Origin of the sequence: Sinimarinibacterium flocculans (assembly GCF_003201205.1) — a bacterium.
Lineage (GTDB): Bacteria > Pseudomonadota > Gammaproteobacteria > Nevskiales > Nevskiaceae > Solimonas > Solimonas flocculans.
In genome coordinates this window covers 1-112,034 of the sequence record NZ_QICN01000005.1, presented here as the reverse complement: position 1 = coordinate 112,034, position 112,034 = coordinate 1, and the positions used below count along the sequence as shown (strand labels likewise).

Annotated in this window: 107 protein-coding genes and 2 tRNA genes (1 of these 109 running past the window's edge); 39 read left to right on the top strand and 70 right to left on the bottom strand. The window is 65.5% G+C overall.

Annotated features, from left to right (window positions below; all coding sequences use genetic code 11):
- The 4 genes in view from C8D93_RS10890 to C8D93_RS10875 are tightly spaced (at most 12 nt apart) and all read left to right on the top strand, a layout consistent with a single transcriptional unit that may run on beyond the window.
- A protein-coding gene (locus tag C8D93_RS10890; RefSeq protein WP_110265227.1) for a Fe2+-dependent dioxygenase crosses the window boundary here: on the top strand, positions 1-80 show its 3' end. Its footprint begins 607 nt before the window's first position; only the last 80 of its 687 coding nucleotides appear in the window; its start codon lies beyond the left edge, outside the window; its stop codon occupies positions 78-80.
- 7 nt (positions 81-87) lie between these two features.
- Positions 88-705, top strand: a complete 618-nt coding sequence (locus tag C8D93_RS10885) for a PepSY-associated TM helix domain-containing protein (protein ID WP_110265226.1) — start codon at positions 88-90, stop codon at positions 703-705.
- 12 nt (positions 706-717) lie between these two features.
- Complete coding sequence (locus tag C8D93_RS10880) at positions 718-1,263, top strand: DUF2271 domain-containing protein (protein ID WP_110265225.1); 546 nt, start codon at positions 718-720, stop codon at positions 1,261-1,263.
- Positions 1,264-1,273: 10 nt separating this feature from the next.
- Positions 1,274-2,101 (top strand): DUF4198 domain-containing protein, encoded by an 828-nt coding sequence (locus C8D93_RS10875; RefSeq protein ID WP_110265224.1) that lies wholly within the window; start codon positions 1,274-1,276, stop codon positions 2,099-2,101.
- Between the two features lie 28 nt (positions 2,102-2,129).
- Here the strand turns inward: C8D93_RS10875 and C8D93_RS10870 are convergent, their stop codons facing one another.
- The 9 genes from C8D93_RS10870 to C8D93_RS10825 all read right to left on the bottom strand — a co-directional run bounded on the left by C8D93_RS10870 (position 2,130) and on the right by C8D93_RS10825 (position 15,731).
- Positions 2,130-3,365 carry a P-II family nitrogen regulator gene (locus C8D93_RS10870; protein ID WP_110265223.1) on the bottom strand — a complete coding sequence of 412 codons (1,236 nt, stop codon included), beginning with the start codon at positions 3,363-3,365 and terminating at the stop codon, positions 2,130-2,132.
- A complete protein-coding gene (locus C8D93_RS20945) occupies positions 3,362-5,242 on the bottom strand; it encodes a DUF1538 domain-containing protein (protein WP_211307302.1) in 1,881 nt (626 codons plus the stop codon). Before C8D93_RS20945 ends, C8D93_RS10870 begins: the two co-directional genes overlap by 4 nt.
- Before the next feature lie 85 nt (positions 5,243-5,327).
- Complete coding sequence (locus tag C8D93_RS10855; RefSeq protein ID WP_146216570.1) at positions 5,328-5,798, bottom strand: c-type cytochrome; 471 nt, start codon at positions 5,796-5,798, stop codon at positions 5,328-5,330.
- A 72-nt stretch (positions 5,799-5,870) separates the two neighbouring features.
- Positions 5,871-8,123: a TonB-dependent receptor gene (locus tag C8D93_RS10850; RefSeq protein ID WP_110265221.1), complete on the bottom strand. Its 2,253-nt coding sequence runs from the start codon at positions 8,121-8,123 to the stop codon at positions 5,871-5,873.
- Between the two features lie 6 nt (positions 8,124-8,129).
- On the bottom strand, positions 8,130-9,140 hold the full coding sequence (locus tag C8D93_RS10845) for a pyridoxamine 5'-phosphate oxidase family protein (RefSeq protein WP_110265220.1): 1,011 nt from the start codon (positions 9,138-9,140) through the stop codon (positions 8,130-8,132).
- A gap of 13 nt (positions 9,141-9,153) precedes the next feature.
- Positions 9,154-11,397: a TonB-dependent receptor gene (locus C8D93_RS10840; protein ID WP_245903884.1), complete on the bottom strand. Its 2,244-nt coding sequence runs from the start codon at positions 11,395-11,397 to the stop codon at positions 9,154-9,156.
- 26 nt (positions 11,398-11,423) lie between these two features.
- Entirely contained in the window at positions 11,424-13,619 is a 2,196-nt protein-coding gene (locus C8D93_RS10835; RefSeq protein ID WP_110265218.1) for a TonB-dependent siderophore receptor, read from the bottom strand.
- Positions 13,620-13,750: 131 nt separating this feature from the next.
- A complete protein-coding gene (locus C8D93_RS10830; protein WP_110265217.1) occupies positions 13,751-14,428 on the bottom strand; it encodes a SanA/YdcF family protein in 678 nt (225 codons plus the stop codon).
- A gap of 124 nt (positions 14,429-14,552) precedes the next feature.
- Positions 14,553-15,731, bottom strand: coding sequence for a vWA domain-containing protein (locus C8D93_RS10825; protein ID WP_110265216.1), 1,179 nt, complete (start codon positions 15,729-15,731; stop codon positions 14,553-14,555).
- A gap of 87 nt (positions 15,732-15,818) precedes the next feature.
- On the opposite strand from C8D93_RS10825, the gene C8D93_RS10820 reads away from it, so the two are divergent.
- The gene (locus tag C8D93_RS10820; protein WP_110265215.1) at positions 15,819-16,457 is read left to right on the top strand and encodes a DNA-3-methyladenine glycosylase family protein; all 639 of its coding nucleotides are present in this window, start codon (positions 15,819-15,821) and stop codon (positions 16,455-16,457) included.
- A 41-nt stretch (positions 16,458-16,498) separates the two neighbouring features.
- Here C8D93_RS10820 and C8D93_RS10815 read toward each other — a convergent pair whose 3' ends face one another.
- The 7 genes from C8D93_RS10815 to pilB form a co-directional block, all read right to left on the bottom strand.
- Positions 16,499-16,762, bottom strand: a complete 264-nt coding sequence (locus C8D93_RS10815; RefSeq protein WP_110265214.1) for a Txe/YoeB family addiction module toxin — start codon at positions 16,760-16,762, stop codon at positions 16,499-16,501.
- On the bottom strand, positions 16,755-17,009 hold the full coding sequence (locus C8D93_RS10810) for a type II toxin-antitoxin system Phd/YefM family antitoxin (RefSeq protein WP_110265213.1): 255 nt from the start codon (positions 17,007-17,009) through the stop codon (positions 16,755-16,757). Before C8D93_RS10810 ends, C8D93_RS10815 begins: the two co-directional genes overlap by 8 nt.
- 77 nt (positions 17,010-17,086) lie before the next feature.
- Positions 17,087-17,953 (bottom strand): prepilin peptidase, encoded by an 867-nt coding sequence (locus C8D93_RS10805; RefSeq protein ID WP_110265212.1) that lies wholly within the window; start codon positions 17,951-17,953, stop codon positions 17,087-17,089.
- Positions 17,954-18,049: 96 nt separating this feature from the next.
- A complete protein-coding gene (locus C8D93_RS10800) occupies positions 18,050-18,445 on the bottom strand; it encodes a type II toxin-antitoxin system VapC family toxin (protein ID WP_110265211.1) in 396 nt (131 codons plus the stop codon).
- The gene (locus C8D93_RS10795) at positions 18,442-18,693 is read right to left on the bottom strand and encodes an AbrB/MazE/SpoVT family DNA-binding domain-containing protein (RefSeq protein ID WP_110265210.1); all 252 of its coding nucleotides are present in this window, start codon (positions 18,691-18,693) and stop codon (positions 18,442-18,444) included. Before C8D93_RS10795 ends, C8D93_RS10800 begins: the two co-directional genes overlap by 4 nt.
- A 294-nt stretch (positions 18,694-18,987) precedes the next feature.
- On the bottom strand, positions 18,988-20,208 hold the full coding sequence (locus tag C8D93_RS10790; protein ID WP_110265209.1) for a type II secretion system F family protein: 1,221 nt from the start codon (positions 20,206-20,208) through the stop codon (positions 18,988-18,990).
- 30 nt (positions 20,209-20,238) lie between these two features.
- Positions 20,239-21,972 carry a type IV-A pilus assembly ATPase PilB gene (gene pilB / locus C8D93_RS10785; protein WP_110265208.1) on the bottom strand — a complete coding sequence of 578 codons (1,734 nt, stop codon included), beginning with the start codon at positions 21,970-21,972 and terminating at the stop codon, positions 20,239-20,241.
- Between the two features lie 223 nt (positions 21,973-22,195).
- Between pilB and C8D93_RS10780 the strand changes: the two genes are divergently transcribed.
- Genes C8D93_RS10780 through C8D93_RS21360 form a run of 6 tightly spaced genes read left to right on the top strand, consistent with a single transcriptional unit; the run spans position 22,196 to position 27,360 of the window.
- On the top strand, positions 22,196-23,056 hold the full coding sequence (locus C8D93_RS10780; protein ID WP_110265207.1) for a glycosyltransferase family 2 protein: 861 nt from the start codon (positions 22,196-22,198) through the stop codon (positions 23,054-23,056).
- Positions 23,057-23,059: 3 nt separating this feature from the next.
- Positions 23,060-23,782 (top strand): class I SAM-dependent methyltransferase, encoded by a 723-nt coding sequence (locus C8D93_RS10775; RefSeq protein WP_110265206.1) that lies wholly within the window; start codon positions 23,060-23,062, stop codon positions 23,780-23,782.
- The gene (locus C8D93_RS10770; protein WP_170123992.1) at positions 23,779-24,936 is read left to right on the top strand and encodes a glycosyltransferase; all 1,158 of its coding nucleotides are present in this window, start codon (positions 23,779-23,781) and stop codon (positions 24,934-24,936) included. The genes C8D93_RS10775 and C8D93_RS10770 overlap by 4 nt, the downstream gene beginning before the upstream one ends.
- A complete protein-coding gene (locus C8D93_RS10765) occupies positions 24,929-25,729 on the top strand; it encodes a class I SAM-dependent methyltransferase (protein WP_110265204.1) in 801 nt (266 codons plus the stop codon). Before C8D93_RS10770 ends, C8D93_RS10765 begins: the two co-directional genes overlap by 8 nt.
- Positions 25,729-26,586, top strand: a complete 858-nt coding sequence (locus C8D93_RS10760; protein WP_170123991.1) for a GNAT family N-acetyltransferase — start codon at positions 25,729-25,731, stop codon at positions 26,584-26,586. The genes C8D93_RS10765 and C8D93_RS10760 overlap by 1 nt, the downstream gene beginning before the upstream one ends.
- 45 nt (positions 26,587-26,631) lie before the next feature.
- The gene (locus tag C8D93_RS21360) at positions 26,632-27,360 is read left to right on the top strand and encodes a formyltransferase family protein (RefSeq protein WP_110265202.1); all 729 of its coding nucleotides are present in this window, start codon (positions 26,632-26,634) and stop codon (positions 27,358-27,360) included.
- Here C8D93_RS21360 and C8D93_RS10750 read toward each other — a convergent pair.
- The 8 genes from C8D93_RS10750 to C8D93_RS10715 all read right to left on the bottom strand — a co-directional run bounded on the left by C8D93_RS10750 (position 27,352) and on the right by C8D93_RS10715 (position 36,182).
- Positions 27,352-28,308, bottom strand: coding sequence for a lysylphosphatidylglycerol synthase domain-containing protein (locus C8D93_RS10750; protein ID WP_170123990.1), 957 nt, complete (start codon positions 28,306-28,308; stop codon positions 27,352-27,354). The genes C8D93_RS21360 and C8D93_RS10750 overlap by 9 nt on opposite strands.
- Before the next feature lie 15 nt (positions 28,309-28,323).
- Positions 28,324-29,484, bottom strand: a complete 1,161-nt coding sequence (locus tag C8D93_RS10745) for a DegT/DnrJ/EryC1/StrS family aminotransferase (RefSeq protein ID WP_110265200.1) — start codon at positions 29,482-29,484, stop codon at positions 28,324-28,326.
- A 145-nt stretch (positions 29,485-29,629) separates the two neighbouring features.
- Positions 29,630-31,546 carry a hypothetical protein gene (locus C8D93_RS10740; RefSeq protein WP_146216569.1) on the bottom strand — a complete coding sequence of 639 codons (1,917 nt, stop codon included), beginning with the start codon at positions 31,544-31,546 and terminating at the stop codon, positions 29,630-29,632.
- Positions 31,547-33,514: a hypothetical protein gene (locus tag C8D93_RS10735; RefSeq protein ID WP_110265198.1), complete on the bottom strand. Its 1,968-nt coding sequence runs from the start codon at positions 33,512-33,514 to the stop codon at positions 31,547-31,549.
- A 75-nt stretch (positions 33,515-33,589) separates the two neighbouring features.
- On the bottom strand, positions 33,590-34,018 hold the full coding sequence (locus C8D93_RS10730; protein ID WP_110265344.1) for a pilin: 429 nt from the start codon (positions 34,016-34,018) through the stop codon (positions 33,590-33,592).
- 273 nt (positions 34,019-34,291) lie between these two features.
- The gene (locus C8D93_RS10725; protein WP_110265197.1) at positions 34,292-35,614 is read right to left on the bottom strand and encodes a nucleotide sugar dehydrogenase; all 1,323 of its coding nucleotides are present in this window, start codon (positions 35,612-35,614) and stop codon (positions 34,292-34,294) included.
- An 8-nt stretch (positions 35,615-35,622) separates the two neighbouring features.
- Positions 35,623-35,988: a type II toxin-antitoxin system VapC family toxin gene (locus C8D93_RS10720; protein ID WP_110265196.1), complete on the bottom strand. Its 366-nt coding sequence runs from the start codon at positions 35,986-35,988 to the stop codon at positions 35,623-35,625.
- Positions 35,985-36,182, bottom strand: a complete 198-nt coding sequence (locus C8D93_RS10715; RefSeq protein WP_110265195.1) for a type II toxin-antitoxin system VapB family antitoxin — start codon at positions 36,180-36,182, stop codon at positions 35,985-35,987. The genes C8D93_RS10720 and C8D93_RS10715 overlap by 4 nt, the downstream gene beginning before the upstream one ends.
- A 159-nt stretch (positions 36,183-36,341) precedes the next feature.
- Between C8D93_RS10715 and C8D93_RS10710 the strand changes: the two genes are divergently transcribed.
- Together C8D93_RS10710 and C8D93_RS10705 are read left to right on the top strand one after the other, a co-directional pair.
- Complete coding sequence (locus C8D93_RS10710) at positions 36,342-37,142, top strand: crotonase/enoyl-CoA hydratase family protein (protein WP_110265194.1); 801 nt, start codon at positions 36,342-36,344, stop codon at positions 37,140-37,142.
- 4 nt (positions 37,143-37,146) lie between these two features.
- Positions 37,147-37,386, top strand: a complete 240-nt coding sequence (locus tag C8D93_RS10705; RefSeq protein WP_146216568.1) for a hypothetical protein — start codon at positions 37,147-37,149, stop codon at positions 37,384-37,386.
- A gap of 63 nt (positions 37,387-37,449) precedes the next feature.
- Here the strand turns inward: C8D93_RS10705 and C8D93_RS10700 are convergent, their stop codons facing one another.
- The 5 genes from C8D93_RS10700 to C8D93_RS10680 all read right to left on the bottom strand — a co-directional run bounded on the left by C8D93_RS10700 (position 37,450) and on the right by C8D93_RS10680 (position 44,781).
- Entirely contained in the window at positions 37,450-37,734 is a 285-nt protein-coding gene (locus C8D93_RS10700; protein ID WP_110265192.1) for a type II toxin-antitoxin system RelE/ParE family toxin, read from the bottom strand.
- Entirely contained in the window at positions 37,724-37,966 is a 243-nt protein-coding gene (locus C8D93_RS10695) for a CopG family ribbon-helix-helix protein (protein WP_110265191.1), read from the bottom strand. Before C8D93_RS10695 ends, C8D93_RS10700 begins: the two co-directional genes overlap by 11 nt.
- 125 nt (positions 37,967-38,091) lie before the next feature.
- The gene (locus C8D93_RS10690; RefSeq protein ID WP_110265190.1) at positions 38,092-39,408 is read right to left on the bottom strand and encodes a DUF1552 domain-containing protein; all 1,317 of its coding nucleotides are present in this window, start codon (positions 39,406-39,408) and stop codon (positions 38,092-38,094) included.
- Complete coding sequence (locus C8D93_RS10685; protein ID WP_170123989.1) at positions 39,405-41,837, bottom strand: DUF1592 domain-containing protein; 2,433 nt, start codon at positions 41,835-41,837, stop codon at positions 39,405-39,407. Before C8D93_RS10685 ends, C8D93_RS10690 begins: the two co-directional genes overlap by 4 nt.
- 127 nt (positions 41,838-41,964) lie before the next feature.
- Positions 41,965-44,781 carry a hypothetical protein gene (locus C8D93_RS10680; protein WP_110265188.1) on the bottom strand — a complete coding sequence of 939 codons (2,817 nt, stop codon included), beginning with the start codon at positions 44,779-44,781 and terminating at the stop codon, positions 41,965-41,967.
- Positions 44,782-45,083: 302 nt separating this feature from the next.
- Between C8D93_RS10680 and C8D93_RS10675 the strand changes: the two genes are divergently transcribed.
- Positions 45,084-45,362: a hypothetical protein gene (locus C8D93_RS10675; RefSeq protein ID WP_110265187.1), complete on the top strand. Its 279-nt coding sequence runs from the start codon at positions 45,084-45,086 to the stop codon at positions 45,360-45,362.
- 16 nt (positions 45,363-45,378) lie between these two features.
- On the opposite strand, the gene C8D93_RS10670 is transcribed toward C8D93_RS10675, so the two are convergent.
- A complete protein-coding gene (locus tag C8D93_RS10670; protein ID WP_110265186.1) occupies positions 45,379-46,599 on the bottom strand; it encodes an EAL domain-containing protein in 1,221 nt (406 codons plus the stop codon).
- 98 nt (positions 46,600-46,697) lie between these two features.
- Between C8D93_RS10670 and C8D93_RS10665 the strand changes: the two genes are divergently transcribed.
- Positions 46,698-47,168: a GNAT family N-acetyltransferase gene (locus C8D93_RS10665; RefSeq protein ID WP_110265343.1), complete on the top strand. Its 471-nt coding sequence runs from the start codon at positions 46,698-46,700 to the stop codon at positions 47,166-47,168.
- 6 nt (positions 47,169-47,174) lie between these two features.
- On the opposite strand, the gene C8D93_RS20690 is transcribed toward C8D93_RS10665, so the two are convergent.
- Positions 47,175-47,921 (bottom strand): FecR domain-containing protein, encoded by a 747-nt coding sequence (locus tag C8D93_RS20690; RefSeq protein ID WP_110265185.1) that lies wholly within the window; start codon positions 47,919-47,921, stop codon positions 47,175-47,177.
- Positions 47,922-48,032: 111 nt separating this feature from the next.
- Here C8D93_RS20690 and C8D93_RS20685 point away from each other — a divergent pair, with 111 nt between their 5' ends.
- Both C8D93_RS20685 and C8D93_RS10650 read left to right on the top strand, forming a co-directional pair.
- Positions 48,033-48,896, top strand: coding sequence for a hypothetical protein (locus C8D93_RS20685; RefSeq protein ID WP_170123988.1), 864 nt, complete (start codon positions 48,033-48,035; stop codon positions 48,894-48,896).
- Positions 48,897-49,049: 153 nt separating this feature from the next.
- On the top strand, positions 49,050-50,021 hold the full coding sequence (locus C8D93_RS10650; protein WP_110265183.1) for a MerR family transcriptional regulator: 972 nt from the start codon (positions 49,050-49,052) through the stop codon (positions 50,019-50,021).
- A gap of 202 nt (positions 50,022-50,223) precedes the next feature.
- On the opposite strand, the gene C8D93_RS10645 is transcribed toward C8D93_RS10650, so the two are convergent.
- Positions 50,224-50,913, bottom strand: coding sequence for a hypothetical protein (locus C8D93_RS10645; protein ID WP_110265182.1), 690 nt, complete (start codon positions 50,911-50,913; stop codon positions 50,224-50,226).
- A gap of 79 nt (positions 50,914-50,992) precedes the next feature.
- On the opposite strand from C8D93_RS10645, the gene C8D93_RS10640 reads away from it, so the two are divergent.
- Positions 50,993-53,044 carry a S46 family peptidase gene (locus C8D93_RS10640; RefSeq protein ID WP_211307300.1) on the top strand — a complete coding sequence of 684 codons (2,052 nt, stop codon included), beginning with the start codon at positions 50,993-50,995 and terminating at the stop codon, positions 53,042-53,044.
- A 9-nt stretch (positions 53,045-53,053) separates the two neighbouring features.
- On the opposite strand, the gene C8D93_RS10635 is transcribed toward C8D93_RS10640, so the two are convergent.
- Positions 53,054-53,560, bottom strand: coding sequence for a MarR family winged helix-turn-helix transcriptional regulator (locus C8D93_RS10635; RefSeq protein ID WP_110265181.1), 507 nt, complete (start codon positions 53,558-53,560; stop codon positions 53,054-53,056).
- Between the two features lie 92 nt (positions 53,561-53,652).
- Between C8D93_RS10635 and C8D93_RS10630 the strand changes: the two genes are divergently transcribed.
- The 3 genes from C8D93_RS10630 to C8D93_RS10620 are packed head-to-tail and all read left to right on the top strand — an operon-like array spanning position 53,653 to position 59,317.
- On the top strand, positions 53,653-54,792 hold the full coding sequence (locus C8D93_RS10630) for an efflux RND transporter periplasmic adaptor subunit (protein ID WP_110265180.1): 1,140 nt from the start codon (positions 53,653-53,655) through the stop codon (positions 54,790-54,792).
- Positions 54,789-57,920 carry an efflux RND transporter permease subunit gene (locus C8D93_RS10625; RefSeq protein ID WP_110265179.1) on the top strand — a complete coding sequence of 1,044 codons (3,132 nt, stop codon included), beginning with the start codon at positions 54,789-54,791 and terminating at the stop codon, positions 57,918-57,920. The genes C8D93_RS10630 and C8D93_RS10625 overlap by 4 nt, the downstream gene beginning before the upstream one ends.
- Positions 57,917-59,317, top strand: a complete 1,401-nt coding sequence (locus C8D93_RS10620; protein ID WP_110265178.1) for an efflux transporter outer membrane subunit — start codon at positions 57,917-57,919, stop codon at positions 59,315-59,317. Before C8D93_RS10625 ends, C8D93_RS10620 begins: the two co-directional genes overlap by 4 nt.
- 15 nt (positions 59,318-59,332) lie before the next feature.
- Here C8D93_RS10620 and C8D93_RS10615 read toward each other — a convergent pair whose 3' ends face one another.
- Together C8D93_RS10615 and C8D93_RS10610 are read right to left on the bottom strand one after the other, a co-directional pair.
- Entirely contained in the window at positions 59,333-60,298 is a 966-nt protein-coding gene (locus C8D93_RS10615; protein ID WP_110265177.1) for an SMP-30/gluconolactonase/LRE family protein, read from the bottom strand.
- On the bottom strand, positions 60,298-61,488 hold the full coding sequence (locus C8D93_RS10610) for an acetyl-CoA C-acyltransferase (RefSeq protein WP_110265176.1): 1,191 nt from the start codon (positions 61,486-61,488) through the stop codon (positions 60,298-60,300). The genes C8D93_RS10615 and C8D93_RS10610 overlap by 1 nt, the downstream gene beginning before the upstream one ends.
- Positions 61,489-61,616: 128 nt before the next feature.
- On the opposite strand from C8D93_RS10610, the gene C8D93_RS10605 reads away from it, so the two are divergent.
- Positions 61,617-62,102, top strand: coding sequence for an AAC(3)-I family aminoglycoside N-acetyltransferase (locus C8D93_RS10605; protein WP_110265175.1), 486 nt, complete (start codon positions 61,617-61,619; stop codon positions 62,100-62,102).
- Positions 62,103-62,106: 4 nt separating this feature from the next.
- On the opposite strand, the gene C8D93_RS10600 is transcribed toward C8D93_RS10605, so the two are convergent.
- Positions 62,107-64,056 carry a TonB-dependent receptor gene (locus C8D93_RS10600; protein ID WP_211307299.1) on the bottom strand — a complete coding sequence of 650 codons (1,950 nt, stop codon included), beginning with the start codon at positions 64,054-64,056 and terminating at the stop codon, positions 62,107-62,109.
- Between the two features lie 192 nt (positions 64,057-64,248).
- Here C8D93_RS10600 and C8D93_RS10595 point away from each other — a divergent pair, with 192 nt between their 5' ends.
- From C8D93_RS10595 to C8D93_RS10575, 5 genes are all read left to right on the top strand, one after another.
- Positions 64,249-65,298 (top strand): Glu/Leu/Phe/Val dehydrogenase dimerization domain-containing protein, encoded by a 1,050-nt coding sequence (locus C8D93_RS10595; protein ID WP_110265173.1) that lies wholly within the window; start codon positions 64,249-64,251, stop codon positions 65,296-65,298.
- Between the two features lie 3 nt (positions 65,299-65,301).
- Positions 65,302-65,787: a CinA family protein gene (locus C8D93_RS10590; protein WP_110265172.1), complete on the top strand. Its 486-nt coding sequence runs from the start codon at positions 65,302-65,304 to the stop codon at positions 65,785-65,787.
- Positions 65,777-66,367 carry an RNA 2',3'-cyclic phosphodiesterase gene (thpR, locus tag C8D93_RS10585; RefSeq protein WP_110265171.1) on the top strand — a complete coding sequence of 197 codons (591 nt, stop codon included), beginning with the start codon at positions 65,777-65,779 and terminating at the stop codon, positions 66,365-66,367. Before C8D93_RS10590 ends, thpR begins: the two co-directional genes overlap by 11 nt.
- Positions 66,368-66,504: 137 nt before the next feature.
- Complete coding sequence (recA, locus tag C8D93_RS10580; RefSeq protein WP_110265170.1) at positions 66,505-67,536, top strand: recombinase RecA; 1,032 nt, start codon at positions 66,505-66,507, stop codon at positions 67,534-67,536.
- Positions 67,517-68,005, top strand: a complete 489-nt coding sequence (locus tag C8D93_RS10575; RefSeq protein WP_110265169.1) for a regulatory protein RecX — start codon at positions 67,517-67,519, stop codon at positions 68,003-68,005. The genes recA and C8D93_RS10575 overlap by 20 nt, the downstream gene beginning before the upstream one ends.
- Positions 68,006-68,013: 8 nt before the next feature.
- On the opposite strand, the gene C8D93_RS10570 is transcribed toward C8D93_RS10575, so the two are convergent.
- On the bottom strand, positions 68,014-68,628 hold the full coding sequence (locus C8D93_RS10570; RefSeq protein ID WP_110265168.1) for a LysE family translocator: 615 nt from the start codon (positions 68,626-68,628) through the stop codon (positions 68,014-68,016).
- Positions 68,629-68,703: 75 nt separating this feature from the next.
- On the opposite strand from C8D93_RS10570, the gene C8D93_RS10565 reads away from it, so the two are divergent.
- The 7 genes from C8D93_RS10565 (at position 68,704) to C8D93_RS10535 (ending at position 76,377) form a co-directional block, all read left to right on the top strand.
- A complete protein-coding gene (locus C8D93_RS10565; RefSeq protein ID WP_110265167.1) occupies positions 68,704-70,155 on the top strand; it encodes an aminotransferase-like domain-containing protein in 1,452 nt (483 codons plus the stop codon).
- Positions 70,156-70,267: 112 nt separating this feature from the next.
- On the top strand, positions 70,268-72,943 hold the full coding sequence (gene alaS / locus C8D93_RS10560) for an alanine--tRNA ligase (RefSeq protein WP_110265166.1): 2,676 nt from the start codon (positions 70,268-70,270) through the stop codon (positions 72,941-72,943).
- Positions 72,944-73,014: 71 nt separating this feature from the next.
- Complete coding sequence (locus tag C8D93_RS10555; RefSeq protein WP_110265165.1) at positions 73,015-74,241, top strand: aspartate kinase; 1,227 nt, start codon at positions 73,015-73,017, stop codon at positions 74,239-74,241.
- Between the two features lie 114 nt (positions 74,242-74,355).
- Entirely contained in the window at positions 74,356-74,550 is a 195-nt protein-coding gene (gene csrA, locus C8D93_RS10550; protein ID WP_110265341.1) for a carbon storage regulator CsrA, read from the top strand.
- 105 nt (positions 74,551-74,655) lie between these two features.
- A tRNA-Arg gene (locus C8D93_RS10545) sits at positions 74,656-74,732 on the top strand.
- 148 nt (positions 74,733-74,880) lie between these two features.
- A tRNA-Ser gene (locus C8D93_RS10540) sits at positions 74,881-74,973 on the top strand.
- 174 nt (positions 74,974-75,147) lie between these two features.
- Positions 75,148-76,377 carry a tyrosine-type recombinase/integrase gene (locus tag C8D93_RS10535; protein WP_110265340.1) on the top strand — a complete coding sequence of 410 codons (1,230 nt, stop codon included), beginning with the start codon at positions 75,148-75,150 and terminating at the stop codon, positions 76,375-76,377.
- Positions 76,378-76,454: 77 nt separating this feature from the next.
- Here the strand turns inward: C8D93_RS10535 and C8D93_RS10530 are convergent, their stop codons facing one another.
- The 9 genes from C8D93_RS10530 to C8D93_RS10490 are packed head-to-tail and all read right to left on the bottom strand — an operon-like array spanning position 76,455 to position 84,086.
- Positions 76,455-79,268 (bottom strand): conjugative transfer ATPase, encoded by a 2,814-nt coding sequence (locus C8D93_RS10530; RefSeq protein WP_110265164.1) that lies wholly within the window; start codon positions 79,266-79,268, stop codon positions 76,455-76,457.
- A complete protein-coding gene (locus C8D93_RS10525) occupies positions 79,268-79,702 on the bottom strand; it encodes a TIGR03751 family conjugal transfer lipoprotein (protein ID WP_110265163.1) in 435 nt (144 codons plus the stop codon). The genes C8D93_RS10530 and C8D93_RS10525 overlap by 1 nt, the downstream gene beginning before the upstream one ends.
- On the bottom strand, positions 79,683-81,092 hold the full coding sequence (locus tag C8D93_RS10520) for a TIGR03752 family integrating conjugative element protein (protein WP_110265162.1): 1,410 nt from the start codon (positions 81,090-81,092) through the stop codon (positions 79,683-79,685). Before C8D93_RS10520 ends, C8D93_RS10525 begins: the two co-directional genes overlap by 20 nt.
- Positions 81,089-81,973, bottom strand: a complete 885-nt coding sequence (locus C8D93_RS10515) for a TIGR03749 family integrating conjugative element protein (protein ID WP_110265161.1) — start codon at positions 81,971-81,973, stop codon at positions 81,089-81,091. The genes C8D93_RS10520 and C8D93_RS10515 overlap by 4 nt, the downstream gene beginning before the upstream one ends.
- A 7-nt stretch (positions 81,974-81,980) precedes the next feature.
- Positions 81,981-82,664 carry a PFL_4703 family integrating conjugative element protein gene (locus tag C8D93_RS10510; protein ID WP_110265160.1) on the bottom strand — a complete coding sequence of 228 codons (684 nt, stop codon included), beginning with the start codon at positions 82,662-82,664 and terminating at the stop codon, positions 81,981-81,983.
- On the bottom strand, positions 82,661-83,086 hold the full coding sequence (locus C8D93_RS10505) for a TIGR03750 family conjugal transfer protein (RefSeq protein ID WP_110265159.1): 426 nt from the start codon (positions 83,084-83,086) through the stop codon (positions 82,661-82,663). The genes C8D93_RS10510 and C8D93_RS10505 overlap by 4 nt, the downstream gene beginning before the upstream one ends.
- A 12-nt stretch (positions 83,087-83,098) precedes the next feature.
- Positions 83,099-83,467, bottom strand: a complete 369-nt coding sequence (locus C8D93_RS10500; protein WP_110265158.1) for a TIGR03745 family integrating conjugative element membrane protein — start codon at positions 83,465-83,467, stop codon at positions 83,099-83,101.
- A 23-nt stretch (positions 83,468-83,490) separates the two neighbouring features.
- Positions 83,491-83,730: a TIGR03758 family integrating conjugative element protein gene (locus C8D93_RS10495; RefSeq protein WP_110265157.1), complete on the bottom strand. Its 240-nt coding sequence runs from the start codon at positions 83,728-83,730 to the stop codon at positions 83,491-83,493.
- Positions 83,727-84,086 (bottom strand): integrative conjugative element protein, RAQPRD family, encoded by a 360-nt coding sequence (locus C8D93_RS10490; protein ID WP_110265156.1) that lies wholly within the window; start codon positions 84,084-84,086, stop codon positions 83,727-83,729. Before C8D93_RS10490 ends, C8D93_RS10495 begins: the two co-directional genes overlap by 4 nt.
- A gap of 207 nt (positions 84,087-84,293) precedes the next feature.
- On the opposite strand from C8D93_RS10490, the gene C8D93_RS20385 reads away from it, so the two are divergent.
- Complete coding sequence (locus C8D93_RS20385; protein ID WP_146216565.1) at positions 84,294-85,607, top strand: hypothetical protein; 1,314 nt, start codon at positions 84,294-84,296, stop codon at positions 85,605-85,607.
- Between the two features lie 247 nt (positions 85,608-85,854).
- On the opposite strand, the gene C8D93_RS10485 is transcribed toward C8D93_RS20385, so the two are convergent.
- From C8D93_RS10485 to C8D93_RS10470, 4 genes are read right to left on the bottom strand one after another with little or no spacing between them, the layout of a single operon-like run.
- The gene (locus tag C8D93_RS10485; protein WP_110265155.1) at positions 85,855-87,369 is read right to left on the bottom strand and encodes an SAVED domain-containing protein; all 1,515 of its coding nucleotides are present in this window, start codon (positions 87,367-87,369) and stop codon (positions 85,855-85,857) included.
- Between the two features lie 58 nt (positions 87,370-87,427).
- Positions 87,428-88,360, bottom strand: coding sequence for an AAA family ATPase (locus C8D93_RS10480; protein WP_110265154.1), 933 nt, complete (start codon positions 88,358-88,360; stop codon positions 87,428-87,430).
- The gene (locus C8D93_RS10475; protein ID WP_110265153.1) at positions 88,360-88,875 is read right to left on the bottom strand and encodes an HORMA-1 domain-containing protein; all 516 of its coding nucleotides are present in this window, start codon (positions 88,873-88,875) and stop codon (positions 88,360-88,362) included. The genes C8D93_RS10480 and C8D93_RS10475 overlap by 1 nt, the downstream gene beginning before the upstream one ends.
- Before the next feature lie 5 nt (positions 88,876-88,880).
- A complete protein-coding gene (locus C8D93_RS10470; RefSeq protein WP_110265152.1) occupies positions 88,881-89,846 on the bottom strand; it encodes a CBASS oligonucleotide cyclase in 966 nt (321 codons plus the stop codon).
- A gap of 165 nt (positions 89,847-90,011) precedes the next feature.
- Between C8D93_RS10470 and C8D93_RS10465 the strand changes: the two genes are divergently transcribed.
- Positions 90,012-90,338 carry a helix-turn-helix domain-containing protein gene (locus C8D93_RS10465; protein ID WP_110265151.1) on the top strand — a complete coding sequence of 109 codons (327 nt, stop codon included), beginning with the start codon at positions 90,012-90,014 and terminating at the stop codon, positions 90,336-90,338.
- Positions 90,335-91,198, top strand: coding sequence for an ImmA/IrrE family metallo-endopeptidase (locus C8D93_RS10460; protein ID WP_110265150.1), 864 nt, complete (start codon positions 90,335-90,337; stop codon positions 91,196-91,198). Before C8D93_RS10465 ends, C8D93_RS10460 begins: the two co-directional genes overlap by 4 nt.
- Positions 91,199-91,443: 245 nt before the next feature.
- Here C8D93_RS10460 and C8D93_RS10455 read toward each other — a convergent pair whose 3' ends face one another.
- From C8D93_RS10455 to C8D93_RS10420, 8 genes are all read right to left on the bottom strand, one after another.
- The gene (locus tag C8D93_RS10455) at positions 91,444-92,193 is read right to left on the bottom strand and encodes a TIGR03747 family integrating conjugative element membrane protein (RefSeq protein WP_110265149.1); all 750 of its coding nucleotides are present in this window, start codon (positions 92,191-92,193) and stop codon (positions 91,444-91,446) included.
- Positions 92,190-94,337: a type IV conjugative transfer system coupling protein TraD gene (gene traD, locus C8D93_RS10450; RefSeq protein WP_110265148.1), complete on the bottom strand. Its 2,148-nt coding sequence runs from the start codon at positions 94,335-94,337 to the stop codon at positions 92,190-92,192. The genes C8D93_RS10455 and traD overlap by 4 nt, the downstream gene beginning before the upstream one ends.
- Before the next feature lie 10 nt (positions 94,338-94,347).
- The gene (locus C8D93_RS10445; protein WP_380731753.1) at positions 94,348-94,869 is read right to left on the bottom strand and encodes an integrating conjugative element protein; all 522 of its coding nucleotides are present in this window, start codon (positions 94,867-94,869) and stop codon (positions 94,348-94,350) included.
- On the bottom strand, positions 94,866-95,450 hold the full coding sequence (locus C8D93_RS10440; RefSeq protein WP_110265146.1) for a transglycosylase SLT domain-containing protein: 585 nt from the start codon (positions 95,448-95,450) through the stop codon (positions 94,866-94,868). The genes C8D93_RS10445 and C8D93_RS10440 overlap by 4 nt, the downstream gene beginning before the upstream one ends.
- Entirely contained in the window at positions 95,435-96,127 is a 693-nt protein-coding gene (locus C8D93_RS10435; RefSeq protein WP_245903890.1) for a TIGR03759 family integrating conjugative element protein, read from the bottom strand. Before C8D93_RS10435 ends, C8D93_RS10440 begins: the two co-directional genes overlap by 16 nt.
- 35 nt (positions 96,128-96,162) lie before the next feature.
- Entirely contained in the window at positions 96,163-96,576 is a 414-nt protein-coding gene (pilL2, locus tag C8D93_RS10430; protein ID WP_366515929.1) for a PFGI-1 class ICE element type IV pilus protein PilL2, read from the bottom strand.
- Positions 96,577-96,886: 310 nt separating this feature from the next.
- Positions 96,887-97,714, bottom strand: coding sequence for a DUF932 domain-containing protein (locus C8D93_RS10425; protein ID WP_110265143.1), 828 nt, complete (start codon positions 97,712-97,714; stop codon positions 96,887-96,889).
- A gap of 205 nt (positions 97,715-97,919) precedes the next feature.
- Positions 97,920-98,831, bottom strand: coding sequence for a DUF3577 domain-containing protein (locus C8D93_RS10420; RefSeq protein ID WP_110265142.1), 912 nt, complete (start codon positions 98,829-98,831; stop codon positions 97,920-97,922).
- A gap of 466 nt (positions 98,832-99,297) precedes the next feature.
- Between C8D93_RS10420 and C8D93_RS10415 the strand changes: the two genes are divergently transcribed.
- On the top strand, positions 99,298-99,579 hold the full coding sequence (locus C8D93_RS10415; protein ID WP_245903881.1) for an HU family DNA-binding protein: 282 nt from the start codon (positions 99,298-99,300) through the stop codon (positions 99,577-99,579).
- Positions 99,580-99,869: 290 nt separating this feature from the next.
- Here the strand turns inward: C8D93_RS10415 and C8D93_RS10410 are convergent, their stop codons facing one another.
- From C8D93_RS10410 to C8D93_RS10370, 9 genes are all read right to left on the bottom strand, one after another.
- Entirely contained in the window at positions 99,870-100,235 is a 366-nt protein-coding gene (locus C8D93_RS10410; RefSeq protein ID WP_110265140.1) for a DUF3085 domain-containing protein, read from the bottom strand.
- Between the two features lie 37 nt (positions 100,236-100,272).
- Positions 100,273-101,070: a GTPase gene (locus C8D93_RS10405; protein ID WP_110265139.1), complete on the bottom strand. Its 798-nt coding sequence runs from the start codon at positions 101,068-101,070 to the stop codon at positions 100,273-100,275.
- Positions 101,071-101,355: 285 nt separating this feature from the next.
- Positions 101,356-102,075 (bottom strand): DUF5983 family protein, encoded by a 720-nt coding sequence (locus C8D93_RS10400; protein WP_110265138.1) that lies wholly within the window; start codon positions 102,073-102,075, stop codon positions 101,356-101,358.
- A 131-nt stretch (positions 102,076-102,206) separates the two neighbouring features.
- Positions 102,207-102,599, bottom strand: coding sequence for a hypothetical protein (locus tag C8D93_RS10395; protein WP_110265137.1), 393 nt, complete (start codon positions 102,597-102,599; stop codon positions 102,207-102,209).
- Positions 102,600-102,619: 20 nt separating this feature from the next.
- Positions 102,620-102,856: a hypothetical protein gene (locus C8D93_RS10390; RefSeq protein ID WP_110265136.1), complete on the bottom strand. Its 237-nt coding sequence runs from the start codon at positions 102,854-102,856 to the stop codon at positions 102,620-102,622.
- An 897-nt stretch (positions 102,857-103,753) separates the two neighbouring features.
- Positions 103,754-105,766, bottom strand: coding sequence for a DNA topoisomerase III (locus C8D93_RS10385; protein WP_110265135.1), 2,013 nt, complete (start codon positions 105,764-105,766; stop codon positions 103,754-103,756).
- 261 nt (positions 105,767-106,027) lie between these two features.
- Positions 106,028-106,432: a single-stranded DNA-binding protein gene (locus tag C8D93_RS10380; protein ID WP_110265134.1), complete on the bottom strand. Its 405-nt coding sequence runs from the start codon at positions 106,430-106,432 to the stop codon at positions 106,028-106,030.
- Positions 106,429-106,962, bottom strand: coding sequence for a DUF3158 family protein (locus C8D93_RS10375; protein ID WP_110265133.1), 534 nt, complete (start codon positions 106,960-106,962; stop codon positions 106,429-106,431). The genes C8D93_RS10380 and C8D93_RS10375 overlap by 4 nt, the downstream gene beginning before the upstream one ends.
- Positions 106,959-107,732, bottom strand: a complete 774-nt coding sequence (locus C8D93_RS10370) for a PFL_4669 family integrating conjugative element protein (protein ID WP_110265132.1) — start codon at positions 107,730-107,732, stop codon at positions 106,959-106,961. Before C8D93_RS10370 ends, C8D93_RS10375 begins: the two co-directional genes overlap by 4 nt.
- 461 nt (positions 107,733-108,193) lie before the next feature.
- Between C8D93_RS10370 and C8D93_RS10365 the strand changes: the two genes are divergently transcribed.
- The gene (locus C8D93_RS10365; RefSeq protein WP_245903889.1) at positions 108,194-109,786 is read left to right on the top strand and encodes a phospholipase D-like domain-containing protein; all 1,593 of its coding nucleotides are present in this window, start codon (positions 108,194-108,196) and stop codon (positions 109,784-109,786) included.
- 213 nt (positions 109,787-109,999) lie between these two features.
- Here the strand turns inward: C8D93_RS10365 and C8D93_RS10360 are convergent, their stop codons facing one another.
- Genes C8D93_RS10360 through C8D93_RS20380 form a run of 3 tightly spaced genes read right to left on the bottom strand, consistent with a single transcriptional unit; the run spans position 110,000 to position 111,924 of the window.
- Positions 110,000-111,106, bottom strand: coding sequence for an STY4528 family pathogenicity island replication protein (locus tag C8D93_RS10360; RefSeq protein WP_110265130.1), 1,107 nt, complete (start codon positions 111,104-111,106; stop codon positions 110,000-110,002).
- 3 nt (positions 111,107-111,109) lie between these two features.
- Entirely contained in the window at positions 111,110-111,670 is a 561-nt protein-coding gene (locus C8D93_RS10355) for a DUF2857 domain-containing protein (protein WP_110265129.1), read from the bottom strand.
- Positions 111,671-111,687: 17 nt separating this feature from the next.
- Entirely contained in the window at positions 111,688-111,924 is a 237-nt protein-coding gene (locus C8D93_RS20380) for a hypothetical protein (protein ID WP_146216564.1), read from the bottom strand.
- Between the last annotated feature and the right edge of the window lie 110 nt (positions 111,925-112,034).

The window sequence follows — 112,034 nt, the reverse complement described above, 5'->3', positions numbered from 1 at the left end:
GCAGCGGTGCCGATACCACCGCAGTGCTGAGGCTGACCGGGGTCTATCACAACCTGCTGCGGCGCTGGGCCGAGGTCTGAGCACACGATGGCCCGCTCGATTCGTGCGCGCGTGCTGCGCCAGATGCACCAGTGGCACTGGATCAGCTCGGCGCTGTGCCTGATCGGCATGATCCTGTTCGCCGCGACCGGCATCACCCTGAACCATGCCGCGCAGATTCCGGCGACGCCGGTCGTGACGCGGCTGCAGGGCAGCCTGCCGCCGGGCCTGCTGGCGGAATTGCAGACGGTGGCCGCCGGGCTTGATGCCGGCGCCCTGCCGGCGGCGCTCGCCACCTGGCTCGACGCGCGATGGTCGCTGCACCCGGGCGGGCGCGTCGCCGAGTGGTCCGAGGACGAGATCTACCTGAGCCTGCCGCGTCCCGGCGCCGACGGCTGGCTCAGCGTCGATCTGCTGTCCGGCGACGTCGAGGTCGAGGTCATCGATCGCGGCTGGATCGCCTACCTCAATGACTTGCACAAGGGTCGCCACGCCGGCGTCGTCTGGACCTGGTTCATCGACCTGTTCGCAATCGCCTGCCTGGTGTTCTGCATCACCGGCCTGATCCTGCTCAAGCTGCACGCGGCGCATCGCGCGATGACCTGGCCGATGGTGACGCTGGGTCTGGTCGCCCCCGTCGTGCTGCTGGCGCTGTTCGTTCACTGACTGAAGAAAGCAATGAAAGACTTCCGATTCCTGTCCATGGCGCTGGGTCTTGCGATGACGGCCCCCGGTGTGTCCGCGGCCGAGCTGGCGCTGTCCATCGAGCTGCCGCGCATCGACGTGGCCGAGTACCACCGCCCGTACGTCGCGGCGTGGATCGAGCGCGAGGACCGCAGCGTCGCGGCCCAGCTTTCCGTCTGGTATCAGCTCGACCGCCCGGCGCCGTCCGGTGCCGCGCCGCGCGGCGAATCCGGCACCAAGTGGCTGCCCGACCTGCGCCAGTGGTGGCGACGCGGTGGGCGCGACCTCGCCATGCCGGTCGACGGGCTCAGCAGCGCGACGCGCCCGGTCGGCACGCATGTGCTGCGGTTCGACGCCGGCTCGCGACCCCTCGCCGGGCTCGAGGACGGCCGTTACCGGCTCGTCGTCGAAGCGGCGCGCGAGGAGGGCGGCCGCGAACAACTGCCGATCGCCTTCGACTGGCCGCCAGCGGCCGGGCAGACGCTCGATGCCCGCGGCCGGTCGGAGCTCGGCGCCGTGCAGCTTCAACTCACTCCCTGAGGAGACCACGATGTCCGCCACGAAACCTTCCCTGTCGGCCGCTTTGGCCGCTGCCGTGCTCGCCAGCGCACCGGTCGCGCACGCACACAAGATGTGGATGCAGCCGTCCAAGACCGTGCTCAGCGTCGGACAGTGGATCACCGTCGATGCCGCCGCATCGACCGACCCCTTCGTCCGCGATCACCGCCCGCTGGGACTCGAGTCGCTGACGATCACCGCGCCTGACGGTGCCGTGCTCGCGCCCGCGAACCCGGCCACCGGCGAGTTGCGCAGCAGTTTCGATCTGCGGCTCGATCAGCCCGGGACCTACAAGCTGGCGATGGTCCGCGACGGCATCAGTGCGAGCTGGGATGATGCCGGCAAGCGCGGCCGCTGGCCGCCGCGCGGCCAGCCGTTCAGTGCCGACGGCCTCGCGAAGGTGCTGCCGCCAACGGCAACCGACCTCAAGGTCGTGCGCATGCTGTCGCGGCTGGAGACCTTCGTCACCGCCGGAAGCCCGACGGCGACGGTCTTCGACGAGCCGGCCGAGGGTCTGGCGATGCAGCCGGTCAGCGCCGTCAACGACCTGTACGCCGACGAGCCGGCGCAACTGCGCTTCGTCATCGACGGCCAACCCGCGGCCGGGCTCGTCGTCGAGGTGATTGCCGACGGCATCCGCTACCGCGACGCCGTCGAGGCGATGGAACTGGAGACCGACGCGCAGGGCCGGATCGAGATCGCATGGCCGCGACCCGGCTTCTACTGGCTGAACGTCGGCACCGAGGACCGCCAGGGCAGTGCCGAGGCACCGTACCGGCGCTTGTCCTATACCGCGGTCCTCGAGGTCCTGAGCCCCTGATGCGGCGGCGCCCGCTGCTGGCGCGGACTCAGCGCGTGGCGCGGGCGCCGCGGTAGGTCAGGCCCGCCGTCGCCTCGGCGGCGGTGTCGGCGTGGGTCTGGGCGCGGTAGGTCACGGTGCGGCTGACCGGCTGCGCGAACAGGCAGGTCTCGCTGATGCCTTCGGCCTCGACGCGCTGCATCACCGCCTTGAGGATTCGTTCGGCCTGGGACCGTGGCATCACGGTCTGGACCCAGTTGCGTTCGCGGTTGAGGCGACGGCCCATGGTCACGCGCGATTCGAGTTCGACGAACCGTGCGGACATCACGTTCGCACCGTCGGCACCGGCCGCGAGCGCCGTGTCGAGCAGGGTGGGCGTATGCGCCTGACCGGAGATGAAGGTCACGCGCATCTGCGGTACCAGCAGCGGATCGGCCTGCTCGGCCGGGTCGAGCCGCAGGCCGGCGGCACGGCCGCCGCCGCCGAGCCGCACGACCTGACGCCGGCGCCAGTCGGAATGCCCCATCAGCTCGTCGATCGCCGCGACGATCTGCTGCATGTCGGCAGCGTGATGGCGTCCGCCGACCGTGCTCGCCAGGTGCACGATGCCCTTGTGCACCGGCATGCAGTACAGGTAGCCGCGCCCGGGCATCTCCAGCCGGCCGGCGACGGTGATGGCGTCGACCACGGCGTCGGCGTCGGCGTTGTCGACGATCAGCGTCACGACCTCCTTGGTGCGCTTCTTCGTGATCCGCAGCCAGCCCAGACGGTCGCGCAGGCCGCGCCCTTCGCAATAGAACACGACGGGACCGTGCGCGCCGGCCTGCATCGCAGCGCGCGAGATCGCCTCGGTCTGTTCCGGCTGCACGATGCAGGAGATCAGCGAGAGGTTCTCGCGCAGCGCGATCGAGGCATCGGCGCCGGCCTCGTCGTCGACATCGGCCCACACCGGGAAATCCGGCGTGTGGTACAGCGTGTCGCAGGGGACCGAGTAGACCGCGCCCGAGCCCGGATAGCGCAGCTGCCCGGCGTCGGCGATGTCGTGGATGACGCCGTCGACCTGCGCGTCCGGCACGATGAAGCGCAGGATCTCCTTCTCCGGGCTCACTAGCGGCATGAAGCGCTGGAACCACTGATCGCGGATCAGCGTGCCGCGGGCATTGGTCACGAAGGCATTGCGCTCGCCGGCGGCGAACAGGCGCTCGATCACCGGTTTGGCCGCCGCCGGCGGCAGGATCGCAGCGACCACCGAGACCTTGTGCAGCGCGCGGAAATGCTCGCTCATGGCGCGCTGCCCGCCAGCGATTCGGCGCGGCGCGCACGCGACACCAGCAGCCCGACGATCAGCACGGTGATGATCGGGCCGACCGAGGCCAGCGCGAGCACACCGAAGCCGTCGATGACACCGGGCACGTTGGCGCCGATGCCCAGGCCCATCGCCAGCACCAGCGGCACGGTGATCGGGCCGGTGGTGACGCCGGCGCTGTCCCAGCCGAAGTTCACGAACTCCTCGGACGAGATGGCCGTCAGCAGCAGCAGCACGACGTAGGGTGGAATCAGCAGGTACTCGAGCGGAATGTCGAAGGCCAGCTTGATCACGCCGGCAGCGATGCCGATGCCCACGCCGATCGCCACCGACTGCATCAGCAGCGACTTCTTGAACGCGCCCACGGTGATCTTCTCGACGGTGTTGCCGAGCGCGTTGAGCGCCGGCTCCGCCAGCGTGGCGCCGTAGCCGAGGAAGAAGCCGAAGATCGCGGCGACGATCTTGCCGGCGACGTCCGATTCGAACAGCGGCTCGCGCAGTCCTTCCGCGCCCCAGGGCGTGAGCGTCGCGAAGCTCAGCGGCACGTTGCTGCCGAGCTGGGTGCCGAGCGGCGTCAGCCCGAGTGTGATGCCGAGCATGAACAGGCTCATGCCGATCACCGAGAAGCCGATGCCGATGAGGATCTCGTCGCGGTTGCGGATGCGGTCGGGCAGCACCAGTCGCAGCGTCATCAGCAGGAACACGCACAACGGGACGATCGCGCGCAACGCCGACAGGGTGCCGCCGCGCAGCTCCTCGGCGAAGGCCAGCGCCGGGTCCCAGGTGTCGCGCGAGACGACCTTGGCCTGCAGCAGCTGGCGCTTCTCGAGCACCAGCGTGGCATCGTCGAGCACGATGCGGCCGTCGACCAGACGCGGTTCGCCGTCCTCGAAGCGCAGGCGATAGTCGTCCGGCGGCACGCCGTCCTTGAGAAAGCGTTCGAAATCCTCGTCGTCGAAGCCGGCCGGCTGCCGCACCGGGCGCTGTGCGGCGGCTTCGCGGGTCTGCGCGGCCTCCTGCATCGTGCCGGCGTAGTGACTGCGACCGTAGTAGTCGTCCGCCTGGATGTGCCACAGGCCGAGCAGCAGCACCGCCAGTACCGGGAACAGCGAGGCGAGCGTGACGATGCCGAAACCGGCGTTGCCGCTGTCGCCGTCGCCGACGATGCGGCACACGCCGATGCCCAGCGCCAGCACCAGCGGCACGGTCACCGGCCCGGTGGTCACCGCGCCGCAGTCCCAGGCGAGACCCAGCACCGGCTGCAGGACCGCGTGCTGGTGGGCGTAGAGCGTGAGACCGCACAGCAGCAGCACCAGCGGCATGATCAGCAGCTTCAGCGACCAGCCGAGAAAGAAGCGCAGGATGCCGAGCAGCACCGCCACGCCGACGCCCACACCGACGACGCCGACGAGCTGGTCGGCAAAGTCGTTGAGCAGGCTATACAGCAGCGGCGCCTGCTCCGGGCGCACGCCGGCGCCGGCGCTGCGCAGTACCGCGATGGCCGGCTCGGCGAAGGTTGCGCCGACACCGAGCAGGAAGGCGAACAGCAGGATCAGTGGCAGCGAGGCGTTGCGCGGCAGCACCGCCCCGATCGTCTCGCCCAGCGGCATCAGGCCCAGGCGCAGGCCTTCCATGAAGAACATCAGGCCCACCGCCACGATGGCGATGCCGGCGCCGATCATGGCGGCATGCACGATCGGCAGGCCCAGCACCAGGATCTGGAACAGCAGCAGGTAGACGACGATGAACCAGATCGCGCGCAACTGCTCGAGAAAGTTGCCGTAGAAGTACGGCAGCAGGATCTTCAGCGTATCGGCGAAGCCCAAGCGTACGCGCCCGCGTACATCGCTGCTCACATGCGGCTCCCTTCAGGTTCGTGGTGCGCGTCGACCGCCACGTTAGCGCAACGCGCGGGGACTGGCGACGCGAGTGGCGAGCCGGTCAGCGGGCCGGCAGGCGATTGCGCAGGGCCATCACCTCGGCGTCGGGCATCTTCTGTGCACGGATGCTGCCCAGCAGGGACAGGTCGAACGGCACGTAGCCGGACGGCGGCGTGTTGAGCGTCTCGGCGACGTAGTTCAGCACCGCCATGATCTGCGGATCCTTCAGCCGCCAGCGGTAGGTGAGCATCAGGCCGTCGTAGGTCTGTTCGCCCACCTCGATCGGTCCGGCGAAGCCGTGCATGACCACGCGCGCGATGTAGTGGCGGCCGTCCTCGGTGGCCAGCCAGTCCTCCAGATGCGTCAGCGGCGGATAGCGGCCGTCCAGCCCCTGGCCCTGCGGCTGGTGACAGGGCGCGCAGCGTTCGGCAAACAGGGCTGCACCATTGTCAGCCGCAATGCCCGGAAACGATGCGGCACACAGGGTCCAGCAGACCCAGAGTCGGCCCCAGCCCTCCCTGACCCCCTTCATCGCCGGCTCCGGTTCGAATGGCGGCTCCACGGGGCGCAAATACCGCGCCAGCCCGGTGCCGGCCCCGGAACATCAGTCCCAGTCGAACTCGACGCCGCCGATCAGCGTGCGCGGCTCGCCGGCCATGAAGCTGCCGAAGGCGCGCTGCGTCACGTAGAAGCGGTCGGCCAGGTTGCGGCCGATCACGTACAGCTCGAAGTGCCGGAAGCGCCAGCCGGCGCGACCGTTGAGCAGGGTGTAGGCGTCGGACGTCTGTTCCGGATCGTTGTCCGCGCGACGGAACGTGTCGTCGATGAAGTTGGCATCGACCTGCAGATAGGGGCCATAGCCGCCGTACTCCCACAGCACGCCGGCGCCGCCCTGCCAGCGCGGTGCACTCGGGAACTCGTTGCCGCTGAAGTCGCCGCCCGAGCTGTCGAACTCGAGGAACTCGGTGCGTGCGTAGCCCAGCGACGCGAACCCACGGAAGCCCCGCAGCGATGCGGTGTCGAGTTCGAGTTCCGCACCGTACAGACGCGACCGTCCGGCATTCTCGGTCTGCGCATCGTTGGGGTCATCCGACAGCTGCACGGCGACCTGCTGTTCGCGCCAGTCGGTGTAGAAGACGTTGCCGCGCAGCCGCAGCCGGCGATCCCATAGCTCGGCACGCACGAACAGCTCGCCGGTCGTGGTGAACTCCGGATCAAACTCCTCGAACGTGCCGCGCACGAAGTTCACCGACAGCCCGCCGGCGCGGAAGGCGCGCTGCGCGAGCACGCCCATGGTCAGCTCATCGGTGATGCGCCAGCGCAGGCCGAGCTTGGGCAGCACCGCGGTGGTCTTGCTGCGGCCCGCACCCTCGGCGTCGGCCGGAAGGCCGACCGCGGGACCGATCAGGCCGCCGATCAGGTCGCCCGGGAGCGAGTCGTCGTCCTGCAGGATGGACAGGGACGAGTCCGAGACGTAGGCGAAATCCAGGGTCTCCTGATCAACGCGCAGGCCCAGCGTCAGCGTCCAGTCCTGCGCGACGTCCCAGTCCATCTCGCCGAACGCTGCCCAGCCGCGGCGCTGCTGATCGATGTCGGAATCGATGTCGAGCCAGGCGTCGATCGGCTCGCCGCCGGTGACATTGCCGTCGATCACGCGCAGCGTGCTGTCGGTGTCGAGATCGGCGCCGTAGAGGCCGATAACGCCGCGTGCATCGCGGCCGAACAGGTTCAGTGCATCGAAGCGCAGGCGCAGCTCCTGCGTCAGGCTGCGGTCGTCGTTGGTATTGACGATCACGCCATCGGGTTCGGCGCTGGTGTTGTAGTCGTCCTCGCTGCGCAGGTCGGTCTGGCCGTAGCCGCTGATCAGCTCCAGCGACCAGCGCTTAGATAGATGCAAACGGCTGCGCAGGGCCAGCAGCTCGGAGTCGGATTCCAGTGTCTCCGGATCGTTGGCCACGGTCTGCCGGTCTCGCGGCTCGCCGGTGAGCTGGCCCTGACCCTTGAAGGCATCGGCACGCGTGTAGCTCAGCAGCACCGACGGCGCGTGCTCCGATACGTCGCTCCAGCCGAGCTTCACGCGGGCGTTGTTCGACTCCTGCGCATTGGCCGGTTCCCCGCGCGTGAGGTTCCACGCGGCGTTGTCGGCCTCGCTGTGCTGGATGGCACCGCGGATCGCGAAGCCGCCGCCCAGCGGCGTGCCGACGGCGCCGGCAAGCTGCTCGTTGCCGTACTCGCCGCGTCGCACGCGGCCGCGAACGTTGAACGTCTCGTCCGGATCGCGCGTGTTCAGCAGGATCGCGCCGGCGAGCGCGCCCTGTCCCTGATTGGTGGACTGCGGACCGCGCAGGACCTCGACGGTGTCGATGTCCCAGAAATCGAGCGGGCCGGCGCGCGCGCCGGCAATCGACAGCGGCACGCCGTCGACGAGGATGCTCGCCAGCGGCGCGACCGAGCCGACCGACGCGTCGGACACCCCGGTGTCGGAGATGCCGCGGATCACGAAGCCGCCGAAGCCGCCGAGCTTCGAGGTGTTGGCATTGACGTTGGCCGTGCGCAGGAAGGCGTCGTAGACATCGTCCATCGCCGTCGACGCGATGTCCTCGGCAAGCAGCACCTGTACGCTGCTGCCCAGTTCATGCAGATCACGTTCGAGGTTCTCGCCGGTGACGACGATCACCGGCAGCAGCACGGCATCGTCGCCATGCGTCGGCGGATCGGCCGGGGGTGCCGCGTCGTCGGAGTGCGGTACGTCGATGACGGGCAGCGGCGTGTCGTCGGCCTGCTGCGCGAGGGACGCTGCCGGCAGCATCGACAGCAGGATCAGGGCGAGGCGGCCGGGGGCGGACAAAGGGAGCATCGCCGATCAGTACAGGTTGTTCTTGTAGTCGTGGTCCAAGCCCTTCCTCATCAGGCCCGGAATCTTCAGCGCCGCACGCGCGAGCTTCGCCTGCATGCCCGTGGCCGTGCTCTGCTGGACGTGCGTGGCGAACATCGCCGCGGCATCGACGTCGGCGGGCCTAGTGGTAAGCGGCCACGGAGCCAGCCGCGCGAGTGCGGCGCTGTCGCGAATCGCCAGCGCCGGTGCATCGACGCGGGTGACGATCCTGGGGACGCGTTCGCGCACGCTGAAGGCGTTTCGCATCGTCTCGTCCGTGGTGATCGTTGCGCTGCCGCCGAGCACGGCGATGCGGCTCGATCCGGGAATCAGCGCAATCGCAGCGAGGCGCGGCTGCGTGAGCAGGTTGCGGAAGCTGTCGACGCGGCGGTTGCCCGGACGATCCGCATACCAGACGGCGCCATCGTGCCGTCTCAACATCGTGCCGGCCGGATCGCCCTTGGGGCTGACGTCGGCGCGGCCGTTCGCGTCGACCGTCGCCAGCGCCATGAAGCGGGTTTCGCCGAGAAAGGCTTCGCTCGCGTCCGGTACGTCGCTGCGTGGCGACGCCGCCCAGAAGTCCGAGCGGATCAGCGCCTTGGCGCAGTGCAGGTAGCACTCGTCGATGGCCAGTTCGATCGCGTTCCGGTCGATGGCCGCGACGCGACCGTTGACGCGCAGCGTTTCCGCCACGCCCGGCAGCAGCATGAGGGTGCCGAAGCCGTCGCCCGGCTGTGCCAGCGTCGGTTCATCGAGCGAGGCGACGGGCAGCCGCAGGCGTCGCGCACCGTCGGCCTCGACGAAGCCCGGCGCGCCGCTGCCCGGCGTGATGCCGATGCGCGTGCCCGATCCGAACGCGACGAACAGCAGCGGCGACAGCGTCAGCCAGCGCAGGGCACTGTCATCGAGATGGTCCATGACCTTCATGTCGAGCGGGCCGGGCACCTTGCCGACGATAGCCTCGAGCGTGGCGACATCGCGGATCGTTGCGTCAGTCATGTCGTGCGATTCCTCAGAATGCGAACTCGATGCCGCCGCTCAATCGCCGCCGTTCGCCGAGGCTGACGACGTCGTAGCCGGCACTGCCGAAGTTGTTGGCGTCCTTGCGGTAGTGCTCGTCGGCCAGATTGGTGCCAGCGAAGAACAGGCTCCAGTTGCCGGACTGCCAGCGCACCGCAAGGTTGAGCAGTCGGTAGCCTGACAGTTCGTGCACGGGATTGTTGTCGGCGTTGGCGGGCGTCGCGCCGATCCAGAGAACATCCGGGCGGATCAGCAGGCCGGGCAGCGGCATCCATTCGAGTGCGAGCACGCCCGTGTACGTCGGCGCCTTGGGCAGGCGGTTGCCGGCGAAGTCCTCGCCCTGCGTGCTGATGTACGCGTCGAAGCGGCCGCGGGTCAGGCCGAAACCGCCGACGATCTGCAGGGCGTCGAGCGCGCGCCAGCGCAATTCCAGTTCGCCGCCGCGGATCGTCGCGCGGCCGGCGTTCTCCATGTAGTTGTCGATGCCTTCGCCACCCTGGACCTGCATGTCGTCCCAGCGCGTGTGGAACAGGTTGAGCGCCGCCTGCAGCCGCCACGGGGTGTGCGTGCCCTTGAGCGACAGTTCGGTGTTGCGCGTGCGTTCGGAATCGAAGCTGAAGTAGCGCCCGGAGACCTGGTTGTAGCCGTCGCCGCCCGGACGGTAGCCCTTGGCGTAGGCGGCACCGAGATACCAGTGGTCGAACAGCGCATAGCGCGCTGCGAATTTCGGCAGTACCTCGGAGAATTCGCGCGACACGGGCACTTCGGCATCCGCCGGCAGCACGCTGCCGCGCAAGGTGGCGACCAGCAGGCTGGCGGTCAGCGAGTCTCCGGCGTAGGCGGTCTCGAACACCCGGCGGTTCTCCTCGCGATCGGCCCGCAGACCGGCGGTGAGCGTCAGTCGGTCGGTCGCGTCCCAGTCCAGTTCGCCGAACACCGCCATGTCCTTCACATCCGACGGCAGTCCGGACTCGAAGACGATGTTGCCGAGCGGCAGGGTACAGACGACCTGGACGGCGCAGAGGCCGGTGAAGCCCAGCACGAAATTGAGGTCGAGGTAGCCGTCACTCCGGTCCTGGTTGGACTCGTCGTAGAAGTAGGCGCCGACGGTGCCGCGGACGCGCTCGCCGGTGTAGTTCAGCCGCAGCTCCTGCGAGAAGCCGTCCGAGTCCTCGCGCTGCACCGTCGCGCCGCCGTTGCGTTCGTCGTAGTCGGTGTCGAAGCGACTCAGGGTCCCGGAGCGGAACCATGCGCTGACGGCGCGCAGCGTCCAGGCGTCGCCGAGCTGCAGTCGCTGGTCGATCGAGTACAGCTGCGAGCGGTTGTCGAAGTCCTGCGGCTGGTCGTTGCGCGCCACACGGTCGTGCTCGTGCTCGAGCTGCACGTAGGTGCTGCCGCGGGACTGCTCGACGTCGGCGACGCCGAACAGCACGTCGTAGGGGCTGTCTGTGCCGCCGGGCCGCAGTCGCGCGCGCAGGCGCAGGCTGCGGCTGTCGCGGCGTGCCGCGTCGTCCTCGTTGCGCGTCGTGTTGGTGATGTCGCCGTCGTCGCGGCGATCGTCGTAGACACCGCGCAGTGCGAACACGTCTGGCCACAGCGTCGCTTCCGCCGCGCCGGCGTACTGCCGATGGCCATCGTCTCCGCCCGCGATGCGGCCGCGGGCCTGGCCGGTGAATGCGGGCAGGGGCTCCGGCGCGATGCTGTTGATCACCACCGCACCGCCCATCGCATTGCGGCCCTGGCTGGTGGACTGCGGACCGCGGAAGATCTCGACGGTGTCGAGGTCGAGGGCGGACAGATCAGCGTAGCTCAGTGCCGAGCGCGGCAGGCCGACGCCGTCGATGACGACGACATTGGTCGTGCCGTACGACGCGTAGGCACCGGCGCCGCTCGCGCCGTAGCTGCCGATGCCGCGCAGCGTCATGCCGCCGAAGCCGTAGTCACTGTCCTCCAGGCCGGCGTTGGGCGTGGCGCGGATCACATCGTAGACATCGAGCGCGGTGCTGCGCTCGATCTCCGCGCCGGTATGCACGGCGACGCTGCTGGTGGTCTGGTCGGCATCGCGCGCGATCAGCTCGCCGGTGACGACGATGGTCTCCAGGCCCACGGGGGTGGCGCGCGATGCTTCAGCCTCGGGGGGCGCTGCAGTGCGCAGGGGTTCGACGGGGATCGTTCCGGGCGGCGCGTCCTCGGCGGTCGCCGACGTCGTGACGATGAAGGCGCTCGCCGTTAGCACGGCCCGGATCGACGTGGCGAGGCGCATCAGAAACGGTAGGCGACACTGCCGACGACGTTGCGCCGCGAGCCGTAGAAGCAGTCGCCGCGCTCGAGGCAGATCGACAGGACCGACTCGTCCTCGAGGTTGGTGCCGTTGACGGCGATGCGCCAGTGCTCGGATTCCCAGGCAGCCATCGCATCGAACAGCGTGACAGCCGGCACTTCGACCGTGCCGCCCTCGGATGGCAGGGTGGCGGTATACCGCGCGCCGCCGCCGATCGAGAAGCCGGGCAGACCGAACAGCGCGAAGCGCCAGCGTAGCCACGCCGTCGCGCTATGCCGGGGCAGGGCGGCAATGTTCTGGATGCGCGTGGCCTCGTCGGCGTTCGGGCCTTCGTCGCTGTGCCCGTCCAGATAGGTGTACGACAGCAGCAGATCGAGGGCATCGAACCACCGCGTCATGGCTTCGAACTCGAAACCGCGGATCTCCGCGATGCCGAGCTGCTTCTGTTCCGCCGGCGTGTCGCCGGGCGCCAGCCGGTTGGTCTCTTCGATGTCGAAAGCGGCGAGGGTGAACAGGGCGCCGCCGTCGGCGGATTCGAACTTCACGCCGGCTTCGATCTGCTCGCCGCGCACCGGCTTGAACGGATTGCCATCGGCGTCGAAGTCGGCGACCGGCTCGAAGGATTCGGAGTAACTGACGTAGGGCGCCCAGCCGGCATCGAAGCGATACAGCAGGCCGGCACGCAGCGAGGTTTCGCTGTTCTCGACCGGCGGCGTGTTGCCGACGCTTTCCGAGCTGGCGTCGTCGTAGCGCGCGCCGAGCAACAGGATGAGACGATCGCCGAAGCGGATCTGGTCCTGGATGTAGACGCCGGTCTGCCGCAGTTCCAGATCCGGCACCCGTGCCGTGTCCGGCACGATGTAGTTGCCGTAGACCGGCTCGTACAGGTCGAAGCGGCCTTGCTGGATGATCTGCGGGATGCTCAGCGTGCCGGCCACCTCGCGCAGGCGCACGTCGGTGGCGTCGACGCCGACCAGCACGGTCTGTTCGACCGGCCCCCAGCGCCACTGGCCCTGCAGGCGATGGTCGGCGGTCAGCGCACGCGCGTCGGTGTCGCTGGCGTTAGTGACGCGCAGCACGCGGCGCCGCTGGATCGGGTCGAGCTGGTACGGATCGCCGACGTAGACGTTCGGATACAGCGAGCGGTACACGGCGCCGCTGTCGACGTAGCGCAGGTTCTGGTGCAGCGACCAGCGTTCGCCCAGGTCGATCCGCAGCAGCGAGGTCACCGCATCCTGCTGCGTGTCGTAGCGGTCGTAGTCGGGTTCGCTGACGAAGCGTCCGGTCGGAATCCGGCCGTTGCGGCTCGGCAGCACCGTGCCCTCCCAGGGCAGGAACGCCGTCGACGAGCCGGACTCGTCGCGCTGGAAGTTGCCGAGCACGGTCCAGCTCAGCCACGGCGTCGGGTGCCAGCTCAGCGACGGCGCGACGAACCAGCGGTCGCTGCCGACGAAATCGACCTGCGTATCCGATTCGCGCATCAGCGCGACGAGGCGGTACAGCAGCGAGCCGTCGCCGGTCAGCGGACCGGTCGTGTCCAGCGCGAGCTGCCGGCGCGCGTACTCGCCGAATTCCGCGCGCAACTCGTGCGCGAAGGCCGGCTGCGGCCGCTTGGACGTCACGTTGACCATGCCACCGCTGGTGCCCTGGCCGTAGAGCACCGATGAAGGTCCGCGAAGCACCTCCACCGATTGCAGCGCGTACACATCGGGCCGCACGTTGTTGTAGTAGCCGAACTGTGCGCGCAGGCCGTCGCGGTAGGGCACGTAGGCGGTGCCGCGGATGTTGGCGAAGTCGCCGCGCGAATCGAAACCGTAGGCATCGCTGCGGACGCCGGCGGTGTAGCGCAGCGCGTCCTGCAGCGTCAGTGCGCCGAGATCGAGCAGGCGTTCGGCGCTGATCACCGAGATTGACTGCGGCGTCTCGACCAGTGGCGTATCGGCTTTCGTCGCGCTGCTGGCGCGGTCGGCGAGGTAGCGCGGCAGGGCGTCGGCATGACCGGTGATTTCCAGCGGTGCGAGCTGCACCGGCACCTCGTCGTCCGGCCGTTCCCGGACGACGGGGACGGTGTCGTACAGGCCGGTGTCCCCGTCCGCTGGCGACGCGTCATCCGTCGCCCGGCCGGCGGTCGGCCACGCGGACGCGCCGGCCAGCGCGACGATGGTCAAGAAACGCATGGATGCCCCCGGGACTGCATCGCGCCTCCACGGCGGAGGCGGCGATCGATCAATTGGAAAGAGAAACGATAACGATTCTCATAACTGATCGCAACGCAGAGCTGCGCGGGGCCGGAACGACCGGGGCCGGTTCAGGCGGGTTCGGCCTCGGGGGCGAGCTGGATCGGGTGCGGGTCGCCGAGGAAGCGCGGCTCGGTGCGCAGCAGGAAGATGTCGAGCACGGCCTTCATCCGCGCGAAGACCTCGCGCACGGGGTGGCGGTTGCCGGGGCCGCCGTCGCTGGTTGCCGGGGCGAGATAGGCAACGACGTTCAGGTCCATCTTGCGGCCGATGAAGACGGCGCGGTAGCTGTGGTACTTCTGCGTGACGATGGTGAAGCGGTCGAGCCCGAACACGGCCTTGGCGCGGATCACCGAGTCGAAGGTGCGGAAGCCGGCGAAATCCATCGTGATCGCCGATTCCGGCACCCCCTGCGCCACCAGCTCGCGGTACATGTGCCGCGGCTCGTTGTAGGTCTCGTCCGGGTTGGCACCGCTGACGATCAGGTGCTTGACCTTGCCGTTCCGGTACAGCTCCGCGGCAGCGGTGACGCGCCAGCGGAATTCCGGGCTGGGCTTGCCGCTCTGCATGTACTTGCTGGTGCCCAGTACCACGCCGACCTCGTTGAACGGCAGCAGGGCCCAGTCCTTGAAGACGTAGGCATCGGTGCTGTTGATGACCCAGCGATTGGCGCCGAGCACCGCCAGCGCCAGCATGACCGCGCCGAAGCTGATCCAGCGCCGCAGGAAGCGTCGTGTGGAGGGCTTCAAGGCGAATGACCCCCGCGGCTGCGGTCAGGGGCGGCGGTCATGCATTCTCTCCTCGCGGACATGCCGGTCATTCTAGCCGGACGGTCGCGGCGCGGCGCCGTGCGCGTCGCGGCCGCCGGGCCGTTCAGCGCGTCAGTCGCCGCATGGCCTGCTCGAGGCCGGCGAGGGTCATCGGGAACATGCGTTCCGGGCCGAGCAGCTCGTTGGCCACCTGCACCGACGGCGTGTACTCCCAGTGCGACTCCGGTTCGGGGTTGAGCCAGACCAGCTTGGGAAACACGTCCATCACGCGCTTGAACCACACCGCGCCGGCCTCTTCGTTCCAGTGTTCCACGCTGCCGCCCGGATGCACGATCTCATAGGGGCTCATCGTCGCATCGCCGACGAAGATCACCTTGTAGTCCGGCGTGTACTTGTGAAGGATGTCGAAGACCGGGATCTTCTCGCTGTGGCGCCGCGCGTTGTCCTTCCACACCGTCTCGTAGAGGAAGTTGTGGAAGTAGAAGTACTCCAGGTGCTTGAACTCGGTCTTGCACGCGCTGAACAGCTCCTCGCAGACACGCACGTGCGGGTCCATCGAACCGCCCACGTCGAGGAACAGCAGCACCTTCACCGCGTTGTGCCGCTCCGGCACCATCTTGATGTCGAGATAGCCGGCATTGCGCGCCGTGCTGGTGATGGTGTCGTCCATGTCCAGCACTTCGGGCGCGCCCTCGCGGGCGAAGCGGCGCAGCCGGCGCAGCGCGATCTTGATGTTGCGCGTGCCCAGTTCGATGGTGTCGTCAAGGTTGCGGTACTCGCGCTTCTCCCAGACCTTGACCGCGGACTTGCCGCCGCCGGCACCGCCGATGCGGATGCCCTCCGGGTTGAAGCCGCCGTGACCGAACGGCGAGGTGCCGCCGGTGCCGATCCACTTGTTGCCGCCCTGATGGCGACCCTTCTGCTCCTCGAGGCGCTGCTTGAGCGTTTCGATCAGCTTGTCGAGGCCGCCGAGGGCCTGGATCTTGGCCTTTTCCTCCTCGGTGAAATGGCGCTCGGCCATCTTGCGCAGCCACTCCTCGGGAATCTCGCCGAACAGCTCGCCGGTGACGGCCTCGACGCCTTTGAAGTAGGCGGCGAACGCACGGTCGAAGCGGTCGAACTGGGTTTCGTCCTTGACCAGCGCCGCGCGCGACAGGTGATAGAAATCCTCCAGCGAGAAGATCGCCACGTGCCGGGCCAGCGCCTCGAGCAGCGTCAGGAACTCGCTCAGGGACGGCTTGAGTCCCGCGGCGCGCAGGGTGAAGAAGAAGGTGAACAGCACGGGTCGGCTCCGGAGTCTGGGGCCATTGTAGTCATCCGGGCACGATCGGGGCCCGCACCCGGACGGACTTCAGGCTAATCTCCCCCCATGCCCACGATCCACGAACGACTGCGTACCGCCGAGCAGCACCTCGCGGACTGCGACCCGGTGATGCGCACGCTGATCGACCGCTTCGGTCCCTGCGGGCTGGCTGCGCGCCGCCGCGAGCCGTTTCAGGTGCTGTGCGCCTCGATCATCAGCCAGCAGATTTCCAGCCGCGCGGCCGACACGATACAGGCGCGCGTCGTCGCTGCCTTCGGCGAGCGTGGCCGCATCTCCGCAGCGCGGCTGGCGTCCGCGGAAATGGACGCGCTGCGCGCCTGCGGCCTGTCGCAATCCAAGGCCAAGTGGCTGCAGTTCCTCGGCGCACAGACCGCGAGCGGCGCGCTGGACTTCGCGACGCTCAAGCGCATGGACGACGAGGCTGCGATCGAGGTGCTCGACGCGCTGCCCGGCATCGGGCGCTGGACCGCCGAGATGTTCCTGATCTTCGCGCTGCACCGGCTCGACTTGTTCGCGATGGACGACGTCGGCCTGCGCCGCGGCATCAATCAGCTCTACGGCAAGGGGCGCGTGCTATCCGACCGGCGCACGCTGAGCATCACGCGTCCCTGGGCGCCGTACCGTTCGGTCGCGAGCTGGTATCTGTGGCGTCACGCGGACCCGGTGACGCAGACGTGGAACTGAGCAACGGCTTCACTGCCGCGGACGCAGCCCCCGGGCAAGGATCATTCGTAGTGGTATCGACAGGCGACGATCGCCAGATCCTCGCCCGACACGGCGTACACCAGCCGGTGCGTGTCGTCGATCCGGCGTGACCAGAAGCCGCTGAGATTCGCTTTCAAGGGCTCCGGCTTTCCAATGCCGATGAATGGGTTGCGCAGTGCATCCCGGATCAGGGAATTGATGCGCTTGAGCGTCTTTCGGTCCTGGGTCTGCCAGTAGAGGTAATCCTCCCACGCGGCAGCGGTCCAGACCACGCGGCTAGGCATCCGAAAGCTTCCGCACCCGTGTTTTCCCCTTGCGGAGCTGTTCGATAGATCGCGCCAGATGCGCGGCGTTGGCCGGCGTCTTCAGCAGGTGGACGGTTTCCATCATGCTGTTGAATGTGTCCAGCGACATCAGCACGGCGTCGGGTGCGTCCCTGCGCGAAATAATGGCGTAGTCGGCATCGTCCACAACCGAGTCGAAGACCTGCTTCAGCTTGCTGCGCGCCTCGGAGAAATTAATGACTTTCATGGCGTGACTTGTCCTATATATGGGACAAGTCTATCGAGGCAAGGCCGGCTGGGCAATCGCTGAGGCCGCGCCTCGATCTACAGGCCCACGGCGCTGAAGTACGCGCCTTTCAGCGTCTCGCCGTACATCATCCCCAGCCATCCGGCCGCGGCGAGATACGGGCCGAACGGAATCGGCACCCGGCGGTCGTGGCGCAGCAGCAGGATCATGCCGATGCCGACCACCGCACCGACCAGCGAGGACAACAGGATCACCATTGGCAGCGCCGACCAGCCGAGCCAGGCGCCGATTGCCGCGAGCAGCTTGAAGTCGCCGTAGCCCATGCCCTCCTTGCCGGTCAGCAGCTTGAAGCCCTGGAACACGAACCAGAGGCTGAGATAGCCGGCCAGCGCGCCGACGATGGCGGCTTCGGGCGCCGCGAACACCGGCGCAAGGCTCAGACCGAGTCCCAGCCACAGCAGGGGCAGGGTCAGGTTGTCCGGCAGCAGAGTCGTGCGCAGATCGATCACTGCCAGCGTCAGCAGCCCCCAGGTGAACACCAGCGCCGCGGCCAGCTGCGCGCTCCAGCCGAACTTCAGCGCACACAGGCCGGCGAGCAGGCCGGACGCCAGCTCCACCAGCGGGTATTGCACCGAGATGCGCGTGCTGCAGCTCGCGCAGCGACCGCGCAGCCACAGCCAGCCCAGTACCGGGACGTTGTGCCAGGGGCGGATGGCCGTGCCGCACTGCGGACAGGTGGATGCCGGCCGCAGCAGCGAAAGCGGCGGCTCGTCGACCGCCGGCAGCTCCAGGATCTCGCGCGCCTCCTGCCGCCACGCCCGCTCCATCATCCGCGGCAGCCGCAGGATCACGACATTGAGGAAGCTGCCGACGATCAGGCCAAGCAGCACGGTGGCGGAGATCAGCAGGCCCGGGCTGCTGCGCAACGCATCAAGAAAAGTCATCAGATCAGGAATCCTGTAGGAGCGCCTTCAGGCGCGACCGCTCCACCACGGCCAAGCAAGCCCTGTGAGCCGCCACTTTGATCAGCATCTGCAAGCTCAAGGCAATCGCGCACTTGCGCCGCTGGCCTGCAGTAACTTCACTGCCTGTTTGTCGAAGGATACGAATGTATCGCCGCCGAGCTTGGCACCCTCGTAGGCAATAACGCCATCAGCGAAGTCGCCGCCGGCTTCGAGCACTGCAAGCCCGGCAGCGGCACCGGGCCGATCAACCACCACGCTTCTCGCATCGAGCAGCGCGCGAATCGCCGTTGCGATGTCGTGTCGTTTGAAACCATAGAGCCGATCCAGCACCCACGCGAACTCGCAGAGGCAGGGCAGCGTGACGGCAATCAGCTCGGCCTTTCTCAGCAGGCGATCGGCAGACGCTGCCTGTCGGAGATCGTCCTGGACGACACTTCGGATCAGTACGTTCGTGTCGGCAGTGATATTCACCGCGCCTTTCCAGCCCAGCCTTTCGCGGCAGCCTCGTTAATCTCATCAATGCTGGCGCACTTGGCGCTTTTGCCGGCAAGCAGCCCGATGAATCCGCCGATGTCCTTTTTCGGCGCTGCAACGATCTCGATGCGACCGCCCGGGAGTGTATGGACATCGAGTTGATCGCCCGGCTGCGTTCCGAGGTGTTTCAACAAATCCTTCTTGAGAGTTACTTGTCCTTTGCTGGTGATCGAGAGTGTTGTCATTGGATAGCGAGCGTTGATGGATGTAAGGCATTGTTTCCTTACATCTGGGCGATGTCAACGCAATCTGGCGCCGTTCGCCTGTGCCACACCGGGTCGCGACCGCCGCCCCGGTGCGAGACAGTGACTTCAATGGCTTAAGTTCCCCCCGGCGGGCCGAACACTCGGCCTGGGACCCCGCTCAAACTCCTCCCAGCGTGCGGGAGTGAGCAGGGCGATCTCATGGGCTGCCGGTAGCACTCCCTACCCGGCGAACGCCCCGGGGTTGGGTGAGCGGCCCCTTGCAGTGTGAACCCCTCAAATCGCCTGACCGAGCTTGAAGATCGGCAGGTACATGGCCACGACCAGGCCGCCGACGAGCACGCCGAGAACCGACATGATCATCGGTTCGAGCAGACTCGATAGCGTATCCACAAGGTTGTCGACCTCGGCTTCGTAGAAGTCGGCCACCTTGGCGCACATGGCATCGAGCGAGCCCGACTCTTCGCCGATCGCCACCATCTGCGTCGCCATGTTGGGGAAAATGCCCGATTGCTGCATCGTCAACTGCAGCTGCTGACCGGTCGAGACCTGATCGCGCATGATCATCACGGCGTCCTGGAAAACGATGTTGCCGGTCGCCTTGGCAACAGGGGTCATCGCTTCCACCAGCGGAACGCCGGCTGCGAACATGGTGGACAGCGTTCTCGCGTAGCGGGCGACAGCGGACTTGTAAAGAATGTCTCCCATGACCGGCACCTTCAGCAGCACGCGATCCTTGAGCTTTCTGAAGCGCGCGGAACGCCGGTTTAGCTCGAACAGAGTAAACCCGGTGCCGCCGACAACCGCGAGTATCAGCCACCACTTGGCCTGCACGAACTTAGACAGCCCGATGACCATCAGCGTAAACGCGGGCAGATCGGCGCCGAACCCCTGGAACAGATCCTGGAACTGCGGGACGACGAAGTACAACAGGATGCCGGTAACGATGAAGGCGACGATGATGACCGCCGTCGGGTAAGTCAGTGCCTTCTTGACCTTCTTCTTGATCGCCTCGGTCTTTTCTTTATAGGTGGCCACCTTGTCGAGCAGCGTCTCCAAAGTGCCTGACTTTTCGCCGGCATCGACCAGGTTCACGACCAGATCGTCGAAGTAGAGCGGAAACTGGCCGAGGCCGGCCGCGAAAGAGTTGCCGCCCTCGATGTGGGCCTTTATCCCCATGATCATTTCGCCCACGCTGGGGTTCTCGTGACCGCGTCCGACGATCTCCAGCGACTGCACCAGCGGCACGCCGGCGCTCATCATCGTCGCCATCTGCCGCAAGAAGATGGCGATGTCCCCGGCGGTAATTTTTTTCTTCCGCGGCCCGAACAGGGCAGACTGCTTGCGCACCACGACAGGGACAATGCCCTGCTTGCGCAGTTGCTGCTTGACAAAATTGTCGGAGGGGCCCTGTGACTGACCTTTGACCCGGTTGCCCTTGCGGTCAAGGCCTTCCCAACGAAATATCGCTTCCTTGACAGTCGTCGCCTGTGCCATCGCCGTTCCCTGAGTGCCCCGAAAGGCTGCTTATTCGCCCATCGTACAGGCATTCGCCTGCAGCAGATCAATGACCCCATTGCGGACCTTCACCAGCGCTGCCTGTCGCAGGTCCTTGATGCCCTCCTTCTTGGCTTGATCGGCAATGTCGATGGCATTGCCACCTTCCATGATGATGCGCCCCATGGCATCCGAGAACGGCATTACCTGGTAGATGCCGGTACGCCCCTTGTAGCCACTGTTCTCGCACTGGTCGCATCCGACGGCTTCGTGGATGGCGAAGTCGGGGCGGCCAATCTCCTCCTCGGAGAAGCCCTGGCGCAGCATTTCCGGCTTGGGAATGTTTGCAGGCCGCTTGCAGCTGCCACACAAGCGGCGTGCAAGACGCTGTGCAATGATCAATGTGAGGGTGGACGCGAGGTTGTAGGCCGGTACGCCCATGTTCATCATGCGGACGATGGTCTGCGGAGCATCATTCGTATGCAACGTGGAGAGCACCAGGTGGCCGGTCTGGGCTGCCTTGATGGCAATCTCGGCCGTTTCCAAGTCACGGATTTCGCCGACCATGATCACGTCCGGATCCTGTCGGAGAAACGAGCGCAGGGCCGCGGCGAAGGTCAGGCCGACCTTCGGATTCACGTTCACCTGATTGATACCCGGCAAATTGATTTCCGCAGGGTCCTCGGCCGTGGAGATGTTGATATCGTCGGTGTTGAGGATGTTCAGGCCGGTGTAGAGCGAAACGGTCTTGCCCGAGCCGGTTGGGCCCGTGACCAGAATCATTCCCTGGGGCTGTTCCAAAGCCTTCAGGTAAGCCTCCTTCTGCTCAGGCTCGTAGCCCAGCGCGTCGATGCCCAGCTTGGCGCTGGAAGGGTCGAGGATACGGCAGACAATTTTCTCACCGAACAGCGTCGGGCAGGTGCTGACGCGGAAGTCGATCGCCCGCGTCTTCGACAGGTACAGCTTGATGCGACCGTCCTGCGGAACACGCCTTTCGGCTAGGTCCAGGCGCGACATGACCTTCACGCGCGCGGCGAGCCTCTGAGCCTGTGAGATGGGCGGTTGAGCAATGGTCTTGAGTTCGCCGTCCCGACGATAGCGGATGCGGAAGGTCTTTTCGTAAGGCTCAAAGTGGATGTCGGATGCACCAGCATTGATCGCATCGACCAGTATCTTGTTGATATAGCGGATGATAGGCGCATCTTCGGCGTCCGCTCTGGTGACATCGTGACCGGCCTCTGCCTCCCCCCCCTCGACCTCCAGATCCTCCAGGCCAGCCTCGCCCAGGTCCATGTGCGTCTCGCTCTGGGCCTGAATGGCAGCGTCCAGCAACTTGGCGAGCTTGTCTTCCTCGACGATCACGGCCTCGGTTTGCTGGCCGGTGGCAAACTTGATCTCGTCTAGCGCCGCAAGATTCGTGGGGTCCGAGACCGCCACGTAGGTCTTCTTGCCGCGCTTGAACAGCGGCAGGGCATGCGCCTTGCGCAGTACCTTCTCGCTGAGTTCCTTGGCCGCTGCGAAGTCAAGCTCGACCGCACTCAGGTCCAGCTGCGGGACGCCGAACTCCGCGCTCGCTGCTTCCGCGATCGCTGCCGGATTAACAGCCTTGGCCTCAACAAGCGCTGCGACCAAGGGCTGCCCGGCCTTTTGCGCCTTGATCTGATGGGTCTTGGCCGCCTCTTCCGTCAGCAGGCCGTCGACGACCAGCCGTCGTGCCAGACCACTGAGGAACACACCCGTTTGAGACTGCTGCGCGATGGTCATGCGATGTGGCGCCAAGTTGCGAACCACGCCACTATAGAAGCTGGCGGGACCCAGTCAATCATCGTGAGCGCCGCCTGGGCACGACCAAGGGCTCTGCTCAAGCGCAACGTGTGCGCTGAAGAGGGAAGTGGGCGAGAATCTGCGCGCTTGACAGTGGTAGCGTGAGTGCGGGGATTTGCCGCTGGGGAGCGCAACTTACTTCGTATCGGGGGCTTTCCATACCGTGTCAAAGGTCAGCATCATTCTGCCCGCAAAGAACGAGGCGGCTGCGCTTGGCGCGCTCCTCCCCAAGCTCCGCGAGGCTCAACCGAAGTCCGAGATCATCGTCGTCGACGATGGCTCTACTGACCAGACACCCGAACTCTGCCGACGGCTCGGTGTGCGATGCCTGTCGTCACCGTATTCCATGGGTAACGGAGCGGCAATCAAGCGTGGAGCCCGGGAGGCAACCGGAGACATCCTTGTTTTCATGGATGCAGACGGCCAACACGATCCGCACCTGATTGAGCGACTACTGAGTCGGCTGGAGGCCGGGTACGACATGGTGGTTGGAGCGCGGAGCAGGGAAGGGCAGGCGAGCATCCATCGGGGCCTCGCCAATAGCCTCTACAACCGATTGGCATCCTGGATGACCGGGCACAGGGTGCTGGACCTGACGTCTGGATTCCGCGCTGTACGGGCTGGCAAGTTTAAGGAGTTCCTATATCTGCTCCCCAACGGGTTTTCCTATCCGACCACCGTGACGATGGCGTTCTTCCGCAGTGCGTACGGCGTGGCTTACGAGCCGGTCCCGGTGTATCAGCGTGTTGGCACTGTCAGCCACGTACGGCCGCTGAAGGATGGCGTTCGCTTTTTGCTGATCATATTCAAGATTGCAACGCTCTACTCGCCGCTCAAGCTGTTCGCGCCAACCGCCTTTCTGTTCTTCGTGATGGGGTTGGCCTACTACGGGTATACATACTCCACAGTGCACCGGTTCACGAACATGAGTGCCCTGCTATTCAGCGCAGCCGTCATCATCTTTCTTATTGGTCTGGTCTCAGAGCAGATTACGTCCCTGGTTTACAGCAAGTCGCGGGGTTGAGGGGTGGCAAGCAGTCGTCTGCGCCGCTTCGTTGACTCGCTCCGGCATACTCCGCTGCATCCACAGTGGTTGCTGAGTGACCGGCGCATCGTGACTGGCAAGCTTCGGACGCTCGGTTCGGGTCATATCCTTGACATAGGCTGCGCCGACCGCTGGGTAGAGGCCAAGTTGCCAGCGGGCTGCGAGGACACGGGCATCGACTACTTCGTCACTGGCAGCCTGATGTACGGGGCAAGCCCCGACGCTTTTGCAGACGCGGCAGCTCTTCCCCTGCGTGACGCGAGCGTGGATGCAGTGGTGATCCTCGAAGTGATTGAGCACCTGCCTTCTCCGCGCCAGGCGCTTCACGAAATTGCAAGAGTGCTGCGTCCCGGTGGGCAGCTGCTTCTCTCCGTTCCCTTCTTGTATCCCATCCACGACGCGCCATACGATTTTCAGCGGTTCACCGAGCACGGCCTGGCGCATGAGATCGAGTTGGCCGGAATGCGAGTCTGCGAACTCAGGCCTAGCCTCGGTGCGGTGCAGACGGCAGGGTTGATCGTGTGCCTGGCGTTGGGGGGCATGGCCGCGGAATCCGTACGCCGCCGTAGCTTGGGCGTGCTGCTCTTTCCCTTTGCCGCTTTGGCAGTATCCATCATCAACGTCACGGCATGGGTGGCAGGGAAACTGCTCCCCGGATGGACCGCCGTCACTGCCGGCTATGTCGCCGTCGCGAGAAAGTCATGAGGCGCACGGGCGCCATCGTCCTGGTCACGACGTCATTTCCCATCCGCGGTGACGGAAGTGAAGCGGCGGGTTCTTTTGTCTCTGATCTCGCCGAGGAACTTGCCAAGCATGTCCCCGTTCGCGTTGTGGCACCTGGCGAGGAGACCTGCGAGGAGGCATGGCCCGGAGACGTAGAAGTCTTCCGGTTCGCGGCACCGGACAAGGCGCTCTCGACCTTGAGACCTTGGCGGCCCGCCGAGATTCGCGCCATCGGACGGGTGTTGGCCGCCGGACAGGTTGCCACCGAACGAGCTGTGCAGGCTGGCCGCACTGCGCACATGCTGGCGCTTTGGGCCTTGCCATCCGGCCACTGGGCGCGCCAGGTGTCGAGGCGGGTCGGTGTCCCGTATTCGGTGTGGACGCTCGGCAGCGACATCTGGACATTGGGAAAGCTCCCCCTTGTGCGTGCCCACCTGCGTCGGGTTCTGCAAGATGCTCGTCGTTGCTATTCGGACGGGTTCAAGTTGGCGGACGAGACGCGTGCCATCTGTGGTCGTCCGGTGGAGTTCCTGCCGAGTACGCGCCGCATCGAACGGGCGCGCATGATGGATCTCAAGAAGGCGGCACCGTACAGGCTCCTGTTCCTCGGGCGCTGGCACCCGAACAAGGGAATAGATCTATTGATCGCTGCGCTGAATCTGTTGAGCGATGAGGACTGGCAGTACATCGAAGTAGTCGAGATCTGCGGTGGCGGGCCAATGGAGTCGACCGTAAGGCGGGGCGTCGCCGGCCTGCTGGCTGCCGGGCGGCGTATCGAGCTGCGTGGATATGTTCAGAAGCCTGTCGCCGAAAACGCTCTTCTGTGCGCCGACTACCTGCTGATTCCTTCTCGCATTGAGAGCATTCCTGTGGTGTTCTCGGACGCGATCAAGCTTGGATGTCCGGTGATCGCTAGTCCGGTCGGGGACCTGCCCCGCCTCGTCAACGCGACGCCACGGTGCGGACTGGTAGCGGAATCGGTGGATGCACACGCCTATGCGACTGCCATCTCGAGCGCGTTGCGCCAGCCGCCGGCCAGTTTCGCCAACGGACTGGAGGTGATGGCGCGAACCTTCGATCTGACCGGACTGGCGCAAGACATCGCTTCGCGGCACGGAGCCGGGTGCCATGGATGATTTGGCGGCCGCCACTCCGCGCTGGGGGAGTGAAGGACGAGATCGCAAGGCGATGGCGATCCTGCAGACGCTGTTCTCCCAGCGTGGAAAGCAGCTTGCCGACGGCGTATGGGTTGATGTCGGGTGCGGCAGCGGCGGCATTGCCGGCGCGATCTCTCCGCATGTGAAGCAGATCATCGGTATCGATCCTGAGCAGTGGCACTCCTGGGACTCTTTGGCAGAAGAGCGGCCCAACCTTTCGTTTCTCACGGCCAGCTTCGACGGGAGTCGGCTGCCACTGCCGGAGGAAACAGCCGATGTGGTCATCTGCAATCAGGTCTACGAGCACGTGGCGCATCCCGCAGAGTTGATTCGCAACATTCATCGCGTCTTGAAGCCCTCGGGAATCTGCTACTTCGCAGGCCCCAACCTGCTTTGGCCCGTGGAGCCCCACGTTCACTGGCCCTTCGTGCACTGGTTGCCCAGGCGTACCGCTCACGGCTTCATGCGCGCGCTGGGCTCGGAGCGTGCGGACGCCTTGGACGCATATTCCGCCAGCCACTGGGTGCTCATGCACTGGTTCGATTGCGCGGGACTATCTGCCTCGAATCTACTTCGTGCACGTGCCGCAGCAGGGCTAAGGGCAGGGGGACACAGCTGGCTTGCGCTCTTGGCGAAGGCCGTGCCCGATTCCGTCTACAAGCTTCTGAGTCCGCTTGCGCCTGGCTTCGTCTTCCTGCTTGCCAAAGCCGAGGATCGCGGGGGCGACGCTAAGCCTGGCCAGCACCAGCCCAGAGCGCTCGGTGGCAAATGATGCGCAAGTGGCTCAATCTGGACTCCGAGGAGTGGGCCGGGATACTCAGGTCCGGATTCGGCGCCAGCTTGATTGATGTCGCTGAGGGCGCCGAGACGTCGCGCGTGACGATCTTCCGTGCAGGCCCGTTCCGGATTGCGTACCCGGAGTTTCCAGTCGGTGCGACGCAATACCCCCGTAGTTTGACCAATGCGATCGTTCGAGCGGCACGTGATCACCGCGTGGACATGCTGCGCTTTCATTCCTGCGGTTCAGTGCAGGCGGAAAGCCATGTCACTGCGCTCGATCTGGGAACTCATGTGATCCCCGATGTGCAGGCCTGGGACGTGTCAGGGATCGAGAAGGCTCGGCGGAGCAGAAATCGTGCGAATCGCAGTCCGCTGGCCATCGAGCGGGCTGTCGCTCACGATGCGCCAGAGATGTATGCGCTCTATCTTCAGACGCTATCGAGACGTGGAGGAAGCAAGAGGTATACCTTGCCTTACTTTCGCGCGCTCGCCGGCGCCAACAGTTCGCTGATTGCCCGCCTAGATGGGCGCGTCTGCGGTTTTGTAAGCTTTGCGTACCAAGGCTTGCGCGCTTGTTATCTGCATGGTGCGCACGATGCGAGTACGCGACGCTATTACGCATCAGACTTGCTGTTCTACGAGATGATCTCGATGGCAAAGGCTCATGGGGCGAAGGTTTTCGATTTCCTGCCCTCGCCGCCAGATCAGCCGAGCCTGGCGCACTACAAATCCGCATGGGGCGCCGTTGCTGGGCCGTTCGTCGTCAGCGATATCGATGTGCGACCGTTGCGGGCAGGTTTCTTCAGGGCCGCAAAACGGATGGCAGCATTACTTGCCAACGCGCGGTAAGGCTGCCGCAAACTGATATCTGTATTTTCTTGACGTGAGCAGAGCATGGCTGTGGGACGCGAATCGGCAGAGGGGCAATGCGTTCTGGTGATCACCAATCGCCTAGGCATGCTCTCCGTATCGGCAGCCCTGGCCCTCAGGCAAGCAGGCTTTCGTCCTGAAGTCGCCTTGATGAGAGCCGCGGCCGGCAGGCGTGGTTCTGTCCGCGACACTATCGCCAACTATGGCCTTGCCTACACCATCGAGCGAATCGCAGACGCGGCGCTCCGGGTGTCCTGGCTGATACTGGCGAGGCGCGAGTGGCGGCAGCTTGAGGTCCATGAGGTCCCGGCTGGCGACTGGGATGGCCTAGCTCGTCTCGCGGATCGAAAGAGAGCCGCTGCCCTCGTGTCAGCTTCATTCGCTTATCGGTTTCCACCTCACGTGATAGGCCGGCACAAACTCCTGCTGAACTTGCACCCTGCGCCCCTTCCGGATTGGCGCGGTGCCGACCCGATCTACTGGATGTTGCGCAGGCGAGTAACGGTATTTGGCGTGACCTTGCATGCTGTTGCTGAGAAGTTCGACGAGGGCGACGTTTTCTTTTCTGCGCTTGCGCAGCCGCGATTCAGGTTCTCGCGCGGTCTGGTCGAGTTGTGCCTGTCCAGAGTCGCCAGGAGCCATCTCGGCGATTGGATGTCCGCGATCATTCGTGGGGATGTCGTTCCACGTTCGCAGGGAACAGGAACCTACTGGCCTCTTCCGACCAAGAGGAACCAGTGCGAGCTACTCTAGAGCTCTCGGGCGAACGATAGCCGGGACCACTACGCCCGCCGTAATGACGTCCTGGACAAGTTGCGCCAGTCGAATGAGGATGGATACCGCCGCCAGCGTCTCAATTTCTGCGGGCAGGGCCAGAGCCTGACTCAGTCCGATAAAGGTTACTTCCCTGACGCCGAGGCCTGTCGGAACGACAACTGCGAGGTTGCCGATCACCCACGCAAGAAGAACGCTTGCGGCGGCAATTGACAATGACTGGGCATCGAAATCGGTGGTGGCCATGAGGAGCGTCACTATGGACGCGGTGTGAACCACAGCGTGTAGAAGACCGCCCGCCGCGAACGACATTGCCGAGGAGCGAGGGCCTGCCGCAGGTTCAAGGGTGGATGCTTCGCCAGCCCGGGTGGCAGACAACGTATTTGCAAGTCTGGCCAAGAGTGCCTTGGACGAGATGAGGGCGACTCCGGCGAACCAGGTCACGAGCCAGAGGATGGCTCCGAAAAAGGTCAAGTGCACCAGCAAAAGCGCGACTCCGAGCCCTGAGAGAGTGAGCATCAAGAAAATCGAAGCATCCATTCCGGCCAGGAGCGTGCCGCCGATACGATGCGTGCCGATAAGCTGAGCCTGCAGGACGGCGCTCCAGACTTTTCCAGGAATGTACTTCGTGACTTGTGCCGCCAGCTGCAACCAGCCTGCTCTTCGAAAGCGGATACTGATTCCATGCTGGGCGAGAAAAAGCCTGAATGGTAGCCCTGTCAGATAGTTGGCCAGTATCCCGAGCGCAATCGACAGAAGCAGAAGCAGAGGGCTGGCATTAAGGATCAGCGCGTGAAGCCCAGAGCGATAGCGCCACGCCAGCCAGAGTATCAGCGCGCCTGCCGTGACGCCGAGGACAGATCGGACCCCCCTGCTTTGCAGGAGCCATCTCAGTGCGTCCGTGGCGAACGTGTATGCCAGCTGCAAGGTGTGCCGCATACCTTAGGCAAGTGCGCCGTTGACAGCGGCGATGATCCGTTCTGCATCCGCGGGTTTCAACTTCGCCGACAACGGCAAACTGACTGTCTCACGGCCGATTTTCTTGGCGGTCGGCCACTCATCGGGTGTCCAGCCGAAGCGCTCCTGGTAGTAGGGGTGCTCAGGTACCGACAGATAATGCACTCCGGTGCCGATTCGCTGGGCGTTCATCCGCTCAAGGAAATCATCCCGCCCGACGCCGCTCCGCTCGCGGTTGACCATGAGGGTGTATAGATGATGGGCATGTCGCCCATCTGAGCTGGGCTCCGCCGGTCTGCCGACGGGCAGGTCCGCGAAGGCTGCCTGATATTGATTCCAGATGTCGTGTCTCCGTAGCCAGTTGCTCTCGACACGGGAAAGCTGATGGATGCCAATGGCAGCCTGCAGATCCATCATGTTGTATTTGAATCCGCACTCGACAACCTGATAGTGCTTGTATCCCTTGTCGCCGAATCGATGCCATGCGTCCTTGCTCATCCCGTGAAGAGCCAGGACCTTGGCGCGTGCAATATGTGCTTCGCTGCGAGCGAGGATCATTCCCCCCTCGCCAGTCACGACGTTCTTCGTGACGTAGAAGCTGAAGCAGCCGAAGTCACCAAAGGTCCCGGCTTGGCGGCCCTTGTATGTCGTTTCAATGGCGTGCGCGCAGTCTTCGATGACGACGAATTTGTGCTTGGCGGCAATGGACATGATCCGGTCCATCTCGCATGGCCTGCCAGCAAAGTGGACCGGAAGGATTGCCTGCGTTCTGGGTGTGATCGCTGCCTCGATGGCCTCCGGGCTGATGCATTGCGTGGCGGGGTCGACATCCGCCAGCACAGGCGTGAGCCCCGCATGGATGATCGCGTTGATCGTCGCGCAGAACGTCAGTGGTGTGGTAATCACTTCCGCGCCGGGTTCAATGCCCGCAGCAACCATGCTGACGTGAAGTGCAGCCGTACACGAGTTGACTGCCGCGACGTGAGTCGTACCGACTCCCTTGTAACTGGCGAAGTCTTGCTCGAACTGCGCGACCCGGGGGCCGGTACCGAGCCAGCCAGACTGAAGACATTGGACGACTTCGGAGACTTCTTCCTCCCCGATGTCTGGCGCCCCGAAAACAAGAAATGGTTTGTCAGTCACGATGCTGCCGAATGGCGGTGGCTAGAGCTTGGCCGGTCTCAGTAGGCGGTTGCGGTTTTGTGTGGTGCGCGTGCTGGGGGTGAGCTTCTTTGACGGTCCCTGGGGCCAACTGGTATTGGCACGGTGGCAAGGCCCACACTCAACCGGACTATTCTGCACCCACACGCTCCAGAATACGGCGGATTTCGTCGCGGTGAACCGAGGCTGTGTCCAGCTCGGAAGCTCTTTTTACGGCTGCCGTGGCGATACCGATCTCATTCAGCTCTATGGCGAGCTTCGCGAGGTTGAGCTGCGCTATGGGGCTCCGTGGATCTTGCTCGGCCGCTGCCATGGTCAAGGCGACTGCGTTCTGGATATCCCGCAGGACCAGATAGTGATAGCGGCCGTACGCACTCAGCAGCATTGCACGCATCGCGGTCGTTGTGGTGTCGTTGTCCATCGCCGCTTCAAATATCGCCCGGACACCTTCGGGAGAGACGAGCGTTCTGCCGTCCGTAATTCCATTGATAAGCAGGAGCACCGAGGTGGCGTGCAGCATCGGCGACTCGCGCAGCCGGCGTGCGAGGTCAGTGACGACATCCGCCGGGGCTTCATCGGTCTTGTAATTGATGAGCACATTGCTGACAGCCGGATGGACGTAGTGCTGGTTTATTCGCATCGCATGCTGGAACAGTTGCGTCGCCTGCTCTGTGGCACGTTCGGGATCATCGTATGTCGTGCGCCTGGAATAGATCGCCCGGCCGGCGTCGTACAGGCTGCGCGCTGACTCTGGGTGGTGTGCGGCCATTGTCATCGCAAGACGATATGGTTCACCCCATGAATGCGCGCGTGTGGCGGTCCCGGCGGCGAGCGCCACAATCGCCACACAGCAGCCCGCCAGGCGGGCGTTGGGAATACGCTCGGTGAAGCCCCAGATGGCTGCAGTGGCTCCAATCAGGAGCCCCGCCGAGGGCAGGTAGTTGCGATGCTCGAAGACTAGCTCCAGCGGCAAAATGGTGGATTCCATTGCGTGCCCGACAAGGAACCATGCGGCACCGAAGGCCAGCCCCGGGGAGCGGTGCCGCAGGCGCCAGACAAGAGTGGCCACGCCTGCCAGTCCCGCCAATGCGAGGGCAGTTGCCGGTGGCGAGAACAGGCCGGTCGAGGTTGCAATGTCGTCGTGGTAGATCCCCATCCAGGATGGGAGCGGAACCGCTATCCAAAGCAGGTAGTGCGCCAGAATTCTCGGCTGCGTCAGCAGGCGCTCGTACAGGGTGAACTCGCGTACCGAGTAGCCACCGAGCAGCCAGTCCGGGGCGACCGCAAGCGATATGGCAGCCGCGGCGCCGGGCACCGCGAGCGTGAATATGAAAAACAGTTTGAGGATGCGTTGCTGTCCCTGTGTCGATGCGGAGAATCCAAAGCAAAGACACTCGATGACCAAGGCGTACGCGAATGTCAGGGCGCCGTTCTCCTTGCTGAACAGCGAAAGGATGCCGAAGGCAGTGAGGCCACAGAGTGAGGTCGCCAGGCCCGATCCCGTTCGAAGCGTCTGCCAGCGGCCAACGGAATAGCACAGCAACCCAAGAAGCGCGAACAAGGTGGAAAGCTGATTCATGCGCTGGACAACGTAGAGCACGTTGCTGACATGCAGCGGATGAAGCATCCAGATTGAGGCGGCCACGAGAGCGATCGCGCGCGTTGTGGCCGGCGCCGCGACCTGCCGTAGGAGTCGGGGGATGAGCTGGATACCTAGTGCATAAATGGCGAGGCCGGTCGCGACATGTATTGCGAGGTTGGTCGCCTTGAAGGATAGCGGGTCCAGGCCCGATATGTAGTAGTTGACCGCGAAGGAAAGCATGCTGATGGGGCGCATCAACATGCCCGAGTTGGATGAAAGCGCCGCAACGATCCACTGGAAGACGCTCCCGTCGACCGACTGCAGCGCCGCGTTCTCGACGATGTTCTGATGGTCGTCAAAGAGAAAGCCGCCGAACAGTCCCGCGCGATAGACGGCGATCGTTCCGGCAATGGCGAGGAACAACAGGAGTCTTGATGAAACGCTGTGCAGGGCAGTCATCGTCAATCAGTGCTCCGCTTCTTGCTCGGGCCGCCATTTCGTCGCGTCCGCAATCGCGATGTCCAGCGCGTCCAGATAGGCTTCAGGAGGGTTGTTGATAAGGGAAAAACGCCCGTACGCCCGCAGCTTCGCATCCGATGCGTAGCGCTTTGCTGCAGCGAGATCGCCTGCATCCAGCGACCATAGAGCTTGCCAGTATGCACCGTTGATTCTCGGGGAGAGGGTCTGCGCGGTCTCGGCAGCTTGGATGGCGCCGGCTACATTGTTCTCTGCGAGGCTGATCTCGGCGGTGACCATGGCCAGCTCTGCCGCTGCGACAGGGCGAGCTCGTAGCTTCGGGTTACGTCCAAGTGCATCCACCAGGGTCCGTACCGTGCTCCAGCCGAGATCGGTGCAACGGCCCGCGCGACGAAGGACCACGACGGTGCGCAGTGAGGCCTGCATGCCGTTTCTGAACGGTCCGGATGCCAATTGACGACGCAGCCGCTGCGTAGTGTCGCCCGTAGGTTGATCCAGCTGACACTGCAGCTCCAGAAGATGCAGCAGCGCCGTTGGATCATTCGGGTGCGCTTCGAGGTATCGTCCCGTGATGGCTTTGGACTGCATGAACTGACCCTGACCCTGCCAGACGCCAATGGCGAACTGGAGTGCCCGAAGAGAGTCGGGCTTCTCCATCGGCCACACGGTCGCTGCCACGGTTTCGTCACCCCACACGCGGCTCTGTGCGGCGGTCAGTCCACTCAGAAGCAGCGCGATCGCGGCCAGGACTGAAAGCAGGGGCTTCCATGACAGAGCAGCGGCCAAGGTGACCGGGACGATCCAGATGAGGCCGACGCTGGGCAGATAATTGCGGTGGTCAAAATAGAGCTCGAGCGGGAGCACGCTCGACTCCAGAGCGTGTCCGGCAACGAACCATAGAACTCCGCAGGCGAGAAGAGGCGCCCGTCGTCGAACGCGGAGCGCGGCGATGATCAGGAGGGCGACTGCCAGCCAACTCCAGAAGACTCGCCACACCGGATACTGCTGCGGCTGAACTTCGGTGAATATCCCGGCGCTCGTCAGGCTGGGCAGATAGGTTTGCTTGACATACTCGAACAGGACTGGGCCCTGAGATGCGAGGCGCTCCGACAATGAGAAGTCGCGCGCCAGGTACCCCTCGAGCCAGCTCGATGACGTGAAGGCGAGGTAGCCGACCAGCAAGTACAGCGGCAGACGCAGCAGCAGCAGTGAGCCGTGACGCCACCATCGTGGCGTGGGCAGTCCGCCTGCCTTGAGCACGGTCGTGTCCAGCACCAGCGCGAAGAGCGGCAGCAAGGCGCCGTTTTCCTTGCTCAGCGCGGCGAGCGTGCCGAACCCCAGGATGCCCCCGCATATCCAGGCGTAGCCGGAACGGGGATCGCGAGCTGCAATCTGGCGACCGTGCACGAAGCAGAGAAGTCCGGCCAGGGTGAACAGGGCCCCCAGCTGTGTCATGCGTTGTACAACATACAGCACGGTGGAGACGTTCTGCGGGTGGGTGGCCCAGAGCAGTGCACAGGCGAAAGCGAGGATGCGAGGTCGACTCAGGCCGGATATCGCAACCATTTTCGCGCACAGTGCGTAGATCAGAACGCTTGTCGCGAGGTGAATCAACAAGTTGGTGAGCTTGAACGGCCAGGGATCGGCGGGCCACTCCAAGCTGTTGAGCGTAAAGCTCGCCAGGCTGATCGGCCGTCCGAGGGGGCCGGCGGTGCCGTTGAGAACGAACGTGAGCCAGTCTCTGACGTGTTCTATACCACTACCGCTGGCGGCGAGGCCCTCGAGGTTCCAGGCGTCGTCAAACAGGAACGGTCCGCCCAGCCCGGGCCAGTAAATCAGCAGTAGCCAGCCGGCGGCCAGTGCCCCGACACCGGTCAACTGAAGCGAGGTGGCGAGGGTTTGGCGCTTGTTGTCGGCAAGATGGTTCGCCATCGGCCCGGCCTTCGTTGCGGTCATGTGGCTTGGTTGCTACACAACAAAAAGCCGCCCCGCAATGCGGGGCGGCCTGACTACTTCAGCTACGCGAAAGCGTTAGCGGCAGTTCGCCGGGAGATACTTCTCCGCGATCGTCGAATTGTCGCATGCCCACGACACCGTGCCGGTCGTGCTGTCGTAGGTCGGGGTCAGGACCAGGTTGCCGGCGGCGGCAGTCGGCAGCGCGCCTGCGCCCGTACGACCGGCGACAGTGATCACGCCGTTGGCGCCCACGCCAAGGCTGGTGATGTACTGCGACGAGTTGTTCGCGCAGCCGGCCTCGGAGATATCACCCGGAAGGGCGTTCATCGTCTGGGCGTACTCGGAGACCGAGGCTTTGCACGCAGAGGCGGCGGTGACCAGCTCGGTGACCTTCGAGCGGGTCACGTAGTCCTGGTAGGCCGGAATCGCGATGGCGGCCAGAATGCCGATGATCGCGACGACGATCATCAGTTCGATCAGCGTAAAGCCCTGTTGCTTCTTCATGAAGAACTCCAAAGAGTTTGAATGGTGGATGCACCAGGAACGTCTCCCTGTGCGGTTTTTTGTGGAGCATGGCTCGTGCCAAGGATTTGCTGCACCGCACATGCCGGCGATAGCTGGGTTTGCACAGAGGTTTGGGTATTTTTTACTGTCCCGTGTGGGCAGGTGTGGTCGGTAACTGACATGTTTTGTCAGTGTCGTCGGCTCAGTACGTGACCGCGTTGCCGTGATGGACCCTGGATCTGCATGGACTCCGCCTGTGCGATTCACCGGCGATCACGCACTCACGACGTTGGGTCGCTTGTCGCGGTACTGGCCACGCGTATCGACGATCACCTTGGCGTGTGCCTTCAGGAGAGCGTAGTCAACCGCCCTGTGGTTGGTCGCAACGAGCACTAGGTCATAGCTCGCGATCCCGTTGGCGGTCAGTGGCACGCTGTGGTGGTCGTAACGACCGCGTCGGATGGGGGGAATGAACGGGATATGTGGATCGTGATAGTCCACGACGGCACCGCGGTCTTCGAGCAGGTCGAGCAGCTCCAGCGCCGGTGACTCGCGCAGATCATCCACGTCCTTCTTGTAGGCGATGCCGATGATCAGCACGCGCGCGCCGCGGATGGCCTTGCCGGCGTTGTTGAGCGCTTCGGCGATCTTGTGCAGCACCCAATGCGGCATGCCGCTGTTGATCTCGCCGGCCAGTTCGATGAAGCGGGTGTGTACGCCGTACTCGCGCGCCTTCCAGGTCAGGTAGAACGGATCGATGGGAATGCAGTGGCCGCCCAGGCCGGGGCCGGGGTAGTAGGGCACGAAGCCGAAGGGCTTGGTGGCGGCGGCATCGATGACTTCGAAGATGTCGATGCCCATGCGGTCGGCAACCATCTTGAGTTCGTTGACCAGGCCAATGTTGACGGCGCGGTGGATGTTCTCGAGGAGCTTGGCCAGCTCCGCGACCTTGGTTGAGCTGACCGGCACGACTTGACTGACCGCAATGCCGTAGAGCTTCCGCCCGAGTTCAAGGCATGCCGGGGTGCATCCACCGACAATCTTGGGGATGTTATGCGGACCGAAGCGCGTGTTGCCGGGATCCTGTCTCTCGGGGGAGAAGACGAGGAAGACGTCCTGTCCGACCTTGAGCCCCCCTTGTTCGAGCAGGGGTCTGAGTTCCTCGTCAGTGGTGCCCGGATAGGTGGTGCTTTCCAGTGACACGAGTTGCCCGGGGCGCAGGCCGCGCGCGATTTCGCGCGTAGTGTTGAGCACGTAACTCAGGTCGGGTTCGCGATGATGATCGAGCGGTGTGGGCACGCAGATGATCAGCGCGTCGGGCTCGCTCAGCCGCCCGAAGTCGGCCGTGACTTGCAGGCGGCGGGCGACGGCAGTGGCAATGTCGTCGTGCGGCAGGTAGTTGATGTAGCTCTGACCGGCCCGCAGCTTGTCGATCTTGGCGGGGTCAATGTCAAAGCCCATGACATTCAGGCCACTGGACTCGAACTGCAGCGCCAGCGGCAGGCCGACATAGCCCAAGCCGATGACGCCGATGGTGGCGCTGCGATCATCGAACTTGCAGGCCAGTTGTTGGGCGGAGGTGGGTGCGATGGACATGGATACTCTCAGCGATCGGTTGATAGTCCCATCGCCTCGGCAGCCCCGGCGAGGCGTCGGTCGCGTGTCCAAAGCGTGCAGCCCGGGGTCAGCCGCGCCGCTGCAAGGAGATGCACATCAACCAGCCCCAGGCCGCGGCCATGGAGGCCTTGTCGGTCGATCAGGCCCAGGACCTCGTCTTCGGTGGCGATGTTCGCCTGGGGCAGGTTGCTGAGTGCGGACAATACCTGCTTGCGTTGTCGTAGATTGCCCAAGGCCAACTCCCCGACGACAAAGGGATGGCATAGCACCAAGGCAGCGATCAGGCGCATTTCCAGCAGGGCATCTCCCCTGCGTAAATGGTCGATCCAGATCGAGGTATCGACAAGGATCACGGCGCAGGCTGACGCCGCCTCGGAGTCGGGGTCAGGCCAGGCTCGGTGCCGCCCAGGCGTGCGAGACGGCGGGCACTTTCGCGTTCGATCAGCGCCTTGAGCGCTTCCCGAACCAGTGCCGACTTTTCCTGCAAGCCAGTGAAGGACTGCGCTTTCGCAAGCAAGTCGTCGTCAAGGGCCAAGGTTGTGCGCATGGGGGTAGTCTCATGGTATCGGCACGGATACTAGCACCGAGTGATGCGCCAAGTGATGCATCAGATTGATGCGTGTGGCATGCCCTTGATCCGAGGCGGCATGACGCTGCCCGCGCACTCGGCGAGAATGCACGGCATCAACTTCAAAGGGACCTCTCCATGAACGAGCGCGTGCGCATCGACCGGCACGACGGCATTGCCGAGGTGGTGATGAACCGCCCGGATGCGATCAACGGCCTCGACTACGAGATGTTCACCGGGCTTGTCGGCGCGGCACGTGCGCTGGGGCGGGACCGCTCGGTGCGGGCGGTGATCCTGCGCGGCGAGGGGCGCGGCTTCTGTGCCGGGCTGGATTTCAAGTCCTGGGGGCGGCAGCGCGGGCGCATGCTGCGCAGTTTCATGAAATGGGGCGTTAAGAAGACCAATCTCTACCAGGAGGCCGGCTATTGCTGGCGGCGGCTGCCGGTGCCGGTGATCGCGGTGGTGCACGGCGTGTGCTACGGCGGCGGCATGCAGATCGCGCTCGGTGCGGACTTCCGCTTCGCCGCGCCGGATGCGGACCTGTCGATCATGGAGGCCAAGTGGGGCCTGATCCCGGACATGAGCGGCAGCGTGACCCTGCGCGAGTTGCTGCCCATGGATCAGGCGATGCGGCTGACGATGACCGGCGAGCGCTTCAGCGGGACGCGGGCGAAGGCGCTCGGCCTGGTCACCGAGGTGAGCGACGATCCGCTGGCGGCGGCGCGCGCGCTGGCGGCCGAGATCGCCACGCGCTCGCCCGACGCGGTAGCGCTGTCCAAGCGCCTGTTCCACAGCAGCTGGACGGTGCCGGAGCGGCGCGCCTTCCGTGTCGAAAGCGCGCTGCAGCTCAAGCTGCTGCTCGGCGCCAATCACAAGGAAGCGGTCAGGGCCAACATGGAGAAGCGCGCACCCCGGTTCGCGGCGCGCTCGGTGAGGTGAATCAGTGAGCATGTATCCCGACGACGGGCCGCGTAGCGGCGAATACATCCCCGGCGGCCGCAGTGCCGGCGCCGGCTGGCAGACGCGCGTGCAGTTCATCCGTGTGCCCGCGATCCGCGCGATCGGCTTCGGCTCCTCGCTGGCGATTGCGGTGAGCTACGTGCACAACGAGTCGATCGGCTGGGCGATCGTGCACGGCCTGCTGTCGTGGCTGTTCGTGATCTACGCTGCGCTGTTCTACTGAGCCGGAGGAGTCTGGCCGTCTGGACGCTGGCGTTGGCCGTTTACAGGTGGCGAACGGCCGTGATCAGAGCTGTGACGGCCAACGTCGCCGGCCGTGAAAGACCCGCAGAATGTCGACGTGTTGGCCTCGAACCCGGTACGGCACGAGGTAGGGCGTGCCCGGTACGACGAGTTCCCGCGTTCCGGGCACCCTGCCGGGGCGCCCCAGTCCGGGGTGGTCCGCCAGCAGGGCCACGGCATCCTCAATAAGAGCGACCATTCGGGCGGCGGCGGCCGGATCATCCTGTGCGATGTAGTCCGCTTCCTCCCCAAGGTTGCGCAGCGCCCGGCTGAGCCATCTAACCTGCACGACGACGCCAGTCTGCGAAGAAGCGCTTCACCTCGTCGTCGGCAGCAAATGCCCCGCGGTCCGCTTCCCCGATCGCCGTCCGGATTTCGCTGACCTGCCATTCGTTCAGCTCGACGTACTCGCGAATCGCTTCGGCAGCGAGAAAGGATCGGCTGCGTTGTGTCGCCTCGGCGAGCTTGTCCAGACGGTCCTTGGTGTCGTCTTCGAGGCGGATGGTCATCGTTGTGGACATGCGTGCGGACCATGGATGTGAGGCAATGTACACAGGCTATCACAATCGCCTTCATAGACTGGCCCGGAGCGACGTGAAGTGGCCGCGGCCTGTCGCGCGGCTGGGAAACCCTGATCTAGCTTGGCCTACATGAACAGGCCGGACAGCGGCCCGGTGCCGTGGCCGGTATAGCCAAAGCGGTCGATCGGAATGCCGGCGGCATTGCCCAGCGATACCAGCAGCTTGGCGTGGGTGTCGCCGTCGCCGCCGTTGGCGGTGCGGTAGTCGAGGAAGCGCCCGGGCTGCAGGCCGCCGCCGCGGCCGGCGAGCACGAAGGGCATGTCGCGGTGATCGTGCCGGGCGGAGTGGCCCAGTTCCGAGCACAGCAGCACCAGCGTCTCGTCGAGCAGGCTGCCCTGGCTGCCGGGCGCGTTCTTCATCGACTGCAGCAGGTAGGCGAACTGCTCGCAGTACCAGCGCTTCCAGGTGACGAAGGTCTGGACCGACGCGGCGCTGTTGGCGTCGAAGTGCGAGCTGTCGTGGTGGCGCTGCGAGGTGCCGATCTGCGGCAGGCTGGTGGGACTCACCGCATGCGAGAACTGCAGGGTGATGCTGCGCGACAGCCCGCATTGCAGGGCGAGCACGGCGAGATCCATCTGCAGACGCGCCATGCTGTCGAACTGGTCGTCGCGGTTCCAGTACGCCGGGTAGCTGTTGTAGCCCGCCGGCACCGACCAGCCCTGGCTGTTCCAGTCCGGGTTGCCGCAGACACCGCCCGAGCCGGGATCGGCGGCGAGAATCCGGTTCTCCAGCGCGCGCAGGGATTCGGTGTGGCGGTCGAGCTTGTCGCGCTCGGTCTGCCCGAGCCGCGATTGCAGCCGGCCGAGATCGGCCTGCGCGGCATCGAGCACCGAAAGCTGCCGGCGCGCCTCGGGGTCGCTGGGGCTGCCGGGGGCGCCGAACAGCCGCTCGAAGGCGCGCAGCGGGTTGTCCTCCGGGACGATCGGCTGCTCGCTGCCGAGATAGGAGACGTAGCCGGCACCGTTCTCGTGCGTGGAGGCGATACCGAGGTGGATCGAGGCGTGCGCGCTCTGCTCGCGGTAGTACTGTCCGACGAAGACGTCGAGCGAGACGTCGTTGGTCGCCGTGAGCACCTTGCGGATGCCGCCCTCGTGCGTCGAGCCGCCGGCATACATGTTGAGGCCGCGCAGGAACACCAGGTCGTTGCGGTGCGCGGCGAGCGGCTGGGTCATCTCCGGCAGGGTAAAGCCGGTGGTCGAGCCGCTGGGATGCCAGTGCTCGGGCGAACAGCCGTCCGGAATGTAGACGAACAGCATCCGCGCCGGGCTGGCCGCGGCGGTCTGCGCGTGCGCGCTGCGTACGAGCAACTGCGCCAGCGGCAGGCCGGCCAGGCTGCCGTGGACGAGGCCGCGCAGCAGGCGGCGGCGGTCGTGGCGGATCATGGCGTGCCCCGGCGCAGGATGAATTCGTCGCTGCCGACCCAGTCGGTGATCAGCGCCTCCAGCTTGTAGCCGCTGTCGGCAAACCGCGCCTGCAGTTCCTCAAGCTGGCAGCGGTCGGCGTCGGTTTCGACGTAGCCGTGGCTGTAGCGGTAGTACTGCGTGACCGCGCACTGCTGCGCCGCGGTGGTGCCGGCGAGGATCTGCGCGAGTTCGCGCGGGCCGCGGAAGGGGTCGCGCGTCTCGGTGCTGAGGCCCTCGCGGGCGTACAGCTCGCCGCTGTCGTCCACCGGCTGGCCGTTCTCGGTGCTGCGGTAGCCGCCGGCGCCGTCATAGCGTTCGAGCCCGAAGCCGGTGCCGTCGATGTAACGATGACAGGCGGAACAGCCCGGGTCGGCGGTATGGCGGGCGAAGCGTTCGCGCGTGGTCAGGTTCGGATCGAGGCCGGGCGGCGTCGTGTCCACGTCCGGCGGCGGATCGGGCAGGTCCTGGCACAGCAGGCGTTCGCGCACGAACACGCCGCGCTTGATCGGCGAGGACTCGTTCGAGTGCGCGTGTGCCGCCAGCACCGCGCCCAGGCCGATCAGGCCGCCGCGCTGCGTGCCGGCGGGCTGCTGCACGAAAGCGGCATCGGTTGCTGCGCCGGGCAGGCCGTAGTAGTCGCGCAGCGGCCCGTTCACGAACACGTAGTCCGCGGTGTACAGCTCGGTCAGCGTGCCGTCGGTCGAGTCGAAGGCCACATGGTTGACGAAGCGCGACAGCTCCTCGGCCATCGCGCGGCGCACGTCGTCGGTCAGACGCGGGAAGATCTCGGGGTCCTTGAAGCTGCCGAGCAGGTAGCCGGTGCCGAGCCACTGCGTCGCGAAGTCGGCGAACTGCGTGCGTGCGCGCGGGTCGGCCAGCATCCGCTGCGCCTGCTGCCGGCGTTCGTCCGCATCGCCCAGCCGCCCGGCCGCGGCCGCGTCGAGCAGGGCCTGGTCCGGCACGCTGCCCCAGATCAGGTAGGACAGGCTGCTCGCGGTCTCGTAACCGTCGAGCCGGTAGCTTCCGCCGCCGATGTCGGTGCCGGTCTCGCTGCGGTAGAGGAAGGCCGGCGACCCGAGCATCGCTGTGATCGCCAGCACCATGCCCTCGTCGAAGCCGGGCGACAGCTCACCGTCGAACAGGTCCACCAGCGCGTCGCGCTCGGCGGCGACCAGCGGGCGCCGGAAGGCGCGCAGGCCGAACTGCTCGACGAAACGGCGCGCACAGTCGGCTTCCGACGGGGCGCAGGGCAGCAGGGCGTCGCGACGTTCGGCGACGGCACGCTCGGCGATCGTCCTCGCCGCTTCGAGATACTCCTCGGCATGACGTTCGGTGACGACGGCGACGCGCGCGTTGTTGTCGTAGCCCTGGACCAGCGCCTCCACCGGCAGGTTGGCCGTGAAGTCGCCGTCGAGGCCGGTCAGGTCGCGCACGCTCTGCGCGTACTCGCGGCGCGTGAGCAGACGCAGCAGCCGCGGCGCCGCCGGCTGCTCGGCGCAGGCCACCGGATCGCCGCCGCCGTTGCCCGGGGGCGGCGTCTCGACGACGCAGCCCGCGGCCTCGAGTCGCAGGTCGGTGGGCACGTCAGCGGTGCCGCCGTGCGTGCCCTGGAAGCCGAAGGTGACGCTGGCGCCGTCGTCGATTCCGGCGTTGTAGCTCTCCGGCAGCGCGGTCACCGCCGCGCCGGACTGCGCGAGAACGGTGTTCCAGTCGTTGGTGACGACCTGGTCGTTGGGGAAGGTGAAGCGCACTTCCCAGCCGTCGATGCGTGCGCCGCTGAAGTTGTGGATCGTCACTTCGCCGACGAAGCCGGTGTTCCAGACGCTGGGGTACTTGAACTCCGCGCTGCACGTGGCCTTGGGCGGCGGCGGTGTGGCCGTGGGGGTCGCCGTCGGTACAGGCGTCGGCGTGGCGCCGGGCGGTGGTGTCGATGACGGCGTCGGCGTCGGTGTGCCGCCGGGCGGAACCGTCGAGAAGCCGTTGAGGATGTAGGCAGCGACGTCGCGCGCGCAGGACTCGTCGCAGGCGCCGGGATTGCTCATCGGCATGGTGTCGCGGATGCGCGGCCACAGGCTGTCGAAGCTGGCGCAGCTCGGGCAGCTCGTGGTGTTCGTCAGCGCCGGGCCGACGCCGCCCTGGCCGCTGCCGCCGTGACAACTTGCGCACTGCTGCGCGTAGCGCTGTGCACCGCGCTGCAGCGTCGCCCCCAGATCGTCGCCGCCGGGCGTCGGCGTGGCGGTCGGCACCGGCGAGGTCGTGGGCAGCGGCGTCGGCACGCCGTCCGGCGGATTGCCGTTGCCGCTGTAGTCGCCGCTGCAGCCGGCGATCGTCGCCAGCACCAGACCGAGCAGTCCCGCACGGCAGCCGTGCGCTCGCGGTCCTCGACCGCGCGTCGTGATCACGCTCATGTGCGAACCGCGGTGCCGCCCCTGATGGCCCTGACGAGGCCGCGAGCATGTCACCGCGCGGGGGCGCAACTCAAGCGCGCCCCCGCGACGGTCGCACCGGTGGTGCGCGAACGACGACAGCCGGCGGTCAGTCGCTGCTGCGCACCGTGACCCGTGTGGTCTCGCGGGCGCTGCCGCCGCGTCCGTCGCTGACGGTGACGCGCAGTACGACATCCCGGTTCGCGCAGGTGTCGGTCAGCGTCAGCTCGGTACGGGCTGCCTGCGCGTCGTCGATGCCGGCGATGCAGTCGCCGCCGTCGATCGCCTCCCAGAGGAAGGCGAGTTCGTCGCGGTCGGGGTCCGCGGCAATGGCTGTGAGCGCGACGCGGCCGCCCGGAGGGGCCTGCGCGTCCTGCAGGGCGTTGACGAATGGCGCGAGATTGCCGCGCGCGCCGCTGGCGACGTCCGCCGGCACGTAGCCGCGCGCGAAGCACGGACGATCGCCGCAGACGTTGAGATAGCGGTTCTTGCGCAGGAAGGCTTCGCGCTGGATGCCGCCGGCGACTTCGGCGCGCGGATCGGAGTGCGGGTCGCGCCCCTCTCGCGGCGGCACGTTGGTGGCGGGAGGCTGACCGGTCCCCGGGTTGTCCTCGTTGTCCGGGTTCAGCGGGCCGATGTCCCAGATGACCATCACCGTTCCGCTTTCGCCGTCGACTGCCGGGCGGATCAGCGCGAAGGGATTGACGCTGGTGTGGCGGCCCGGTTCGGTGCCCGGCAGGTGCACGGCGCCATCGAAGCTGCGGCTCATGACCTCGGGGGTGACGTCGGCCACCTGGTGATCGCCGAAGGCGACGTTCAGGATCGCCTCGTGGTTCGGCGTCGGGTGCCCCAGTGCGATGAACGCGTCGGGACGTCGCAGGTGATTCACGTAGCCGTTGGTCTCGCCGCGATCCCAGAGCATCTGGATGAAGGACAGGATGAAGCTCTGGTCGAAGGAGTTGGGGTAGGAGGCGTAGAGCAGGGCTCCGTAGGCATCGAAGTCGACACTGCGGCGCAGCAGCGTCGAGTAGTTCGCGCCGGGCACGCCGAGCGAGCCGCGGGTGATCTCGGTGCTGGTCGCCACGACCACGCCGCCCATGATGCCGCCCTGGCTGTTGCCGTCGTAGACGACCTCGGTCGCATCGAACACCGGTCGTCCGTCGGCCGTCTGGAACGCAGGGTCGGATGCCAGTCCGTCCGGGTGCTTGATCAGGCGCGTGAGCACGTGCCAGTTGACCATGCCCTGCTGGGCGCGGTCCGGCAGCGTCGGGAAGAAGCTCATGTCGAGCAGGAAGGTGAGCACGCTCGGCACATCGCGCGAGGCCATGCCCACCCAGTCGATCGCGCAGTGCATGAAGTTCTGGTCACGCAGGCGCCGCGTGCTGCCGCCGCCGACCTCGCCCTTGCTGCCGAGCAGGCCGTGACCGTAGAGCGTCGGCGTCGCGGGGCGCAGCCAGGTGTCCGCGTCGTCGAAGCTGCCGACCGCCGTGCGCGGAATCTCGCACTGGAAATCGAAGGACTGCGTCGGCTGCAGCGGATTGACCGTCGGCAGCTCGTTGGCGCCGCTGCCGCCGTCTGCGTAGTAGAGGCGCGACAGCGGCAGCTGACCGAGCTCGATCAGCAGCCCGGTGGCGTCGGCGGCGGTGCCCAGCAGATCGCCGAGCAGCGGCAGGTCATTGCCGCCGAGCAGCTCGCCCAGGGATTCGAGCTGTGCGCAGTAGTCCACCAGTTCACTGACCGGGGGCAGCAGGTTGTCGCAGATGCCGTCGGGTATCGTCAGGAAGTTGGGGACGGTGTAGCGGCCGTAGACGCGGCGGATCGACTCGCCCTCGGCGAAGTCGACGACCTCGGTGATCTCGAATGCCGGCGCGGCGTCGCCGAGTTGCGCCAGCGCGGTGTCGCGCATGTGCAGCACGCGGCCGGCGAGGTTGCGGGTGCTGGCGACGGTGAAGTCCCAGGCCATGTACAGCTCGTCGCGGGCGACGCCGTGCTGCTGCAGGCGCGCGAACAGGTCTTCCATGTGCGCGCGGCGCGCGTTGACCTCGTCGATCGCGCTGACGTGGTTGTCGCGGAAGACGCGGAACGCGGCCGGCGCCTCGATGCGCTCGCCATCGGCGGTCTTCAGCCCGCGCAAGGCGACGATGTAGCGATGGCCATCGCGGAAGTTTTGCGCCGGCCGCATCAGCAGGGCCGGGGGATCGATCTTCAGGGCGTTGTTCGGCGCCAGCGTGTCGTGCAGGGTCTCGCCCAGCGCAGCGAGGATCGGCTGCAGCGTCAGCGTGCAGCCGTCGCCGAGCCCGGCGATCACCGCATCGAGATTCGCGAGCGCGTCGTCGACACCGAGTTCGCCGGCGACCAGTCCGGCCGTGCCGAAGACGCTCGACGGCAGATCGCACAGGGTCTGCGCGGTTTCGCTGGCGTCGATCTCCACCCAGATCGGGTGGCGCTCGCCGGTATCGGCATCGATGACCAGGATCGGCGCGTCGTCGGCCAGCGAGGCCTTGATGTCGGTGACGTTGCCGATGCCGCTGACGGCCGGGTCGAGTCCGGGCACGTAGGTGACCATCAGCTGACCGGGAGAGAAGCCGTCGTTGCGGTTCCATTCGTCCGGCCGCAGCGGCAAACCGGCGAGATTGCGCGGCATCGCGGCGAGCGGCAGGTCGACACGTCGTCCGGTGTCGGTGCTTGCGTCGGCGACGGTGAAGAAGTCGTTGGGCCAGGGAAACAGGCAGTAGGCGGATTCGAGGAAGTCGCAGCCGCGTGCGCGCGTCTGCGCCACGGCGTCGCCGAGCAGATCGTCCAGGGAGTCGTTGCGCGGCGGCGGTTCGCCGATGGGCGTGCTGCTCGATCCGCAGGCCGCCAGCAACAGTGCCGATGCCAATACCCATCCGCGCCGCAGGCGCAGGCCGTGATGCGGGGCCGCCATGCTCTCCTCCGATGGTCTCGAAGCGTTGTTGTGGTGCGCGCGACGAGGCGCGCTGCGGCCGGAAGATTACAGGCTCGTGACGATCGCGGATTGTGAATTCCCGCCAATCACCCGGACCGGCCCGAGGCTCGGCCGTCGGGCGCGACCCGACATCCTCACCGCTTGTCGGTCCTGCGTCGCCGCCCGGTTTTGCGGACCGATCAGCGGCCGCGAACGTCCCGCGAACGGCCTCATCTGCCGGCGTGGCTTGCCGTCAAATGGTCGTACGCCACGGTTCTGGCAGGTGCCAGGAGGACACAGGGATGACCATCGCGACCAAGACTCGTCGGATTCGGACAGCCGCTGCGGGTCATGCTTTTCCCGAAAGCCTGTTCGACGGCCTGCAGTACTGCACCGCGCGACTGCTGTACGCGCTGCTCGGTGCGGTCGGGGTGGTGATGTGGGTGCTGATGCAGCTTCCGCTGGGTTCGCGTGCCCGGAGCACGCTGGTCACGACGATGGCCGGCTGCGTCGGCATGTTCGCACTCGGTTGGCGGCTGCTGTCCGAACAGGCCGCGGGCCTGCGGCGCAGCCGCGCATAGGGCGCCGAAGCCGCGTCTAGAGCGCTTCGGCCTGCTGTCGCAGCAGCGCCTGTGCCTCGGCGACCGGCACCGCCTTGCTGAAGAAGAAACCCTGGCCGAAGTCCAGGCCCAGGTCGTGACAGATCGCTGCCTGCTCCGGCGTCTCGATGCCCTCCGCGACGGCGTACATGTCCAGATCCACCGCCAGACGGCCGACCGCGCGCACGATGCGCAAGCCGCGCTGGCTGCGCGTGGAGTCCTGCAGGAACGAGCGATCCAGCTTGAGGCCGTTCACCGGCAGGCTGTGCAGATACCACAGCGAGCTGTAGCCGGTGCCGAAGTCGTCGACGACGACGCGGCAGCCGAGCTGGTGGCACTGTTCGATCAGTTCGAGCGCCGCCTGCAGATTGTTGAGTAGCCCCGATTCGGTGATCTCCAGCCGTAGCTGGCCCGGCTGCAGGCCGCAGTCATCGACTGCCGAGCGCACCGCGGGGAGCAGGTCGGGATCGCCGAACTGGCGGACCGAGAGGTTCACCGAGCAGAACAGCGGCTCGTCGTCGACGCGATGCGGGTGGTAGTCGGCGCCCAGCAGGTGCAGGTCGGTCGCAGCCCGGCGGATTGCCCAGCGACCGAATTCCATGATCAGGTTGGAGTCCTCGAGCACCCCGATGAATTCGCCCGGCGGCACGAGGCTGCCGTCGCTGCGCCGCCAGCGCACGAGGGCCTCGAAACCGACGATGTGCCCGCTGCCGAGGCGGACGATCGGCTGATAGAACAGCACCAGCTCGCCTTTGCGCATGGCTTCTGCGAGCGCCTGCTCGAGCCGCAGGCGCTTGATGGCGAGATTGCCGTCGCCGTCGGTCTCCGGCGCGCGCACGATCTGGTCCGGCTGGAAGGTCTCGCCGGCTCCGATCATGCGCAGGTTGTTGCGACAGCGGGAGAGAATCACGCGCAGCAGGTGCCGCAGCAGCGGAGACGCACGTTCGAGCTGGTCGGCGAGCGTGTCGTGGGTGATGACGCTGAGCTGTGTCGATGCGGTGGCGCAGGCGCAGGCGGTGCGCGTCTGGTCGCCGATCAGTGCGAGCTCGCCGAACAGGTCGTCCGGACCCAGCACGGCCAGTACGCGCCGTCCTTCGGGGCGCTCGACGTAGATCTCGACCGCGCCGGTCTCGATCAGATAGGCCTCGTGACCGACGTCGCCCTCGTTGAACAGGGTGTCGCCTGCATTCAGCAGCCGCTGTGACGCCGACCCGGTCAAGACTTCCCTCCGATCGCTGCGTGTATGGGCCCGTGATTATGAGGGCGAGTGCCTCGCGCAGGGCAAGCGTCGCGGATCGCCGCGACTACAATGTGCGCATGCACATCCGAGAAGCCGTGCCGGACGATGCGTCGGCGTTGAGCGCACTGTACCGCGCATCCGTGACCACGCTGGGCCCCCGCGACTACGATGCGCGGCAGGTGGCCGCATGGGCGTCGCTGACGCCGAGCGCCGATCGTCTGCGCGGGAAGATGGCGGACGGTCGCATCACGCTGGTGGCCGCCGATGACGACGGTGCGCTGCTGGCGTTCGGCGATCTCGAGGCCGACGGACACATCGACTACCTGTACAGCGCGCCGGCGGCCGTGGGCTCCGGCGCCGCTGCAGCCGTCTACGCCGCGCTGGAAGCGCGGGCCCGCTCCCGGGGCGCGAGCCTGCTCCATGCGGAGGCCAGCGAGATGGCGCGGCGCTTCTTCCTGCGTCGCGGCTTCGTCGTCGTGGCGCGCCGTGACTTCGAGGTCGCCGGGACGCCGATCCACAACTACGCGGTCGAGAAGCGGCTCGCCTAGCAGCACTCAGTACTCGCGCCGCGGTCCGCGGTAGTCCATGTCCTCGAGCCCGAAGGGCACCTGACGACCGACCAGCGCTTCGAGCGTCATCAGTTCGAGGTCCGTGTGCCACTGGAGTGCAGCCGGGATGATGCGGCGGCCGTTCTGCGGTCTGGCGAGCACCCAGCGCGGCGCATCGTGGTGCTGCGCCGTGATGGTCTCGCTGATGGCCGGGTCGTCGGCGGCGCCGATGCTGGTGCGTCCGTAGCAGGTGCAGACGTAGGTCTTTTCCTCGTCGGCCTCGGTGTAGACACCGGTGCCGCGAATGCCGATCGTCGCCGTCGGCGTCTGGATGTCCAGGGTCTGCTCGCGTCGGCCGAACACGGCGAGCATCGCCCCGGTCACCAGCCGGAACACGCGTTTGGCCGTGCGCGCACCGCCGAGCTGGAGCTCCGAGCGTCCACGCAGGATCAGCGCGTCCTGTCCGACGACGCCGACCAGCGACGCGTCGTCCGCGGTGCGGATGTGCGCGTCGTCGCCGATGACGGTATCGCGCGTCGCCGGCTTGCCGTCGACCCAGACCTGGCCGTCGATGCGGAAGATCGAGCGTCCCGTCGGCAGGCGCGCCGGCAGTGCGCCGAACACGTCGGTGAGAGGGCCGGCCAGGGCATCGAGCTGCCAGCCTGCGCCGCCCGCCAGCCAGCCGAGCGAGAGTGCGCGCACCAGGAAGGCGCGTCGTGGATCGTCGATGTCTTCTTCGTGCCGGGTCGGCATCGCGCTGCCCCCATGAGATGCGAATGGCGCGCAGTTGACCACGGCGCGTGGGCGCCGTGTTGGAACGGGTTCACAATGGGCCTGCTGATGCACATGGAGCAGGGGCAGGGAATGGGAACTCGATCGTCCGGGCGTGCGCACCGGGTCTGGGCAGGCCTGCTGGTGCTCGGCATCGCGCTGCCCGCGCACGCCGTCGAGCGCGTGTTTTCCGGCGAGTTCGCGGCCGGATTCGACGACAACGTCGCCAACGCGCGCCGCGGCGCGGTTCTGCGTGACGATGTCGTCGCACAGGTCGGTGCCGCCTACGAGAACGTCTGGCGCCTGGCGCCCAACAGCCTGATGGGTTTCCAGCTTTCCGCCGAGGCGCGTGGTCACGATCGCTACGACGACCTCGACGACATCACCGCCGGCGTGCGCTGGCGCTGGGCGTATCGCCGCGACGGCGGCTTCTACACGCCGCTGCTCGGCGCCAGCCTGCGCGTCGAGCGCAGCGAGTTCGACAGCCGCCTGCGCGACGTGTGGACGTATCGCGCCGGAGTGTTCGCGCAACAGCAGCTCACGACGCGGATGACGTGGCGTCTGGGCTGGTCGGCGCGCGCCGTCGACGGGGTGCATGCGCGCGTGTTCGAGACCGGCGCGCGGTCGGCGAGCATCGATCTCGACTGGCTGCTGGCGCGCAGGCTTGTGCTCTACGCGGGCTACCAGTACCTGGACGGCGACCTCGTGTCGGTTGCGCCGAACCCGCCGCCGGCCGCGGTGGCCGCGGCGCGTGCGATCGCCGAAGACGATGTGTTCGACGGCGAGTCGGCGTTCCGGCTGGCCTCGCGGGCAGACGTGTACAGCGCCGGCCTCAACTTCTCGCTGTCGGCTCACTGGAGCATCGATGCACGCTGGCGGCTGGTCGATGCCGAGGCCGATACCGGCACGCCGTACCGGCGCGAGCAGGGGCTGCTGAGCCTGCTCTGGCGCTACTGAGCGATCCCGGAGGCTGGCGGCGGCCTCGACACATCACCCCTCCTGTATAGCGACAAAAGGATATACATAAGCTATACAGTGAGAGTCGGCGGTCCACGGGTCTCGGCGTCCGAAGGGGCGTCCACCCACGCCGCCGTATCCCCAGGAGGCTTCATGGAAACGTCAGTTCAGGCCCGCGATCCCGATGAACGTGGCTACCGCATCGGTGCGGTGTCGCGATTGACCGGCATTCCAGTGCCGACCATCCGCATGTGGGAACGGCGCTACCAGATGATCGTGCCGAGCCGTTCCGACGTCGGTGCGCGCCTCTATAGCGCGCACGAGGTCGAGCGCCTGTCCTTGCTCAAGGCGGCGGTCGATGCCGGTCACGCGATCGGTACTGTCGTCTTCCTCCCGGACGAGGACATCCGTGCCCGGCTGGAGCGCAGCGGTCTGCGCCGCGCCCCGGCGGGTGAACGGTGCCGCGTGGTCGTGATCGGCCGGGCGCTCGGCAACCGCCTGATCCGCGAGTGGTCGGGCCGGCCGATGCTGGACCTGGACGCGATCTACACGCATGGCGAGCTGCCGCCCAGTGGCGAATCCATCGACGCGCTCGTGCTGGACTGCGCCACCCTGCGGACGCCGCAGGTCCGGACCGTGCTCGATCTGGCGGCGCGCTTCCGGCCGCGTCTGACCGTCGTCGTCTATGGCTTCGCCAGCCGGGCGACGCTCAGGCGGCTGGATCGTGACGGCATCACCGCCGTGCGCGCGCCGGTCGATCCGGCGCATCTGGCCCGCGTGTGCCTGATGAGCCTCAACCTCGTCCCCCCCGAGGTGGCCGAGGGCGTGGAGCGGCTGCTGGTGCGCGAAGTGCCGGCGCGTCGCTTCGACGAGGGCGCCCTGGAGACCGTGTCGACGCTGCAGTCGTCGATCAAGTGCGAGTGTCCGCAGCATCTCGCCGATCTGCTGACCGGTCTGAATGCGTTCGAGCAGTACAGCCTGGAGTGCGAGAGTGCGGATGCCCGCGACGGCGCGACGCATGCGCTGCTGTACAGCGCCGCGGCGCAGTGTCGCCACCTGCTCGAGAACGCGCTGGAGCATGTCCTCGAGCGCGAGGATCTGAAGCGGCACGTGCTGTCCGGCTGAGTCGGCCGCGCAAGGCTCGATGCCCTGCGTTCCCTGCGGCGAGGGGCGCGGGCTCCTCGAAAGACGGGCCGGCAGAACAGGGACTGCCGGCCCGGGCGGCTGGCGGGCGGGGGTGCACGCATCGGGGGAGGTGCCGGCCGCAGGCGTAGACTTGCGCAACGTCCGGCCTTTGTAAACGTTAACAGCTATACATTCTGTCCAGCTAGAGCGGCTTGCTCCCGGATGTACCGGTAGCGGTGGACGCTTCGAGGCGATAGCCGGTCACCCCCCAGGCGATGCCGATCAGGCCGTAGAAGATGGCCATCAGCAGGGCGTAGATCCACTCCAGCGCGTTCATGGCGTGATCGGCGCCCCCGGCGAAGTGCCGCAGCGGCAGGCTGGCGAGGCCGAGCAGCAGCAGGGCCGCAGCGAACGAGAGCATCGCCGTGCGCAGGCCGGCGCCGAGCACGGGCACCGGCGTCAGCAGCGCGATGACCAGCATCTGCGCGAGCACGCTGAACGAGAAGAACACATTGATCCCGTAGCGGCGCAGCCAGCGGTAGGTCTCGCCTTCCGCACCCAGGAAGCTGGCGTAGAGGACCAGGAATGCCGCGGCGATCACCCCGAGCGCGAGCACCCCATGAGTGCGCCTGTCCGCGTCCGGCCGCAGTTTGCGCAGCCACGCCCAGCTCAGCAGCCAGAAGCCCATGAGCTGTGCGGCATGTGGCAGCATCAGGCCCTTGAACAACAGGTTGGCGAGGCCATGGCGGCCGGCGCGGCTGATCGACGTGCAGCCGTCCCAGTAGGGGATGCAGGCTTCGACCGAGCCCTGCGTGATCGATGCCAGGTAGGCAAGGTGCACGGCGGCGACCGGGAACAGGACCGTCAGCCATGCATACCAGCGCAGATCCATGGAAACTTCCCGGGACATGGCCGGGTCAGGATAGCGTGCCGCGTTCTGCCGCGGTACGGGAGAGGCGAGAGGGCAGCGGATGATGGTTCGCACTGCGGTGATGGCCGGCGTCGTGTTCGTGCTGGCGGCGGGTTCGGCGCATTCGGCCGAAGGCATGTGGACGCTCGACAACCTGCCGCGCGAGTCCTTGCGCGAGCGCTACGGTTTCGAGCCGGACGAGGCCTGGGTGGAGCAGCTGATGCAAGCCTCGGTGCGTCTCGCCAGCGGCTGCTCGGGGTCGTTCGTGTCGGGCGAAGGTCTCGTGCTGACCAATGCCCATTGCGTGCTGCGATGCGTCGGCGAGCTGTCGGGCGCCGAGGCCGACTACGTCAACGACGGCTTCGTGGCGACGGCGCGCGAGAACGAACTGCGCTGCCCGGCCGAGGAGCTCAACCGCCTCGAGTCGATCACCGACGTGAGCGCCCGCATCGATGCGGCGACCGACGGTCGCAGCGGCCAGGCCTTCATCGATGCGCGCAACGGCGAGAAGGCGCGGATCGAGGCCGAGTGTGTCGGCGACGATGCGGCGACGGTGCGTTGCGATGTCGTGGAACTTTACGGCGGCGGCATGCATCACCTGTATCGCTACCGTCGCTATCAGGACGTCCGGCTGGTGTTCTCGCCCGAGTACCGGATCGGCTTCTTCGGCGGCGATCCGGACAACTTCAACTTCCCGCGCTACAACCTGGACATGGGGCTGCTGCGCGCCTACGAGGATGGCCAGCCGGTGGCGACCGACGCGCATCTGTCGCTGCGCCGCGAAGGGGCGGAGGAAGGGGAGCTGGTGATGGTCACCGGGCATCCCGGAAAGACGCGGCGCCTGCTGACGGCGAGCCAGCTCGAGCGGCTGCGCGACGTCGATCTCGTCAACCAGTTGCTGTACCTGTCCGAGCGCCGCGCCTTGCTGTGGCAGTACGGTCGCTCCGGCGAGGAGGCCGCGCGCCAGGCGCAGGCCGACCTGACGCTGACCGAGAACCGCATCAAGGTCTACCGGGGCCAGCTCGCGGCCCTGCAGCGGCCCGAGCTGTTCGCGCGCAGGCGCGCCGACGCCCTGCGTCTGCGGGCGACGGCGAAGACGGAGGACGGCGATCCGTGGGCGGCGATCGCTTCGGCGCAGCAGGCCTACCGCCGGATCGAGGCGCCGTACCAGATGGCCGAGCGCGCCCTGGGCTTCGACTCGGAATACTTCAAGCTGGCGCGCGACCTGGTGCGTGCGGGCGAGGAGCGGGCGAAGCCGAATGCGCAGCGCCTGCGCGAATACCAGGACGCGGCGCTGACGCGGCTGCAGCAGACGGTGTTGACCACGGCGCCGATCTATCCCGCCTACGAGGAAACCAGGCTGGCCTGGTCCCTGAGCAAGCTGCGTGAGCGGCTGGGGCCGGACGATCCGCTGGTGAAGCTGGTGCTCGGTCGCGAGTCGCCCGAGGCGCTTGCGGCGAAGCTCGTCGCCGGGACCGAACTCGGCGACGTCGACGTGCGCCGCAAGCTGTGGGACGGCGGCTTCGAGGCGGTGTCGGCGTCCACCGACCCGTTCATCCAGCTCGCGCGCGCCGTCGACAGCGTCTCGCGCGACCTGCGCCAGCGTTACGAGACGCAAGTCGAAGCGGTCGAGAACAAGCAGGCGGCCGTCATTGCCAGGCTGCGCTTCGCCGCCTTCGGCGACGCGCTCTATCCGGACGCGACTTTCTCGCTTCGGCTGAGCTACGGCGAAGTGCGCGGCTGGGAGGAGAACGGGCGCAAGATCGAGCCGTTCACGCGGATCGGCGGCCTGTTCTCGCGGGCCACGGGCGCCGAGCCGTTCGCGCTGCCGCCATCCTGGCGCAAGGTCGAGAGCACGCTCGACATGGAGACGCCGTTCAACTTCGTCACCACCAACGACATCATCGGCGGCAACTCTGGCAGTCCCGTCATCAACCGCAACCGCGAAGTCGTCGGGGTGGCGTTCGACACCAACATCCACGCGCTCGGCGGCGCCTTCGGCTACGACGAGACCCTGAATCGCTGCGTCGCCGTTCACAGTGCGGCGATGCTCGAGTCGCTGGAGAAGGTTTACGGCGCCGGCACGCTGGCCCGCGAAATGACCGCGAACTGAGGCGGCCGGTCAGCGCGCGCGGCGCGGGACTCGCGTCATCCGGGTCAGGGGGCTTTCCGGGGGCGGCGCGCCGTCGTGCCGCAGCTGCAGTGCCTGGCCGCGGATGCGTTCGAGCACGTCGATGCAGGCGCGCAGCTCGCGCTTGCCGGCGACGGACAGGATCTCCTGGCGTGTCCGGTCGACCACGTCCTCGATGTCGGCGCAGGCCTGCAGCGCGCGGGCTGTGAGCACGACATGATGGGCGCGACGGTCCTGCGGGCAGCGGTGCCGTTCGATCCAGCCGTCGCGGTCGAGCCGGTCGAGCAGTCGCACCAGGGTCGGTGCCTCGATCTCCAGCGCGGCGGCGAGCATCGACTGCGTCAGGGGCTCGTCGGCACGATAGAGCACGACCAGCGGCTGCCAGCGCGCGGCCGACAGGCCCAGCGGCTCGAGGCGGCGGTCGATGATCTCTCGCCAAAGCGTCGCCAGGTCCTTGACCAAGTAACCGAAATGCTGCTCCGCACAGATGGCTGGCATGGGACTGAGGGTCTATACCCATTGCAGGCTAATAGTTAGCACGATAACAGTCGCGAAGATTCGTCGCAAGTCTCGCGACCGGAGCCCCGTCCATGACCCGCTTCTCCCGACAGCTCTGCCTGTTGCTGTGCGCGACGCTGCCGGTTGCCTGCTCGCAGCCGTCCGCCCCCCCGCCGCAGACGCCCGAGGTCGGCGTGCTGCGCATCGAGCCGCGTCCGGCGACGATCGAGGCCGAGTACGTCGCGCAACTCGATGCCTCCAATACCGTGGAGATTCGCCCGCGGGTCGGCGGCCTGCTGGAACAGCAGGTCGCGGTCGAGGGCGAAACGGTCGAGAAGGGCCAGTTGCTGTTCGTGATCGACCGTCAGCCGTACATCGTCGAACTGGAGCAGGCGAAGGCGGCCCTGGCGCAGGCACGCGCCGGCCTGCAGCAGGCGGAGCGCGATCTGGCGCGCGTGCAGCCCCTGTCGGAGCTCGACGCCGTGAGCCAGCAGGAGCTCGATTCGGTTACGGCGCGCGAAAGCGCCGGCCGCGCCGCGGTGCAGGCCGCGCAGGCCGCCGTGCGCAGCGCCGAACTCAACCTCGAATACACCCGCGTGACCTCGCCGGTCGACGGCGTCGTCGGCCGCGCGCAGTTCCGCGTCGGCGGCCTGGTGACGGCCTACCAGTCGCTGCTGACGACGGTCTACGACACCAATCCGATGTACGTGAACTTCAGCATCAGCGAGCGCCGCATGCTCGAGCTGCAGGAACAGTTCGGCGCGCGCCCGCCGCAGAGCCGCTATGACGACGACAACGCCTTCAAGCTGATGCTCTCGGACGGTTCGGTCTACCCGCATCCGGCTCACCTGAACCTGGTCGACGCGGCGGTGGACCGCGAGACCGGGACACTGCCGATCCGGCTGGAGGTCGCGAATCCGGACGGCCTGCTGCGCGCAGGGCAGTTCGCACGCGTCGTCGTCGTCGTCGACCGGATCGATGCCGCGCTGCTGGTGCCGCAGCGCGCCGTGCAGGAGCTGCAGGGCCGGACTTCGTTGTGGGTGCTCCGCGAGGACGGGACCGTGGACCGTCGTGACGTGCGCATGGGCGCACGCGTCGGCGGTGACTGGATCGTCGAAGAAGGACTGCAGGCCGGGGAGACGATCGTCGTCGACGGACTTCAGCGGCTGCGGCCGGGAATTGCGGTGTCGCCGCAGAAGCTCGAGCCCGCCGGCGTCGGAGACGGCCGGTGAGCCAGTTCTTCATCGGCCGGCCGATCTTCGCGACGGTACTCGCGATCATCATCACGATCGCCGGTGCCATCGCGGCAACGCAGTTACCGATCGAGCGTTACCCGCAGATCACGCCGCCGTCGATCGTCGTCAGCACCAGCTTTCCCGGTGCCGATGCCACCACGGTTGAGCAATCGGTGGCGGCGCCGATCGAGCAGCAGGTCAACGGCACGCCGAACATGCTGTACATGAGCAGCAAGAGCGGCAACGACGGCTCGTACTCGCTCACCGTGACCTTCGACGTCGGCACCAACCAGGATCTGGCGGCGGTGGAGGTGCAGAACCGCGTCGCCATCGCGCAGCGCAGCCTGCCGCAGGAAGTCGTGCGCCAGGGCGTGACCGTGATCAAGCGGCAGCCGTCGCCGCTGCTGTTCATCGCGCTGCGTGCCACCGATCCGCGCTACGACGATCTGTTCCTGTCGAACTACGCCACGCTGAATATCTATGACGCGCTCGCACGCATTCCCGGCGTCGGTCAGGTCACGGTGTTCGGCGCACGCGACTACGGCATGCGCATCTGGCTCGACCCGGAGCGCATGGCGCGGCTCGGCGTCACGACCCAGGACATCGCCGCCGTGCTGCAGGAGCAGAACGTCGTCGCCCCGGCCGGGCGCATCGGCGCGGAGCCCGCGCCCCGGGGGCAGCAGACGCAATATGCGGTGAGCGTGCGCGGACGGCTCAGCGAGGTGTCGGAGTACGAGAACGTGGTCGTGCGCGCGCGCAACGACGGGTCGATCGTCAAGCTGCGCGACGTCGCGCGCGTCGAACTCGCGGCCACCGACTACACGCGGTCGAGCCGGCTGAACGGCGAGCCGGTGGCCAACATCGGCATCTTCCAGTCCGCCGATGCCAATGCGCTGGAAGTCGCCGCCGGGGTTCGCGCGACGATGGAGACGCTCGCGCAGAGCTTTCCCGACGGTATCGAGTACCGCATTCCGTTCGACACGACGCTGTTCGTCGAGGAATCCCTGGCCGAGGTGATCAAGACGCTGTTCGAGGCGGGCCTGCTGGTGCTGCTGGTGGTGTTCCTGTTCCTCGAAAGCTGGCGCGCGACGCTGATTCCCATGCTGACCGTGCCGGTGGCACTGGTCGGCGCGTTCTCGGCCTTCGTGCTGTTCGGGTTCTCGATCAATACCCTGACCCTGGCGGCCTTGGTGCTGGCGATCGGCCTGGTGGTCGACGATGCCATCGTCGTCGTCGAGGCGGTGACCGAGAAGATGGATTCGCACGGTCTGCCGCCGAAGGAGGCGGCACGCGCGGCGATGCGCGACGTCTCCAACCCGGTGATCGCGATCGGCCTGGTCCTCAGCGCGGTGTTCGTGCCGGTCTCCTTCCTGCCGGGCCTGACCGGCGAGTTCTACCGCCAGTTCGCCCTGACCCTGTCCACGGCAGTGCTGATCTCCGTGCTGATCGCGCTGACGCTGACGCCGGCTCTGTGTGCGCTGCTGCTGCGGCCGACCGCCGAGTCGCACTGGGGTGGGCCGGCCGGCCGTTTCTTCTCCGCGTTCAATCGCGGCTTCGGGCGTGCCACCGCGCGCTACACCCGTACGGTGCACAGCAGTGGCCGGCGCGCGGCATCGGGGCTGGCGGTGTTCGGCGCGGTGGTCGTGGCCGTCGTCCTGCTGGTCGCGTCGCGGCCCGGCGGCTTCGTCCCGGAGGAGGATCAGGGCTACCTGCTGTCGGCGGTCACGCTGCCGCCCGGCGCGTCGATCCAGCGGACCGATGCGGTGCTCGAACGCTTCCGCCAGATCACCGCACAGATGCCCGAGATCGACAGCACCGTGGCCATCAGCGGTTTCTCGCTGCTCAGCGGCGTGGCGTCGCCATCGACGGCGACGCTGTTTCTCGTGCTCAAACCCTGGGACCAGCGCGAGCGCAGCGCGCGGGAGATCCTCGCCGACCTCGGCCGGCGCAGCGCGGCCTTGCGCGAGGCCAACTTCGTGCTGATCAACCCCGCGTCGATTCCCGGTATCGGTTCGGCCGGCGGCTTCGAGTTCGTGCTGCAGGCGCGCGGCGGCGGAGACCTGCAGGATCTGGTCGCCAACGCCCGAGACGTCATCGCCCAGGCGCGCGAGCGTCCGGAACTGGCGCGGGTCTTCACCCAGTTCAGCGCCGAGACGCCGCAGATCGAATACGTGATCGATCGCGAGCGGGCGAAGACCCTGGGCATTCCGATCTCCGACATCTTCTCCTCGCTGCAGACCTTCTTCGGCGGCAGCTACATCAACGACTTCAATCTCTACGGCCGCACCTACCGCGTCACCGCGCAGGCCGAAGCGTCGGCGCGCGCGACGCCGGAGGCGGTCAACCAGCTCTACGTGCGTTCGTCGGCCGGCGAGATGGTGCCGCTGTCGACGCTGGTCACGATCCGGCCGAAGACCACGCCGGACTACATCGAGCGCTTCAACGTGTACCGGTCGGTGACAGTGCTCGGCTCGGCCGCGCCCGGCGTGAGTTCCGGCGACGCGGCGGCGGCGATGGAGCAGGTCGGCGCCACGCTGCCGCCGGGCTACGGCTTCGAGTGGGCCGGCGTGACCTACCAGGAAAAGAGGTCCGCCGGCCAGACGCCGTACATCTTCGCCGCCGCCATCATCTTCGTGTTCCTGGTCCTCGCCGCGCTGTACGAGAGCTGGGCCGTGCCGTTCGCGGTGCTGCTGTCGATCCCCTTCGGCATTCTCGGCGCGTTCGCCGCACTCGCGATGCGCGGTATGGCCAACGACATCTACGCCCAGGTCGGTCTGGTGATGCTGGTCGGCCTCGCGGCCAAGAACGCGATCCTGATCGTCGAGTTCGCCAAGCTCGAACACGAGCGCGGCCGGCCGCTGCTGGATGCGGCGGTCGAGGCCGCGCGCCTGCGCCTGCGGCCGATCCTGATGACCTCACTCGCGTTCATCCTCGGCGCCGTGCCGATGATGCTCGCCACCGGCGCCGGCGCGGCCGCGCGCCAGGTGCTCGGCACGGTCGTCGTCTGGGGCATGTTCGCGGCGACGCTGATCGGCATCTTCCTGGTGCCGATGTTCTACGTGCTGATCCAGGGCGCGGTCGAGCGCTGGCGGCCGCGTACCGCGGACGCGGGGGCGCGGTCATGAGGGCCCGGCGCCGCTGCATCGTGTCGGCGTCGGCACTGCTGCTGGGCGCCTGCGCGCTCGGCCCGGACTACACGCGGCCGGAACTGCCGGTACCGCAGCAATACCGCAGCCAGACGGATGCGGTCGCGACCTCGCTCGGCGACGACGACTGGCGCAGCGTGTATACCGAGCCGGCGCTGCAGTCGCTGGTCGAATCCGCGCTGCTGGCCAATCTGGACCTGCGCATCGCTGCCGCGCGGGTCGAGCAGGCGCGGGCGCAGCTCGGCAGTGCGGGGCTGCGGCAGTTGCCGGGACTCGCGGCAGAGGGCGGTGTCGAGCGTGGGCAGTCGTCGGAATATGCCCGCGCGGCGGGTCAGCCCCGCATCGGCGAATCCGGCACGCTGCGACTGAGCCTGGCCTGGGAGCTCGATTTCTGGGGACGTCTGCGACGCCTGAGCGAAGCGGCGCGCGCCGACTGGCTGGCCAGTGCGCAGGCCGAGCGCGCGGTGCGCGTGAGCCTGGTGGCCAACGTGGCCACGGCCTACTACAGCCTGTGCGCGCTCGACGAGCGCGTGAACGCTGCCCGCAGCAGCACGCAGACGCGCGAGGCCTTCCTCAAGCTCACGCGTGCGCAGTTCCAGCGAGGGGTCGTCAGCGGCCTGGACGTCGCCAGTGCCGAGGCGCAGCTGGCAGCCGCGCAGGTGAGTATCGAGGACCTTTCGCGCCAGTACGAACAGACCGAGAACGCGCTTGCCGTGCTGCTCGCGCAGAACCCCCAGCCGCTGCCGCGCGGGACCTGCGCGGCGCCGCAGAGCGCACCGGCCGGGCTGCCGTCGACGCTGATCGAGCGGCGGCCCGACCTGTTGCAGGCGGAGCAGGCCCTGGTTGCGGCGAATGCGCGCGTGGGCGCGGCCAAGGCCGCCCTGTTCCCGACGCTGTCGTTGACCGGCGCCTTCGGCGCATTGAGTACCGATGTGTCGGAGCTGCTCACCGGGTCTGCCGAAACCTGGTCGGTCGGCGTCGGGCTGCTGCAGCCGCTGCTCGATGCCGATCGCAGTGCCTACCAGCTCGATCTCGCGCAGGCGCGTAAGCGCGAAGCGCTGCTGCTGTACGAGAAGACCGTGCGCACGGCGTTGCGGGAAGTGGCGGACGCCCTGGTCGCGCAGCGTCGCAACGCCGATGTGCTCAGCGCGCAGCAGGCCCAGGTCGATGCACTGCAGCGCGCCGAGGACATCGCCCAGGCGCGCTACCGGGCCGGGTACTCCTCGTATTTCGACGTGATCAATGCCGATCGCGACCTGTTCGCCGCCAAGCAGGCGCGTGCGCAGGCCTGGCTCGGCGCGCAGCTGGCGATCGTCGATCTGTATCGCGCGCTCGGCGGTGGCTGGGACGCCACGGTCGCCGACGGGCCGCCATGACCGCGCCGGGGTGCTTCAGCGCGACGCGGCCGGGCGAAACACCGAGAGCCGGTTGCCGATCGCCGAGGCGGTGTCGCCGATCACGCCCTTCTCGGTGACGAGGATGTCGGTGGGCGCGAACAGCGGCGGGCGGCCGACGCGGACCTGCGAGGGAAAGCTGAAGCGCGCCGGGCCGGTGCGCTGCAGCAGCGCGCCGTCCGGCGCGTAGAGCGCGATGCGGCCGCCGCCGAAGTAGGCCACCAGCAGATGCTCGCCGACGAGGCTGAAATCGTCCGGCAGGCTGGTGAACGACAGAAGCTGGCGTGACGTTGCCGGCGTGCCGTCGGCGGCGATGTCGACGGTGCGGATCTCGCCGAGACCGCCGAGGCCGGTATTGCTGACGTAGAGGCGGCGGCCGTGGCGCTGGATGCCGTTGGGTCCGAGCAGGCCCTCGCTGAACCAGTCGGTCTGCTCGATGACCTTGAACGGGTCGGCCGGGTCGAGGCGCAGCCGCACGATCTTGGGATCGGGCGCCGCGCTCGTCGCCAGCGGGCCGTTGACCAGATACAGCTCGCCGTCGGGTCCGTCCACCAGGCCGTTGGGCGCCGCCAGCCCGAGTTCGTGGATGGGCTCGAGCAACGGCGCCGCAGTGAGCCGGGCCGCGTACAGGCGACCGTCGAAGCAGTTGGCGTAGAGCACGTCGCCACGCTGCGCCAGTCCGGTGAAGTTGCAGCTGCCGTCACGGATCGCGAACGCGGCGTAGCCGTCGCCGTCGCGCACGATCTCGAAAACGTTGGTGCCGCCGGAGACGAACAGGCGGCCGTCGTCGGTGAACAGCAGGTTCTCGGCATCGGCGATCGGCAGCAGCTCGATCTTCTCGCCGCAGGCGTCGTCGACGCACAGCGCGGCCGGGTCGACCGGTGCCGCGGTGTCGCCATCGTCACCACCGCAGGCGCCCAGAGCCAGCGCCAGCAGCGCCGTCATGACGCCGCCGCCGCGCATCAGAGCATCTCGATCGCCAGTGCGACGGCTTCGCCGCCGCCGATGCACAGCGAGGCGACGCCGCGCTTGCCGCCGGTCTTCTTCAGGGCGCCGACGAGGGTTGCGATGATGCGCGCACCCGAGGCGCCGATCGGGTGGCCGAGCGCGCAGGCGCCACCGTGGACGTTGACCTTGTCGTGCGGCAGTTCGAGATCGTGCATCGCCGCCATCGTCACCACGGCGAAGGCTTCGTTGATTTCCCAGAGGTCCACGTCGGCGACGTTCCAGCCGGCCTTTTCGAGCACGCCGGAGATCGCATTTACGGGCGCGATCGTGAACTCGGCCGGCAGGCGCGAGTGACTGGCATGCGCGACGATGCGGGCCAGCGGCGCGATGCCGCGCTTGGCAGCCTCCGAGGCACGCATCAGCGCGACGGCCGCGGCGCCGTCGGAGATCGAGCTGGCATTGGCCGCGGTGATCGTGCCGTCCTTCTTGAAGGCCGGCTTGAGCGTCGGAATCTTGTCCGGGCGGCCCTTGGCCGGCTGTTCGTCCTTGTCGACCGACTCGACGCCGGCCTTGCCCCGGATTTCGACGGGCACGATCTCGAAGGCGAAGCTGCCGTCGTCGTTGGCGCGGCGGGCCCGTTCGAGCGAGGTGATGGCGAAGGCGTCCTGCTTTTCCCGCGTGAAGCCGTACTTTTCCGCGGTCCGTTCGGCGAAGGCGCCCATCGGCGTACGCTTCTCGTAGGCATCCTCGAGACCGTCGAGCGCCATGTGGTCGAGCAGTTCGCCGTGGCCGTAGCGGTAGCCGGCGCGGGCCTTGGTCAGCAGGTGGGGCGCATTGGTCATGCTTTCCATGCCGCCGGCGATCATCACGCGGTTGCTGCCGGCGAGCAGCAGGTCGTGCGCGAGCATCACGGCCTTCATGCCGGAACCGCACATCTTGTTGATGGTCAGGGCGCCGGTGGCGTCGACCAGGCCGGCGCCGCGTGCGGCCTGCCGCGCCGGCGCCTGTCCCTGACCGGCGGGCAGGCAGCAGCCCATGATGACCTCATCGACGCTGTCGGCGGCGAGGCCGCTGCGCTCGACGGCGGCCTTGATCGCGAGCGCGCCGAGCTGTGCACCGGAGAACGGCGAGAGCACACCGAGCATGCCGCCCATCGGCGTGCGGGCGACGGCGGTGATGACGACGGAATCGGCGGATGGCGACATGGGGGGCTCCTGGATCGGATTGCGGCAGGCGGGCATTCTAGCGGCTGACGCGAGCGGGCAAGACCCTGCCTTCAGAACGGGGCAACGACGACTGCCCGCAGGGAGCCGGAATCCGGCAGGAGAAGCGCATGACCATTTTCGGCTCGTCCGGCGACCATCGCCTGCATGAACTCGGGCCTGACGACGTCGACCTGATGGAGGCGATGAACACGATGTTCGGCGAGGCCTTCGAAGACGCCGAGGTCTACGGGGGAGCGCGGCCGTCGCGTACGTATCTGTCGCGCCTGCTCGGCAGGCCGCACTTCATCGCGATGGCGGCGCTCGACGCCGGTACGGTGGTCGGCGGGCTGGTCGCCTACGAGCTGGAGAAGTTCGAACGTGAGCGCAGCGAGATCTACATCTACGATCTCGCCGTCGCCGCCTCGCACCGTCGATGCGGTATCGCCACGGCACTGATCGACGCGCTGCGTGCGCTGGCGGCACGCCGCGGCGCCTACGTGATCTTCGTGCAGGCCGATCACGGCGACGATCCGGCAATCGCGCTCTACGACAAGCTCGGCGTGCGCGAGGACGTGTTGCACTTCGACATCGCCCCGCTGCGCCGCATCAGCTGAGCGTTCAGAACTCCGCGCGCAGCGTCAGCCGCAGCAGGCGCGGCAATGCGGGATGGAAATGCCGGTCCGCGACCGCCTGCGTCTCGTCGGCGAGGCGCGATTCGTAGTAGTACTCGATGTCCGCATCGCTTTCGTCGAACACGTTGAGCAGCTCGGCGCGCAGCGATAGCTTCGGTGTCGCGGCCCAGCGCAGCAGCAGATCGGCGCGGGTGCTGTCGCGGGCCGTGACGCTGCCGTCCTCGACCAGCGGTGCCCCGTCGAAGTGGCGGACCTGCAGCCCCAGGCGCAGCGTCGGCATCACGCGAACGCCGACCGAGGCCCGGCCGGCACGCGGAATCGCGTTGGGAATGCGGTCCTCGCCCGGCGCAGCGTCGAGACGGGCGCGGGTCACCGTCCAGTCCGCGTCGAAGCCGAGCCAGTCCAGCGGGTGATAGCGGACCGAGAACTCGGCGCCGCGGCGCCGGCTGCCGTTGTTCGGCTCGGTCTGGCCGGCGTCGCCGACGTAGACCAGCTCGGAGTCCAGCTCCAGCGCCCACAGGGCGGCGGCGAGCTCGAGGCCCGTCGCCGGGGTGCTGCGCAAGCCGATCTCGGCGCCGCTCGCCGCCACCAGCGGATCGAAGCCGGGTGAGCCGTCGTCGCCGCGGGCATCGTTGCTGTGGAAGCCGCGCCCTGCATTGACGAAGACCTCGGTGGATGCCCAGGGGCCGAGCACCAGACTCAGCTTCGGACTCCACTGCAGTTCGCTGCCGCGGCGATCGAGTAGACCGCTGCGCGAGTCGACGTCGTAGTCGTAATGGTCGAGTCGGGTGCCGGCGAGCAGCTGCATCCAGTCCGTCGCCGACCAGTCGAGTCCGACGAAACTGCCGATGCGCAGGTCGCCGATGCGGTCGCGGCGCACAGTGGCCACGCGCTCGCGCGCGGTCGTCCGGTACAACCCGACGTCGCCGATCTGGTCGAGGCGTGCCGCGAAGCCGGCGACGACTGCTGCATCGCGGCCGAACAGCGAGACGCCTCGCCGGTAGTCGAGGTGGGTGCCGTAGTAGCGACGGTCGTCGAACTGCTCGAACTGGTCGCCATCGACCGGGTCGTCGAGAAAGTAGGTGAAGTTCGAAAACAGCTGCAGGCGATAGTCGACCGCGTAGAACCCGCCGCTCATCTCCGTATCGCCATCGCGCGTCCAGAGCGAGAACGCCAGCATGTAGCGGTGCGTGTCGCCGCCGCTGGTCGGATCGACGAAACCGTAGCGGTCGATCCGACCGTCGGCGACCGCACGTTCGGGAACCTGATCGCTGCTGGTCCAGCGGTTGTCGTAGGCGCCGAGGGTCAGGCTGATCCGGCGGTCCGCCGCTTCGCGCAGCCAGCGCAGCAGCCCGCGCGCGGCGCGCTGGTCCATCGGCAGCTCCCAGGGGCCGTCGTTGACGCTGTAGTCGATGCCGGCGATCAAGGTGCTGCCGGCTCCGCGCAGGCTGCCGGCAACCAGGCCGCGGCGTTCGCCGTACTCGCCGACGCTGCCCTGGATCAGATTCGGCGCGTCGTCCACCCAGCGCAGCTCGGCGCTGCCGGCCGTGGCGAAGTCGCCGTCGCGCAGGCTGTAGCTGCCCTTGCGGTAATCGTAGCCGGCCAGCAGCTCGGGAATCAGGAAGTTGAGGTCCAGGTAGCCCTGGCCGTGACCGTGCGAGGACAGGTTGAGCGGCACGCCCTCGATCGAGACGGCGAAGTCGGTGCCGTGATCCAGATTGAAGCCCCGCGCGAAGTACTGGTTGGCCTTGCCCTCGCCGCTGTGCTGCGTGGTGATGAAGCCGGGAATCAGCTCGAGCAGGTCGCCGGTGCGCTGGCTCGCGTGGGCATCGAGCTCGCCCCGGTCGATGCGGCCGGAAGAGGCCGACGGCGTCACGCCGGTATCGGCGCTGGCATACACGTCGATGTCGTCGAGCTCGGTCGGTGCTTCCGCCACGTGGGCAGATGCGGCCGAAAGTGACAGGAATGCCACGGTCCCCGCGATGCAGCGCATCATCGGTGTTCTCCCCCCGGTTCGAATACGGTCGCGCGATTATGCCGATGCATGTGGCCATGCGATGTCGGTGAAACGAGCCCGGGTCGGTGAGCGGGGATACAATCCGCGTCCGGTCACCCGCCATCACTCGACATGCAGCTGTTCTCGCATCCGGAATTCGACGCGCACGAGACCGTCAGCTTCTGCTTCGATGCGGCTGCGGGCCTGTGCGCGATCATCGCCGTCCACGACACGCACCTGGGCAAGGCGCTCGGCGGCTGCCGCATGTGGCCTTACGCGAGCGAAGCCGATGCGCTGACCGATGCGCTGCGTCTGTCGCGCGGCATGACCTACAAGGCGGCGCTCGCCGGTCTGCCGCAGGGCGGAGGCAAGAGCGTGATCATCGGCGATCCGCGCCGCGACAAGACGCCCGAGCTGATGCGTGCGATGGGGCGTGCCGTCGACCGCCTCAATGGCGCCTATGTGATCGCCGAGGACTCCGGCACCACCGTCGCCGACATGCGCCTGATGGCCGAGGTCACCGCACACGTCGGCGGCCTCGCGGACGAGCAGGCGGTGGCCGCCGGCCGCACCGGCGATCCGTCGCCGGCCACGGCCAAGGGTGTCTTCATCGGCATCCGCGCGGCGGTCCGGCACGTTTGGCAGCGCGAGGACCTGCGCGGCCTGCGCGTGGCGGTGCAGGGCGCCGGCAATGTCGGCTACCGGCTGTGCCGGCATCTGCACGAGGCCGGTGCCCAGCTCTGGGTGACCGATCTGCACGCGCCCGCGGTCGAGCGCTGCGTGAAGGACTTCGGCGCGGTCGCGGTGGGCATGGACCAGATCGCGACGCTCGATGTGGACGTGTTCGCGCCGTGCGCGCTCGGTGCGGTGCTCGACGACGTCAGCATCCCGGCCATCAAGGCGAAGATCGTCGCCGGTGCCGCCAACAACCAGCTCGCGCGGCCGCAGCACGATCGTGCGCTGATGGAGCGCGGCATCGTCTACGCGCCCGACTACTGCATCAATGCCGGCGGCATCATCGACATCTTCTACGAGGGGCCGGACTACGACGCGGCGAGGGTCGATGCGCATCTCGAGCGCATCGGCGCGACGCTCACCGAGATCTTCGCGCGTGCCGCCGCGGAACGGCGGCCGACCGGCGAGATCGCCGATCGCATGGCCGAAGAGCGCTTCAGGGTCTGAACGATGATCGAACCGCGCGTCGCCGAGATTGCCGAGAACCTGCTGGCCCGCCAGCAGTGGCTCGCCGTGGCCGAGTCCTGCACCGGCGGCCTGCTCGCCAAGACCCTGACCGATCTCGCCGGCTCGTCGGCCTGGTTCGAGCGCGGCGTGGTCACGTACTCCAATGCCGCCAAGCAGGCCTTGCTCGGCGTACCCGCGACGACGATCGCGCAGCACGGCGCGGTCAGCGAGGCGACGGCGCGCGCGATGGTCTCGGGCCTGATCGACGCTGCGGGTGTCGACTGGGCGCTGGCGATCACCGGCGTCGCCGGGCCCGGCGGCGGCACCGAGGACAAGCCGGTCGGCACCGTATGGATCGCCTGCGCGCACAAGGGCGGCGACTGCAGCGTGCGCTGCTTCCGCTTCGACGGCGATCGCGCATCGGTGCGCCTGCAGTCTGCGCGCATGGCCCTGGACATCCTCGTCGATCGTTTGCGGCATGCCGGCTGAGCCGGCCAACCGCCTGTTCTTTGCGCTGTGGCCGGACGAGGCGACGCGCGAGGCCTGCGCCGAGGCGGCGCGACAGCTGCGTCTGCGCATGCAGCCGCGCGGCGCGGCGAGCGTGGTTGCGCGCTATCACCTGACGTTGCTGTTTCTCGGCGATCACGTGCCGGAGGTCGCCGAGGCGGCGGCGCGGCAGGCGGCGAGCCGCGTGCGCGCACGGCCGTTCACATTGCGGCTCGATCACGCCGGCTGCTTCCGCAATCGCGAGGTGCCGTGGTGGCTCGGCAGCCGCGAGCCGCCGCCGGCCCTGAACGTGCTGTACGAGCGCCTGCGCGAAACCATGCTGCGCGCGCGTGTGCCGGTGCAGCCGATGCGCTTCTCTCCGCATCTGACGATCCACCGCGATGCCGGCCTGCCGCTGCCGCCGACGCTGATCACGCCGGTCGACTGGCCGGTGAGCGACTTCGTGCTGATCCGCAGCCGTCTCGGGCGGGGACCGGTCGTCTACGAGGAAGTCGGTCGCTGGCCGCTCGACCCCGCAGCGCCCGAGCCGACGCCGGAACCGGGTCAGCTCGACCTGCTGTGAGGCGCACCACTGACCGGCGCCGGGGCGCTGTGAAACAATACCGGGGCGTCGCCAGCGGCCGGGAGGGACGGGGCTCAGGTTCTGAGCCTGCCGCGCGGCATCATGGCGCCATTACAGAACACCGCCACAGGACACCCATGGACGAAAACCGCAAGAAAGCGCTGGAAGCGGCGCTGTCGCAGATCGAGCGCCAGTTCGGCAAGGGCGCGATCATGAAGATGACGCCCGGCGAGCAGTTGCGCGACGTCGAGACGGTTTCCACCGGCTCGCTGACGCTGGATACCGCGCTGGGCATCGGCGGCCTGCCGCGTGGCCGCGTCGTCGAGATCTACGGCCCGGAATCCTCGGGCAAGACGACGCTGACGCTGCATGCCGTCGCCGAGTGCCAGAAGGCCGGCGGCGTCGCCGCATTCATCGACGCCGAACACGCGCTCGACGTGCAGTACGCGCAGAAGCTCGGCGTGAAGGTCGAGGATCTGGTGATCTCGCAGCCGGACACCGGCGAGCAGGCGCTGGAAATCTGCGACATGCTCGTGCGCTCGAACAGTGTCGACATCATCGTCATCGACTCCGTCGCGGCGCTGGTGCCGAAGGCCGAGATCGAAGGCGAGATGGGCGACAGCATCGTCGGCGTGCAGGCGCGACTGATGAGCCAGGCCCTGCGCAAGCTCACCGGCAACATCTCGCGTTCCAAGTGCCTGGTGGTGTTCATCAACCAGATCCGCATGAAGATCGGCGTGATGTACGGCTCGCCGGAAACCACCACCGGCGGCAACGCGCTGAAGTTCTATGCCTCGGTGCGCCTGGACATCCGCCGCACCGGCGCGATCAAGAAGGGCGACGAGGTCGTCGGTAACGAGACCCGCGTCAAGATCGTCAAGAACAAGATGGCGCCGCCGTTCCGCGAGGCGCATTTCGAGATCCTGTACAACGAGGGCATCTCCAAACTCGGCGAGCTCATCGACCTGGGTGTCGAGCACAAGCTGGTCGAGAAGTCCGGCGCCTGGTACGCCTACAAGAGCGACAAGATCGGCCAGGGCAAGGAGAACGCGCGCACCTTCCTGCGCGAGAACCCGCAGATCGCCGACGAGCTGGAACAGGCGATCCGCGCCAAGCTGATGCCGGACCGCAAGCCGGCCGCCGCAGCCGGTGCCGCGGAAGAGAAGTAGCGAGCCGACCGCGCAGGGTGGCCGCGAGACCGCCCTGCGCCTGCTGTCGCGCCGCGAGCACGCCGCGGCCGAGCTGAAGTACAAGCTCGTGCGTCGCGGCCACGACGAGTCCACCGCGGCCGACATCGTCGGCCAGCTTGCCGGCGCCGGCTGGCAGTCGGACGCGCGCTATGCCGGAATGCTGGTGCGCAGCCGCGTCGAGCAGGGGTACGGACCGCTGCGCATCCGTGCCGAGCTGGAAGCCGCGCGCGTGCCGGAGAGCGAGATCCGGGCAGCGCTGGACGCCGCCGAGGTCGACTGGGCGGTACGTGCGGCGAGCGTGCATGCGCGCAAGTTCCGCGATGCCGCACGCACGCCCGCGGAGTGGCAGAAGCAGTACCGGCACCTTGCGATGCGCGGCTTCGAAGCCACACAGATTCGCGCCGCCCTCAAGCGCAGCGGTGCGCACACACCCGACGACGCGGACTGAAGGCCGGTTCAGCCCGCCAGCATCATCAGTGCCGTCGCGACCAGGGCGATGGCGATCGCCAGGTCGAACATCGCACGCGCGCGGGCGGTGCGCAGGACCCGCAGGATCACGACGCCGAAGGCTGCCCACAGCAGGATGCAGGGCAGGGCGACCGCGCTGAACAACGCGACCCCGAGCAGCGCCGTCCGGGCGTCGGCGGCCTGGAGGGTCGCCGCGGCGGCCAGTCCCATCATCCACACCTTCGGGTTCACGAACTGGAAACCCAGCGCCTGCAGCGCGCTCAGCGGATGGCCCGCGGATGGCGCGTCGCCGGCAGGCGTGCCCGGCGCCCGCCGGGTCAGCCGCCAGGCCAGATAGACCAGGTAGCCGGCCCCGGCGACCTTGAGGACGTGCACCGCCAGCGGCCAGGCCAGCAGCAGCGCGCCGAAGCCGGCGATGCTCGCGGCCACCAGCATGGCCGTTCCGAAGACCACACCGAGCAGGTGCGGCAGGGTGCGCAGCAGCCCGAAGCGGGCGCCCGAGGCCAGCAGCATCAGGTTGTTCGGCCCGGGCGTGATGGCGGTGCTGAAGGCCAGCAGGGCGAGTGCCTGCCAAGCCGCGGAGGGGGGAAGTGCGGTGTCCATGGCGCGGCACTCTAGGCAGCCGCCCCGGACCAGTACAGATACAATGAAGTGACATTTGGACCAGTACAGATCGCCATGGCGGACATCCCGGCCTACCGGCGCATCGCCGACGAGATCGGCAAGCTGATTCTCGAGGGCCACATTGCCGACGGCGCGCGCCTGCCGGCCGTGCGCGAGCTGGCGATGCAGCGTGGTACCAGCGTGACGACGGCGGTCGAAGTGCTGCGCCTGCTCGAGCGTCGCGATCTGGTGGAGGCGCGACCGCGCGTCGGCTACTTCGCCCGCCGGCCCCGGCCCGGGGTCCCCGAGCCGGCGATGAGCCGGCCGCGAATGCAGGCGCGGCAGGTCCGGGTGAGCGACGTGGTCGCGCAGATGTTCTCCGCCGACGGCGATGACGCCTCGCGACCCGTGCCGCTGGGAGCGGCGCTGCCGGGGCCGGAGCTGCTGCACAGTGCGGCGCTGCAGCGCGCGACGGCGCGATGGACGCGCCGCTCGCCGCGACTGCTGACCGGTTACGGCCTGCTCGACGGTTCGCCGCGGCTGCGGCGGCGGCTGGCCGCGCGCTACCTGCGCTGCGCGACGCCGCTGGATGTCCCGGAACTGCTGATCACCAACGGCTGCATGGAGGCGATCAATCTCGCCTTGCGCGCGGTCTGCCGGCCCCGAGATGGCGTCATCGTCGAGTCGCCGTGCTACTTCGGTTTCCTGCAGGTGCTCGAGGCGCTGGGCCTGAAGGCCTGCGAGGTGCCCACGCACCCGCGCACCGGATTGTCCGTGGCCGCCGTCGAGCGTCTGTTGTCCGCCGCGAACGGACGCGGCATCCGTGCCTGCATCGTCAGTCCGACGAACAGCAATCCGAGCGGCGCGACGATGAGCGACGCCGACAAGGCGGCGCTGGTCGCGCTGTGCCGGCGGCACGGCGTGGCGCTGATCGAGGACGACCTGTACGGCGAGCTGCAGTTTTCCGGTGCCCGCCCGCTGCCGCTGCGCCACTTCGACACCCACGGCGAGGTCATGCTCTGCGGTTCGTTTTCGAAGACGCTGGCGCCCGGCGCGCGAGTCGGCTGGATTGCCGCAGGTCGTCACGCCGCCGAGGTGCGGCGCCTGAAGTTCGCGGTCTCGGTGACGACGGCGCCGCTGCTGCAGGAGGCGATCGCCGACCTGCTCGAAGGCGGGGCCTACGACCGCCACCTGCGGCGGCTGCGGGCCGAGTGCGAGCGGCAGCTGCGGCAGGTGACGCAGTGGGTCATCGAGGCCTTTCCCGTCGGCACGCGCGTGATGCAGCCGCAGGGCGGCTTCCTGCTCTGGGTGCAGTTGCCGGGGGCGGCCGACGCGATGGCGCTGTACCGCGGCGCCGCCGACGAGGGCATCGAGTTCGCGCCCGGGCCATTGTTCGGCAGCGGCTTCGCCGATTGCCTGCGCATCAACTGCGGTCAGCGGCCGACGCGGCGCATCGAGGACGCGATCCGCCGCCTCGGCGTTCTCGCCGCGGAGCTTGCGACAGACCTGGCGCCGCGTGCGGCATGAGCGCTTTTTTCTTGTTGCGACAGGGCCTTGGTCCGGTGGCCGCTGTGGCGGCTGCGGGCGCGCTTGATTACCATATCGCCCCTTTTTGCCCCGCCTTTCCCGCGATTTGCGCATGAACACCAATACGGTCCGCGCCAGGTTCCTGGAATTCTTCCGGAGCAAGGGTCATGCGCTCGTGCCCTCGAGCCCGCTGGTGCCGGGCAACGACCCGACGCTGCTGTTCACCAACGCCGGCATGGTCCAGTTCAAGGACGTGTTCACCGGCCAGGACAAGCGCGCCTATACCCGCGCCGCGTCGAGCCAGAAGTGCGTGCGTGCCGGCGGCAAGCACAACGACCTGGAGAACGTCGGCTACACGGCGCGGCATCACACCTTCTTCGAGATGCTGGGCAACTTCAGCTTCGGCGACTACTTCAAGAAGGACGCGATCCACTACGCTTGGGAGTTCATCACCGGCAAGGACTGGCTCGGCATCGATCCGCAGCGCCTGTTGGTGACGGTCTACCACGACGACGACGAGGCCTACGGCATCTGGCGCGACGAGGTCGGCGTGCCGGTCGAACGGATCGTGCGGATTGGAGACAGTCCCGGCACTGCCGGGACGGGCGGCATTCCGAAGTCCGACAACTTCTGGTCGATGGGCGACACCGGCCCCTGCGGACCGTGCTCCGAGATCTTCTACGACCACGACCCGGACGGCAGCAAGGGTATTGCCGGCGGCCCGCCGGGATCGCCCGACGAGGACGGCGACCGCTGGATCGAGATCTGGAACCTGGTGTTCATGCAGTTCGAGCGTCATGCCGACGGCCGCATGACCGATCTGCCGGCGCCCAGCGTCGACACCGGCATGGGCCTGGAGCGCATCAGTGCGCTGATGCAGGACACCAACGACAACTACCAGACCGACACCTTCCGACAGCTGGTGACGGCAGTCGCGAAGCTCGCCGGGCAGCAGCCCTACGAAAGCGCCTCGCAGAAGGTCATTGCCGACCACATCCGCGCGACGGCCTTCCTGATCGCCGACGGCGTGCTGCCGTCGAACGAAGGGCGGGGCTACGTGTTGCGGCGGATCATGCGCCGCGCAATCCGCCACGGCTACAAGCTCGGCATCAACGACGCGTTCTTCTTCAAGCTGGTGGCGCCGCTGGCCGAGCAGATGGGCGAGGCCTACCCGCAGCTGCGCGAGCAGCGCGAGCAGATCGAAAAAGCGATCCGCGCCGAGGAGGAGAGCTTCGCGATCACGCTCGACAAGGGCATGAAGCTGCTCGACGAGGCCATCGCCAGGCTGGGTGACGGCAAGACCAATCCCGGTGGGGTCTCCGGGGTCATCCCCGGTGAAGTCATCTTCAAGCTCTACGACACCTACGGCTTTCCGGTCGACCTGACGGCCGACATCGCGCGCGAGCGCGAGCTGGCGCTGGACCTCGACGGCTACGAGCGCGAGATGAACGCGCAGCGCGAGCGCGCGCGGGCGGCGTCGAGCTTCAAGACCGGTGGAACGCTGAGCTACGACGGCGACGACACCTGCTTCGTCGGCTATGACGGTCTGCGCGGCGAGGCGAAGGTGATGGCGCTGTATCGCGACGGTCAGCCGGTCAACGCCCTGGAGGCCGGGGACAGCGGTGTCGTCGTGCTCGACTCGACGCCGTTCTACGCGGAGTCCGGCGGCCAGGTCGGCGATCGCGGCCGCATCGGGGAGTTCGCAGTCTCCGATACGCAGAAGATCCGCAACGGTGTCATCGGCCACCACGGCACGCTGCAGTCCGGAACGCTGAGCGTCGGCGACGCGGTGACCGCCGAGGTCACCGAGAGCATCCGTCGCGCGACGATGCGCAACCACTCGGCGACGCACCTGATGCACCGCGCGCTGCGCGATGTGCTTGGCGCGCACGTTGCGCAGAAGGGCTCGCTGGTCGACGAGCATCGCACGCGTTTCGACTTCTCGCATCCGCAGGCGGTCACGGCCGACGAGCTCGCCGAGATCGAGCGCCGCGTGAACGAGGCGATCCTCGCCAACGTCCCGGTCAGCGCCGAGGTCATGAAGTACGACGACGCGATCCAGGCGGGCGCGATGGCGCTGTTCGGCGAGAAGTACGGCGACGAGGTGCGGGTGCTGGCGATGGGCCAGGGCGAGCGCAACTACTCGACGGAGCTGTGCGGCGGTACGCATGTGTCGCGCACCGGCGACATCGGCCTGTTCAAGATCGTGTCCGAGAGCGGTGTCGCCGCCGGTGTGCGTCGCGTCGAGGCGGTGACCGGCCAGAACGTGATCGCCCACCTGCGCGAGCGCGAGGATCGCCTGCGTCAGGCAGCCGAGCTGCTGCGCGCCTCGCCGGACGAACTCGGCGGCAAGATCGAGCAGCTTCAGGATCGCGCACGGCAGCTCGAAAAGGAGCTGGGCGCGCTCAAGTCCAAGCTTGCGGCGACTGCCGGCGGCGATCTGGCCGGCCAGGCGCGCGAGATCAAGGGCGTCAAGGTGCTGGCCGCGCGCGTCGACGGCGTCGAAGGCGGCGAACTGCGCGGCCTGATGGACCAGCTCAAGAACAAGCTGGGGTCCGGCGTGATCGTGCTCGGCGCCGCCAGTGGCGAGAAGGTGAGCCTGATCGCCGGCGTGACGCCGGATCTCACCGGCAAGCTCAAGGCCGGCGAGCTGGTGAACTTCGTTGCCGGACAGGTCGGCGGCAAGGGTGGCGGTCGGCCGGACATGGCGCAGGCCGGTGGCACGCAGCCGGCGGCGCTGCCGGCGGCCATCGACAGCGTCGCGGGTTGGGTCGAAAACAAATTGTAGGAGCGCCTTCCGGCGCGACCCTCGACGTCACCGGCGGTCGCGGCTGAAGTCGCTCCTACAGGACAAGAACCATGGCACTCATCGTTCAGAAATACGGCGGCACCTCGATGGGCTCGGTCGAGCGCATCGAGCATGTCGCGCGCAAGGTCGCGTCGTGGCAGCAGCAGGGCCACCAGGTGGTGGTCGTCGTCTCGGCGATGTCCGGCGAGACCGATCGTCTGCTCAAGCTCGCGCGGTCGATCGACGCGCGCGGCAGCCAGCGCGAGTTCGACCAGATCGCCGCGACCGGCGAACAGGTGACCATCGGCCTGCTGGCGCTCGCGCTGGGCAAGCTCGGGGTGCAGAGCCGTTCCTACACCGGCTGGCAGGTGCCGATCGAGACCGACAGCGCGCACATGAAGGCGCGCATCCAGAAGATCGACGGCGCGCGCCTGCTGGCCGACTGCCAGGCCGGCATCGTGCCGGTCGTCGCCGGCTTCCAGGGGCTTACGCAGGACGGCAGCGTCGCCACCCTCGGCCGCGGCGGTTCCGACACCACGGGCGTCGCCCTGGCGGCGGCGCTCAAGGCCGACGAATGCCAAATCTACACGGACGTGGATGGCGTCTACACGACCGATCCGCGCGTCGAGCCCAAGGCACGACGGCTCGACAAGATCACCTTCGAGGAGATGCTGGAGCTGGCCAGCCTGGGCTCGAAGGTCCTGCAGATCCGCTCGGTGGAATTCGCCGGCAAGTACAAGGTTCCGCTGCGCGTGCTGTCCACCTTCGTCGAAGGTCCCGGCACCCTGATCACGCTCGAGGAAAACAACGTGGAAGATCCGCTCATCTCCGGTATCGCCTTCAACCGCGACGAGGCCCAGATCACGATGACGGGCGTGCCCGACCGTCCCGGCATCGCGGCAGCCATTCTCGGTCCGGTCGGCGATGCGAACATCGAAGTCGACATGATCGTGCAGAACGTCGGCGACGACGGCGCCACCGACTTCACCTTCACCGTGCATCGCAACGACTACGATCGCGGCCTCGAGATCATGCGCCGCATTGCCAGCGAGCTGGGCGCGCAGGGCGTGTCCGGCGCCGCCGACATCGTCAAGGTGTCGCTCGTCGGCGTGGGCATGCGCAGTCACGCGGGTGTGGCGTCGAAGATGTTCAAGTCGCTGGCCGCGGCCGGCATCAACATCCGCATGATCTCCACCTCGGAGATCAAGATCTCCGTCGTCGTCGACGAGATGTATCTCGAACTCGCCGTGCGCACGCTGCACAAGGCCTTCGGACTGGAGGAGGCGACGAGCGCCTGAGCGCAGGAGCACAAGCGGACTTATCCACAGGCGATTAGCCCTTTTCAGGGGATACCGCGCGTGAGGCCTCTTATGGACACTGTGTACACACAGTGGATCGAAGAGGAAGAACGGATGCTCATTCTCACCAGACGTGTCGGCGAGACGGTCGTCATCGGAGACGACATCGAGATCACGGTGCTCGGCGTCAAGGGCAACCAGGTGCGTATCGGCGTCAAGGCGCCGCGCGACGTGGCCGTCCATCGCGAGGAAATCCTCGAGCGCATTCGCCAGGAAGGTCAGCTTTCGCCGGTCAAGGCCGCGGCCTGAAGCAGCGCGCGGCGCACCGCCGCAAATCTTCCGCAGATATTTCTTTACCTTGCCGACGGGGGCCGCTAGAATCGCGGCCCTCGCGTCGTCGAGACCGCAGTCAAAGCGCCCGTAGCTCAGCTGGATAGAGCACCAGGCTACGAACTTGGGGGTCGGAGGTTCGAATCCTTCCGGGCGCGCCATCCTGCAGTCCTGCAGGACCCGAACGACACGAGCAGGCAGTCCGTAGCGATGGCGTCGCGCCATCGCCATCGGATCTCCGCCACGATGCGGACCGCTTCAACGTGTATAGTCCGCGGCACGGGCGCAAGGCCCTCAGATCGTCGTCCCGGAGTGATGGCCGAGTGGACGAAGGCGCTCCCCTGCTAAGGGAGTATGCGGCTTAAAACCGCATCGAGGGTTCGAATCCCTCTCACTCCGCCATAACAACGTCCAGATGGGTCCGAGGATGTATAGATAACCGCGCTAATGCGCGGTTTTTTATTGATTTCTCGTCTTTGACCGTCCACTGACGTCCAAGGACAGCCAACCCTTGAACTGGGTAACTATTCGGGTAACTTGATTCGCATCGTCGTTCCGCGAATGGAGTTACCCGACATGAAGCTGACCGATACCCTGATTCGCAATGCCAAGCCCAAGGGCAAGCCTTATAAGCTGCCGCGCGAGCTTGGGCTGTTTCTGCTGGTCAATCCCAACGGGGCAAAGTGGTGGCGCTTCGCGTACACATCCGGGGGCAAGGAGCAACTTCTGTCGCTTGGCGTCTACCCGGATGTGTCGCTGAGCCTGGCCCGTCAGCGCCGGGACGAAGCCCGGAAGCTGCTGGCGGAAGGCGTCAACCCCAGTGAGCATCGACGAGAGGTCCGCGAGGCCGCGAAGATCGCGGCCCAGCATACCTTCGGCGCCATTGCCGAGATGTGGTTCGCGGCAGAGATCGACAACAAGTCCGAGACGTATCGGGCGAGCGTGAGGCGCACCCTGGACCGGGACATCCTCCCGTATGTTGGCAAGCGAGCCATCCGCGAGATCTCGGCGCGCGAACTGCTGGTTGTGCTCAACCGCATCAAGGAACGAGGTGCCGAGGAAACGTCGCGCCGGGCGAGGGTGAATATCGGGCAGGTGTTCCGCTATGCGATCCGGGAAGCCATGGCCGAGAACGACCCTACGCTGGCATTGCGTGGCGAGCGGCGCCGGACACCCAAACGCAATTTCGCGGCTTTCACCGATCCGGCGGACGTGTCACGCCTCATGCAGGCGATCTATGGCTACCGGGGTACGCCGGAGATTCGGGCGGCGCTGAAGCTCTCCGCCATGCTATTCCAGCGCCCTGGCGAAATCCGCCGCATGCAGTGGTCAGAGATTGACTTTGACGCCGCGCAGTGGCGTTACGTGGTCAGCAAGACCAACACACCGCATATCGTGCCACTGTCGGCTCAGGCCCTTGAAGTGCTGCGAGATCTTCAACCGCTGACGGACCGCGGCCTGAGCCTGCAGCCCAATGCGCCGCGCTATGTTTTCCCTTCGCCTCGCTCGCGCCTGCGTCCCATGAGCGAGAACGGAGTACGGCAGGCATTGCGGAATATGGGGTTTACCAACGACGAAATGACCGCGCATGGGTTCCGCGCGATGGCGCGCAGCTTGTTGGCGGAGCAGGGGTGGAAGCCCGAGGCGATCGAGCGGCAGCTTGCACACAAGGCGTCTGGGCCGCTGGGAGCAGCCTACGACCGCGCTGCCTATCTGAATGAACGGAAGGCAATGATGCAAGCGTGGGCGGACTATCTGGACACCCTGCGTACGCGCGTCAACGTGGTACCTCTGCGCGCAGCATGAACATGAGGACGAGGTTTCTCACCGCCGGAGAACAGATCAGAAGGTTGAGCAAAGGGCATAGAGCGCATCGTCGGCCACTAGGCTAGTGCATTGAACTCTGGCGGCTCGATCCCCCTAGAGCGGTCGATCCGCTCGGCGAGCCTGATCGCAGCATCCAGCTCGCTGATTCCATGTTGGCGCATGAGCTGGAATCTTTCCGCTTTCTCCTCCGGTTCGGTCATTGCCATTGCGAGGTAAAGGCTCGGCGGGACCGCGCGGAACAGCACTTCCATCGATTTCGAAAGAATCACCCCTTCGCTGAACTTGCTGGATTCCTTGCGGGCCGAGCGCATCAGGGCTTTCTGCGAGAGCGTCAGCTCGCGAAACCTCGCGACCTTTTCGACCTCGTCGGGCGGCATCGACAGGCAGATCCACCACTCAATCATGTTGAGCATGGGCTCAGCCGCTTTCGGTAGATCGTCCAGGTTCTGCGTGGCCAGCCAGAACCAGGCGCCGAGCTTGCGCCACATCTTCGTGATCTTGACGACGTAGGGCGCGAGCAAGGGATTGCGTGTGATGATGTGGCCTTCATCGGTGACGTTGATGATCGGCCTGCCGAGAAACTGATCGCGCTCGGCAATGTTGTTCACGGTGTTGATCAACGAGATGTAGGCGATCGAGAGTTGGGCGTTGTAGCCCTCGCGCGCGAAAGTGGCGAGATCGACGATGGTAATGTCGGCCTCGGGCCAGGGCGTTCCAGCCCGATCGAACATCTCGCCGTCCGCGCCCTGGCAGAACATGTCCATCGCGTCGGCCATCTCCAGCAGCCGCGTGCGCCGTGCTTCCGGCAACGTTGTATCGTGGCTGCGTTCGCGCAGCGCGTCGCGCACATCGCGGGTCAACACCGTGCGTTCCTCAGCGACGCAGCGCTTCGCCGCGTCAAGGACACATTGGCGGATCAGGCTGCGATCCGCGCGCGTCATGCGCGCCTCTTCGCGCTCCTCTCCGCCGGTGATCATCAGGCGCGCAGTGATCTCCAGCTCGCCAAGCACGTCGCGTTGCTCGTCATTACCGGTCGTCATGCTGGGATCGGCTTGTTCCTCCTCGAGCGCGTCGGCATCTAGTGTCTGCACTTCGTTGGGCGTATCGACGAGACGCCGTGCATCGGCGAAAGGGGCCAAGCTGACATCTGCACCGGGCGCGAGCCTCACACGATGTACCGTCAACCCTAGTCGTGTGGCGAACTCCCCGAACAGCCCGAAGCTGTTGCCGGCCTCGACGATGAACAGCCGCGGCCGATAGATCGCCGTGACCTGGTTCAAGATATTGTTGAGGGTGGCCGACTTGCCCGAGCCGGTCGGGCCGAACAGGAACAGGTGGGCGTTCATTTGCCGATCACGGCGATTCAGAGGATCGAAAGTGATCGTGCCGCCACCGCGATTGAAAAGGGTGACGCCGGGATTCCCGGTGCCTTGGCTGCGACCCCAGACCGGCGCAAGGTTCGCCGCGTGCTGCGCAAACATCAGCTGCGTGTACCACTGGCGCCGGTCGGACGCTGGATCGTAGACGCAGGGCAGCCAGCGCAGGTAGCTGTTGAGCGGCGCCACCTCATCCTCTTCACGCACCGGCTGCAGGCCGGCGTTGAGCATGACGTTGGCGAGCTGCAGGCCACGCGCGTCGAGTTCGGCAACGTCGTGGCCACGCAGGTAGAACGTGAGCGCACCGCGATAGAGCTTGTGCGCGCTGCCGATCAGGCTCCGGACTTGCTGAACATCCTGCCGTGTCTGCTCGGAGGCGAGCGTATCGCCGACCGCCTTCCTGGCGAGATGGTTGAGATGTGCTTCGAGCACGTCCTGGGGCGTGGCGACCAACGTCAGGCACATCACCGTGTCCTCGGGCATCTGATCGAACAGCGCATTGACAGCATCGCCGCCCTTGCGCGTTTCGCCCGTCAGGTGCCCGGTCGCCGGTGGCGTGCGCAGGCGATCCATCGCGATGACGCGGTGGGGCACGCCGTCGAAGAACCACAACCCGTTCGCCACGTCCGAGCGCGGCTGGCCGAAGAACAGGCGCTGCGCGAAGTCGGTACCGCTGGCGAGTTCGATCTCGCCGGCTTCAGACTCCTCCGGGTAGCGGGTGAGTGTGTAGAAGCGCTCCCGGTCTGCGGCGGAGGTGCCGAGCAGCGTCGGATTCGGATTGAACCAGCGAAGCAGCCAGTCGTGGATGTCCGCCGCCCCCAGGCGCCGGGCTTTCACGCCGGCATTGGATAGCCCGCCGACGAGACGGTCACAGATCGTTGTCAGTGCCTGCTCGGGGGACTGGCCGCGGCGTGAAGCGGCGGCCTTGGGCGTGCGGCGGTAGATCACCATGCGCACACGACGAACCTGGCCGCGCCACGGCAAGCGCGTCACCGTCGTGTCCTCGAAGAGGCCGCCCGGTTTGGAGATGGCCCGCAGATGATGAGCGAAGAAGCGCAGATAAAATTCGCTGAAGGCACTGCCCTGTGCGCGTGGCTGAAGATAGCTCTTCAGGGTTTGCAGGTAGGCGTCCCAGTTGGCCTCGTCCTGCGCATAGAGCTGGATTACCCACGGGTTGTCGTCGAGCTCGTCGAACGAGTCCTGCAGGGCGTTTTCCAACGCGTCGCGTGCTTCTCCTAGCCAGGCCATCTCGCGCCCTTCGGTGCCGATCGGCGTCAGCTCGAAGAACGCCGCCACCGACTGACCGTCTTCCAGCAGCATGCACTGAGAATCCGGCAGGTATTCGACCCACGGCAGTAGTTCGACGAACGAGGGCGCGACGTCGTACAGCGCGGCGTTGTCAGCCTCGGTAGCAGGCCGGCGTTTACCGGTGCGCGCACCACCGGGCTCGGGTACGCCCTGTGCCAGCGATGCCACATGCCGTGCCCAGGCCATCAGTAGTCCTCCACGCGCTCGCCCGGCATCGCGTACTGCACCCGCTGGTAGAGCGGAAACACGGTCGTGTAGCCGGGTACCGGCACCGGATCAGTCCCGGCCAGGTGTGGGAACACGTACATCACCAGATCCGGATTCGGCAGGCGGTGGAACTGGCGGTAGATCTCGTTGCTTGCCATACGGGTGTATGCCGCATTGGCCTCGGGTGTTGCCCGCATGTCAGCCTCGGTCAGCGGCCGGCGTAAAGCCTGGCGTGCATCGAGCAGTTGCCGGGCGGCTTGACCTGTGCCTGCGCCGGCACCAGCTTCCCGGAGCCAAATGTCATGCATGGTGCTATTGCCATGTGGCAGCAGCTTCTCCTTGCTGGTGGCGCAGCCGCTCAGCGCGATGACGGCCAGCAACAGCGCGGTGGCGTCAGTCCAGGTCCAACGCATGGTGTTCTCCCATCCCGTGATGGACCCGACGCCCCTTCGCGTCGTAGTCGATGTTGAGGGCGTATTCCAGATGCACGGCGACTTCGGCGCCAGGCTGGACGTAGACCGCCGCGAAAGCCTGTCCGTAGAGCTTGTTGACCCAGTCGGCCATGTCGCGGACGCCGCCGGCGAGGATGCGTCCCATGGCCTCATTGCTACTGATGCCGACGGTCCCCAGCGAGCCGCTGCTGCTGGAGACCACCGCGACGCCGCCGTTGTCCGCTTCGATCAGAGAAGCCGCACCGGCGCCAGCCGCGGTGATGAGCGACTGGGTGCCTAGGTACTGCTGCGCGTTGCTGCGCCGGACGCCACTGACGCAGGGGATGCCGTAGGGGTCGCTGATCCAGCCCAGGCCGCCTTGCTGGGCACCACTGCCCTGCCGGCCGCCGTCGCTGTCGTCGGGGACCGTACGGATGGTGCCGTCATGAAAGACGAAGGTGATGCTGCGAACCTGCCCACGCACGCAGGAGAGCGTCCAGTCGCCTGACGCCGTACCGCTGACGACCGCGCCCGCTATCTCGGGAATCTCAACCCCGTTGGCGGTCAGGTTGTCCGGTCCGATAAGGACCTTGAAGGGGTAGGGATCATTGACCGTGCCGTCGATCGGCACGCGGCCGATCAGCGCCGTCATGGCGACCGAGCCCATCAATGTCGAATTCTTAGGCACGGTATACACAGCTTTCGTGTACGCACCCACGGCGCGCGTGCCCGCATCGGCAACTGAATCCACGGCGGTGGACAGGCTCCTTTGCGCCGGCCCGAAGGGTGTGGGAAAACCCAGGCCCTTGAGCCCACCATCCTTGGTCTCGCCACGCGCATCGTCCGGTTCGATCCAGTGCGTGTTGCCGCCGCCACTGAAATGCTGGCCGTCGCCGTCTTCCAGGCCCAGCCCAACCGGCAGATCGGCGCCGCTCTTGCCGGACGGACCTTCCAGCCGCCGTTGCAGGTCCTGGAGCAGCCCCTGCGCTTGCTGGCGCTCCCGGGCCATCTGCTCGCGCTCCTGCTGCAGTCGTTTGCGCTCACCATCGAGTGTGGTCTGGATGCGCTGGTCGATCGCCCCCTCGCGCGCACGCTGACGCTCGTTTTCGGCTTTCTGGCTGCGGTTGTCGCTCAGCGCTGCCTGCAGTTCGGTGCGCAGTTGCTTGACCTGGGCCACCAGCGTGGCGACCGTGTCGCTGGGCGTATCGCCCACGATGCCCAGTGCTTTCATCTCCTCTGGCGTGAGCCGGCTGGCTGCATCAGCCGGCACGGACGTGCCGTCATCACCACCAGAGAAGAGTTTGATGCCGACGAGCACGAGCAACAGCACCATCGGAATCAGCAGCCACTTCAACAGGGGGTTGCTCGTCATCTCGCAATCCTGCTGCGTGCACCAGCCGCGCGTGCTGGGGGCATATTCACGGTGGCGTCGATGGGGCTCAGTGTCGGGAGCAGAGATTCGGCGAGGCCATGGCCGCGCGTGACGAGATAGACCACGGTTGTGTCGGTATAGCCGCCAGCTGGTCCCAGGTCCGGGTGCTGGAAGGTCGCCGTGACGAAGTCGCCTTGCGCCGCGCGCGGATCGAGGTCCAGCCAGCGGGACGACGTATTGGTCAGCAGGACGGCCGTGACCCAGAAGTCTTCCAGGCGCCAGGCGGCCAGCGCCCGCGCGTGTACCGGCAGCGTCGGCAGCAGGCTGTTGAGCGCGAGATCGCGGTGCAGGTTCACGCGGCCGATGCCGGTGACCGGCTCGACGGTGCGCAGGGGCGCATACAGGTTCTGCGCGGCATAGCGTGTCAGCACGACCGGGATCGGCGTCTCGCGCCGTTGGGCAGATGGACCCTCTGGTGCGCTCGTGTCATCGCCGTAGCGCTTGGTCGTTGTGTTGGCGTCGACGATGCGGACCGGTTCCAGCGGCATTCCATCGCCGCTTCCAGGGACAGCGGTGACGTCGACCAGGATGAGGGCGCCGGATTCCACATCCTGCAACTGCACCCGAGTCGTCGGGATCGGGGCACTGGCTCTCAGGTAGACCGCTCCTCCCGCACTCTGTACGCGCAGACGATCACCGACGCCCGCCGGCAGGCCAACGCGCACGTCGCGATCGACGAAAACGGTGCGCTCCTGGCCGACGACCAGCGTGACCGGCAACGGCAGGCGCTCCCAGCGCAGGATTTCCGTGGCAAGGCCGGCTGGCACGAATCCGATGGTGAATATGGCGCCCATCAGTATCGACAGGAAGGGTCGTTTCATGGGGAACTCACTGCGGCTGACCGGACGCGGTGACGCGCGTGGCGGCGGGCGACTGCGCTGCCGGTGCCACCTCGATGCGCTGAGGTGCGCCGGCGTAGCAGTCCAGGGCCAATCCGAAGGGGTTGCGTTCGGGGTCGATGTCCAGCCGAACGACCTTGATTGCGTAGCGCACCAGCGCGCGCTTGATCTGCTCCGCGCCGTAGTACTCGTCGGCGCTGACGTCGAGCGTGACAAGCCAGTCGTGGTTGGAAACGATCTTGACGCGAGCGGCAGGGTTATCGCCATAGCCGCGACCCGGGATCTCGTAGATGCCGCGCACACGCTGCCGCAGCTCGCCGCTGCTGCGCCGCTGCTCGTAGTCGCGACGCAGGAAGGTCTGGCAGCCGGGCGTCAGGTAAGCCGACAGCGCATGGATGTTGCGCGCATAGTCGTCCTCGCCGTTAGCCGGCCAGCGGTTGAGTTGCTGGAAGACATAGAAGGTGAAGGCGTAGACCGATTCCGGCGGCACGTCCCACCATTTGCGCGTGCTGCCCGAGCGGAGGTCTGGCGGTACGTGGATCGTCAGGTGTCTGGGCGCACTCCACCAGCCGAGACTGAGGAGCAGAGCCACGACGAACATCCCGGCGATGCTCAGGCGCAAGGTCTTGACGTGCGCCTGCAGGTGAGTGACCTCGTTCCTGAAACGGCTCACGTAGTGCCTCGGCGGCTGTCTTTGTGGCTTGATGGACGCCGGGGGCTCCAGTAACCGGATCGCGTGATCAGATGATGGCCGCCCAGATGCTGGGCCAGCACCGGGTACCGCAGGGCCAGCCACCACTGAAGCTGCCGACGCAGCCAGGTATCGGGTCGGCCGCGCTTCTGCCGGCGCAGGAATCCGCCGCCGACGAAGATGCCCATCGCGATGCTGACGACAATCAGCGTGGGGATGACGGCGATGCTGCGTGCGACCAGGGCCAGCGGCAGGCCGAGCGCGAATCCGGCGGCTGCCGACAGGCCGGCGCAGAACCACAGCTCATCGGCTGTCAGTCCACGCACGACCACGGGCTGGCGGTTGAGGCGGTGCGGAAGAAACGTCACCAGCCCGTCGCGCAGGTGCTCCGTCGAAGTGACCACGCGGCACCGCCCTTACAGCACGCCGGTTGCACGGGTAAGCAGCCAGATGCCGACCACGAGCAGGATGGCACCCACGGCGACGGACAGGCCGAACTGCCCCCACGTTGCACGCCCGTTGTGGATCTCCGCGTAGCGCGTATAGGCGTGGTAGCAGACGCCGATGAACATCGATGAAACCACGAGCAGTGCGACCAGCAACACGATGTCGTAGCCGTAGTTTTGCAGCGTCTGCATGATGCCGGTGCCCTGGCCCCGCGACGGGTCTTCGAGCGTCGGCAGACCTTGGGCGATTGCGGGTCGCGGCAGGGTCGCGAGCGCCAGCGGTATCAGCAGTGCACGGGTGTGGATCGGGAAGCGATGGACGATCGAGTGGGTTTTCATGGTGGAGTAGCCCTTCGTGAAGCTCAGGACAGCAGGAAGAACGTCAGCACAACGTACATCGCGACGAAACGCACGACGACGGCTAGAAGCTGACGCTGGGAGAGGTCGTTCTCGGCCCAGCCGACGTAGGCGGTGCGCATGGCCCACGCACCCCACAGCAGCAGCACCGCGAAAACGAAGCTGAGAACGACGGTGGAAGCGGCCGACGGTGTGAAGCCGCCGTTGGCTTGGAATGCGGTGACCTGATCGGCGGAGGGGGTCATGGCTGGCGCTCATTGCGGTCGTCGCGCTGGGTGTAGTTGCCATCGATCGCGGCGGGATCACGCGGCTGGGCGCGCCGGGGGACGAGGTAATCCTGGATGCCGATGCGGACGCGCCTCAGGTCATCGCGCAGTCGCGTGTAGTCGAAGTGGTAGCGGGTGCGCGCTTCGGGAGCACTATCGGTAGTGTGCTCGGCCAGGCGATCGATCAGCTCAATCTGGCGAGCGAGGGTGGTGAGTTGCTCGCGCTCCAAGGCGTCGTCGTGGGCGTTGGCAGCGTACGTCATCAAATACGATGCGATGAGCAATGATGCGAGCAAACCGTGCCATGTGGGCCCACGGCCGTTGGTGTGTTCCATCGTGCGACTTCCCGGTGATGTGACTGGCACGATGGTGGAGCGCGCAATCGCTTCGCGGGGCAAAGAATGGGAATCGCGGCATGACCGGATTAGTGCGATTTGGAGGGAGGTTCGAGAATTCCCTCCGGCTGGCTTCGCGAGAGGCTATGGTCGGCAGCCAGTCACGTGGGAGCGCGGCGTGGGTGACCTAGTTCAAGGCGAAGCTTGGTGCTTCTGGCTACAAATGGATTGGAGTTGAAGTTGTCCCTTGGTTACCTCCGGCGCGTGTCGCCTGAGGAAGAGTCAACCCTTGACAAACTGCACAACTATATGAATCGCTTACTGCCGAATATCACCCTGTCATTTCTCGACGACATAGAGCCTTCGCTGCGTGAGGCAGCACATCGATATTGGCACTTTTCCATACGCTCCCAGAGCTTGGTTTTTCATGAAACGGTGCCAGCGCTGGCGGCCGCTTTCGGATTCGAACGCGAGTACGATCTGAGAGTTGCGTTGGCAAAAAACTCAACGGCGCTTTGCGATCCATTGCCGGGTTGTGACCAACACGCCCCCTTTGCGATTCGAAGTCGTTCGGAACTGGTAGTCACTGTGCGTGACCAAATCTGCCCAACATGCCGATCCTCGAGGCAGAAACGCGAAATCGAGCGGCGTATGGAGGAGGCTCGGATCGAGCGCGAACGCGAACTGCTCCTTGAACTGAACAAGCGATTAGAGGCAAAAGCAGTCCACGGAGCAGCACGCGAGATAGAGCTGAACGCCCATATCTCCAATCCATGGCTGCTGCTCTTACTTTATAGCTGGCTTCAGAGCAGTGTGGCGCCAAATGACCCAGCTTTTCCTCTCGCTCGGTCCTATGAGGTGCTGCAAGAGATTCGCCGGCAACTCCTGAATGCAGGGCTCGTTACGATTGACCTCGATGCCTCGCCCCTTTGCTCATTCGAGCTCAATGCCGGACGGTTGACCTTTAATCCGGCAGATGTGGTGCTGCGCAGCAGTCCTCTAACAATATTGGGCACTCCTGTATCAGGCGACCACGCCGGCCTTGAAGGGTTTGGGTATTGGCTGAGGGAACTGTTTGAGGGGCACTGGGACGACCTTGTGATTCAGTCTATTGCACTCGCGGTAACCGACTATTTCTTCGCGGATTGCAAGGCTCACCACCTCCGTCTGCATCCTGCATACGATCAAATCTATCCTTCCGTTCTTCGACTGACCCAATTTTATGGATTCGGTATCGCGACTGCATCAGCATTTCGCGTAGTCCGGCGCGCTGTGAGCTGGACGGCCAAAGGGCAGGCCTACCCGAAAGTCGTCGCTGGGACGATGGTCAAGTGGCTCGCTGAATTCGTCGACAAACCGGAAACCGCGAACTTCAATCCATTCACGTTAGAGTTGAAACACCGAATTGGGGTGCTCACCGCGATCGGGGATCTTCGCGGGATTCCGCTCTCCCAACTGAGTGGGATTCGATCGTCGACCACCCGCGAAACGCCAGCTGCTTCTAGTCACAACAAATGGTAGGAGGAACGCCTTTGATGCACTGGATCTGGCGAAGATTACGCCCATCGCGCGTCACGCGCGCCTTATTCCAGAGCTGAACTCTGCAGATCACAGCAGTAAACATGACTCATGGATGGCGATCCTCAGAGGTTGACACGAGCTTATGCGCGTGACGAAAATCGGGTAGCGCTCTGTAAAGAGCTTGGTGCTTGCTGATTGACTCGTTTGCCAAAAAGCTTAGAAAGGCGTTCCTGGTTGCTTAGGCTCCTCAGATGGGTAATGACAGAGACGGCTTGTAACCGCCACCATTCGCGCCTTCGAAATCATATTCGTACAGCGTAGTTTTTCCGAGGCTGGGTTGTCGTTGCCCCAGGAAGAACGTGAAGGCGTTCGGTGCTGCGATGAAGAGATGCAGCGGCAGTTTGGTCCCATTGCGTCTCTGGTTGATCTGTAACGCCAATGCTTCGGCTAAATCAAATGCGTGTTGACCACACACGATAGAGCGTGCGCCGGGACCACAGGTCGGGCGCGCAATCAGCAACGAACTCGCCTGTGGCAAAGAAGCCGCCAGATGCACCTTCACGGCGGGCACTACGTCATGAGTGAGACATACCGCGACGGCCACGTCTCCCTCGGGTGCGTTCAGTGCTTCCAGATCGAATTTCCACCTGGGCCAGGACGGATCGCGCAGCATGTCGCTTGAGTGCCAAACATTCCGATGCACGGTTCTCTGCTCAATCTCGACGTTGCGGCCGGATTTGATATTCAGCACTGATCCAGCGGCGAAGGCGAGCGTGATGTGTGCATCGAGGATCAGCCGGAGATGCTGGTTGTCCTTAGCTGCAACCTGCAGGAAGCTCTTGAGTTTAGGGTAGAGCGTCGTCGTCCATTCGGCTTGGTCACGGATCGTGCGCTCGTCGAAATGAGGGATTAAATCAAGCGCGACTGTGCAGCGATCCTCCAACCGATCGAAAGGATGCTCGAAAGATTTCACTCCGAACACTACATGTGCATGACTGTCGCCGGCCAGTAGGCCTTCCCGTTTGCAGGCATCCCGAAACGTTCGCCGGTCGAACTCAAGCCGGCCTTGCGCGAGCCACTGAAACGCGACATCGTCGTAGACAAAACTGCTCTCGTTTGCAGGCACGCGTCGCAGGCCGCGGTTCTCGAACAACAGGTCTAAGTTGTCCCGATGATCGTCGAGCGAGGTCGAGTCCGTGTCCAATGACAGCGTCCGAGCGAGGAGCATGAGTTCCTGGTCATCGATGTCAAGGTGTTCCCGCCAAAGCTTCCTAATCTTGCCGGCCGTGGAGCGCTCGGTTGTGCTATCGAACAGATCTTTCAAGCGCAGCGTCTTCGATCTCTGATTGATATACCTGCGCAACGGATCAGCTTGCCCGATGCGCCAATTGGTGAGTAGCTTGAACCGGGCGCCGATCCCGTCACGTGCGTGCGCAACCTGTGCTGCGCGGGCCCGCTGCAACAGTGAGAACTTGTTCGCGTTGATCCATTCCGGCTCAACCAGGTCGGCATACCCGAAATCGTTGATGGAGACATGCCACTTGCACTGGATGTGTTCCCGCAGGATGGGCTTGCCTTCATGATCACCCGGTGCACGGTCGGCCGCGTAGGCAACCCACACATCGTCGAAGCCCTTCGGCCCCGACTCAAACCCCACGACCGTCACAGGACTTTTCGGGTCGAGCAGGCAAGCCGCTTTGCGCCAGAAGATTCTGGCTTGGAAGGCATCCCCGTCTCTGCGGACGGAAACGGCTTGGGTCATTTTGGTTCCTTGTTAGTACAGATGACCTGTTCGCTTGATTGCATCCTGTGCGTAGATGTCACACATCGCGAAACGGCGGTGTCGGCAGAATCGACCGAGCCAGTTCGATGGCGCGCGATGGCTTGATCGGGCCATCGGGGTACGCGTCCAGCACGAGGGCGGGCAACAGCCGTTGCGTGATATCCGAATACGTGAACCCGTAGGCGCGCTTGGGCTGCTCACCCGTCGCATCTACGAGCGCCTGCAGGTCGGCCTTGCCGAAGCCGGCATTTCCCAAGCGACGCGAGAGAACATCATGTCGTTGCGCGGCATCGGGGCGCTCGAATACAAGAATGTCCGCGGCTCGCCGGCGCACTGCCGGGTCCAGGGCATTCAGCCGGTTGGTGCACATCAGAACTACGGCGGGGAGCCCACCATTCGCGAATCGATCGATGCCGCGGATGAAGGCGTTGACACCCGCCCGGTCTTCATGGTGCATCTGATCGCACTCACGCGACTGAGCCAGCGCATCGGCTTCGTCGACAAGCAGGATGACGCCACCGCGTGCTGCGCCTTTTGTCGACTTGAACTTGCTGGCCTCATTGAACGCATATTCGAACGCTGCAGAGACAAGCTGGGTCATCTCGCCGACGCGACCCTGCCCGCGTGAAGAAAGGCTCAGCGGCAACAGTGTGATGTCGATGCCTTCCTGGCGTGCGACTTTGTCGCCGATGGTCTCCGCCAACTCCGTCTTACCTGAGCCGACATCACCGGAGAGGACCACCAGTGGCGGGCGACGGATGACGGTATCAAGCAGATTGCCGGCGTCGGCATGGTGTTTGTCTTGCCATTTTCGAAGCCCTGCTGGATTGATCAGAACGCCCAGCACGTTGGCCAGCCGCTTGATCTTGTTGTCCATCCCGACGAGTTGTGCGAGGCGCCCCTGGGCGTCTGGGTCGGGTAGCGTTGTCGGGCGCTCGAACACCCCTTGGAGGTAGGGTTGCTGGCTCATCAATAGCTCCTCACGCTGGCGCGGCCAAGTGAGCGGCCACCGGATGAATAGGTTTTATCGTCGGCGAAGTAGCCATTGCTGACTACGGCGTCCGATCCACTGACACGCTGCAGCGGCAACTGCTGCTTGATCGCCGCACGCTGCTCCGCCGTCAGGGCGTCCCAGGTGGTGCTGTATGTCAAGTAGCTGTGAAACTGCGCTCCGCTGATGTCTTTCCCAGGTGGTACTCGTCCAGGATCGTCGTCCGTGCCGCTGCCTGCCAAGTCGCTTGCGGTGTACCGCAAGGTGGGTTCGATCCACTTGCCGTCGCGCTGAAAGCCGTAAGTGACGGTTCCGAGATAGCCCATACGCAGCAGTTCGGTGACCTCGCCCTCGAATTCTGCGATGCGCTCATCGGTGATGTGCCCGTACAAGCGTTGCAAGCGCTTGAGGTCCGCCGACACCTTCGCTGCAAGGTGCCTAGCATGCGTCAGCGTGAAAGTCCTGGTTTCGGTCGCGGTAAGGCTGTAGCTCATGATGTTTAACCTTGGAAGGAAGGGCCGAAGACCTTCTGCCAGTAGTGCAGTGTCAGTTCTTTATTCGGTGCGGTCAGGGCAGCGTCGATGGCGTCGCCCGCGTCCAGGGCGGCATCAACGATGGCGTCGGCGTTCTCAGCCGTATAGAGCCGCGCCACGTTGTTGCTCGCGTTGATTGGATCGATGATTTGCACGGGATCGTCGAGTTTGGCGACGCTGGAGGCTTTGTAGTGATCCTCGAAGACAATGCGTTCGCGAAGGTTCGACTTCGCAACGTAGGTGAAAAACGACTGCAACGCTTCGGGATAGTCCGAGAAACCTACGCCGTCATCGCACAGCTTTGCCAGGATCATCTCGATCATGAAGGACTTGAACCGGAAGCCGTCTCTCTCCTGTTTCATGCGTCGTGCCCAGAACTTCACTAACCGCACGACCTGCGCGAAGTGGGTCGGCTGCGCCTGCTTGCGCTTGCGTGCGAACTCCAAGTGCAGCGGGATGCTGGTCTCTAGGAAGGAGCCGTCGTCCTGGCTGATCAGATCGCCGCGCCAGTCAGGCAGGCCGGCATACAGGATCGGGACCACATCCACGTCCAAGCCTGATCCCCGGAACGATACAGTGACCGAGTAGGTCTGCGGCTTGACCTGATCCGGGCTGAAGTTGGGGAAAGCCTTGCGCAACCGTTCAGCCAGGTAATCCAGCAGCGCCTGGATGTCGTGGGGGGCATCGGAGCCACTGACGTAGACGGCCATGTCGATGTCGTTGAGCGACCGCAGCGCGGTGCCCTTGGCAAGGCTGCCCGATAGTTGAATCCGCCTAAGTGAGAAGTCCGGGTGTTCCGAGAGGTAGCCCTCCAACTTCTCGCGCAGCCGGCGCGCCTGAGCGCGGTATTCATCCGCCTTGTCTTTGGGCAGATTGACCTTATCTTCCGCGAACCGCACCAGGTCGCGATGGTCAATATGGGTTCGGGACATTTGGAAGGCTCCTTATGAGGCAATCTGGCTCGTATCAGCGAGTCATGATTAAAAGTTCGGTATCGTGAACATGAGGGGATATTACACCCGTTTCCTCTAATGTCAAACGAAAAGTTCGGTGTCGTGGTATTCTTCGCTCACGCATTTCGGATTAGGAGACGGATCATGGCGACACGTCTCGGCGAGAAGTTGCGCGAGCTTCGCAAGGAGCGCGGGCTGACGCTCGAGAAACTGGCCGACCTTGCAGGACTCAGCAAGAGTTACCTCTGGGAACTTGAGAACCGCGAATCCCAGCGACCATCGGCAGAGAAACTGACGGCACTCGCCGACGCGCTAGGCGTTGCTGCCGCTTACTTCTTGGAAGAGGATGTGCGGGCGCCAGAGGAACGGCATCTGGACGAGGCTTTCTTTCGCGGCTATCAGAAGCTCGAGCCTGAGGCGAAAGAGCAACTCCGCAAGATACTGAACACCTTTAAGAAAACCTCGCAATGACCGAGGTCTGGACTCCACAGCGTGCAGCCAACAGGTTAGTGAAACTGGCTGAGATATTCAGCGCAGCCCACGGTGTGGAGCGTTTTCCTGTAGAGGTACCGCCGCTCGCGATGGAGGCGGCCCGCATCTTTGGCTGGGGCGATCCGATCACCCAAGTCCAGGCGGCTAACATCAAGGGCTTCGATGGCGCGCTGTTTCCGGGCGATGGTAGAAAAGAATGGCTGCTGCTGTACAACGAGGCAGTGTCTTCACCTGGTCGGATACGGTTCACGCAAGCCCATGAGCTTGGGCATTACATCCTGCACCGGCAAATCAGAGAGTCGTTCCAATGCAGCGACGCTGACATGCTGAACTGGTCCAAGGATGACAAGGACATCGAAGGGCAAGCCGACCTGTTTGCGTCATACTTATTGATGCCGCTCGACGACTATCGTAAGCAGGTCACGACCACCGTCGATCTGGACTTGCTCGGGCATTGCGCTGATCGCTACGGCGTGTCGCTGACAGCGGCGATCCTTAAATGGTTGCAGTACACGGATGAGAAGGCCGTGCTGGTGATGTCCAACGATGGCTTTATCAACTGGGCGTGGTCGAGTGAACCGGCGGCCAAGGCCGGTGCTTTCTTCCGGACACGCAGCAACGTTATCCCCGTGCCTGACGGAGCGCTCGCCGCCAACGCTAGCATCAAGCGTGATCGGTTGGGCACTCGAATCCCCGCCTCGATCTGGTTTCCGTATGCCAGTGCTGATACGCCGCTCCGGGAGATGAAGATTCATGCAGAGCAGTACGGTGTTGTTCTGAGTCTGCTGCATCTACCGCGCTCCGTAGATGTTTGGCCGCCGAGGGCTGAAGAAGAATAGAAGCACTGTTGGCGACAGTCCCGCAGTTCACTTCACGATAAGGTAAAGAGAGCACATAAAGAAGAACCGAAGCTATTGGAAAGGCTTCGCTAACCTGGAAACGTTTCAGTTCGACCCCTGTCCTAAATGCATCGCGACGGGCCGCGTCCGGCACACTGCTGCCTCTCATGCCATGCTGATTTCGAGACGCTAATCTCATATAGGCCCGCATTCCTACTACATCCGGAGAAGTTCAGACGATAGTCTTAAAGATATTTCTTGAACGTCGCTGCCGCGATGTTCATTACTAGCCCGAGCAGCATGGCCGCTGGCAGCAAGATCAGCAGCGGATGCACCGATATCGGCAGCGTGAGGTAGATCACCCACGGCAGTACGGCCAGCGGCATCAGCGCAGCTTTGGCCCGGTGGTAGACGAATCCGGATTCCCGCCCGGCACCGAATTTGCGGATGTCGCGTCGTACCAGTCCGTCGAGCAATCCGATGAAGGCCGCAAGCAGGAACAACGGCAGCGTCAGCACCAGGACCAATAGCCGGACGCAGAAGGTCAGCGTGATGAAGGCGGTGGCGATCAGGTAACTCTCGGTCCAAACATAGGCTTGGCTGAGGTAGTAGCGGAAGTCACGGACGCCGCTATGGCTGGGCGCACTGGCTTGGGCCGAGGTATCGCGCATCCACTCCAGCAGGCCGGTCTTCACGAAGATCCACTCGTGGGCACCCTCCACCAGCCAGCGCGCCGTGCGGCCCGGCTCCTGCACGACGGCGCTGCGAGTGAAGTGGGAGGAAAGCTGGTCCAGCTCGTATTCGAGCATACCCTGGGCGTGGCGCCATCCCTGGTCCGGCCAGAACAGATGCATGCCGACGCATTCGATGACGATCGACAGTAGTAACGAGGCGCACAGCACGCCGAACAGACGAAATGGCAGGGTGACGATGCTGGCGATCAACCCATGCTGGCGTACCTGCTGCCGCTGGGTCGTTGCCGCCGGATCGTTCATGACCGCGCCTCGTCGCTGTGCGCTTCCTCTGCCAAGTCCTCAGGCAAAGAGTCGTCATCTTGCAGGCAGGGCGCGCCGGCGCGCTCCCACCATTCCCCCTCCTCAATGTAGTGCTGACGCATGTAACCGGCGAGTTGCTGCAGATCCTTGGGCATGACCTCGTCCGGATCGGGCGCCGGAAGCGGCATGCGTACCTTCCACAGGTTGCCGCCTTCGATGAGAGCAAAGCACTGCCCCTTCGGCAGCCCTACCACGTGCGCGGGTTCGATCAGCGGCACACTCGACGTGCTGATTCGGTCCTGCGCATTACTGGTGAAGTCAGTTGGACCGTGAATATCGGAGCTGTCGGTGGCGCCGCTCACCAGGGTGGTGGTGTAGACCTCGACCTTCGGCAACTGCCGCGTCAGCAGCTCGGCGGTGGCGGTTTCCCGCACGCGCAGCATGAACAGGTTGTTGAAGTTGCCAATGACCTGGCCGGCCTTGGCGCGGTTGCCGATGCGTGCCTCGATGTCCGAGAGGGTCTGCGTATAAGCGGTGACCTGCATGCCGGCACCGCCACCCTTGTTGATGAGGGGGATGAATTCGTCGCCCATCAGCTCATTGAATTCATCCGCATGGACGTTGATCGGCACCTTGGTGCTGGCATCCGCACCCGGCAGGCCGTCGTCGATGCCATGCTTGTAGATGTGGCCGGCGACCGAGACCAGATCGCTGAACATGGAATTGCCGACCGCAGCCGCCACCTCGGCGTCGGAGAGTGCGTCCAGCCCGACATAGACGATGGCGCGCTTCCGGACGATCTGCATCCAGTCGAAGATCGGACGCGGGTCCGACAGGTCCGAGTAGTTCGGTGCTAGCAGTTGCGCGATCTTGCCGGTCGTGAGCTTCTCAAGCAGCGGCAGCAACGATGCGACGATCTTGTCGAAGTACGTTCGGTCGTAGCGCACAGCGCTGCGCAGGCCATCAAGTACCGGGTCGTAGATGCGTGTCTGCGACAGGTACTGCTCCAGCGCCACCACCCGCTTCTCGCGCCCCACCATGTGGCGCGGGATGGTCTTGTCGTTCAGACGCGCTTCGAGCTGGACGATGACTTCCCAGGCCTTGGGCTCGGTCTTGGCGAAGAAGTGTTGTGCGTACTCGATGAACAGCGCGTCGATGTTGACCACATGCCGCTGGATCAGCAGGTAGTCCGGGCGCTGTCCCAGCTCGACCAGGGCGCGCGCGATGATGTTGACGAAGCGCCAGGCGAACTCGCGAAATGCCGCACTGTTGCCTTCGCCGGAAAGCTGTCTCGCGATGCGCGTCGCGACCTCCGAGATGCGGCCGAACCTTCCCACGGCGTTGTAGCGGGCGCTGATGTCGGCCCAGCCGAGGTGGAAAACATAGAACTCGCCTTCGCGCCCGGCACGACGAGCCTCGACATACATGCGCTTGAGCAGGTCGGCGTCGCCCTTGGGGTCGAACACGATCACGACCTCGTGCTCGCCGTTGACCTTGCGGCGGATGTCCTGGGTGATGAACAGCTCGGCCAGGCGGGTCTTGCCGACCCGCGTAGTGCCGAGCACTAGCGTGTGGCCGACACGCTCGCCCAGTGGCAGCGTGACGTCGATCTCGTGAGGCTCGATGCCGTGCAATCGAGGCAGGCCACCTACCGGCGGCAGCGGCCGGGCTGGATTGAGCGGGCTGTCCCAGGCCAGCACGCGCGCCAGCTTGGGCAGCGGTGGTGGCGCAAACTCCAGCCGCTCCTCCAGCCGGCGGGCCATCCGGTAGAACGTCGTCGGCTCGGCGTAGCGACGGAATTCGGGTTTGTACGTCTGCACCAGCCGGTGCGTGTGTCGCTGCTCCCAGCGAAAGCCCCGGCCGACGAACAGGCGGTGCTGGCTGACCGGCACGTCGCGGCTGGTCATCACGTAGCGCGGCAGCCGGCGGATGTTGCGGCGGTAGCGCAGGATTACCCAAGCGTCACGCAGTCGGATCGCACCGAACACCAGGAACGTCAGTGCGCTTCCGACCCCGAGTAGCGGGCTTAGCGCAAGCGACCACGGTGCCACCAGGCACACCAGCGCGGCGCCGGCGCAGACCGCCACGGTGTAGAGCTCCACCGCTGGCCGCAGGAGGACTTCGACGGCATGCGGCTGGGCCATGGCGATGGCCTCACTGCTCGATGCCGGTGGCGGTGATCAGCACCGGGTAGTGGCGCAGTCCCAGGCGCTGGGCCAGATCGTCACCGGAGACTGGCACCAGGGGCAGGTCGGGCGCCACGGCTCGCAGCGAGGCCAGGGCCTCTGGCGATTCGACCTGGACTACCAACCCCACCGCACCAAGGTCGCGCAGATTCGGCGCCCGCCGTTCCAGCCACAAACGGGAACGGTCGTCGTCGCCGACCAGGAATACTGATGTGAGCCCTGGTGCCCGGATTTCCCTGCGCGCCACGTCGCCCGGTGACAGGTGAGCCGAGCGCACCGGCAGCATGTCCGCCTCGCTGTAACGATGGTCCTGTTGAGGGGGCAGTTCGATATGCGGCGTTGGCGCATCCTGGTCACGTGGCGGCAGGCCCAGGGCTTGGTAGTACGGCAACTCGGCAGAACCTCCCCGGTTCTCGACGACAATCAGGGCCTGTTCGGCCGCATGGGCGGCGAGGATCAGCAGGCCGAGCAGTGGGGCGGCGCATCTCACGGGAAGTGACTCCCGGATGCGACGAGCGCAATCGGGTTGCCGTGGACGCGCGACAGGTGCTGACGGACGCTGCGACGATAGCGCTCTGCCGGCGTACCACCGGCTGGCCGGTGATAACGGCCGATGGCGAGCAGCCAGTCCTCTCCCGGTGTGTGCTGTTCGCGCAGAATCTCTGCGGCCATGGCGAGATTGCGGTAAGGATCGAGCACGTCGCAGGGATGGTCGTAGCGATGCCGTTGATAGCCCAGGTTGATCTGCGCAAGGCCGGCATCAACGCGCGTAGGCGCCACTTCGCTGAGCGTACTTTGCAAGTTGCCGCAAGCCGCGTCCTGGGTCCGGAACCGGCGCGGTTCGCCCGCCACGTTCAAGGTCCAAGGCCATGGAATGGTTTTTCCGCGCAGGCGGACACCGCTTTCCTGCTGCGCCACGGCGAACAGCACCGCCGGTGGAATTCCGGCTTGATGGGCAGCTACTTGATACGCCGGCGGCGGGATTTCCAGGGCGCGTGCGGGGATCGCCCAGGCGGCGAGGCAAAGCAGGCCTGAGGCCGCAGCCCGGCGAACGCTTACCAGTGCTGCCATTGCCCATCGACCTCGCGCACCGTGACCGGAAGCGCTCCCTGCAGGCCGAGCGATAGCCAGCGGCCGCTGTCATGGTTCAGCGTGATGGTTCTGGCGCGGACCTTGGCGGGATCGATGCCGGCCTTGGCCGCCCACTGGCGGATCTGCGCATCGTTCTGGCGGCTGCCGACCAGGTAGAGATCGAACGCCGTGCCGGCCGCTTGCAGTTGCCGGACGCGCTGCTCGCACGGCGGGCAGTCGTCCTTGACGAAGACCGCCAGCCGGCTGGGCACGCCGGACGCTGCGACGAAGCCGCCAGCGCTGGCCGGCATGACGGGCTGCAGCGTGGGGAAAAGGCGCTTCCAGGCCGCGTCGTAGGCGCGCTGGTAGGCCAACAGCTTCTCGACGCGAAGCGCTTCGACCTGGACCTGCAGTTCTGCGTAGCGGCGGCGTTCGTCTTCGGTGCGTGCTTCGATCCCGAGGGCGGTGAGCGGATCGAGGTTGGGCGAATGCACGCCCAATGGGCCCTGCATCAAACGCCGGTATCGCGCCCAGTCCTCGGCCTGCAAGCCCCAGTCTTGTGCAAGGCGCTCGTCGAGAGCGGAATCACCGGCGACTCGATCCTGACTGTGGGCGATGCGCGAATCGGTGACGGTGGAAGTTTGCGCGATGGCGGGCAGCGCAGCGGTGGCCGCGATGACGCACGCTGAAGCGAGGTGCGTGAAAGGCGTCGTCACGGTGTGTCCACTGCGACGGGAGTGTCATCGACGGCGCTTTCGGCATCCTCCTGCCGCGCGAAGCACACGCGTCGCTCTGCATCGTCAACCTGCAGATCCCAGGCCGGTCCCGCAAGAGTGAGTAGCGCATCGTGCAGGAAGAGGGGGCCGAGACGCTGATGCACCGCCGGGAGCGGAAGCTCGTAGAACACCCTCATCTGCGTATCGATGTCGCACAGGCGATAGCCCGAGCGCCGCAATACGTGATCCAGCGCCACGCCGACCGTCTGGGGCACGACGTTGGACAGGGAGATGTCGATGACCTGCAGCATCAGGTCTTGCTGGGCGGTCTCCGGCACCAGCTCCACGAGGGTGTAGCGGCCGTAGCGGACGATCGGAATCCAGTGCTCGTCCGGTGTAGGTTCCTGCACTGGCACCTCGGGTGCGGGAGGTACTACGGGTGCGGTAGCGCAACCGCCGACCAAAAAACACAGTGCAGCCATGACGGCAACCGAATTGCGACCGATACGGATACGGGATGGCGATGGCATGAGCGGCTCATGTCTGACGTCGAGCCTTCACCATCGCTGCTTGCGATATCCGAATCAGCAGATAAAGGGATACAACAGCCGACCGCTTTCCCGAGGGGCAACCGAAGCGAACGACTTTCTCGCGGATTCAACGCTGATGTCATGCTCAAAAAGAAACGGCCCCGAAGGGCCGTTGATGGTTCACGTGGGATTACGTCTTCAACTGGCGCATGCCTTCCGCCAGCAGCCATAGGGCTCGGTTCAAGCGCACGTTTTGATCGATGCCTTGCACAGATCGAGTGCGTTGCCGACGGCCGTGGGCGGCACGGCCAGATAGACCTCCCTTGACCAGGTTTTCCTGCACTCGGTTGAACGTCGACCACAGGTCGGAATGCTTGTCATCGAACCGCCGTGGGATCAGCAACTGGCTCTCTGTAACGGGGGCGGGTTTTGCCGGGTTGTCATATCTGAGCGCCAGTGCGGAGCGTGCAAACACCTCCGTTTCTCCGGCATCCAGTGGGATGGCACGCATGGCGTCGCGGGATTGCTGCACCCGCTCGAAGCCGCTCAGGACTTCGTAGGCACCTTCGATCACTCGTTCGGCAACGTCGCCCTTGTGGGGAACGCGCACGTCCGCTGTCGTATCACCGCACACCAGCCCATTCTGGCAGACGAAGCGGAACATGCCGGCCAGCATCTGGTAGCTGCTGGTGCCGTCGTGCGAATTCAACAGGATGATTTCGTTGGCTTCGCTGCCGTTGATCTGGCTGGCATGGCGCAGCCGGAGCATGTGCTTGGTGAAATCGCGCCGATCTTCCTGGCGTACGCGAGTCTGGCACACCATGAACGGCTCGAAGCCTTCGTTGCGCAATTTCGCCAGTACGGTGGCGGTTGGGATGTAGCTATACCGGTCCGAACGGCTTTCATGTGCGGATTCGGTGAAGATGGATGGAGCCACGGCGCGGATCTGATCATCCGACAGCGGATGGTCTGCGCGCAGCACGGGGGATCGGGATCCGAAGCGGGATGCGAGTAGCATGGACTTCTCCTTGAATATGGCAGCAATGGGCGCCTCGAGCCTGGAACGCCCGACGAACCGATTGCATGGGAGGGAGGGCGACCCGCGAAACGGGTCGATGGGAGGGAGGAACTGAAGCGATCGCATGCCGCAGATACAGGGATATCGACGGCATGGATACATGGAAAAGAACAAGGCCCTGGAAACGGGGCCTTGTAGATCAGAGCTAAGCCGCCAGAGCGGGTGCCTGGACAGGTGCTTCGGCCTCCGGTTCCCGCGCTGCGGGTTCGGCGGGCTGGGGGATGCCGGTGTCGCCCTCGGCTCCGACCGTCTCTTCGGCCGCGGTTGCGTCCTGAGAAGTGGGGGCTTCGGACTTCTCCGGGTAGACCTTCTGGCCGTCGACCTTGATCATGCCGATGCGGATCAGCTTGGATTGCAGCGTTGCCGCAGCCTCGCCGGCCTTTTCGCCCTTGGTGCGAATGTACGGATTGGCCTTCATGTCGCTGAGGCGGAAGGCAATCAGCACCTTCTTCTCCGCCTCCACGGCCTGCGCGCAGCGGCGCACCAGGTGCCGGGCATCGGCATCGGCGACGATGGTCTCGATGTAACGATAGTCGGGATCATCGATCGGTCCGCTCAGTGCGCCGATGGTGCAAGAGAGGAACGGATCGCCGTCGGCGGGAGTGACTTCCCTGGGACGGTTCAGATAGCCGATGCCGCGGGTGATCAGCTCGTACTGTTCGATCTTGGCCAGCTCGGCACGATCCATCAGTTCGGCTTTCAACAGCCGCGCCTTCAGGCTGGCCGCAGGTTCGCCCTTGTGATCACCCTTCGGCCGGATGAACGGATCGACCCAGAGGTCGCCGAGCCGGAAGCGAACCAGCGGACGCTTCTTCGGGTCATCGATGCCGACGTAGCCCTGGACCAGTTTCTTGGCCTCGGCCCCGGACACCTTGACGTCGAAGTAGCGAAGGATCGCGTCTTCGGCCGGCCCAACGAGGGCTGCGATGGTGCAGGCCAGGAACGGCTGCGCCTTGCGGCCGCCCTTGACCGGAACCTCACGGGCACGCTGCACATAGCCGATGCCGGAGGTGTGGATGTCGAAATAGGACTTCGTGTTGGAAGCAGTGTTGGTCATGGTGAATCTCCAGACTTGTGAACAAGAGAAGCGGAGACACACCGACCCCACAGCGGGAAGGTGCGTAACCCCGCGGTGGGTTGAAAGAACAGCGATGGCATCACCATCGAGAATCGATGGCCGTTCGCGCGTGGATGCCGGTGCGAACTGGAGTGATCAACGCGGTCGGAACCGTGCCGTCGCCTTGAAGATCATGGCGACCTGGGATGCTGCTGACGGGTGTCAGCGATGCATGGGGACAGCGTGCAGAGGTGGGATTTCCGGTGCGACGATGAATCGGCACCGGCGCGGTTCCTTGTTTCGGGTGGCCACGACGATGCCGGCCTCTCTCTGTCGGCAAAGGGCTATACCGTTTTCGCTGCCATGTCGCTCTTACGTGCAGGACACAGTTACGCAGACCGGGTACATTCCGACCTCGCGCAACCGTTCCGGAGCGCGTGTTCCTATATCAACAATGAGGTAATACGTGAGCGATACATTGAGCACAGCGGCGCTGATCGAAGAGATCGCCGCCAAGACCGGCCTGGCCAAGTCTCAGGTGAAGGCCGTTCTGCAAGCCGAGCACGATGCGGTCATCAAGGCCGTGAAGAAGAGCCGGCGCGTCAGCATCAGTGGGTTCGGTATTTTCACGCTGCGCAAGCGCGCGGCCCGCAAGGGGCGCAATCCGCAGACGGGTGAGACCGTCAAGATCAAGGCGTCGAAGAGCATTGCCTTCAAGGCTGCAAAGGCCGCGAAGGACTCGCTCTGAGCATTGCTGGTCAGCCGTGAGGTACAGGCCGCGCCTCTTGGCGCGGCTTTCTGTTGGCCAAGTCTCAAGGCACGGCAGGCCAGTGCCCAACAGCCCTCAGAAGAAGAAGCCCCCGGAGGCCGGGGGCGGAGTCAGAGATACGATCCAGGGAGGGTCGGATCGTACGGGGCGATGATAGACATCTGATACGGATCTGCCTATTAGCCAAATGGCTAATTGTCGATGGGGCGTGGCGCCGCAGATTGCAGGGCCGACAGGGTCCCACGGACAGGGTTGAGAACAAGCAGGGGTCAACTTCTTCCTGGGACCGGTGGTACGGCCCGCAGAGACAGATGCGTCGCTGTAGCGGACACTTCGAGGTCGTCCTCACTTTGCAGGATGCGTGCGAAGACGCCTTCCTGCGCGTCGAGGAACTCGCCGAAGTCATCGCCTCCGAACTCGGTGTTCGCCAACGCCCACCAGTCATCGAACGGATCAACGTCCGGGTTGCAACCGACCGCGTAGGCGATCAGCTTCTGGCGACCATCCGGTCGGTGCTCGCCGCGCTCGGCTAGGAAGTACACGCCGCGGTCCTTGACCAGAATGACGCGGCATTGGTTGGCCACCGCTTCGGTGAGCACAGGTCGCAGGTCAGTGCTTTTGAATCGAACAGACATGGTGTGATCTCCAGTAGTGCGGGAAGCGACACTGGGGTCAGTGACGGTTGGGTTTACGACCGGACAGGCACTGCACACGGATGTGTCGCCAGCTCCCGTCGTCGATCAGTCGTTCCAGTGTTTCGCCGAGGGTGTCGAGGAATACCTCGTCGGCGCGCTCAACCAATTCCCCGTCGCGGTGCAACTCCACCGAGTAGAGGTTGGGGCCACGCTCGTACAGCACGGTGACGCGGCCCTGGAACTTCGTCGTGGCGACCGTGAAGCAGATGGCCGGCGGCGTACGGATGATGTCCTTGGGCAGCGGGTCGACCCAGGTGAAGTCCTGCGCGCCGGCATCCACCAGCAGGTGGGTGATGCGCCGGAAGCGGTCAGGCGCGGGCAACTGCTCCATCTGGCGGATCAGCTCCCGCAGCTCAGGGCAGGAGGGTTCCGGGATCGGCAGTTTCGCCGGTGCGGACCCGAGTACGTAGCGCCTCACCGTGTAGGGCTGGCCGTCGGCGGTGAACTCGGTTTGCTCCTCGGGCGTGTCCGCGCGCTGACCGTCGAAGCGGCGCCTGGCATAGGGCTCGACCTGCACCTTGGTGCCGTTGTCGGGCACCTCGGTCACGAGCGTCCGGTCGAGTACCGCGAATTCGGCCCGTCCCGTCTTGGCGACGATGGCCTCGTCGGTCCTGGCGATGACCTTGCCCTCGAAGGGTTTGGGATCGGCGTGCAAGCCCAGCACCGAGAACATAGGCTGGCCGTCGAAGATGTTGAACTTGAACTTGCGTACGTTGGAAGGCAGATGACCGAGAACCAGCGTCGGCATCTGTGTGCGGATGGCTTGGGTATCCATGGGAGAACTCCTTGTGGAAATCAAGGGACTCCCGCCCGCAAGGGAGGTCTGTCCCTTGTGGGTGAGGTGAGTGGACGCGGTGTGCGCCCGGAGAAAGAACCAACCAGTGCGGCGAACCACACCGCAGTCTTGAAGGCCTCGACTGCCTGGGCATGCTGCCGGCAGCGCCAGCGAACATGCTGCCAGCGTGGGTCAAGCATCGGTGGCCGTCGTCCGGGAATCGGCAACGTGCCTTCACCGCGTTCCTCAAACAGGAAGAGCCCCGCATGGGGGCTCAACGGAGTGCTACTCGTCGTCGTGCAGCTTCAGTCCTGCCAGTATCGGCGCATCGGCATCGAACACCAGCATGCGCACGTCGGCCAGCGCAGCCAGGTGCAGCACCTCGACGAGACATTCGGGCATGCCCTTCTTGCGATGCGTTTCCTTCAGAGCCTCCGCGGTAGTGCCTTCGATCATCTGCAGGTTCTCGTCAGTCCAGGGTGTCGCAATCAGCTTCACGCCGATTGCGGGGCTGTATGGAATGCGGAACGGGTGAAACAAGAATCGGCTCGGTACGACGGTGTCGGCCAGCTCGGCCAGATAGCGGCCGGCCTCCTCGGTGATGTGTGCGGAACTGATTTCCCAGCACCGGCTGTAAAAGCCGGTCTCGAATTTCAGGCGCCGCACCACCTCGCGGGCAGCTTCTTCGGAGTAGGTGTCGCCCACATGCATTTGACGACCGTCGAAGTCGTCCGCGGCAACGGCGTAGACCACCGTGCGAACGATGCCTTCGGTCTGGCACCGGGCTTCCAGGTCTTCGGGCACTTCCTGACCTTCGGTGATGAGGGCGAAATCCTTGCCGATCAGGCAGGGAAATTGCGCGACGTCGTCATCGGAGAGATGTGCCTGGCTGGTATGCAACGGCCGCCAGACCGGCGCGCAGTCGTCTTCGTAGGTGATGAGCAGGGTTCGGACAATGCGCGGGTTCTGATAGCCGCGGTGAAAGGGATTGTCGATCTGTGACATGGGATGCCTCCAGCAGGGAAAAGGAGGGTCCAATCCCCTGCCGGGGACCGGACCCCGTTGGGTGGATGAAAGCGAAACACCCGTTGGCGGCATGAGCGCAAAGACAGGTGACGCAAAGTGCCGCGAAGGGTTCACCAGCCGTTGTAGTGGAGGATCAGTGCCGCGATGACCTGACGGCGCCCCAGATCCAGGCCGCCCAGATCGGCCAGCCCTTCGACGCCGGCGCGCTTGAGCAACGCACCGCCATCGCGGGAGTTGTAGAAGCTGACCATCGCAGCCAGGAACACTTTCTCGCCGGAGCTCATGGCGCCAATCGAGCGCTTGATCAGCGACGTATTGGGGCAAAGATCCCACTTGTCGTTTGATCGCTCCCAGCTCTCGCGCGTACCGTCACCGAACAGGCGAGGGCCGGCGATGGCGACACCGTGCTTCCACGCCTGGAAGAATGCCGACGGAGCGGTTGCGAAGTGAGACCGCTCCTGCGCGATCTTGTCGACGGTTTCTTGGGGCAATGACGAATTCATGATGAGCCTCCTTTCAGAAACTACAGGTGGTCGCGCTGCGTCCAGGCTCCGGTGGAGAGAGCCTGTTGCGCGGCCTGATGGGTGGGGAAGTACTGGACAGACTCCCGCGTGACGGGACCTGCATCGTCGTAGGTGCCGATGTAGTAGCCGGCTGCGCTGCTCAGTACCTGCAGGGGCAGGCATTTGCCTGTGTAGGCCAGCGCGAGTACGCCGTTGCGTACCGGAGTCAAGGATGAAGATGCGGAAGAGTCGGACATGCGTTGCTCCTGAGTGATTCGGGGGCACGCATCCGTCGGGGATGGGTACCCTCGGGTGGTTGAGAAACAGGCATCGTTGGCGGAGAGCGTCCGTGGAAACGATGTGACGGATGGAATCGGTCAACGCACGAAGTGCGCGTCGCAGCTTTGAGGACCGTGGCTGCCTGGGCAGGGCGCTGACGAATCAGCGGTGCGTGTGGCGAGCGTCATCGCGAAAGCCGATGGTGTCCTGCGAGAATGGGAAGTGGATCGCCACCCGTTTCAAGCAAGAGCCTGTTGCAGTCTCCGACCCGGCCACGCGACACACGGGACGGCCATGGAATTCCCGATCACACACTGCCGTACTGCAACGTAGTCGGGGCGGAGGGTTGGGGGCGCATCTGGAAGTCTCCTGTTCATGGGGGGCACGGCTGGAGAAGTCGTGTGTTTCGGAACGTCAGGAGAAAGGCGCCGAAGGCTTGCACCTTCGGCTGCAGATGACGCAACCACCCGTGGGCTGATGCAGGTTCAGGCCGTCGTCAAAGCCGTTCGCTGCGTCCGCACGCACCCGACCCGTGTCGTGGCTGAGGTCGGCATTCGCTGGCACACATCCGCGCACAAAGGGAGCCCGTTGTTTCGCCGGCGGGCACCGGAAACGAGTACCGTCGACCCGAAGGGTCTCCTGACGACTCGCACGGCGGCAAGCCTTCAGGAGACCCCTCGCGATGGACGGAAATGTCGCCGATCAATGGAATGGCGTTGGGCGCGATTCATGAAGTAAAGAGCCTTCTCGCCCCACGACCGGACTGGCCGGGGACGCGCACACCGTCATCGAAGGGAACGCGTGCTGGAGGGTCCCGCACGGCATACGGGACGTTGACCTCATCGCCGGCGAGCGACTGGAGGGATGCGTGGGTATCAGGACGCCTTGGATGCAGCGCGACGCTTGCGCGGTGCGCCGTGCTTGCCGGCCAAGGATTCGATGGGCTGCGTGCCCTTGCAGTCGGGATAGCGGCTGCATGACCAGAACGCCCCGTTCTTGCCCGGGCGCTGACGCATCGGCGAGCCACACTGAGGGCAGGCGGGCGATGGCGGCAGTTTGATCGAGAGTGTCGCGCCACGGTACTGCTGCACGAGCTGCGCCACCCAGTTGGATTGCTTGGCGATGAAAGTGTCCAGCGTCATCTGGCCAGCCTCGATCATGTCCAGCGCCTGTTCCCAGATCGCCGTCGTACCCGGATCAGCGATCGCCGCCGGCACCGCGTCAATGAGCGTGAAGGCGGCATCGGACGCACGAATGGCGCGCCCCTTCTTCAGCAGATACCCACGGCCGAGCAGGCCGTTGATGATGCTGGCGCGCGTGGCCTCGGTGCCGATACCGGTGGTGTCCTTGAGTTTCTGCTTCAGGCGTGGGTCGGTGACCAGCTTGGCGACACCCTTCATCGCTTTCACGAGTTCACCCTGGGTGTAGGGCTTCGGAGGCAGCGTCTTCAACGCCTTCAGATCGACCAGATCGACCTGGCACGGCAGGCCCTCGTGTAAGGGGGGCAAGACCTGACCGAGCTGCGATTCTCCGTCCGCGTCGTCTGCTTCCGGCGTGGCCAGCACCTGCCGCCAGCCGGCAACGATGACCTGCTTGCCGATGGCTTGCAGTGCCTGGCCGCCGCACGCTAACCGCGCGGTAGTGCGCTCGAATTCGTGAGGCGGCAGGAACTGCGCGAGGTAGTGCGCCCGGATCAGTCGATAGACGGCCAGCTCCTTCTCGTTCATGGCGGAGAGCTTGGTGGGTTCCAGCGTGGGAATGATGCCGTGGTGAGCCGTCACCTTGCTGTCGTTCCATGCACGCGAACGCTGGGTGCGGTCGAGCCGATCGATCAGCGGGCGCAGGCTGGGATCAGTGGTGAGCACGGCATAGAGCACCGCGGGCACTTCGACCAGCATGCTTTCGGGCAGGTAGCCAGAGTCCGAGCGGGGATAGGTTGTCGCCTTGTGCGTCTCGTAGAGGGACTGCGCGATGTCCAGCGTCTCCTGCACGTCGAGGCCCAACTGGCGCGAACACACTTCCTGCAAAGTCCCGAGATCAAACGGTAGCGGCGGCCCCTCGCGCACGCGCTCGGTCTCGACCGAGACCACCTGCGCCATGCCTGCGGCACGCATGCGCTCAGCGGCCTGCTGCGCCACCAGCTGCTGTACACAACGGCCGGCGTCGTCGGTGCAGCCTTGCGGCGGAAGCCAGCTTGAGACGAAAGACTGGCCGCTCGCCGATAGCGTGACCTCAATGGCCCAATACGGCACCGAAACGAAGCGTGCGATCTCACGATCGCGATCCACGACCAGCTTCAGCGTCGGTGTCTGTACCCGGCCCACCGAAAGCACACCGGAGTAACCGGCTCGACGCCCGAGTACGGTGAACAACCGGCTCAGGTTCATGCCGATCAGCCAGTCTGCGCGCGAGCGGGCCAATGCTGAGTGGTATAGCGGCAGCGTCTCGCCCGATGGCTTCAATGCGCCCAGGGCCTTGCGGATCGACGCGTCGTTGAGCGCCGACAGCCACAGTCGCTGGATCGGGCCGCGGTAGTTGCACAGTTCGACGATCTCGCGGGCGATCATTTCGCCCTCGCGGTCGGCGTCTGTAGCAATCACCAACGCGCTGGCTTGACCGACGAACTGCTTGACGATCTTGAATTGCGTGACGGTCTTGGCCTTGACCTCGACACGCCAGTGCTCGGGAATAATGGGAAGCTGCTCGATGGACCAGTGCTTGTACTGTTCGCCGTAGCCCTCGGGCGGAACCGCTTCGACCAGATGACCGATGCACCAGGTCACGACGACGCCGGCCCCGTTGTAGCAACCATCGCCGCGCTGCTTGGCGCCAAGTACCTTCGCGATGTCCTTGCCCTGCGAAGGCTTCTCGCACAGATACAAGCGCATCAGGCCGTCTCCTCGTGAATGTTCGGCTCATCGGATGTACCTCAGCATGTCCATCTGAGGGGCGGCGAACCGCAAGGAAGGCGGAAGGGCGGGGGGCCGGTTTGTCGGGGCAGATCATGAATGGCCGGCGGCATGCCGCGCGGGAGCGTCGTCACCGACAGGCGAGTGGAACGCGGTGGACGTCGCTGGCGCTATCCCCAGGGGATAGCTCTGGCGCAGCGAGGGCGACTGCAAGCAACCGCAGTCGCCCTTGTGCGGCACCTACTGCTCGTCCGGTGGTTGCGAACCGGCGTTGGAAGGTTTCGGGCTGAGCGTTACGGATTCGATGCGATACGGCAGGATGCCGACGCTGCGAGCGTTGATCTGCCAGGTTTCGCGCGGATTCCCCTCACTGTCTGTCCACGGATCGCGTTCCGTGCGGCCGACAACGAGGACGCGCATGCCCTTCTGGTACAGCGTCTGCCAGTGTTCGGCGTCGCGATGCCACAGCTCGACCGGCGCCCAGTAGCCGCCGCGATCCTCGAACTCTCCGTCTTTGGTCGGAACGGGGTTGTCGAAATACACGTTCAGGCGCAGCAGCCGGCGCGGTTCGTCGTTGCCGTTGGGGAATTCTCTGTATTCCGGCGCAGAGCCGATGTTGCCTTCGCCAACAAAGTGCGTGCTCATGGTGACTCCTTGGGGGTGGTGGAAGCGGTGTGTCCGTGGACACGCCGCAGGTAGACCGCTTCGGCCTGGGACATCCTGCTGGTGCATTCCAGGGCTTGGCGGGCGATGCTGTGCGTGAGGCTGATCTGCATGTTCAGCGCGATGCGCTGCAGCTCCATCGCATACAGGTCGTCGATCAGCGATGCCGGCGTCGCGGGATTGGCAAGCAGCGTTTCCCATAGCGCGACGCCCATGCAGGAGCGGTCGAGGTTGCGCCAGCGCAGGAAGGTCGTGCCTGCACCAGTGGTCTGCTGGGCCAGTTGCACGTCGAGCCGGCTGAAGGGGTAGCTGTGCACCTGCGGCAGCACGCGCCGCTGCGCCAGTGCAATCAGATCGTCGCGCAGCGCGTGACACTGGCTGGCCCAGGTCTCCAGATCCCCCTTACCTTTAAAGGGCTTTAAAAGGCCTTTTAGGTAGGCTGCGTGTTCCAGTCGCTGGAAGTCCGCTTGTTCCAGTGGTTGGAAGCGCGCCGGGTGTGACGACGTCGTCATGCCGTGGCGTCCTCATCCGGCGCCGCATCGGCCGCGTCGTCCGTCGCCGCCGGCTCGGGCGCGTCAGTGGCCAGCGCAGTCGTTGTATCTGGCCGGTTGGCGCGACGCGCGATGGGTGGTGCGAAGCGCGATCGGCGTGTGCCTTCGAGCACGTCCTTTGGAAGCGCGCCGAACTTCTCCAGCGCCGCCCGCGCTACGGCATTGTTCGCAGCGAAGTCATCGCGAGTCGCCCCGGAATAGCGGTACTGCTGCGCTAGTGCAAACAGACTGCGGAGTGCATGGGCACCGTCGTTGAGCCAGCGCTCCAATGTGCTGCGATCGATCAGCGCCGTGTGGTGCGCCAGGATCAAACGGCGAGCCAGGTCGTCGTAGTCGGCCAGCAGATAGACCGCCATGAAGCCCAGCTGTGCATTGACGAACAGCGGCAGCTTGACCGGCTGTACGTTGAGGTTTTCCCCGAGGCTCAATGCAGGCGGTACATCGGCAAGTGCCTGGTCGACTTGCTCACGCAGCGTCTGCATGCATGTCTTGGTATCGGCGATCTTCTCCTCGATGCGCAGCATCCACCAGTCGGAGTACGGATCATCCTGCTCGGCGCCGCGCTTCATCTTGTTCATGGCGCTGATGAAGCCGTTGAGCCCGATGATGCCCGGACGCCCCTCGGCGGGGGCGCGGCCGTGCCAGATACGCGAGGCGTGGTGCGTGTGCAGCGTCAATGACATCGCGCTGCGCAGCGATCCGAGGTTCAACTGCAGAGGCTCGTTGGCCATGAAGGTGACTCGTGAGGAATGAGCGAGTCGCCAGCGTCAATGTGCGCCGGAGGACTGTCAGTCAACAAAGCGCATCGAGCGGACGCCAGTTTCGAAAGGCGAGGAAGGCTGCCTGTTACACCTATCCCCAGGGGATAAGGCCAGGGAAGTCCATGGTGATCCGCAATCGAGCCAATTCAGGTCTCACCGGCTTTTGACGGAGTAGTTGCGCAGACGCCCATCCGCGTATCCACGAGCCGTGCGGGTTTTCTGTGCGTTTCCCAAGCTACTGATAGCTGTGCGCGACCTCAGGCGCGGCAGGTCGGTTTCATTGAAGGCCAAAACTCGTAGATGCTACAAGTCGTGTAGCTGCCATATGCTTGTGGGAAGATGTTTCCCGAAAGCCGGGGAAGGACATCATGCGAACAAGCTCAGTCAACGATGGGTTGCGGGTTCATGCTGTCGCAGGAACCTACGTGGTGATGATGGGATTCGACTTGCCGGAAGCGGCCTGCGACAACCTGCTTGGATTCTCGATCCATCGTGTCGACCACACCGAGAATGAGGCTTACTACCTGTCTGGCATGAAGGCCTTTGCAGAGACTGACCCTGGCTTTCCTCCTGGGTCGCTGTACTCGACTCGAGAGCACCCGATTCAAAGCTTCCAATGGGCGGACTACTCTGCCAAGCCCGGACACAGTTACAGCTACACCGTCAGTGCATTGAAGGGCTCGCCCCAGGATCTAGTAGTGTTCGCAACGACTACTATCGAGATTCATACGGAAAGCCCTGCTTCCGGTGATCATGACGTCTACTTCAATCGCGGCGTGGCAGCATCTCAGGAGTATGTACGCCGGTTCGGTAATCGCCGTCCCGAGCAGGTACCGCATCGCAGGGCGTTCGAATGGCTGTCACGTGGACTAAATGAAGCGCTTGAGGAGTTTTTCCATTCCTGCATCGCAGGGCGACATGCGCTGCGCATCGCGGCATACGAGTTTAACTACGAGCGATTTCTGAATCTGGTTCGGGACACACATCAACGAGGCGTCGACGTGCAGGTCGTGTTCGATGCACGGAAGGATGAGCCGCGGACCCGCAACCAGCAAGCCACGAATGTCGCGGGCATAGGCGCCCTCTGTGTCGAACGCGCGACGCCGAAGTCCTACATCTCCCACAACAAGTTCATCGTCAAGCTGGAAGATGGTTTGCCGCAGTCAGTATGGACAGGAGGCACTAACTTTTCCGAAGGTGGTATCTACGGACATTCGAATGTTGCCCATGTGGTCGAAGACCCTGTCGTGGCTAGCAAGTTTCTGGACTACTGGAACCTGCTCGCACAAGATCCTGCGACTGCTGAGGCGAGGGTAGCGGTCGAGGGTATTTCCCCGCTTCCCGATGGAAAGCCACCGGTTGGAACGACGGTTTTGTTCAGCCCGCGAAGGAATCTTGATGCATTGCAGTGGTATGCAGATATGGCAAGGAGTGCTCAGGAAGGATTGTTCATGACCTTCGCGTTTGGAATGAATGATCAATTCAAGGAAGTATATGAAAAAAGCACAGCATCTCTGCGCTTCGCCCTAATGGAGAAGAAAACGCGGCCGATGAAGGAAGGTCCGGAGCGGACCGCGGAAGAGAGGCGAATTCAATTGCTTCGCAACATGCCCGAGAACGTGTTCGCGATCGGTGGCCTGATCCAGACGAACAAGATTGACGGATGGGTCATGGAGAAGTTATCCGGGCTCAACTCGAATGTCAGGTACGTTCACAACAAGTTCATGCTGATAGATCCTCTTTCCGATGATCCGATCGTTATTGCGGGCTCCGCCAACTTCAGCGAGGCTTCTGTTCGGAACAACGATGAGAACATGATCATCACGCGTGGCAACACGAGGGTTGCCGATATCTATCTCGGCGAGTTCATGCGGCTCTTCAGTCATCATGCGTTCCGTGAATCGCTCCAGTGGCGTGATGCTGACGACCCTCCAAAGCCGTTGAGGGTGGATGAGTGGTGGCGGCCATGCTTCGGACACACTGCACAATCCGCTCGCCGGAAGTTCTTCGCGCCCAGTGAATAGCCTTGCGACCGACGATGAAGGAAACTCAACAACTTGTTAGGGATTCGTTGGCCGTGAAGGCGAGTCGTTAGCAGCGGTGCGCGTCGGAAGGGTGCCAGTCAACAAAGCTAATTGAGCGCAGGTCAGTTTCAGGCTGCTCGGAAGGCATTTTGTTCCTTCTATCCCCAGGGGATAGCGCCATGGACGTCCATCGTGATCTGCGATCGAGCCAATTCAGGTGTCGCAGGTTTTGGACGGAGGCGTGTTGCTGCTGGCGCTTTCGCTGGCCCATGCCTTGAACTCCCCGCGAATCGCCCGTTGAATGAGGCCGAACAAATACCCGGCCGGATTGCGCACGGCGTTGCCGTTGCAGCGGGCAGCCCACTCGTCGAGTACGGCCTGTTGTTGACCGGCTTCCACCTGTCGCAGGGCGACCAGCGCGCCGGCTCGTTGCTCGTCCTGCAGGCTCAAGAAGCGTGAGGGTAGATTCAGGTCCTGGATCGCGTGTGCGCGCGGTACTGTACGTACTGCTTTTATACGATTACTCAGTACAGTACGGTCCCGCTTCGGATTCCGAAGAACGTCGGTTTTGCGGGGTTTCGTGCCTGCTTCGGACTCCGAAGACGGTGGAGCTGCATTCCGAAGAAGGTTGCCGGACCCTTCTTCGGAATCGTGAATGTGCATGTCCTGTGTATAAGTGTCCTGCGGGTCAACGGCTATGCGTTGTGCCAGCAGTTGAATCCGTGTCGGCAGCACGCGGCCTGCGAGCAGCGGATCGTCAGCCAGTTCCTGCAAGGCATGCCTGCCCACGCGCTGGACCGCCTTGCTGGCATGGGTGAGTGCTTGGCTCACGAGGCCGAGGTAGTCGGGATCGAGCTGCATGGCTTCGTAAGGGCTCAATGGCTCATCGTGCAGCACGTAGAGGTTGCCCTGGATGCGTCCGGTCTTGGCATCGCGTCGGCGCCGCACGAGACTGAGCCAGCGCGTCAGGCGCAGGATCGTCAGAGCCCGTGCCACGGTTTCGTGAGAAGCCTGAGGCGCGCAGGGCATCGACGTCAGCCAGGGGCGCAGCTGCTCATAAGTCGGAAAAGCGGTGAGCCCGTCGTCGTTGAGTTGGAGGCGGCATACCTGCCAGGCGTTGCGCTCCAATGGCGTCAAGCGCCGGTCGAGAAACAGCGCGCGAGGCACGCTCTCATGGCGATTGCCGCTAAACAGAAAACCGTCGGCGGATGCGCTCGTGCTGTCGCTGCGGCGACGAGAAGATTCCAGATGGCGCAGTGCATTGTCCAGGACGGTTGACAGGGCGACGGGTTCTTCCGAACCGAAGCGGAGCGTCGCCATGGTCTACGCCAGTCCTTGGTCGATCCAACTCCGTATGGCAGCCCAGATGACGGACACAGGCAATGAATGAGATTCGGCCAAGTCCATCGTGAGCGTCAACGTCGCCGCTTCATCATCCGGTGCGATGCCGCGCTCTGCGACCGCGGCCTTCCAGGCGTGCCACAGGCCGGTCTCTTGCTCTTCGCTCAGCACCGGGTGCCGGCCCTTGCGCTTGGGGAGTCCGAGGATGTCGCGTCTCAGAGCGACCTCCTGATGCGTCAGGCCATAAAATTTGCTGACCATCTCGGTGCTGGCGCCAAGCCGCAACATACGATCGATCGTCGTGATTTCCCGCTCGATGTCGTGGATCTGGCTGACCAGACGCCACAGCATCTCCCGGTTAACCTTGACGGAGCACCAGGGCACACGGGCGTTGGCGAGTACCGCAACTACGGCCGGCTGCTTCAGCACGTCCAGTTCCTTCTCCCCGAATCCCATCGCCAAGCAGCGGCGCAGTTGGCCGTTGCGCAAGTCGTGCAGTGCCTGGGCGACGACAGCTTGGTTCAGAGGATGGGGTGCCGACATGATCGCCTCCTGGCGGTTCAGCGGCCTGGCAGGTTGTCTAGACCGGCTTCCAGATCCAGAAGCCGCCGCGTGAGCCGCAGCAAGCGAAAGAGTTTGACCAAGCCGTTGTCGCTCAGGCGGGGCATGGCATTCGAGCCTGGTTGGGCCGTGCCTCGAAGCAATGTTCCAAGCTTGTTGTTCAGGCTGAGGTCGTTCTGTCCGTTTGGACGCAGCGAGTCGGTTTGGGCGTAGACACTCAGCGCTTCCAGCAGCACCAGTATTGCGTGGCTAGAAGTGGACCCGCGAAGTCGGACAGTCGGATAAGTGATGTTCTGCTCTAATCAGACGGCGCCTGTGGCGCCCAAGGAAGAGCAGATGAGAAGGC

Bases quoted from the DNA above. Each gene is read 5' to 3' on its own strand.
- C8D93_RS10885 (WP_110265226.1), top strand. From the start codon at position 88: ATGGCCCGCTCGATTCGTGCGCGCGTGCTGCGCCAGATGCACCAGTGG.
- C8D93_RS10880 (WP_110265225.1), top strand. From the start codon at position 718: ATGAAAGACTTCCGATTCCTGTCCATGGCGCTGGGTCTTGCGATGACG.
- C8D93_RS10875 (WP_110265224.1), top strand. From the start codon at position 1,274: ATGTCCGCCACGAAACCTTCCCTGTCGGCCGCTTTGGCCGCTGCCGTG.
- C8D93_RS10870 (WP_110265223.1), bottom strand. From the start codon at position 3,365: ATGAGCGAGCATTTCCGCGCGCTGCACAAGGTCTCGGTGGTCGCTGCG.
- C8D93_RS10855 (WP_146216570.1), bottom strand. From the start codon at position 5,798: ATGAAGGGGGTCAGGGAGGGCTGGGGCCGACTCTGGGTCTGCTGGACC.
- C8D93_RS10850 (WP_110265221.1), bottom strand. From the start codon at position 8,123: ATGCTCCCTTTGTCCGCCCCCGGCCGCCTCGCCCTGATCCTGCTGTCG.
- C8D93_RS10845 (WP_110265220.1), bottom strand. From the start codon at position 9,140: ATGACTGACGCAACGATCCGCGATGTCGCCACGCTCGAGGCTATCGTC.
- C8D93_RS10835 (WP_110265218.1), bottom strand. From the start codon at position 13,619: ATGCGTTTCTTGACCATCGTCGCGCTGGCCGGCGCGTCCGCGTGGCCG.
- C8D93_RS10820 (WP_110265215.1), top strand. From the start codon at position 15,819: ATGCCCACGATCCACGAACGACTGCGTACCGCCGAGCAGCACCTCGCG.
- C8D93_RS10815 (WP_110265214.1), bottom strand. From the start codon at position 16,762: ATGCCTAGCCGCGTGGTCTGGACCGCTGCCGCGTGGGAGGATTACCTC.
- C8D93_RS10810 (WP_110265213.1), bottom strand. From the start codon at position 17,009: ATGAAAGTCATTAATTTCTCCGAGGCGCGCAGCAAGCTGAAGCAGGTC.
- C8D93_RS10805 (WP_110265212.1), bottom strand. From the start codon at position 17,953: ATGACTTTTCTTGATGCGTTGCGCAGCAGCCCGGGCCTGCTGATCTCC.
- C8D93_RS10795 (WP_110265210.1), bottom strand. From the start codon at position 18,693: ATGACAACACTCTCGATCACCAGCAAAGGACAAGTAACTCTCAAGAAG.
- C8D93_RS10790 (WP_110265209.1), bottom strand. From the start codon at position 20,208: ATGGCACAGGCGACGACTGTCAAGGAAGCGATATTTCGTTGGGAAGGC.
- pilB (WP_110265208.1), bottom strand. From the start codon at position 21,972: ATGACCATCGCGCAGCAGTCTCAAACGGGTGTGTTCCTCAGTGGTCTG.
- C8D93_RS10770 (WP_170123992.1), top strand. From the start codon at position 23,779: ATGAGGCGCACGGGCGCCATCGTCCTGGTCACGACGTCATTTCCCATC.
- C8D93_RS10765 (WP_110265204.1), top strand. From the start codon at position 24,929: ATGGATGATTTGGCGGCCGCCACTCCGCGCTGGGGGAGTGAAGGACGA.
- C8D93_RS10760 (WP_170123991.1), top strand. From the start codon at position 25,729: ATGCGCAAGTGGCTCAATCTGGACTCCGAGGAGTGGGCCGGGATACTC.
- C8D93_RS21360 (WP_110265202.1), top strand. From the start codon at position 26,632: ATGGCTGTGGGACGCGAATCGGCAGAGGGGCAATGCGTTCTGGTGATC.
- C8D93_RS10735 (WP_110265198.1), bottom strand. From the start codon at position 33,514: ATGACCGCAACGAAGGCCGGGCCGATGGCGAACCATCTTGCCGACAAC.
- C8D93_RS10730 (WP_110265344.1), bottom strand. From the start codon at position 34,018: ATGAAGAAGCAACAGGGCTTTACGCTGATCGAACTGATGATCGTCGTC.
- C8D93_RS10725 (WP_110265197.1), bottom strand. From the start codon at position 35,614: ATGTCCATCGCACCCACCTCCGCCCAACAACTGGCCTGCAAGTTCGAT.
- C8D93_RS10715 (WP_110265195.1), bottom strand. From the start codon at position 36,182: ATGCGCACAACCTTGGCCCTTGACGACGACTTGCTTGCGAAAGCGCAG.
- C8D93_RS10710 (WP_110265194.1), top strand. From the start codon at position 36,342: ATGAACGAGCGCGTGCGCATCGACCGGCACGACGGCATTGCCGAGGTG.
- C8D93_RS10695 (WP_110265191.1), bottom strand. From the start codon at position 37,966: ATGTCCACAACGATGACCATCCGCCTCGAAGACGACACCAAGGACCGT.
- C8D93_RS10690 (WP_110265190.1), bottom strand. From the start codon at position 39,408: ATGATCCGCCACGACCGCCGCCGCCTGCTGCGCGGCCTCGTCCACGGC.
- C8D93_RS10685 (WP_170123989.1), bottom strand. From the start codon at position 41,837: ATGAGCGTGATCACGACGCGCGGTCGAGGACCGCGAGCGCACGGCTGC.
- C8D93_RS10680 (WP_110265188.1), bottom strand. From the start codon at position 44,781: ATGGCGGCCCCGCATCACGGCCTGCGCCTGCGGCGCGGATGGGTATTG.
- C8D93_RS10675 (WP_110265187.1), top strand. From the start codon at position 45,084: ATGACCATCGCGACCAAGACTCGTCGGATTCGGACAGCCGCTGCGGGT.
- C8D93_RS10665 (WP_110265343.1), top strand. From the start codon at position 46,698: ATGCACATCCGAGAAGCCGTGCCGGACGATGCGTCGGCGTTGAGCGCA.
- C8D93_RS20690 (WP_110265185.1), bottom strand. From the start codon at position 47,921: ATGCCGACCCGGCACGAAGAAGACATCGACGATCCACGACGCGCCTTC.
- C8D93_RS20685 (WP_170123988.1), top strand. From the start codon at position 48,033: ATGGGAACTCGATCGTCCGGGCGTGCGCACCGGGTCTGGGCAGGCCTG.
- C8D93_RS10650 (WP_110265183.1), top strand. From the start codon at position 49,050: ATGGAAACGTCAGTTCAGGCCCGCGATCCCGATGAACGTGGCTACCGC.
- C8D93_RS10645 (WP_110265182.1), bottom strand. From the start codon at position 50,913: ATGGATCTGCGCTGGTATGCATGGCTGACGGTCCTGTTCCCGGTCGCC.
- C8D93_RS10640 (WP_211307300.1), top strand. From the start codon at position 50,993: ATGATGGTTCGCACTGCGGTGATGGCCGGCGTCGTGTTCGTGCTGGCG.
- C8D93_RS10635 (WP_110265181.1), bottom strand. From the start codon at position 53,560: ATGCCAGCCATCTGTGCGGAGCAGCATTTCGGTTACTTGGTCAAGGAC.
- C8D93_RS10630 (WP_110265180.1), top strand. From the start codon at position 53,653: ATGACCCGCTTCTCCCGACAGCTCTGCCTGTTGCTGTGCGCGACGCTG.
- C8D93_RS10620 (WP_110265178.1), top strand. From the start codon at position 57,917: ATGAGGGCCCGGCGCCGCTGCATCGTGTCGGCGTCGGCACTGCTGCTG.
- C8D93_RS10615 (WP_110265177.1), bottom strand. From the start codon at position 60,298: ATGCGCGGCGGCGGCGTCATGACGGCGCTGCTGGCGCTGGCTCTGGGC.
- C8D93_RS10610 (WP_110265176.1), bottom strand. From the start codon at position 61,488: ATGTCGCCATCCGCCGATTCCGTCGTCATCACCGCCGTCGCCCGCACG.
- C8D93_RS10605 (WP_110265175.1), top strand. From the start codon at position 61,617: ATGACCATTTTCGGCTCGTCCGGCGACCATCGCCTGCATGAACTCGGG.
- C8D93_RS10595 (WP_110265173.1), top strand. From the start codon at position 64,249: ATGCAGCTGTTCTCGCATCCGGAATTCGACGCGCACGAGACCGTCAGC.
- C8D93_RS10590 (WP_110265172.1), top strand. From the start codon at position 65,302: ATGATCGAACCGCGCGTCGCCGAGATTGCCGAGAACCTGCTGGCCCGC.
- thpR (WP_110265171.1), top strand. From the start codon at position 65,777: ATGCCGGCTGAGCCGGCCAACCGCCTGTTCTTTGCGCTGTGGCCGGAC.
- recA (WP_110265170.1), top strand. From the start codon at position 66,505: ATGGACGAAAACCGCAAGAAAGCGCTGGAAGCGGCGCTGTCGCAGATC.
- C8D93_RS10570 (WP_110265168.1), bottom strand. From the start codon at position 68,628: ATGGACACCGCACTTCCCCCCTCCGCGGCTTGGCAGGCACTCGCCCTG.
- C8D93_RS10565 (WP_110265167.1), top strand. From the start codon at position 68,704: ATGGCGGACATCCCGGCCTACCGGCGCATCGCCGACGAGATCGGCAAG.
- alaS (WP_110265166.1), top strand. From the start codon at position 70,268: ATGAACACCAATACGGTCCGCGCCAGGTTCCTGGAATTCTTCCGGAGC.
- C8D93_RS10555 (WP_110265165.1), top strand. From the start codon at position 73,015: ATGGCACTCATCGTTCAGAAATACGGCGGCACCTCGATGGGCTCGGTC.
- csrA (WP_110265341.1), top strand. From the start codon at position 74,356: ATGCTCATTCTCACCAGACGTGTCGGCGAGACGGTCGTCATCGGAGAC.
- C8D93_RS10535 (WP_110265340.1), top strand. From the start codon at position 75,148: ATGAAGCTGACCGATACCCTGATTCGCAATGCCAAGCCCAAGGGCAAG.
- C8D93_RS10530 (WP_110265164.1), bottom strand. From the start codon at position 79,268: ATGGCCTGGGCACGGCATGTGGCATCGCTGGCACAGGGCGTACCCGAG.
- C8D93_RS10525 (WP_110265163.1), bottom strand. From the start codon at position 79,702: ATGCGTTGGACCTGGACTGACGCCACCGCGCTGTTGCTGGCCGTCATC.
- C8D93_RS10520 (WP_110265162.1), bottom strand. From the start codon at position 81,092: ATGACGAGCAACCCCCTGTTGAAGTGGCTGCTGATTCCGATGGTGCTG.
- C8D93_RS10515 (WP_110265161.1), bottom strand. From the start codon at position 81,973: ATGAAACGACCCTTCCTGTCGATACTGATGGGCGCCATATTCACCATC.
- C8D93_RS10500 (WP_110265158.1), bottom strand. From the start codon at position 83,467: ATGAAAACCCACTCGATCGTCCATCGCTTCCCGATCCACACCCGTGCA.
- C8D93_RS10495 (WP_110265157.1), bottom strand. From the start codon at position 83,730: ATGACCCCCTCCGCCGATCAGGTCACCGCATTCCAAGCCAACGGCGGC.
- C8D93_RS10490 (WP_110265156.1), bottom strand. From the start codon at position 84,086: ATGGAACACACCAACGGCCGTGGGCCCACATGGCACGGTTTGCTCGCA.
- C8D93_RS10485 (WP_110265155.1), bottom strand. From the start codon at position 87,369: ATGACCCAAGCCGTTTCCGTCCGCAGAGACGGGGATGCCTTCCAAGCC.
- C8D93_RS10480 (WP_110265154.1), bottom strand. From the start codon at position 88,360: ATGAGCCAGCAACCCTACCTCCAAGGGGTGTTCGAGCGCCCGACAACG.
- C8D93_RS10475 (WP_110265153.1), bottom strand. From the start codon at position 88,875: ATGAGCTACAGCCTTACCGCGACCGAAACCAGGACTTTCACGCTGACG.
- C8D93_RS10470 (WP_110265152.1), bottom strand. From the start codon at position 89,846: ATGTCCCGAACCCATATTGACCATCGCGACCTGGTGCGGTTCGCGGAA.
- C8D93_RS10465 (WP_110265151.1), top strand. From the start codon at position 90,012: ATGGCGACACGTCTCGGCGAGAAGTTGCGCGAGCTTCGCAAGGAGCGC.
- C8D93_RS10460 (WP_110265150.1), top strand. From the start codon at position 90,335: ATGACCGAGGTCTGGACTCCACAGCGTGCAGCCAACAGGTTAGTGAAA.
- C8D93_RS10455 (WP_110265149.1), bottom strand. From the start codon at position 92,193: ATGAACGATCCGGCGGCAACGACCCAGCGGCAGCAGGTACGCCAGCAT.
- traD (WP_110265148.1), bottom strand. From the start codon at position 94,337: ATGGCCCAGCCGCATGCCGTCGAAGTCCTCCTGCGGCCAGCGGTGGAG.
- C8D93_RS10440 (WP_110265146.1), bottom strand. From the start codon at position 95,450: ATGGCAGCACTGGTAAGCGTTCGCCGGGCTGCGGCCTCAGGCCTGCTT.
- C8D93_RS10425 (WP_110265143.1), bottom strand. From the start codon at position 97,714: ATGCTACTCGCATCCCGCTTCGGATCCCGATCCCCCGTGCTGCGCGCA.
- C8D93_RS10420 (WP_110265142.1), bottom strand. From the start codon at position 98,831: ATGACCAACACTGCTTCCAACACGAAGTCCTATTTCGACATCCACACC.
- C8D93_RS10410 (WP_110265140.1), bottom strand. From the start codon at position 100,235: ATGTCTGTTCGATTCAAAAGCACTGACCTGCGACCTGTGCTCACCGAA.
- C8D93_RS10405 (WP_110265139.1), bottom strand. From the start codon at position 101,070: ATGGATACCCAAGCCATCCGCACACAGATGCCGACGCTGGTTCTCGGT.
- C8D93_RS10400 (WP_110265138.1), bottom strand. From the start codon at position 102,075: ATGTCACAGATCGACAATCCCTTTCACCGCGGCTATCAGAACCCGCGC.
- C8D93_RS10395 (WP_110265137.1), bottom strand. From the start codon at position 102,599: ATGAATTCGTCATTGCCCCAAGAAACCGTCGACAAGATCGCGCAGGAG.
- C8D93_RS10390 (WP_110265136.1), bottom strand. From the start codon at position 102,856: ATGTCCGACTCTTCCGCATCTTCATCCTTGACTCCGGTACGCAACGGC.
- C8D93_RS10385 (WP_110265135.1), bottom strand. From the start codon at position 105,766: ATGCGCTTGTATCTGTGCGAGAAGCCTTCGCAGGGCAAGGACATCGCG.
- C8D93_RS10380 (WP_110265134.1), bottom strand. From the start codon at position 106,432: ATGAGCACGCACTTTGTTGGCGAAGGCAACATCGGCTCTGCGCCGGAA.
- C8D93_RS10375 (WP_110265133.1), bottom strand. From the start codon at position 106,962: ATGACGACGTCGTCACACCCGGCGCGCTTCCAACCACTGGAACAAGCG.
- C8D93_RS10370 (WP_110265132.1), bottom strand. From the start codon at position 107,732: ATGGCCAACGAGCCTCTGCAGTTGAACCTCGGATCGCTGCGCAGCGCG.
- C8D93_RS10365 (WP_245903889.1), top strand. From the start codon at position 108,194: ATGATGGGATTCGACTTGCCGGAAGCGGCCTGCGACAACCTGCTTGGA.
- C8D93_RS10360 (WP_110265130.1), bottom strand. From the start codon at position 111,106: ATGGCGACGCTCCGCTTCGGTTCGGAAGAACCCGTCGCCCTGTCAACC.
- C8D93_RS10355 (WP_110265129.1), bottom strand. From the start codon at position 111,670: ATGTCGGCACCCCATCCTCTGAACCAAGCTGTCGTCGCCCAGGCACTG.